Origin of the sequence: Streptomyces sp. SP18BB07 (assembly GCF_036322545.1) — a bacterium.
Classification (GTDB): Bacteria; Actinomycetota; Actinomycetes; order Streptomycetales; family Streptomycetaceae; genus Streptomyces; species Streptomyces deccanensis.
Window position 1 is genome coordinate 458,234 of sequence record NZ_JAQYWT010000370.1, and the last position, 103,751, is coordinate 561,984.

The window sequence follows — 103,751 nt, forward strand, 5'->3', positions numbered from 1 at the left end:
CAAGGCCGACGGGCGCATCGTCATCCAGCTCATGCACGTCGGGCGGATCTCCCACCCCGACAACACCCCCCACCACCGGCAGCCGGTGGCCCCCTCCGCGATCAAGCCGGCAGGCCAGACGTTCACCGGCTCCGGGATGCAGGAGATGCCGGTACCGCGCGCACTGTCCACCGAGGAGGTCGCCGCGACGGTCGACGACTTCCGGCGGGCCGCGGCGGCCGCCATCGCGGCCGGCGCCGACGGCGTCGAGATCCACGGCGGCAACGGCTATCTGGTCAACCAGTTCCTCTTTCCCAGCACCAACCAGCGCACCGACCAGTACGGCGGCTCCCTCGACAACCGCATCCGCTTCGCGGTGGAGGTCGCCACGGCCGTGGCCGACGAGATCGGAGCCGGCCGCACCGGCATCCGGCTCTCCCCCGGCAACCCCTTCCAGCTCGGCGACCTCGCGGAGCACGACCCCCACGAGCTCTACCCGCACCTCGTGCGCGCCCTCGCCCCCCTCGACCTCGCCTACCTGCACCTCGCCCACGGCGGCGACGAGGAACTCCTGGGCACACTGCGCGAGCTGTGGCCCAACACGCTGCTCCTCAACCGCGCCGGCACCGACATCGCCACCCGCGCCAAGGACATCGACAACGGCATCGCCGACGTCATCACCGTGGGCTCCATGGCACTCGCCAACCCCGACCTGGTCGAGCGCATACGCGCCGGCGCCCCGTTGAACACCCCCGACCCCGCCACCTTCTACAGCGGCGGCGCGGCCGGCTACACCGACTACCCCAGCTACGCCGCCTGACCACAGCCCCCGGCGCCCGAGGCAATCACCGTCCTCGGGCGCTTCGGCGTACCCACGGCACAGCCAGACAGTGGTGCACACGCGCTCGCGACGCGAGCGGACTGCCGACGATGACAACGAGGTCCCGCCCCGCGGCTCCGAATCCGGATTCGCCGCACCGCATGACGGCATTCGAACTCGCCGACAAGGTCGTACTCATCACCGGCGGCATCCTCTCCCGCGGCGCCCGGGTCGGCATCGTGGATCTGCGTCCGGACACGTCGGAGATCGCAGCCGGCATCTCGTCGCCCACCGTCGTCGGGTTCACCCCGGACGCCCGCGACCGCAGCGCGCTCGATGACACAATCGCCTGTCGATCGTAATATTACGTGCGTCAGACCACAGATTAGGATGGGATACGAGGCAACGTCCGGGCAAAGTTGGGGAGGAGTCCTGTGGCGCGCTACACCAAAGAGCACAAGCAGGTGACACGACAGCGGATCATCGAGAGGGCCGGCCACCGGTTCAAGCAGGACGGCATCGACGGCTCCGGCATCTCCACGCTGATGTCGGACGCCGGACTCACCAACGGAGCCTTCTACGCCCACTTCGAGTCCAAGGACGACCTCGTCGCTCACGTCGTCGCCGAGCAGCTGCGCGCGCAGGTGGAGCAGTTCGGCACGCTGCGGCCCGGCCGCGAGGGCCTCGAGGATCTCATCCGCTCGTATCTGTCGCCCGAGCACCGGGACAACCCCGGCAACGGTTGTCCGAATGCCGCTCTGCTGGACGAGATCGGCCGCTGCGGTGACGGAACCAAGGACGCCTACACCCACGGTGCCAAAGCCATCGTGGACGAGTTCGCCGCCCGCCTGGCACCCGAGGATCCCCAGTCCGCCCGCGGTCAGGCCGTCGGGCTCTTCACCCTGGCGGTGGGAACGCTGCAGCTGTCCCGGGCGCTCTCCGACCGGAAGTTCTCCGACGAGGTCCTCGAGCAGGGAATCGAGAACGCCCTCACCTTCGCGCAACAGCGGTCGGTACCGGCCGGCTGACCACCTGGCAAGGGCCGGGACGCCGGTGCCACGCACGCGCGATTCCGGCCGTCAGCGTGAGCGGGCGGTCCCCGGGCCAACTGCGATCTCTTCAAGCGACACCGATGCGGCGATCCTCCGCTCGTACGGCGCATGACGCTCCGCTCATTCGATACGCCGTAGCAGACAGGCGCAGACGGGATATCGACCACGCCGGTCTCCGCATCGCCGTCCGCACGACAACCGCCTCGACGCCGTATGACTGAGAAGCGAGCAGGTCGGTTATGTCGAACAAGTAACGAGAGCCGTGACGCCCGCCGGGCGTCACGGCTCTGAGTCAAACGTCCTCGGCCCGTGCGCAGACCGCACCGCGGCCCTACGGCCGGCCGAAGAACTCGAGGGCCGTCGGCACGAACTGCTCGTGGTACTGGAAGATGCCGCCGTGGCCGCCGTCGGGGTAGATCACCAGCTCGGCGTTGGGCAGTCGCCGGGCCAGGTCGTGCGAGTTCGACGTCGGAACCATCCTGTCGTTGTCGCCGTTGGCGACGAGCACGGGCTGCTGGATGCGGGAGAGATCCTGCGGCTGTGCCAGGCCCCAGCGATGGATGGCCTTGAGCTGGGAGAAGTAGGACTTGAGAGCGATCGCCTTGTCCCGGTCCTTGGTGCGCTCCTTCAAGCGGGCCAGGAACTCCTTGCCGGCCCGAATCCCGTTCGGGGTGCGGGTGAAGAAGAGGAACTGCTTCACGTCCTGAAGGGTGAGCAGTGCCCGGAGGGTGTCGTAGTGCGAGATCCGGGTCACGTTCTTGATGCCCTCGCCGCCGGCCGGGCCGGTGCCCGCGAGGATCAGCCTGCGGATGAGCTGCGGGTCGGTCTCGGCGATCACCTGGGCGATCATGGCGCCCATCGAGAAGCTGAGGACGTCGACCTGCTCGAAGCCCAGGGCCCGGATGAAGGTGACGGCGTCCTTGGCCATCTCCTCGATGGTCTTCGGCGTCTTGCCGCTGGACGCGCCCACGCCCCGGTTGTCGAACGTGATCACCCGGTGCTTGGCGGCGATTCCGTCGACGACCCGGGGGTCCCAGTTGTCCAGGACCGCGGCGAGGTGGGTGATGAAGATGACCGGCATGCCGGTCCGGGGGCCGAGGTCGCGGTAGGCGAAGGTCACTCCGTCGGCGGTGACGGTGCGGGTCTGTGCGTTCTTGTACGACGTCACCACGTCGCCTCGTGTTTCGCGTGCGTTCACGGTCGTGCCCTTCGATGCGTGGGTTACCGCCACTGTGCGCCCATTTCTGCTTCCTCGCAGGTGGGCGCAGAGCGGTTCCCGGTCTACCGGCTGCGACTGCAGTCCGGGGTCGGCGGTCAGAGGAGGCCCAGGAAGTGGGAAACCCCTTGGATCAGGTGCCTGAACAACCCGTCGACCATTGAAGTATGACCGTAATTTAATCAGGGGGCAAGTGGTCGAGCCGAACGAGATGCACAGCAACGGAATCACGGGTTCCGCCGAGGTCGTGGTGCACAGCACAGCGCGCCACCAGGGCAGGGCGCGGCCCACCTAAGCCGACGGCCACGAGAACCTAGTCGTGACCGGCGAGTCATGGACGTCCAGTCCGGACCGGTGAGAGCGACGGTCAGGACATCGATGTCCGGCGTCAGGCCGACGCCTGGCTGCGCCCCGGATGGTGAGCGCCGTCGTCATCAACGTCCGACCCGCCCTCGGCCGCCCGACGTGCGAGCCGACCAAGACCGTCTCGACGGCAACGAGTTCGTACCCGGTGACTGGATCGTCGTCCACCGTCGCGGTGCGCGGATCGGCCGGCTGATCCCCGAGCCGGTCGGCCCTGCCCGGCGAGGCCGACGAGGCCGACGAGGCCGACGAGGCCGACGAGGCCGAACTGGCTGAGGCGGCGGCGGTCGCGTCCCAGGCGGACTACGTCGGCGCGGTCGTCGGCGACACCGCCGGTCTGCCCGGGAAAGGCCGCTGCACGGCGACGCTGGAGCTCATGGGGAGCCACTCCTCGACACCCTCCAGAAGCTTGACCGGCCCCTCGTCGTCCTGATCCAGGGCAAGTACTCGACGCTGCCCGCCTCGGAACTCGGCGAGGACGCCGTCATCCAGGCCTTCAACCCGGGGATGCAGGGCGGCCGGGCGATCGCCGAGCTCCTGCTCGGTCGCATCGAGCCGAGCGGGCGGCTGCCGCTCAGCGTGCCCCGCCCTGCCGGACAGCTGCCGCTCTACCGCAGCCAGGTCCGGGGGCTGCACGGCCCCCTTCGGCGAGGACCTCGGCTACGCGCCGGTGCACTTCTCGGAACCGACAGTCCAGAATCCCGTCACGTCACCGATACGCACCGACTGCCCAGCCTCGATGACGATGACGGCTGGCAGTCGTGCAAGTGCCGCCTCACAGCTGTGAGGCGGCACTTGCACGATGGCTGACCGGCCGCCGCCCGAGGTTCGGGAGCGGCGGCGCGGTCGACGTCTTCAGGCGGCGAGGAAGTCGGTCACCTGCTTGGTGAAGGCCTTGGCGTGCTGGAAGAGGAAAGCGTGGCCGGCGTCGCCGTAGAGGAGGAGGGTGGCATCGGCCAGGTGCTGGACGGCGACGTAGGACGCGTGGGCGGGGACCATCACGTCGTGCAGACCGTTGGCGTACAGGACGGGGTGCTTGATGGACTCCAGTTCGGCCTTGACCTCGTCGAAGGGGGCTGCCAGGAGCTGGCCGATCGCTGCGAGCATGCCCTGCGCCGTCGCCTCGGTGACCGCGGGGCCGCCGGCGGCGAGCCGGGTCGCGACGTGGGCGAAGTGCTCGTGCCCTGAGGCGCGGGCCGCGTCCGTCTCCGGGTAGAACAGGTACAGCATGTCCTCCTGGTCGGCGTCGGGCTTGGCCATGATGCCCAGGACCTTCTCGCTCGCCTCCGGCGCACCGGGCACCCAGCCGGTCGGGCCGCTGCCCGCCACGATGATCTTGCGCACCAGCTCCGGACGCCGCGCGGCCAGGCGCTGGGCCACGAAGCCGCCCAGTGACCAGCCGAGCAGGTCGGCCTGCGCGAGGCCGAGGGCCTCGATGAACTCGGCGGCACCCTCGGCGAATCCGTCGAGGGAGTCGCGCGGCTCGCCGGTGGTGTAGCCGACGCCGACGTTGTCGAACACGATCACGTCGTGGTCGGCGGCCAGGTAGTCCAGGAACTCCGGGTCCCACCAGTCGATGGTCGCCCGGAAACGCTGCAGCAGGACCAGCGGGACGCCGCCCTGCGGACCCATGCGCCGGTAGGTGAAGGTCGCGGAGGGCCCCTCCACGGTGAGGTTCTCGGCCTTGTCTGCCAGATAGGTGCTCATGACGTCCTTCCCTTGATGGCGGGTGCCCGTCCGTTCTCACGGGTCTGCGCGCGCAAGACATGCTGGGTCTGTGGGGTCGCTGCCTTTGGCCGGCGCTCGACGAGGCGAGCCTGAGTTGTGGATCAGGCCGACCATCCGCTCGGATTGTTCGATCATCGGCTCGCTCCGATCACCTCGGAATCCACCGCACCGAGCCGCGAGACGATTGAATTACACTCATAATACTAAGCAGCTGTGACCCGGGTGCGCAAGAGGGTTCCGTGGCAAGCGGAGCTCGCGGAACCGCGCGTGACCGACAGTGCAAGCGGTCCAGTGCGGCGAGGACCGAGAGGTGGCGACCCCGACCTGGCCGCGAGGGCGCCGGAATCGGCAGTCATTGAATTACGTTCACAATACAATACACTGGAAGAGCCGCTGGGGGGCGAGTGGCCCACCCGGCACGTAGAGGAGTGTGCGGTGCGCTACAGGAGAGAGCACAAGCAGGCCACCAGGCAGAGGATCATCGAGACGGCGGGCCGCCGCTTCAAGGAGGACGGCATCGACGGCTCGGGCATCACGGCGCTCATGAGGGACGCCGGGCTGACCAACGGCGCCTTCTACACCCACTTCACGTCCAAGGACGACCTGGTCGCCACCACGATCGCCGACCAGCTGCAGGCCCAGAACGCGAGCATCGTCGCGCACGCGGAACCAGGCCGCGCCGGCCTCGAACAGATCGTGCGCTGGTACCTGTCCCCATGGCACCGTGACAGCCGTGACGTCGGCTGCCCCTCCGCCGCCCTGCTCGACGAGATAGGGCGCTGCACACACCCGACCAAGCAGGCCTACACCGAGGGCGTACTGGTGGTCGCCGACGGCATCGCCGCGCGCCTGGCGCCCCATGACCCGCTCTCGGTCCGCCCCATGGCACTCAGTTCGTACGCCATGATGGTCGGCACGCTCCAGCTCGCACGAGCCCTCGCCGACCCACAGCTCGCCGACCAAGTCCTCGATCAGGGCATCCACAACGCCCTCGCGCTCCTGGGCATCGAGCACGTAGGGGACACCCGGACGGCGCACTGACCGGCGTGCACACGGACACTGCGGAGCGCGCCGCCCGCGCCGCGCCAACACCTCACCTGCGGCGCGGCACCCGTACGGGAAGAGGTGTCCACTCGACACGCGGAGCTGCACGCAGCCTTGTCCGCCCCCTACGCTCGGGCGCGACGTCGCGGGCGTCGCCTGCCGCGTCGGACCCGCGGTGCACGGTTCAAGGCGGGCGGCAAGGTCCACGCCCGACCTCGCGATACGGCGCCACCCTGCTCGTGGCGGGCACACCGACCCCGAAATCGCTTCCGACCAACAGCGGTGGAGTGGACCTTCCGGGCGGGGCTGGCCGCCGGGTTGCTGATCTCGACGGTGACCGCGCCGGTCGGCGTGTCCGGGGCGGTCTTCCTCCTGCCGGTCCAGCTCAGCGTCCTGGGTGTGCCCAGCCCCGCGGTCACGCCGACGAACCTGCTGTTCAACGTGGTGGCCGGGCCGGGTGCTCTGTGGCGCTACCGCCGCAACGGTGCCCTGCGCGGCCCCCTGGCCCGCCGCCTGGTCCACTGAACGCTGCCCGGCGTCGCCGCCGGTGCCACGGTGCGCGTGTTCGTCCTGCCGGGCCCAGGCGTCTTCCGGCTGCTGATCGCAGCCCTACTCCTGCCGCTCGGACCGTGGTTGTGCACCCGCACCCGGCACCCGGCACCCGGCACCCGGCCGGCACACTGCCATCGGCCGAAGCCGCCGCACCGTCCCCCACCGCGCTTGCTGCTCTGGCGCTGTGCGTCGGGGCGGTGGGCGGCATCTACGGGATCGGCGGCGGCTCCTTGCTCGCGCCGATCCTCGCCACCCGCGGGCCTGCCCCTGGCCCTCATCACACCGGCCACGCTCGCCGCGACCTTCTCAACGTCTACGGAGAGTCTCTGATCAACGGCGAATCTGACGATCAGGGAGAAGCGTCTGATGACGGAGACCGCCGTGGAGAACGAGCAGGCTGAGCGAGTGGTTGAGCCACAGCACTTCCCGGGACGCGTCGCTGCTCAAACGAGCTCGATTTGACCCGCCGGTAGGTGGTCAGGCCCCATGGGCGGCTTCCCCGACGCCGAGTTGGACAAAGCCCGGGAGTGTCTCTCAGGACTTGCTCCACCGGAGCTTGTGCGGTTCGGGAACTTCAGGTCCCGGGTGTCGTACCCGTTGTCGGAGGCGGGGCCTGGGCGGAGATCCGGCGGTGTTCGTGCTCAGCCAGTTCGGACAGGGCAAGGGCCCCGCAGGTGACGGACAGGGCTTTCACCTGTTCCAGCTGGGCAAGTGCTTCGGCCTGGCGGCCGGAGGCTGACAGTGCGGTACCGCCTGTCAGCCGGGCCATGGCTTCGTTGAGGGGCATCCGGGCCGCGCGAAACTCTGCAGCGGCCCGGCACGCGGTGGGACCCGTCGCCGGGTTCTGCCGGGCGAGTTGTACCTCGGCGCGGGCCAGCAACGCGAAGCCGCGCCAGCCGGGCGACAGGTCGAGCCCCGCGGCATCGGCTGCCCGGTCGGCCCACATCTCGGCAGCTGTCACGTCACCCAGGGCCAGTTCCGCGACGGCCAGCAGCCGGAACCACATCGGACGGACCGGGGCTTCGAACCCGAGCAGCTGCGGGCCGCCGCCCGCTTCGAGTACCTTGCTGACACAGCCCTCCGGATCGCCGTTGAGCAGCAGCGTCTGGCCGAGCATCCCGACCATCGCCGACCGGTGCGCGCCCGGTTCGGGGCCGGCCGAAGAGAGTGACTCCTCGCAGATCTTCAGTGCTCCGGCGAAGTCTCCCCGCCACATCAGGACTGCCGCGTTCACTACCTCGGCCAACGAGCGCGGCTCGCTGCTGCCGACGAGTGATGCCGCCTCCAGGGCGTCTTCGGCGTAGGCCGCTGCCTCATCCAGGCGTCCGAGCCACAGGTAGGCGTAGGCGGAGGCGGCGAAGAGATCGGCGAGCACGAGGCTCTGGCCGGTGCGGCGGGACACTTCCAGGCCTCGGCGGAGATGGTGCAGTGCGAGGTCGTAGCGTCCGTGAAGCATCTCCGTCCAGCCCGTCATGACGAGCGTGTCCATCTGCCCGGCCAGTTCCTGGTCGTCGGTGTCGCCGAGCACTTCCACCACGAGGCCGAGGTAGTCGGCCGCCCGGGCGTCGCCCGCGAAGGTATGCGCCAGGGCCAGGAGAGCGCGGACTGCGGTGGTCTGCGGCGGGTCGCCGATACGTTCCGCCGACCGCAACGCGCGTTCGCCCCAGCCGATCGCCGTGGAGAAGTCGTTCTTACGAAGCGCCACCACCGCGACGCCCCACTCCAAAGTGGCGGTTTCAGGCTGCAGTTGACCCTCGTGGTCCGCCAACTCCCTCAGCAGCAGAGCCGTGGCCTCTTCGTACCGACCGAGCGCCCACTCCATGGTGGCTCGTAGGGCAGTCACCTGGGCCCGTCGGCCCCGGTCCCGCGCGGGCAGGAGGGTGGCGGCCTTGCGCAGGATGGCCCGGCTTTCCAGCAGTCGTCCGGCCATGCCCAGCGCATCGGCCTGCTGGAGCCACAGTTCGGGCCGCAGTCGACTCTGCTCGCCGAGCAACCGCAGGGCTTCCTGTGTCCAGTGCGCGGCGGTGGCCGGTGCGATCGTCATCACCTGACGGGCGGCCCGTTCAAGTACGTCAACGGCATGTTCATCTCCTACGCGCGCCGAACGTTGAACGTGCGATGCCTGGGCGGTCAGCGGTGCGCCGCGCCGCGCCAGGCCGTCCGCGGCCCGGGTGTGCGCCTCGATCCGCCAGCCGGCGCCCGCCCCCTGGTACACCGCTGCCCGCACCAGCGGATGGCGGAACTGGAATTGGCGCGTGGAGCCGATCTGGCGCACCAGGTCCCGCTCCGCGGCGTCGTCCAGAGCCGCGAGGGCCTGTGCCTCATCGGTTTGGGCAACGACTGCCACCATCTCGGCTTCGAAAGAGTCGCCGAGCACCGCGGCCGCCTGTGTACAGGCCCTCGCGGTGGCCGACAGCCCCCCCAGCTCCTCCAGCAGTGCGGCACGCACCGATTGCGGCAGATCGTCGGCGACAGGCGCCGAGTCGGCCGGGGCCGCCTCAGAGCTTTGATCGCCGGTGCTTCGGGTCAGCGCCTCCAAGTAGAACGGGTTGCCTCCGCTGGCCTCGTACAGCCGTTGGAAACGCCAGTGATCCGTCCTGGCCCCGCACAGCTCCGCTCCCTCAGCCGGAGACAGCGGACCCAGCTCGACCCTGGCCACTCTTCCCTCCGTTCCTGCCCGGGCCAGTGCCCCGGCCAGTCGCGGTGGGGCCTGCCGGGGACGGTAGGCGAGGGCAAGCAACAGCGGTGTTCTTGGCGGGTGCCGTATCAGATGGTCGATCAGCTCGGCGGTGCCGTCATCCGTCCACTGCAGGTCGTCCAGACTGAGCACGAGCCCGCCCTCGTCACTCAGCGCCTCCAGCAATGTCCGCACCGCCCGGTGGAACCAGTACCGTTCGACCTTCACCGGCTCCGGACGGGTCGGGAACCGGTCACAGAGCGCGGGGAAGACCGTACTCAGCAGGGCGAACACGCCGGGCGGTAACCCGTCGTGCCGGAGGCGGAGGAAGTCCTCATGGCCGAGGTGGTCGTCCAGGGCGTCCACGAACGCACCGTACGGAACCTGGTCGAACTCCACGCTGCGTCCGGCCAGGGACTCGAAACCGCGCTGCCTCGCGCGCTCGGCCAGTTCGCCGAGCAGCCGTGTCTTTCCGATACCCGGTTCCCCGACGACCTCGACTATCCCTGGCGCACCGGCCAGGGCATCCTCGATCGCACCGTCGAGGACCATCAGCTCCGCTGCCCGCCCGATCAGGTGGCTCCCCGTCCGGGGCCGCTGTGGTGTCGGCGGACCGGGCAGGGCACCGCCGCCCCGTGGGGTGCGCACCGGCGGGGGCGCGGGTATCGGGCGCGGCACGAGAGCGGGTGCGGATCCCGAAGCACGCCCGGCGGCTGGGCCGTTCAATGCGGGGTCGGTGGTCAGGATCTGCTGGTGCAGCTGCCGCAGCGGGAGGCCGGGGTCACAGCCGAGTTCTTCGGCCAGCAGCAGCCGGGTCTGCTGGTAATGGTTGAGGGCATCAGCTGGGCGACCACAGCGGTACAGGGCGAGGATGAACTGGCCGGCCAGCCGTTCGTCCAGCGGCTGTATCTCGACCCGGGCGGACAACTCGGCCAACAGCCCGGTGTGCTGACCGCAGCGGAGCCGAACGTCGGTGTGATCCAGCTCGGCCGCAATCCGTTCTTGGACCACGGCCTCGCGGAGGGCGTTGATCCAAGGGGTGTCCAGACCCGCGAAGGCATCTCCCCGCCAGAGGCCGAGTGCCTGCCCGAACAGGGTTGCGGCCTGCTTGTCCTGCGCGCTCTGCGCGGCCTCGCGGGCCCGTGCGGTGACGTCATGGAATCGGTGCAGATCCACTGCGGTCGCCTCGACGTCGAGGACATAACCACCGGATCGCCGGACGATGTCCGCCCCCTCCGCGATGGCCAAGGCTTGCCGCAGACGGGAGACGTAACCGTAAAGCGCGTTCCGGACCCGCTGCGGAGGACGGTCGGCCCAGACACGCTCGACGAGTTGGTCCACCGAAACCACCTGGTTGGCGTCCACCAGCAGCACTGCCAGCACACACCGCTGCCGGGCATGCCCAAGATCGACGATTCGGCCGCCCACTCGCGCCTCGACGCTTCCGAGCACATCGAACTCAACCGTCACGGCACGCCCCCGAGTCTCAAGTCCCCACCTTGGGATAGCACCTTCGACCAGCCAATTCAACGTTTGTCCAAGATTCACCGACGGTCGGCCGCGCACCGTGGTGCAGGACAGGGAAGAGCGCGACACACAACCCGAGGCTCAGCTCGGCAGGCGTCGAGCCGTACAACGAACGGACGGCCACGACGAGTGGGCAGGCATTAACCCGGGGTGAAATGGCACCTACCCGCAACGGTTGCCCCGGGTACGTACAGGAATCGCAGCAGAACGCCGGTTGTCGGGCTGATCGCACAGCACCTCACCCCACTACGGGACGCAGGCGACAAGGCCCTTGGGGCGCTGTCCTGTGCCGTGCGGCGGGATGCCGACAACCCGGTGAACACATCAAGCGCCATGCCCATCCTCCCTCAGGGAGGACGAACGCAAGTAACCCTCCGCCAGGCCTCAAACCGACCCAACCAAGGGAGCAAGCAAAATGCAGAGAATCCTTGCCAAGGCAGGCATCACACTCGGCGGACTCGCGCTGGCAGTAGGAAGCACCACCGTCGTGGCACCGACCGCCCAGGCGACCGGGACGTCGACCACCGCGCACTTCGAGGGCAAGACGATCGACCTGTCCAAGGACTGGGGCGCTGCCAAGGCCTGCAACGTCCAGCGCGGCGTCATCGACTGCTTCCGCACCGCCAAGGAGAGCGACACAAAGGCCGCTCAACAGGCCAAGACCGCAAGCCCCAGCGCTGCCCAGGGCTACTGTTCGACCCCGCTGCGCCTGTACGAGCACGCCAACTTCAACTCTTCCCCCTACCCCCAGGGCCGGATCCTGTCGTTCTACGACAGCGGCTACTGGCAGAACCTGGGCGACTACGGCTTCAACGACCAGACCTCTTCCTACAAGACAGGCAATTGCGCCACCTCCTTCGCCAAGGACAACGATGGCAGGGGAAGCAACCCCTCCCCTGTCTACGTCGGAGCGTGGAAGTCCGACGGGTACATGGGAAACGGCAGTTGGAATGACCTGGTGAGCTCGATCGCGCTTTACTGACCCAGAGCCGCCGACCGCAGGAGGGCTGGTTCAGCATGGCGTACCTCCTCAGAACCCGGCAATCGCTGAGCGACATTCCGGAGGCGGCGCGGAAGCGCGGTTGAACCGAATCCGTAGCTTGCGGCGACGGCGTGCGCGGTACGTGACCGCAAAAAAAAGGGGGCGTGCCGCGACTCGCCGGCCACGACCACCGGACCTGCAGCTGACACCGCACGCTGAGCGCACCAGGCCCGTCCTCCCCAGGGAGGACGGACCCACCCGGTATTGGCGCGGTGAGCTCTTCCCGTCGCAGTCCGCGAATCCGGCGCAGACCGCGGTAGCCGTCTCGCACGCCCACATCAGCCGGCTGCAGTCCCGCCCGCTGAGCACGGAGGAAAGCGACGAGTTCGGCACCGCGGGCTGCTGGCCGGTCCTCCGGGACACCGCTCCATGCCTACTTGACCCCGCGCGAGATGTACCGGCCCAGCCATTTCCGCAAGGAGCTTCGTATGGCAGATCGCTGGGGCCCCGTGCTGGTCATCGGTGCCACCTGCCGGCAAGGTGGCGCGACCGCACGGCAACTGCTCGAGTGCGGCCGACCGGTCAGGGCCCTGGTGCGTCCTCGATTCGCCCCCGGCCAGAGCACTGTGTGCGGCGGGAGCCGACGTTGTCGGCGGCGACCTGGACGATCCGACGTCTCAGCCCTGCGGGAGCACCCTCCCGGCCTGATGAGCCTCGGAACCTGGTTGCGCAGCACCGGCTGGAAGCCCTGAACCCGGGAAACGAGGAGACATGACCGATGGACTGCTGCTGCCGCCCGGTGGCGGCCGCCGGATCCAGACCATGACCCTGAAGGCGGGTGCTGAACGGTCGACGACCTGGTCGACGTTCGAGGCCGAGGTCGCGCCGGGATTCGATGTCGGAGCGCACCTGCACCACCAGGCCGAGGAGGTGTTCTACGTCCTGGAAGGCGAACTCGATCTCCTCGCCTTCCACCCGGCCACCCAGGCCACCGGCGACTGGCGTTCCTGGGAGTCCGAGACCGGAGCGACCGTGTTGCGGGGCGGACCCGGGAGCTTCATGTTCGTGCCCGCCGGATGCCCCCACGCCTTCTCCAACCCCGGGACCGAACCCGCCCGGATGCTCTTCCTCGTCTCCCCCGCCGGCCACGAGACCTACCTCCAGGAACTCACCGATCTCCTGAGCACCCCAGGGCCCCCGGACCAAGCCGAGATCACAGCCCTACGGCTCCGCCACGACATCCACCAACTCACCCCTCTCACCTCCCCCACCACGGACTGAGGGAACAAGGCGCACCGGCTCAGGGAAACGTCAGCGCCAGTAAGCCGGTCGGGGCCAGCGGGTTCCTCCCATGGCCGGCGGAGGTCCCGGCAACGGGCCGGGCGAGCCGGAACCTGGCGCGGCCAACGATCAGGATCCAGATCCAGCGGGCCGCCGATCCCCTACGGCCCAGACCGGGCATCTGCCTCCGGAGAGCAGAGACGCGCGCGGTCCGACCCTCACCGCTCAGATGGAGCCGGGCCCACTGAAGCCGTCGGTCCGGGAGATCAGCCACCACCCGGAATGCCGGGTATGAGTGCGCCCCATCGCGCTGACCACGCAACTGGGCCGACGAACCTAGGAGACACCATGCGTATTCGCACAGGAGCCGACGAAGTGACAAGCGCGAAGTGGGCCGTACGGACGGGCGCACTCATCTCCGGCGTGGCCCTGGCCGCCTCGCTGGGCGGCATCAGCCAGGCCCAGGCGGCAACGCCCAGGTCCTCCGCCGGCATCCAGTCCATCGACTACATCTCCGGCAAGGACGTCACGGTCGGAAGCTGCAAGGGCTGGATGAACCGCAGGTCCACCGACGGCTACGTCCAGGGACTCGTGCAGTCCTGGAACGGTGTGGACTGCGAAATGTGGCTGGAGCGCAAGGTCATCGGCTCGTACGACTACAGGCGCGTGACCGCCGGCGTCGACGTGATGAACACCAGCACGTCGACCGGCTTCCACTGGAACGGCACCAACGCCGGCACGCATGTCTGCATCACCAACTGGAGCACCTACGTCAGCGACTGCGGCGAGACTGCCTGGTGAGCTCCCGTCACGTCGTCGCACACCACGGAGCGGTTTTGTAGCGGCGTGATCGCGAGCGGTGTCGGAGCCAGGCAGGCATCTGCGGCAGCCCGCCTGGCTCGCGTTCCTCGACGAGTAACCAGCCGCGCGTGAAAGGCGAACGGCACGTCCTGGGCGTGTCCCCCACCCCCGAAGAACCACTTGAGTGGGGCCCGGGGTGGCGGCCAGCGGCCGGCTGGACGAGTGAAGGAGGGCGCGGGGCCCGATACGGGCGAGAGCGCAAGCAGGAGACGCGGCGGCGGATCATCGAGACGGCTGGGCGTCGGTTCAAGAACGACGGGATCGACGGTTCGGGGATCGCCGCGCTGATGGCCTGATGCCGGTCGCTCTTACGGGGCTGGACGAGATTCGCCCCACCCCCGGCGGCTGTCAGAACATCGTGTTGTCGTTGGCGGCGGTCTCGGGCACGGCCTGTTCGGAGCTCCAGTGCTCGACGATCCTGGCATCGCGGACCCGGAAGAGGTCGATGACCGACCGGCCACGCTCGCCGGGCGTGTCGACGTAGTGGCTGTGCACGGCGACCAGGTCGCCTTCGGCGATGACGCGTTTCGGGGTGACACTCGACTGCGGGAACTTGTCGAAGTAGCTGCCCAGGTCGGCCTTGAGGCCGACCGCGCCGTCGGAGATGTTCGGGCTGTGTTCGTGGTAGTCGGCGCCCACGTAGGCGTCGATGGCGGTCAGGTCCTTGCGGACCAGCAGTTGGTCGACGAACGCGGTGACCAGTTCCTTGTGGTAGGCGGTGAACCACCGCTGCCCGACCGCGTCGGTCCGCGGCTCGCTGAGCGTGGCGAACATGTCGTTGCCGCTGGCCGTGGTGGCGGGCACTTCCTGAATGACGTCCCAGTGCTCGGCGATCTTGCCGTCCTGGAAGCGGAACAGGTCGAACACGGCCAGACCCTCGGTGCCCGGCACCATGACGTAGCGGGAGTGCAGCAGCACCAGATCGCCGTCGGTGATGATCCGGCGGGGCTCGAAGGCGGCCTGCGGGAACTGCTGTCGCATGGCGCCGCTGAAGTTCTTGAGGGCGTCGGCTCCGTCGGGCGCCAGGGGGTTGTGCTGGATGTAGGAATCGGGCCGCACGACCCGATCGACGATGGCCGTGTCGCCGAGGACGAACACGTCATGCAGCAGTTGCTTGGCGAGTTGTGCCTTGCTGTCTCGGACAGTCAGCACGATCTTGCCGGTGGTGCGGCCGGTCTCGCCGAGCGTGTGCGCCTTCGCGGCCTCGGCGAGCGGGAAGGTGGCGTCGATGTGGGCGCGCAGTGCGCCGGTCTCGACGAGGGCGGCGATGGCCTGCATGCCGGCGTGGTCGGCCTCGACCAGCAGCGACTCGTAGCGGATCCCCCGCTCGGCGATCTCCGCCAGTTCGCCGGCGTCGACGGGTACCGGAAGGATCGAGACGAGGGTGCCGCCCGGGCGCAGCACGGCCACGGATCGGGCGCGGGCGGCGGAGTCACGGGAGATCGGGTCGAGGACCACGTCGATGTCGCTGAGCACCTCGGTGAAGTCGACGCTGTGGTAGTCGATGACCTCGTCGGCACCGAGGGATCGCAGGAAGTCGTGCTTGGCGGCGCTGGCGGTGCCGATCACGTACGCGCCGCGGTCCTTGGCGATCTGCACGGCGAGGTGACCGACGCCGCCGGCCGCCGCGTGGATCAGGACTCGCTGCCCGGCCCGGACGCCGGCGGTGTCGACCAGTGCCTGGTAGGCGGTCAGCGCGGCCAGCGGTAGCGCACCCGCCTGGACGTGGTCGATCCCGGCGGGCTTGTGCGTGAAGACGCGGGCCGGCCCGGTCACGTACTCGGCGTGCGAGCCGACTCCGCCCGGGTAGGGCAGCATGCCGAAGACCTCGTCGCCGGGCTTGAACACGGTGACGCCCACGCCGACGGCCTCGACCACGCCGGAGACGTCCCAGCCGAGCACCAAGGGCAGCCGGGCGATGAACGTGGACTGGGCCCGGCTCCACCAGTCGGTCGGGTTGACCCCGGCCGCGTGGACGGCGACCAGGATCTCGCTCACCCCTGGCGCCGGTTTGGGCAGCAGGGTCTCCTGCAGCACGTCGGGGGCGCCGTAGGTGTCCTGGCTGATGGCTCGCATGGTCTCGGTGTCCGTCATGGGCCCAGCCTGGCCGCCGTCACAGGCCCCTACAATGGCGCGATCGCCAATTTTCGACGGGATCCTGCCGTGATCAAGGTGCACCGCGTCGTTGTCCTCGCCTCGCACGGGGTGTACCCGTTCGACCTGGGCATTCCCCACCGCGTCTTCGGCGCCGCGGACGGCCGCTACGAGGTCGTGACCTGCACCATCGACGGTCACCCGGTGCGCACCAACGCGGACTTCTCCATCAGCGTCGATCATGGCCCGGAGGCGTTGCGCACCGCCGACACCGTCATCATCGCGCCGTTCCACACCGGCAACCCCCGCCGTCAGACGTCGGTCGACCTGGCGCAAGTCCTCGCGTACGTGGCCCCCGGCACCCGGATCGTGTCGACCTGCACCGGCGCCTTCGTGCTGGCCGCGGCGGGGCTGCTCGACGGGCACCGGGCCACCACGCACTGGCACGCCACGGGCCTCTTCCGGGAGTGGTACCCGCAGGTGGAACTCGACCCGAACGTTCTGTTCGTCGACGAAGGCGACGTGCTGACCTCGGCCGGTGCCGCTGCCGGCATCGATGTCTGCCTGCACCTTGTCCGCAAGGACCACGGCAGCGAGATCGCCAACCGTGTGGCCCGCACCTGCGTCGTCCCCCCGTGGCGCGACGGAGGCCAGGCGCAGTACATCGAACACCCGGTCCCCGACGCAACGGCGAACGACACGTCCGCCGCCCGGCAGTGGGCGCTGCAGAACCTGCACAAGCCGCTGACGCTGAGCGACCTTGCAGAGCAGTCGAACATGAGCCAGCGCACCTTCGCCCGCCGCTTCAAAGAAGAAGTCGGCTTGAGCCCCGGACGCTGGCTCATCCAGCAACGCGTCGACCGGGCCCGGCAGTTGCTGGAATCCACCGACCTGCCGGTCGACGAGATCGCCGGCCAGGTCGGCTTCGCCGGCGGCACCTCGCTGCGCGAACACCTGCACGCCGCTATCGGCGTCACACCACTGGCCTACCGGCGCACCTTCCGAGGCCCACTGGCAGCGAGCCGTGCCGCCGCGGCGGATGCCCGGCGGGACGGTCAAGTATGTCGCCCTGGATCGTAAAATTATGTACGTCATACCATCAGCTGCACCGGGGACCGATATCGGTCGCGGGTATGACAGCAAACGCACCCGTGAGTCGAGCTGCGTCCTCACACGCTGATCCTCAACCCGGGCCGGCGCCGAAATCGCCACCCGCGCCAAGGGCATCGACAACGGCATCGCCGACGTCGCCACCGTGGGCTCGATGGCCCTCGCCGACCCCGACCTGGTCGAGCGCATCCGCGCCGGCGCACCCCTGAGCACCCCCGACCCCGCCACCTTCTACGACGGCGGCACGGCCGGCTACACCGACTACCCGACCTACGCCGCCTGACCGGAACGCCTTGTGCCCGAGGAAGTCGCCTTCCTCGGGCGCTTCGGCGTACGTACGACCCAGTCGGGCACCGGTGTACCGGCGATGACCGCGAGGTCGCGCCGCGCGGCTCCGATCCCCACTGGTGAAGCAGTTCGGCGGGCTGCGGCCCGGCCGCGTGGGACTCGAGGATCTCATCCGCGAGTATCTGTCGCCCGGGCACCGGGACAACCCCGGCGACGGCTGCCCGAACGCAGCCCTGCTCGACGAGATCGGCCGCTGCGGTGACGGAGCCAAGGCTGCCTACACCGACGGCGCCAAAGCCATCCTGGACGAGTTCGCCGCCCGCCTGGCACCCGAGGATCCGCAGTCCGCCCGCGGCCAAGCGATCGGGCTCTTCACGATGATGGTGGGAACTTCCAGCTCTACGGAGCCATCACTGCCACCAAGGCGGTACTGCCGGCGATGCGGGAGACCGGCGCGGGCACCCTGCTCTACACCACCGGCGCCGGCTCGATCTGGCCCGACCCACGGGTCGCCAACGTCAACGCCGCCGCAGCGGCGCTGCGCAACTGGGCGATGAACCTGCACAAGGAGCAGGACGGCACCGGGATCCAGGCCGCCCACGTCGGCATCGACTCGTCGATCGGCGTCTCCGTCATCCCCGGCGTCGAGGCGGCCAAGCCCGAGCAGATCGCCCCCTCTACTGGGAACTGCACACCACCAAGCGCGACGAGGCCGAGCTCGTCTTCCGCCTCGATGCCGAGGGCTTCCCACGCGCCTGACACCACGTCGGCTCCGCCCCTCGCCGAACCCCGATCGCGTCGCGGCGCCCCAGCGCCGCGACGCGACTCTGAACCCAGCTGCGCGGGGAAGGCCCGTACACCTAGCGTCGGCCGCCTATCGCGGCAGAGCAGGACGGCTGAGAGGGATGCGTTCGTCATCGCCGACCAGGCACGCATGCGCCAAGATCCCGGTCGCCTGCGGCCTGGCGACGAGACAGCCGTCGACCTGCGCACTCCGCCCGCCTCCCGCCTCGACCTGGTCGACGACCGGACCCGTCAGACCACTCAGATCCGTTCGCACCCGCGCAGACCGTCCGGCCGGCCGGCGCCGCGAGGCTTCAGTTACTCGGCCAGGTGCTGAGTGCCTGGTCGGCGACGCGGTGCATGTCCTCTCGGCTGGCGCCGCCGGCGGCCTGTACGGCGAGGCCCTGCCCGACGGTGTGCACATAGCGGGAGAGGGTTTCCGGGTCGGCGGTGAGTGGCAGGTCGCCCTCCGCCTGGGCTTGTTCGAACCGTTTCCGCAGGGCGGCTACTCCGGCCTCGCGGCGTTCGGCCAGGTCGCGGCGGACCGGTTCGCTTTCCGGACCGGCGGCCAGCGCGGACTGCACCAGCAGGCAGCCGCGCGGGCAGCCGGGCGCGGTGTGGGCCTCCACGCCTCCGTGCAGCATCGCCTCGGCCACCTGCCGCGCGGTGGGCAGCTCAAGTGCCGGGGCCACAAAGGCTCCCGGGCCCTGCACATAGCGGTCGACGGCCTTGCGGAACAGCTCCTCCTTGTTGCCGAAGGCGGCATAGATGCTGCGCCGGTTGATCCCCATGGCCTCGGTCAGCGCGGCGAGCGAGGCACCCTCGTAACCCTCGGCCCAGAACACCCGCATCGCCACCTCCAGCGCCTCGTCGGTGTCGAAGGACCGGGGCCGTCCCGTGCTGGGCATCGAAGCCTCCTTGAGAAAAGTTCGCCGCTACGGAATGAATCCCGTGGTTGCTCAGGTTAATGTCATCGTGCATATAGTAACCGATCGGTTCGGTTCGTAAATGAAGCGACGCAGACATCGGAGACCCCTCTTATGAGCACCCAGCCCGCCCCCGGCACCACCCAGTCCGGCATGCGGCTCCTCGAAGGCAAAACCGCCCTGGTCACGGGCGGCTCACGGGGCATCGGTGCCGCGATCGTGCGCCGTCTGACCGCCGACGGCGCCCAGGTCGCCTTCACCTACGCCAGCGCCAAGGACCAGGCCGACGCCGTGGCCGAGGCGACGGGCGCCCTGGCCGTACAGGCGGACAACGCGGACCACGAAGCCGTCCGGGCCGCGGTCAGCCGCACCACGGAGCATTTCGGCCGACTGGACATCCTCGTCAACAACGCCGGCGTCGCCCACATGGCGCCGATCGAGGACTTCCCGCTGGAGGAGTTCGACCGGCTGATCGCCGTCAACGTCCGGGGCGTGTTCAGCGCCGTCCAGGCCGCCGCTCCCCACCTCGGCCAGGGCGGTCGCATCATCACCATCGGCAGCGTCATCGTCGACCGCGTCCCCTTCCCCGGCGCAACCGTCTACGCCCTGACCAAGGCCGCCGTCGCCGGTCTCACCCGCGGCCTGGCCCGTGAACTCGGTCCGCGCGGCATCACCGTCAACAACGTGCAGCCCGGCCCCACCGCTACGGACATGACCCCCGACTCCGGCCCGTACGCGGAATCCCTGAAGCAGCTCATGCCACTCGACCACTTCGCCCAGCCCGCCGACATCGCCAGCGCCGTCGCCTATCTCGCCGGCCCCGAAGCCCACTTCATCACCGGCACCAGCTGGAACGTCGACGGCGGCATCGCTGTCTGACCGCCCACCCCGGGCGGCCGCAAGCAGGCGCGGTCCACCGGCCTCCAGCCGCACCGCCGTGCACGACGACACCCCCTGTCACAAAGGACGTACCACGACCATGAACGCTTCCACCACAGCCTCCGCAACCGCCCTGGCCGTCGGGTCGGAGGAGCCGCTCAGCCCCGGCTACGACGCGGCGACCAAGGACGACGCCGAGTTCAACAAGCTCTTCCGGCACGGCTTCACCACCATCGACGACGTACAGATGCACTACGTCATCGGCGGCGACGGCCCGCAGGTCATGGTGCTGCTCCACGGCTGGCCGCAGAGCTGGTACGAGTACCGCCAGATCATGCCCTCGCTGCTGCCCGGCCGCACCGTCATCGCGATCGACCTGCCGGGCCTGGGCGACTCGACCGGAAACCCGCCCTCCCGGGCCAAGACGGTCCTGGCCACCTACGTCCACAAGCTGCTCGACCACCTCGGCCACCACGAGAACGTGCAGGTCGTCGCCCACGACTTCGGCGTCAGCGTCGCCTACCCGCTGGCCGCCCAGTACCGCGAGCAGGTGTCGGGCCTGTTCCTCATGGACTACGGCCTGACCGGCAAGAACCTGAAGTTCGCCGCCATCGAGTCGATGTTCTGGCACTTCTCCTTCAACAAGCAGCGTCCCCTCGCGGAGGAACTGGTCACCGGCCGGGTCGAGACCTTCCTCACCCACTTCTTCCAGGGCATGAAGACCGCCGGCGAGAACATCTCCGCCGACGAACTGGCCGAGTTCGTCCGGCTCTACTCCCGCCCCCAGGTCCTGCACGCCGGCTTCGAGCTCTACCGGACCGAGACCCAGGACGAGGCCGACAACACCGAACTCCAGCAGACCCCGCTGACCATCCCGGTCCGCATGATCACCCAGGCCGGCCTCGCCGACATGGTCCTGCCGCCCCTCCAGGACGCCGCCCCCCACGCCACCTCCGCCGACGTCCCCGGCGCCGGACACTTCCTCCTCCACGAAGCACCCGACCGCGTCCTGGCCGAGATCAACGCCTTCTACCCCACCAACCCCACAGCCTGACCGACTTCGAGCGCCAGCACACCGAGACGAGAGGAAAACCCCTGATGAACAGCCAACCCACGTCCGCCCGCGATGTCCCCACCCGCGTATTCGCCGCCTTCGACGCGGGCGACACCGCCGCACTGGACAGCCTGGTCTCGCCCGATCTCATCGACCACAACCTGCCCCCAGGGGCTCCCTCGGCGATCGAGGGGATGAAGGAAATGGTCGCCGCCATGCGCGACGGGTTCACCAACCCTCACCACGAGATCGTCTACCAGGCAGAGACCGACGACGGCTGGGTCGTCTCCCAGTGGGTGATCACAGCGACCCACACCGGCCCCTGGTTCGGACTGCCCGCGACCGGCCGTGATGTGACCTGCTCCGGCATCGATCTCGCGCGCGTGGTCGACGGCCGGATCGTCGAGATCCGGCACGTCGAGGAACTGCTGCAACTGCAGATGCAGATGCAGCTCACCGACTGAGGCAGCAGCAAAGACACATCGGCGCGGCGTGAGCTGACCAGACGAGAACCCCCGGCGAAGAGCCGAAGTCGATCGCCCCATAGACCCTTCACCGGGCGTTCTCATAGCTCAATCTGTTGCCCCGTCGGCTCCTGAAGGCCGTCTGACGACACACCCGGAAGCGCCCGCTCGATTGACGCGGTGCAGAGAAAGATCAAGGCGCGGTCCCGTACACCATCACCGGCGCGAAGCTCCAGGTCCCGGTCAAGCGCATCCTGCAGCGAGCCTCGCGAAAGTATCGTGACGGCCTCCGCGTTCAGCGAGAACGAGAGCGTGTCTACCCGGGGCCAGAAACGTCACGCCGCAAGGACGGTCCCACGTCGTTCCCGTCGTTCCCGTCGTTGTCGGCTTCGACGCCGACTCCGACACCCTGCCGAGCATCGAGGCGGACGCAGATCAACTGCTCAGGGACGCGCCGCGCACGAACTCCTCACGGCCGCCCGCGCGGCGGCCGACGGCCGCACCGTTGGCGCAGGACCTCGATCCACGGCCCACCACAGAACTGACTCACCCGTCTGCATGGTCCTCACACGGGCATGATCGGCGCATGGACCGCCGAGGGCCATGTCCACGGAGAGGGGATGCCAGTTCACGGCGACAGCTGATTCAGACCTCCTGTGCGGCCTGGCCGACTCACCGGGCGCACACTTCGGAAATAGGCCGCCGGCGACCCCGCTGGGCCGACGCCCTCGCCGCCCCGGCCCCTGTACGGCCCCTGTACGGCCCCTGGATCTCTACATCGGCCCCCAAGGCAGTCGCCCGGGCCGCGAGCGACACCCTCGATCATCTACTCAGCCGCAGGTCAGATGGGTCGGAGCTCCCCCGACCGCCGCCGGACTCCAAACCCACGAGCAGCGGATTCAGTCCGTTCAGGCAAAGCTGACGCTCCGACAGGACAAAATAAGCGTTTCCGCAGGTCAGAGACCTGCCGAAGTGGGGCGGGTGGGACTCGAACCCACGGCCGACGGATTATGAGTCCTTTGAGGATCTTGGCGGCCCCTGCCGATCCACGCCGATCCTTGGCGTTCCTGCAGGTCAGACATGGTGATCGTTGTCAGCCCTGCATGGCCCGTGTCGATCCGCGCCTGTCCGTGTGGCCCCTGTACGGCCCCTGCGGATCCTCGCGGGCTGCTCGTCAGAGGCCGGTAGTGAAGGAAAGCTCGATCAGTTCGCGCATCACCCGCTTCGGACCGCTCCACCAGGACGCCGTTCTCGAACCTGGAGCCGGCGCGGCCCAGGGGACCAGGTGGGCGCCGATGATCGCGCGCCGGCGGGGCTGGGCGGACTCCACGAGCTTGAACACCATCGCGAGTGCCGCGGCCGGCGCTGCGGCGCCGCGGGTGACCTTGGTCTGCGGCTCTACGGTGGAAAACGTCGACTCGACAACCAGCGGATTCATGGTCCGCAAGTGGATCCCATGCTCTGCCGGGAAGTCGTAGAACGCCAGCGGCTCCTCCCGATCGTCGGTGATCTTCGTGCCGTGGCTCTTGGCGAACGCAGGCCGGAAGCAATCACTCCACCCGGCTTACGACCGCAGTTACGCCTCTGGTGGTACACCGGCAACCACCCTGGTTGCAGGCGCAGTTCAACCCCTGGTTGGGCGAGAGGGAACAGTCCTCCCAGCTAGCTTTCCAGGTACCCGGACAACATCACCCCGGGCGCGCGACCGCACCACCGCTGGGGGGGGGCGGACTCCCCTGTATTCGGGAACTGAAGGGACCTGGAAATGAAGCGACAGCTCATGAGTACGTTCGCCATCCTGACCTTGGCCGGCTCCGGCCTCGTGGCCACGGCGAACAGCGTCTCCGCCGCCCCGTCCGCGCTCACCTGCACGAAGGTGTTCGACGACGGCAACACGGCCGGGATCAAGTGCACCGGTGGCGCCTTCAACGGGTGGGCAAGGTGCAAAAACGGCAAGGTCGCGATTGGCGCCACCGCGGCTTCCGGGACGACGTCCTACGCATATTGCACGAGCTACAACTCCTCACTCGCCTACCCGCGTGTTTGGGGCTTCGGGTGAGCGTAGATGTGGGCCAACAGTAGGGCAGCCGACCGCGTGCCGACCCGCGCGTCAGACGCCGCCCGGCGCTGACGGACGGGGACGCCCGGAGCTCTGCCGGAGCCCTGGTCAGGGCGCATACGAAGTGCCCCTTCCCGGCAGCTCGAATGCCGGGAAGGGGCACTGGCGTACGGGACGCCGTCCATGAGACGGCGTCGGGCCCCGCTGCGATGGCGTCGAGGATCATCTCCCGTCTCACCGCGCCAGGCCGCGAGGGCCCGGCGGCGGTCGCGCTCCTTTGACGCTCCCGGGCGTTATTGACGACATGGCAGTTCCAACACCTCAGGTGTTGTCCGTGCCCCAGGATGCGGCGCCGCGGGAGGTCAGTCCGGTCTCGTACGCGAAGACCACCGCCTGGGCCCGGCTGTTCAGCGTGAGCTTGCTCATGCAGCGGTGGACGTGTGTCTTGATGGTCGCCGTGCTGAGCACGAGTCGCTGGGCGATGTCGGAGTTGGACATGCCCGCCCCGACCAGCCCGAGGACCTCTAACTCCCTGGGGGTCAGCGTGTCCAGCCCGAAGTGCGGCTCGGGCGCGGCCGGGCGGGGGGTGTAGGTCTCGATGAGCCCTTTGATCACTGAGGCGCTGAACAGCATGTCGCCGGCGTGCACGGTGTCGATGGCGGCGAGCAGCCGGTCCGGTGGGGTGTCTTTGAGAAGGAAGCCGCAGGCGCCGACCTTCAGCGCGCCGTAGACGTACTCGTCGAGGTCGAAGGTGGTCAGGACGAGGATCTTGGGGGGCGAGGGCGCAGCCTGGGCAAGGATGCGCTCGGTGGCGGTGATCCCGCTGATGCCCGGCATCCGAATGTCCATCAGGATGACGTCGGGTCTTGTCTGCGTGGCGATCTCGATGGCCTCCTCGCCGTCCCGCGCCTCGCCGATGACCTCGATTCCCGGTGCGGCCCGCAGGAGTGCGACGAGTCCCGAGCGGATGAGGATCTGGTCGTCTGCGACGAGCACTGTGGGCATGCGTGGTTTCCGCCTTCCTCGCGGCTGCCCGTCCGGGAGCCGAGACGCTTGTTCACCTGTCGCGTGGCACGGGGACGGTCAGTGCGACTTCGAACCCGCCCTGCGGGCCGGGGCCGGCGATCACCGTCCCGCCGTAGATACCGGCCCGCTCGCGCATGCCGATCAAACCATGGCCGGCAGGCCCTGAGGTGGTGCCGACGGGCATTGCCTCCTGTCCGTCATCGGCCACCCGGACGCGGACCGCGGCCTCGTCGAAGTGCACCGAGACGCTCGCGCTCGCCGCCGGCGCGTGCTTCATGACGTTGGTGAGAGCTTCCTGGATCACTCGGTAGACGCACAGGTCGACGCCCGGCGGCAGCGCGAACGGGGCACCCGTGATCCGGACGTCGACGGAGACACCCGCGGCTTCGACGCGCCGGACCAGCTGGTTCAGCCGCCCGAGTCCGGGGGCCGCGTTGTGGTCGCCCACCCCCACTTGTGCGCGCTCGGTCCCTTCCCTGAGCACGACCAGCATCCGGCGCATTTCCGCCATGGCCTCGTGGGCGCTGCCCGCGATGGTCTCCAGCGCCGTGCGGGCGGTCATCGGATCGGAGGTGAAGACGTATCCGGCCAGGCCGGTCTGCACGGAGATCGCGGACACGTGGTGGGCGACCACGTCGTGCAGTTCACGGGCTATGCTCATGCGCTCGGCCATGACGGCCTGCTGCTCCTTCTCCTCCTGCTCCAGGCGCAGTTGCTCGCTGAGCACCGCGAGCCGCTCGCCGCGCTCCGCGAGCCGGCGGGACCGGTCGCCGGTCACCCACAGGACGGCGACCGTCACGGTCACGAAGACCACACTGAGCGGGCCGATCCCGGGCTCGGCGAGCCGCGTGCCCCACAGCAGCACGAGCAGCGACCCCGCTGCGCACTTCGCAGCGACCCTGCGCGGGCACTGCGCCGCGACGGTGTAGAACGCCAGGCCCAGTCCGCAGACGACGACCACGTGGTAGTAGGCCAGGGTCATGTAGCACAGGGTGCAGGCCGCCGTGCTGACGAATACGGTCAGGGGAGCCCGTCGGCGCACGGCCAGCGGAAGATAGACCAGGGCAATCAGCACGTAGGCCCATACATCGGTGTGCCGCCAGTAGCCCTCCGAGTTCGGCCAGTTGCGCAGCATGGCGCCCATGATGCCGAGCGACACCACCGCGTAGACGGTGTCTGCCATCTGTGGGAAGGCCCGGCGAACCGTCCCGCCCCACGTGCGCTGCGCGAACATCGTCCGAGCGTAGGCCCCAAGCGACCGCTCCACCCGGCTTTCCACCACAGGGACGCTTGTTCACCTGCCGCGTGGCACGGGGACGGTCAGTGCGACTTCGAACCCGCCCTGCGGGCCGGGGCCGGCGGTCACCGTCCCGCCGTAGATACCGGCCCGCTCGCGCATGCCGATCAAACCATGGCCGGCAGGCCCTGAGGTGGTGCCGACGGGAATTGCCTCCTGTCCGTCATCGGCCACCCGGACGCGGACCGCGGCCTCGTCGAAGTGCACCGAGACGCTCGCATTCGCCGCCGGCGCGTGCTTCATGACGTTGGTGAGAGCTTCCTGGATCACTCGGTAGACGCACAGGTCGACGCCCGGCGGCAGCGCGAACGGGGCACCCGTGATCCGGACGTCGACGGAGACGCCCGCGGCTTCGACGCGCCGGACCAGCTGGTTCAGCCGCCCGAGTCCGGGGGTCGCGGTGTGGTCGCCCGCTCCTTCCTCCTGCTGGGCGCGCTCGGTCCCTTCCCTGAGCACGACCAGCATCCGGCGCATTTCCGCCATGGCCTCGTGGGCGCTGCCCGCGATGGTCTCCAGCGCCTCGCGGGCCGTCCTCGGATCGGAGGTGAAGACGTATCCGGCCAGGCCGGTCTGCACGGAGATCACGGACACGTGGTGGGCGACCACGTCGTGCAGTTCACGGGCTATCTTCATGCGCTCGGCCATGACGGCCCGCTGCTCCTTCTCCTCCTGCTCCAGGCGCAGTTGCTCGGTGAGCACCGCGAGCCGCTCGCCGCGCTCCGCGAGCCGGCGAGCCCGGTCGCCGGTCACGCAGGCGACGGCGACCATCACGATCACGAAGGCCACACTGAACGGGCCGCTCCCGGCCTCGGCGAGCCGCGCCCCCCACAGCAGCACGAGCAGCGATGCGGCGGCGCACTGCGCAGCGACCCTGCGCGGGCACTGCGCCGCGACGGTGTAGAGCGCCAGGCCCAGTCCGCTGACAACGACCACGTGGTAGTAGGCCAGGGTGAAGTAACACAACACGCAGGCCGCCGTGCCGACGAGCACGGCCAGGGGAGCCCGGCGGCGCACGGCCAGCGGAAGATAGACCAGGGCGATCAGCACGTAGGCCCATACATCGGTGTGCCGCCAGTAGCCGTGCGGGTCGGGAAAGTTGCGCAGCACGGTGCTCGAGAGCCAGACCGACACCACCGCGTGGACTATGTCCGCCACCTGTGGGAAGGCCCGGCGAACCGCCCCGCTCCACATGCGCTGCGCGAACATCGTCCGAGCGTAGGCCCCGAGCGACCGTTCCACCCGGCTTTCCACCACAGCTACACCCCACGTTGTACACCGCCAACCACCCTGGTTGCAGGCGCAGTTCAACCCACGGTTGGGCGAGGGGGAACAGCCCTTCCGGCTAGCTTTCCTACACCCGGGCAACATCGCCTCGGGCAGGCCCTGCTTTGGATGGGATCAAAACCATGAACCGTGTACGCAGTCTCGCCACCGCTGCCATTATCACCGGCACCTTGCTGGGCGGTGGCATATCGGCGGCGACCTCGGCGACCGCCGCCGCACAGTCGATCGACTACATCGCCGGCAAGGATACCTACGCAGGGAGCTGCAAGGGCTGGTTGAACCGTGACTCCAGCAACGGGTACGTACAAGCTCTCGGCCAGTCATGGAACAACAACCAGTGTGTTGTGTACCTGGAGCGCATGCGCCTCGGCTCTGACGGCTACGGCTGGACGCCGGTATCGAGCAGCTACTTCCTACTGAACTCCACGGCTGCGACTGGCTTCCACTGGAACGGCACGAACGCCGCCTCGCGCGTCTGCATCGACAACGCAACGACCGGACAAAAGCACATCTGCGGGGACGCAGCTTGGTAAGCCGGTAGGCACTGTGGACTGAAACCGTTCTGGGTTCGGTAGAAAATCCACCGAACCCAGAACGGTCCAACACTTCGAGATACAGACCAAATCAGTCGAAACGGCGACGGAAAGTGCCTCCGCGCGAGCGCGCCACCGGAACGGCCTCGCGCGATCCTTGTCGGTTGACTCCTGTCCTCGTGGTCCCTGTCGCTCTCTGAGAGACCTGCCGGCTCGCACCACTGGTGGACGGCGCTTCCACCGCTGCCGTTCTCGGCGACGCGGGTGGGCAGTTGATCCCACGGTGTCCCAGGTCCAGGTCGCGTCGACAACTCGCCGACGAGTTCGCGCAGGGCCCGGTCCCGACCGCCGCGCACTCTGCCGCGCCGAGGCCGCTCCGGCCACGCGGGACCGGCCAGAGCCCGGGCCGGATCGCCCCGTCCCTGCGAAGTTTCTGTTGGCCGGTGTCACCAACCGCAGGGCTCCTCGCAAGAGGGTCGAGTAATCCATCGGGGCCGTTTCCCTCTTCGGGCCGTTTCCTGGATCCATCGGCGATCGCCAGGACGCTCTCTCAGCAGTCACCCGCCGCCACGGAACGCCAGGTGCGCCATCGGCGCCGCAGGCCGCCGACACCGCTGGACGACATCACGGATCGAGTGACACAAAGGCAACAGTGTCTCCACAGCACGATGAACAGCCGAGGTCACCCTCCCTGCGCCCACGCACCCGTTGTGCCGGCATCCGCACTGCCTCCGCCGCCGGCCCGGTACTCGACTTCCGCGCTGGGGACAGCAGCCCGTGCCGCGCAACCCGCCAATGGACAACGAATCGGTTTGGAGACACCGTCGGCCTGGACACGGCCGCGCCGTCCCGGCCCCTGTACGGCCCCTGAGTCTTGACATCGCCCCTCAGGACGGTCGCCCGGACGGCGAGCGACAACCTCGATCACCTATTCCACCGCAGGTCAGAGGGGTTGAAGCTCCCCCGAGCGCCGCCGGTCTCCAAACCCACGAGCAGCGGATTCAGTCCGTTCAGGCGAAGTTGACGCTCCGACATCCAAAAATGAACGTTTCCGCAGGTCAGAGACCTACTGAAGTGGGGCGGGTGGGACTCGAACCCACGGCCGACGGATTATGAGTCCTTTGAGGATCTTGGCGGCCCTTGTCGATCAATGCTCATCTTGGCTGCTTTCCCAGGTCAGATGGGGTTTTGCGCCGCGTCCCTTCCCGGTCCTTGTCAGTCTTTTCCGATCCTTGTGTCCACCTTGCGTCCCGAACGCGTCCCGGATGGACAGGTACACCCGGTCCAAGGATCCTCTCCCCAGCTGGGGAGAGGGTCTCGAAACCATGCGCAGCGGATTTCCTTTCCAACGCGCAGCGACTCAGGGGCAGGTGGATCGCCCCCAAGTACGCGGGGCCAACATTTCCTCCTTCGCCTCAACGGTGACACCGTACGGGCTATCCCCGCGTGCGCGGGGCCGACCGCTGGATGGACTTGCAGACGTGGGCGCCGGAGCTATCCCCGAGTACTCGGGGCCGACGGATTCCGCGGCGACCACCGGCCGTCCCGGTTGGAGCTATCCCCGCGTGCGAGGGCTCCAGCACCCGTTCCTTGAAGGCGCGGAGGCGCCCGGAGCTATCCTCCCGTATGCGGGGATAGGTCGTAGTGATGCGCCCCGGAGACATCGATCACCGAGGTTAGAAGCCGACAGACGTGTTCCTGCCTCCGGAGATCAGGCTCGTGCGTCTCGCTGCTGGACTTCCTTGAGGACTCCGGCCACCGTCGCAAAGTCATTGTCCACGTGGAGGACGGTGTGCCCATGGTGTACAGCTGTCGCACACACCAACAGGTCGACCGCTCCCGCCGCCCGATGCTGGCCCCTCTGGGTCAGTTTGTACTGGGCGGTGTCGACCCACCGCCAAGCGTTCTTCGGAACCGGGGAGAGCAGACAGAGCGCGTCCAGTTCCTCGGCCAGCTCATCTCGGTGAGACGGGCTGGTCGCCGAGTAGAGGAATTCGGCACGTGTCGGCTCACAGAGGTGGAACACCCCGGCGGCGATGTGTCCCTCCCAGGGACGCAGCGCACCTGGGGTACGGAACAGATGCCACAGAGCGGAGGTGTCGACCAGATACGTGATCACTCGAAGGCCTCGCGCCGCGCACGCTTCTCGGCTTCATGCGCCGCTGCGGCCTGCTCGAACTCGCCGCGCTCACCTCGCGCGGCCAGCTTCTCCGCGGCCTCGAGCCTCCTGATCCGTGCCACGTAGTCCCGAAGCGCCGCGTTGACGGTCTCCTTCTTCGTCGTGGCACCCATGAGCCGCATGGCCTCGGCCAGTGCCTCGTCGTCGAGATCAATCTGCGTGACGGACATCGCACACCTCCAACGTCCACGATGTATGCACCCAGGATACATCACCAACATCGAGCGCGACCATCAATCACAAACAGACCACGCAGGGGAGGCGCGCCGGCGTCAAGGCGTTCACATGGACCCACTTCTCACTGCGGGGCGAGCCAGCGGAGACTTGTCCGACGCCGACACGAAACACCCCATAAGCGCCATGCCTGACTTAACCGGAATCGGCGTCCAGACTTTGTCCAGACGATCAAGAAATCATGATCACCACGAGGTCGCCAGGACCCTCAGACTCTCGCCCTGACCAGGAGAATGCCTGGTCAGAAGGTTTCTCCTCGCGTAGCGAAGAGTGGGGCGGGTGGGACTCGAACCCACGGCCGACGGATTATGAGTCCGCTGCTCTAACCGGCTGAGCTACCGCCCCGTACGGCGTGTCGCGTACATGTGTGCGCGCCGTCTGCCGCAGCATAGCCGCTCATACGATCTCCTGCTTCGGATGGTCGGCCTTCGCATGCGCTTCTTGACCTTGAAGACCTCGGCGCGGCGCACACGGTTCCCCCGAACATGAAAAAGGACCCCCACGGGGTCCTTCCTCGGTCCATCCTCGCTGGCTCTCCCGACTGGACTCGAACCAGTAACCTGCCGGTTAACAGCCGGCTGCTCTGCCAATTGAGCTACGGAAGATCGAAGCTCCCCCGACTGGACTCGAACCAGTAACCTGCCGGTTAACAGCCGGCTGCTCTGCCAATTGAGCTACGGAGGATCGCCTCGCTGCATCGAACGTATCTCCCTGGGTATTCGCCAGGGGGCGTGCGCTCGCTGCGACACATACATTAGCGCAAGCAGGGGGGTGCTCCGCCAATCGGTATCCCCCGCGCCCGTCGCCCGCGCAGGGCAACGCAAGGGACCGACGCAGACGTAAGGGAAGGGTGGTCGCCATGCGCTATCGGCTCACGTTCTTTGCCGGACTGGCCCTGGGGTACGTGCTCGGCACGAAGGCCGGTCGCGAACGCTACGAGCAGTTGAAGAAGTCGGCACGGCAGGTCGCGCAGAACCCCGCTGTGCGGAACACCGCCGAGTCGGCCGCCCAGCAGGGGCGGGTCTACGCCGGCAAGGCCTACCACGTGGTCAGCGAGAAGGTCGGTGACCGTATGCCCGATCTGGTCGCCGAGCGGGTCCGCTCGCTGCGGGCACGCAACGCCAACGGCTCGGCCGGGGACGACTGGGGCACCAGCAACACATAGGAGCCACATCGCACCCACCGGACCCGCGCGCGGCGCTCCCACCCCTTCCCGTGCGGCAGAATTTCTGCCATGGGGATAGTCGCCGGGCTGGACAGTTCGCCCGATTTTACGCGCATTGTCGTCTGTGACTCGGACACAGGGGCCGTGCTCAGGCAGGGGTATGCCCCGCACCCGTTGGAGCCGGCGGAGAGCGGGGGGCGTCCGGCGGACGTCGACCCGCAGGCCTGGCTGCTGTCCCTGGGCGAGGCGGCCGGCGGCGGGCTGCTGGAGGGCGTGCAGGCCATCGGGGTCTCGTCCCAGCAGAACGGGCTGATCGCGCTGGACGCACAGGGCAACACCGTGCGTCCGGCGATGGTCGGCGGCGACAGGCGGACCCAGGTGGCGGCCGCCGACCTCGTCGACGCGCTCGGGGGGCGCGGCGCGTGGGCGGAGGCCGTCGGCTGCGTTCCGGGGGCCGCGCAGCCGGTGACCAAGCTGCGCTGGATGAGCCGTACGGAACCGGACGCCGCGATGCGGACGGCCGTACTGCTCCAGGCGCACGACTGGCTGGTCTGGCAGCTGCTCGGGCGGCCGGTCAGGAGGACGACGGACCGGGGCGGGGCGTCCGGGACCGGGTACTGGAACGCGGCGACCGGGCAGTACCGCACGGATCTCGTCGAGATGGCGCTCGGGCACCAGGTGATGCTTCCCGAGGTGCTCGGCCCCTCCGACGCCGCCGGGACGACGCCGGAGGGACTCCTCATCTCCGCCGGCACCGGCGAGACCATGGCCGCCGCGTTCGGGCTCGGCATCGGGCTCGGGGACGCGGTGGTGTCACTGGGGGCCTCCGGGTCGGTCATGGCCGTCCACACCCAGGCGCTCGTCGACTCCTCCGGGATGATCACCTCGCTGGCCGACGCCACGGGCATGCATCTGCCGGTCGTCACCACGCTCAACGCCGTACGGACGCTGCGCGGGGCCACCGAACTGCTGGGCGTGGCCGATCTGGAGGCGCTGTCCGACCTGGCGATGAAGTCGACGCCCGGGTCGCACGGGCTGGTGATGCTGCCGTACCTGGAGGGCGAGCGGACGCCGAACCTGCCGCACACGGCGGGGACGCTCGCCGGGCTGCGGCGGGAGTCGATGAAGCCGGAGCACCTCGCGCGGGCCGCGTTCGAGGGCATGCTGTGCGGGCTCGCGGACGCGCTGGACGTGCTGCGCGGGCGCGGCGTGGACGTACGGCGGATCTTCCTGCTGGGTGCGGCGGCGGAGCTGCCGGCCGTGCAGGCGGCGGCGCCGGCGCTCTTCGGGGTGCAGGTGGTGGTGCCGCAGCCGGCGGACTACGCGGCGGTGGGCGCGGCCCGGCAGGCGGCGTGGGCGCTCGGGGTCTCGCAGGGGGCGCTCGATCCGCGTACGCCTCCGATGTGGCCGGGGGCGGCGGCGCAGGTGCTGGAGCCGGGGGACGAGCTGGCGGTGGGGCAGGCGGTCCGGCAGCAGTACGTGGCGGTCCGGGAACAGACGCATCCCGGGGCGTTCCGGACGTGAGCGCCTCGGGTGCGCCTGCGAGATTCGGCCATCGATCCCTCACCGTCGGGTTAATTCGGTTGAGGTAACGCGGGTGGAGTGTTCGACGATGGGGGCTGGTGCGTCCCGAACCCCGTCTTCGACTCCGAGAGATCTCGCGTGCTCATACGTCTGCTGAGAAGTCATCTACGTCCCTATCGGACACCGATCACCCTGCTGGTGCTGCTGCAGTTCGTGCAGACGTGCGCCACGCTCTACCTGCCCACCCTGAACGCGGACATCATCGACGAGGGCGTGGTGAAGGGGGACACGGGCTACATCCTGTCCTTCGGCGCGCTGATGATCGGTATCTCGCTGGTGCAGGTCGTGTGCAACATCGGGGCCGTGTACTACGGCGCCCGCACCGCGTCGGCGGTCGGCCGGGACATCCGGGCCGCCGTGTTCGACCGGGTGCAGTCGTTCTCGGCGCGTGAGGTCGGTCACTTCGGGGCGCCGTCGCTGATCACCCGGACCACGAACGATGTGCAGCAGGTGCAGATGCTGGTGCTCATGACGTTCACGCTGGTGGTGTCGGCGCCGATCATGTGCGTCGGCGGCATCGTGCTGGCGCTCGGGCTGGACGTGCCGCTGTCCGGGGTGCTGCTCGCCGTCGTACCGGTGCTCGGGATCTCCGTCAGCCTGATCGTGCGCCGGCTGCGCCCCCTGTTCCGCACGATGCAGGAGCGGCTGGACACCGTGAACCGGGTGCTGCGGGAGCAGATCACCGGCAACCGGGTGATCCGGGCCTTCGTGCGGGACGACTACGAGAAGGACCGGTTCCGGAAGGCGAACGTCGAGCTGACGGACGTGTCGCTGGGGACCGGGCGGATGCTCGCGCTGATGTTCCCGATCGTGATGACCGTCATCAACCTCTCGTCGATCGCCGTGGTGTGGTTCGGAGCCCATCGGATCGACAGCGGCGGCATGGAGATCGGCGCGCTCACGGCGTTCCTCGCCTATCTGATGCAGATCGTGATGGCTGTGATGATGGCCACGTTCATGTTCATGATGATGCCGCGCGCCGAGGTGTGCGCCGAGCGCATCCAGGAGGTGCTGGACACCGACACGAGCGTGGTGCCGCCGGTCGAGCCCGTACGGGAGCTGCGGCGCCACGGGTTCCTGGAGGTCCGGGGTGCGGGGTTCCGCTATCCGGGTGCCGAGGAGCCGGTGCTCAGGTCCATCGAGGTCGTGGCGCGGCCCGGTGAGACCACGGCCGTCATCGGGTCCACGGGCAGCGGGAAGTCGACGCTGCTCGGGCTGGTGCCCCGGCTGTTCGACGTCACCGAGGGCGAGGTGCTGGTGGACGGCGTCGACGTACGGACGCTCGACCCGAAACTGCTGGCGAGGACGGTGGGGCTGGTGCCGCAGAAGCCGTACCTGTTCTCCGGGACCGTGGCGACGAACCTGCGGTACGGCAATCCGGACGCCACCGACGAGGAGTTGTGGCACGCGCTGGAGGTGGCGCAGGCCAAGGAGTTCGTGGAGCGGCTGGAGAACGGGCTGGACTCCCCCATCGCGCAGGGCGGGACGAACGTGTCGGGCGGGCAGCGGCAGCGGCTCGCGATCGCGCGGACGCTGGTGCAGCGGCCGGAGATCTATCTGTTCGACGACTCCTTCTCCGCGCTCGACTACGCGACCGACGCCGCACTGCGGGCGGCACTGGCACGGGAGACCGCCGACGCGACCGTGGTGATCGTGGCCCAGCGGGTGGCGACCATCCGGGACGCCGACCGGATCGTCGTCCTCGACGAGGGCCGGGTCGTCGGCACGGGCCGGCATCACGAGCTGATGGCGGACAACGAGACCTACCGGGAGATCGTCCTCTCCCAGCTCACGGAAGCGGAGGCAGCCTGATGGCCGGGCCGTTGGCACGGATGGCGGGGGCCGGGGCCCCCGACCAGCACTCCATGGACTTCAAGGGGTCCGGGAAGCGGCTGCTGGCGCAGTTCAGGCCCGAGCGGTTCACGATGTACGCGATGGTCCTGTGCGCGGTGCTCAGCGTCGGGCTGTCGGTGCTGGGGCCGTGGATCCTCGGCAAGGCGACCGACCTGGTGTTCGCGGGTGTCGTCGGGCGGGAGATGCCAGCGGGCGCCACCAAGGCCGAGGTTCTCGCGTCCATGCGCGAGCGCGGGGACGGCGCGGTCGCCGACATGCTGGCGGGCACCGACTTCACGCCGGGCAAGGGCATCGATTTCGACGCCGTCGGCACAGTGCTGCTGGTTGCCCTCGGCATCTTCCTGGTGGCGGGGCTGCTGATGGCGGCGGCCACCCGGCTCTCCAACCGGGCCATCAACCGGACCGTCTACCACATGCGTGAGGAGCTCCAGGCGAAGCTGTCGCGGCTGCCGTTGTCGTACTTCGACAAGCGGCAGCGCGGTGAGGTGCTGAGCCGGGCGACCAACGACATCGACAACATCGGGCAGACGCTGCAGCAGTCGATGGGGCAGCTCATCAACTCGCTGCTCACCATCATCGGGGTGCTGGTGATGATGTTCTGGGTGTCGCCGCTGCTGGCGCTGGTCGCGCTGGTGACCGTACCGGTGTCGTTCCTGGTGGCCACGCGGGTCGGCAAGCGGTCGCAGCCGCACTTCGTCGCGCAGTGGCGGGTGACGGGCAAGCTCAACGCGCACATCGAGGAGATGTACACCGGGCACACGCTCGTAAAGGTGTTCGGGCGCCAGGAGGAGTCCGCGCAGCGGTTCGCCGAGGAGAACGAGCGGCTGTACGAGGCGGGGTTCAAGGCCCAGTTCAACAGCGGGATCATGCAGCCGCTGATGTTCTTCGTGTCCAACATCAACTATGTGCTGGTCGCGGTGGTGGGTGGACTGCGGGTGGCAACGGGGTCCTTGTCCATCGGTGATGTGCAGGCCTTCATCCAGTACTCGCGGCAGTTCTCGATGCCGCTGACGCAGGTCGCGTCGATGGCGAACCTGGTGCAGTCGGGGGTCGCGTCGGCCGAGCGGATCTTCGAACTGCTCGACGCGGAGGAGCAGGAGGCCGACGCGGTGCCCGGGGTGCGGCCCGAGGAGCTGCGGGGGCGGGTGGCGCTGGAGGGCGTGTCCTTCCGGTACGAGGCCGACAAGCCGCTGATCGAGGATCTGTCGCTGGTGGTGGAGCCGGGGCACACGGTGGCGATCGTGGGGCCGACGGGTGCGGGGAAGACCACGCTGGTGAACCTGTTGATGCGGTTCTACGAGGTCACCGGGGGGCGGATCACGCTCGACGGGGTCGATGTCGCGTCCATGTCGCGGGACGAACTGCGCGACGGGATAGGCATGGTGCTCCAGGACACCTGGCTGTTCGGGGGGACCATCGCGGAGAACATCGCGTACGGGGCGTCCGCCGCGCGGAAGGTGACGCGGGGGGAGGTCGAGGAGGCGGCTCGGGCCGCGCACGCGGACCGGTTCATCCGGACGCTGCCGGACGGGTACGACACCGTGATCGACGACGAGGGGAGCGGGGTGAGCGCGGGTGAGAAGCAGCTCATCACGATCGCTCGGGCGTTCCTGTCGGATCCGGTGATCCTGGTGCTGGACGAGGCGACGTCTTCTGTGGACACGCGTACGGAGGTGCTGATCCAGAAGGCGATGGCGAAGCTGGCGCACGGGCGGACGTCGTTCGTGATCGCGCATCGGCTGTCGACGATTCGGGACGCCGACACGATTTTGGTGATGGAGGACGGTTCCATCGTGGAGCAGGGGGCGCACGAGGAGTTGTTGGCGGCGGGTGGGGCGTATGCGCGGCTGTATCGGGCGCAGTTCGCTGAGGCGGTTGCTGAAGTGGACTGAGGGGGTGGGCTGAGAGGTGCGTCGTCGGGTGCGGGCCCGGTGGGGCTTCTCGCGCAGTTCCGCGCGCCCCTGAAAGGCCTACGGCCTTTCGGGCCGAAAAAGCAGGGCGCAGCCCCGCTTTTTCAGGGGCGCGGGGAACCGCGCGACCAGCCCCCACGCACCCGCGCCCGACAGCGCACCCCCTCAGTCCAAGTAACCCCGCAGCTGGTCCGCGAAGGCGTGGTCCCTGAGCTTGTTCAAAGTCTTGGACTCGATCTGCCTTATGCGCTCCCGGGTCACGCCGAAGATGCGGCCGATCTCCTCCAGCGTGCGGGGGCGGCCGTCCGCGAGGCCGTAGCGGAGTTGGACCACCTTGCGTTCCCGCTCGCCCAGGGTGGAGAGGACCGCCTCCAGATGCTCCCTGAGCAGCAGGAACGCGGCCGACTCCACGGGGCTCGCCGCGTCGCCGTCCTCGATGAGGTCGCCGAGGGCCACGTCGTCCTCCTCGCCGACCGGTGCGTGGAGCGAGACCGGTTCCTGGGCGAGACGGAGGACCTCGCTGACGCGCTCGGGCGCCAGGTCGAGGTGGGCGGCGACCTCCTCGGGCGTGGGCTCGTAGCCCCGCTCCTGGAGCATGCGGCGTTGGACGCGGACGACCCGGTTGATCAACTCGACCACGTGGACCGGGACCCGGATGGTGCGGGCCTGGTCGGCCAGGGCTCGGGACATGGCCTGGCGGATCCACCAGGTGGCGTAGGTCGAGAACTTGTAGCCGCGCGCGTAGTCGAACTTCTCGACGGCCCTGATGAGGCCCAGGTTTCCTTCCTGGACCAGGTCCAGCATGGTCAGGCCGCGGCCGACGTAACGCTTCGCCACGGAGACGACGAGCCGCAGGTTCGCCTCGATCAGGCGGCGTTTGGCCATGCGGCCCATGACGACCAGCTTGTCGAGGTCGAGGGCGAGCTGGGTGTCGAGGTCGCGGGCGTGGCCGAGCCGCTCCTCGGCGAAGAGGCCGGCCTCGACGCGGCGGGCCAGCTCCACTTCCTCCGCGGCCGTCAGGAGCGGGATACGGCCGATCTCACGCAGGTACTGGCGGAAGAGGTCGGAGGAGGGTCCGCTGGTGTCCGGGCGGGCGCGTGGCAGCTCCACGGGCTCGGGAGGCTCGGCCGTCTCCAGGGCCTCGACCGCCGCGGCAGGCGGTTCGTCCAGGTCGGGCGGGCCGTCCGGGGCCGCCTCGGGGTGGTGCGCGGCGCGGCTCTGGGCGGGCACCGCGGTGATGACATCGGTCTCCGCGGCCGGCTCCGAGCCGTCGGTACCGATGGCCGTACTGGTGTCGTTCTGTATGAGGGTCTGGGTCTGCACGGGGGCGACCTCCAGGAATGTCGCTGCCAGGGCGTACGGCAGCGGTACGTCTGGGATGGCGCGGGCGGCTTCTCCGCCGTCCATCCCGTACTCATCGAGCGGAACCGCGGGGATCTCGGACCCGTGGGGGACGGGTCGGCCGCGCTCCGAGGACTCAGGCACCGGAACCCAGTGTGGAGTACGACACACAGCCGCCACGAGGGGCGTGCGGTGACTTTTTGCGTCCGGCCCGTGACCTCACGGTTACCTGTTCCACGAGTGCGCTGCTGGCCGGGTCGCAAACAGCTTGAAGGGCGTACCGACCGGGGTGGCTCCGGCGCGGATTGGCATGTGCTCCGGGGACGTGCGCGGCCGGGGGCGCGAACCGCCGCGGTTCAGAGCGCTTCCGCGCCCCGCTCCCGCAACGCCTGGTCGTACTGCTGGAGGACCCACAACTCGTTCTGTACGGCGGCCAGCTGGGCGGGGTCGCCCTGGGCGGCCGCCCTCGCCAGGCTGCCCTGGACGTCGCGCACCCGGCGTTCGACGGCCCGGCGGCGCACGGTGACCAGTTGTGCGCCCGCGTAGACGTCGTCGACCGTCTTGCGCATGATCGCCTCGACCGCCAGCTCGGTCACCATGGCCCGCACGGTGTCGTCCGGTGCCGCCTCGCGGACGCGGACCAGGTACTCCTGCGGGTCCTCGGCGCCGTACTCCACGCCGCCCGCCTCGATGATCGCCTCACGGACGGCCGCGTACGGGGCGGCGGTGAACTCGTCGACGCCGTACGCGTCGAACGCGGGGGCGACCAACTCGGGGCGTTGCAGGGCGAGTTTGAGGAGTTCGCGTTCGGTGGCGAAGACCGGGTTGCGCAGGGTGAGGGCCGGGCCGGACGGGGGCCGGGCGGTGGGCTCGTAGGGCCCCGCCCCGCGCTGAGCGGCCGGGGCGGGGCCCTGGCCGCCGCGCTCGCGCGCCCAGCGGGCCAGCTGGGCGACGCGCTTGACGACGAACTGGGTGTCGAGGATGCCGAGCATGCCGGCGAGTTGCACGGCGACCTCGTGCTGGGCGCCGCTGTTCTTGATGCGGGCCACGATCGGCGCGGCCTCGTCGAGGGCGGCGGCGCGGCCGGCGGGGGTCTCCAGGTCGTAGCGGGCGACGATCTGGCGGAGGGCGAACTCGAAGAGCGGGGTGCGGGGTTCGGCGAGTTCGGCGACGGCCTCGTCGCCCTTGGCCAGGCGCAGTTCGCAGGGGTCCATGCCGTCGGGGGCGATCGCGATGTACGTCTCGGCGGCGAACTTCTGGTCGTCCTCGAAGGCGCGCAGGGCCGCCTTCTGGCCGGCCGCGTCGCCGTCGAAGGTGAAGATCACGCGTGCGCTGCCGTTGTCCATCAGGAGCCGGCGGAGGATCTTGATGTGCTCGCCGCCGAAGGCCGTGCCGCAGGTGGCGATGGCGGTGGTGACGCCGGCGAGGTGGCAGGCCATGACGTCGGTGTAGCCCTCGACCACGACGGCCCGGCTGGCCTTGGCGATGTCCTTCTTGGCGAGGTCGATGCCGTACAGGACCTGGGACTTGCGGTAGATCGGTGTGTCGGGGGTGTTGAGGTACTTCGGGCCGTTGTCCGCCTCGTAGAGCTTGCGGGCGCCGAAGCCGACCACGTCCCCGCCGATGTCACGGATGGGCCACATCAGGCGGCCCCGGAAGCGGTCGATCGGACCCCGGCGGCCCTCCTGGGAGAGGCCGGACAGCAGCAGTTCCTTGTCGGTGAAGCCCTTGCCGCGCAGGAAGCGGGTGAGGTGGTCCCAGCCCTGGGGGCTGTAGCCGACGCCGAAGTGGACGGCGGCGGCCTGGTCGAAGCCGCGCTCGGCGAGGAAGATCCGGCCCGTGTCGGCCTCGGGGCTGGTGGCGAGCTGTTCCGCGTACCACTCGGCGGCGATCTTGTGCGCCTCGACCAGGCGGATCCGCTCGCCGCGCTGGTGGGAGGGGTTGTATCCGCCCTCCTCGTACCGCAGGGTGATGCCGGCCTGGCCGGCGAGGCGCTCGACGGCCTCCGAGAAGGACAGGTGGTCGACCTTCATCACGAACGTGATGGTGTCGCCGCCCTCCTGGCAGCCGAAGCAGTGGAAGAGCCCCTTGCTCGGGCTGACCTGGAAGGACGGCGACTTCTCGTCATGGAACGGGCAGAGGCCCTTGAGGTTGCCGCCGCCCGCGTTGCGCAGCTGGAGGTACTCGGACACCACGGCGTCGATCGGGACCGCGTCCCGTACCGCCTTCACGTCCTCGTCGTTGATCCGTCCTGCCACGCGGAGATTCTACGGTGACCCACTGACATGGCTGTGCTGCGGAAGGGGCGCGGGGAACCGCGCGACCAGCCCACGACGGCCCGCAGTCGCCCCGCCACCGAACCCGGCAGCCCCCTAGGCGGTCAGACTCTCCAACGGCACCTGGGGATTCGAGAGCGCGTCCACGTCCACCCGCGCCCGGGAGCGGATCAGTTTCTGGATCGGCTCAGTGACATCCCACACGTTCACGTTCATCCCGGCCAGCACCCGCCCCTCCTTCACCCAGAACGCGATGAACTCCCGCTTCCCCGCGTCCCCCCGGATCACCACCTGGTCGTACGACCCGGGCGGCGCCCAGCCCGAGTACTCCATCCCCAGGTCGTACTGGTCGGAGAAGAAGTACGGAACCCGGTCGTACGTGATGTCCCGCCCGAGCATGGAGCGGGCGGCGGCGGGGCCGCCGTTGAGCGCGTTGGCCCAGTGCTCGACGCGGAGCCGGGTGTCGAACAGGGTGTGCGGGAAGGACACGACGTCACCGGCCGCGTAGATGGAGGGATCGGACGTGCGCAGCCCCGCGTCCACCACGATGCCCCCGCCGTGGGCGCGGTCGGCGATCTCCAGCCCGGCGGCCTCCGCGAGGCCGATGCGCGGGGCGGCTCCGATGGCCGCGAGGACGTCGTGCGCCGGGTGCTCCTCCCCCGTGTCCGTGCGGGCCGCGAGGACCATCCCGTCCTGGCCGACGATCTCCGTGAGCCTCGCCCCGAAGTGGAAGCGGACGCCGTGCTCGCGGTGCAGTTCGGCGAAGAGGTTGCCGAGCTCGGGGCCGAGGACGCCGTGCAGCGGCGTCGGTTCCGGCTCGACGACGGTGACCTCCGCGCCGTACTCGCGGGCCGCCGCCGCCACTTCCAGGCCGATCCAGCCGGCGCCGGCGATGACCAGGTGGCCGTTGTCCCGGCCGAGGGCGGCGAGGACGCCCTTCAGGCGCTCGGCGTGGGCGAGGCGGCGCAGATGGTGGACGCCCGCGAGATCGGTGCCCGGGATGTCCAGACGGCGGGGCTCGGCGCCGGTCGCGAGCAGCAGTTTGTCGTAGTGGACGAGGGTGCCGTCGTCGCCGAAGCGGACGGTCCTGGCCGTGCGGTCGATCGCGTCGACGGTCTGGCCGAGGTGGAGCTCGATGTCGTGGCGCGCGTACCAGGACGGCTCGTGGACGAAGACGCTGTCGCGCTCCTCCTTGCCGAGCAGGTAGCCCTTGGAGAGCGGCGGACGCTCGTAGGGGTGGTCGCGTTCGTCGCAGATCAGTATCACGCGGCCGGTGAAGCCCTCCGCTCGGAGCGTCTCGGCCGCCTTCGCGCCGGCGAGACCGCCTCCGACGATGACGAATGTCTGATCCGCGTCGACCACTTGATGCCTCCTCTTAAGGGTGCGTCCACATGCGAGCGTCCCGCACGGAGCGTGATGCGGGAAGAGGTAGTGACCCGATCAGGCCACGGAGGGTCACGTTTTTGTCACATCCGACCCGTCAGCCTCGCGTGCAGCGCGCGGGCGGAGGTGTCGGTCAGGGAAGCGATCTGGTCGACGATCACCCGCTTGCGGGCGCGGTCGTCCGAGGCCGCGTCGAACAGCGCACGGAACTGGGGTTCGAGTCCCTCGGGTGCGCGGGCGGTGAGCGCCTCGGCCAGCTCGGCGACGACGATCCGCTGGTCGGCGCGGAGCCGCTCCTGCTCGGCCCGCTGCATCACATAGCGGTCGGCGACGGCCTTCAGCACGGCGCACTCCAGCCGCGCCTCGCGCGGGACGACCAGTTCGGCGGCGTACCGGGTGAGGGGGCCGCTGCCGTACGCCTGACGGGTGGCGGCCTCGGCGGCGAGGCAGAAGCGACCGATGAGCTGGCTGGTGGCGTCCTTCAACCGGGCCTGGGCGACCGCCGTTCCGTCGTAGCCGTGGGGCCACCACTCCTGGTCGAGGAGGCGGTCGAGAGCGGCGGCGAGTTCGGCCGGGTCGGTGTCCGCGGGGACGTAGCGGCCGCGGGCCACCTCGAACACCGCCTGGCGTTCGGGGTCCGCGTGCAGGCAGTTGGGGTCGATGTGGCCCGCGTGCAGGCCGTCCTCGACGTCGTGCACGGAGTACGCCACGTCGTCGGACCAGTCCATGACCTGGGCCTCGAAGGTCGTGCTGGTGCCGGGGGCGTCCTTGCGGACCCAGTCGAAGACGGGCCGGTCGTCGTCGTACACGCCGAACTTGGACGACGCGGGGTCGGTGGGGTGACTGCCGCGCGGCCAGGGGTACTTGGTGGCGGCGTCCAGGGCGGCGCGGGTGAGGTTGAGGCCGACGCTGACGAGGTCGCCCGACTCCGGGGAGCGCACGAAGCGCTTGGGCTCGATGCGGGTCAGGAGGCGCAAGGACTGGGCGTTGCCCTCGAAACCGCCGCAGTCCTCGGCGAATTCGTTGAGTGCCTGTTCGCCGTTGTGGCCGAATGGGGGGTGGCCGAGGTCGTGCGAGAGGCAGGCCGCCTCCACGAGGTCGGGGTCGCAACCGAGGGCGGCGCCCAGCTCGCGGCCCACCTGGGCGCACTCCAGGGAGTGGGTGAGGCGGGTGCGGGGGCTGGCGTCCCAGACCTGGCTGCGGGTGCCGGGGGTGACGACCTGGGTCTTGCCGGCGAGTCTGCGCAGGGCCGCGGAGTGCAGTACGCGGGCGCGGTCGCGTTGGAAGGCGGTGCGGCCGGGGCGTTTGTCGGGCTCCGGGGCGTAGCGCTCCGCGGAGGGCGGGGGGTAGGCGGCCTGGGTGTCGTGGGTGGGCGGGGTGTCGTGGGTGGGGGGTGCGGTGCCTTCCATGATTCGACAGTACGGGGAGGGGGTGACAAATGGGTGCCTACTCGTCTGCCGGGTTCTGTTGTTCGGCGGGTGCGGGTGCGTCGTGGCTGGTCGCGCAGTTCCCCGCGCCCCTGGAGGGGCGCTGCTGCGGGCCGGAAGTCACAGGGCCCCTATGCCACTGCCAGGGCTCGTTCCGTTGTCGTTCCGGGGGCGGTCAGGGACTCGTCGTAGCGGTGCAGGATCAGGCTCGCCATCGAGGGGTGGGCTCCCAGGGGGGCCGCGGTGATGCCCGGGGCCGCTTCCGCGCACTCCCTGGCGAAGCGGCCGGGGGCCGTGAAGTAGGAGGCGAGGGCTATGCGGGTGCGGCCCTGGGCGGTGAGGGTGCGGACGGCTTCGGGGACCGTGGGGGCGGCGGCCGAGGCGTAGGCGGGGACGACCGGGACGCCCAGGCGGTCGGCGAGGAGGCGGGCCGTGCGGCCGGTGTCCTCGGCGGCCTCGGGGTCGCGAGAGCCCGCGGCGGCCAGCACCACGGCGCTCGTGCGGCGGCGCGCCTCGCTCATCCGGGTGCGCCAGCCGGCCTCGACGAGGCGGGCGTGCAGGGTCTCGACGAGGAGGGGGTGCGGGCCGAGCGGCGCGGCCAGACGGGTGCGGGCCTCGGCGGCCGCGGCCATCTCGGGGATGTCCTGCTTGACGTGGTAGCCGCGGCTGAGGAGGAGGGGGACGAGCACCGCTTCCCGGTCGCCGAGCGCGGCGAGGGTGTCGGGGAGCAGCGGTTCGTTCAGCTCGATGTGGCCGAGGTGCACGGCGAGGCCGGGACGCTGCTCGCGGACGCGCTCCATGAGGGTGCGTACGGTCGCCAGGGCGCGTGGGTCGCGGCTGCCGTGCGCGACCAGGACGAGCGCCGGTGAGGCGGGGCGCCGGGTTCCGTCGCGGGAGACGAGGCTGAGCTGGGTGGCCAGCTGGTCAGTGATCAGGTTCATGATGTGCGCCGTACTGTCGAGGTCCGCGTTCGACTTGCTCGTCGTCGCCGTCATGCACCGATGGTGCCGGGAGGACGTTGCCTTCCCGTTGCGCGCGTGGTGACGGGTGTTTTCCAGCGCTTCACCGTGCGCGGTACGGGTGTGTGAACCTCCGTGACCTGGCGTTTCGACTCGTTCGAGTGAAGCTTGTCACGCCGGGCGGTGAACCGGATCTCCACGGATGACGTCTTCGTTGGGCGGGAGAGCGGGCACGGACGGGTCCGCCGGAAACACGCAGGACACATGAGCGGGTCCGGCGGGACGGGGGCGCAGTGAGGCGTATCGGGCGGGTCGTGCGCGCCGTTCGGCTGCCGCGTACGCGGGCGGGGCGGCGGCGGGCCGTGCAGGTGGTGATGCTGCTGTGCGTGCTGGCGCTGCTGCCGTCGACCTGGATGTTCACGGCGGCGGGTGACCGGCTGCGGACCACGGCTGACGCGCCGCGCACGGAGGTCGCGGTGGTGTTCGGCGCCGGGCTGTGGCAGGGCGAGCCGTCGCCGTATCTCGCGCGCCGGCTGGACGCGGCGGCCGAGCTGTACCGGTCGGGCCGGATCAAGGTGGTCCTGGTCACCGGCGACAACAGCCGCGTGGAGTACGACGAGCCGGACGCGATGCGCGGGTACCTCACCGAGCACGGCGTGCCCGACGACCGGATCGTCAGCGACTACGCCGGGTTCGACACCTGGGACTCCTGTGTCCGCGCCAAGAAGATCTTCGGCGTGGACCGGGCGGTCCTCATCAGCCAGGGCTTCCACATACGCCGGGCGGTCGCGCTGTGCGAGGAGGCGGGCGTCGAGTCGTACGGCGTCGGTGTGCAGGACCGGCACGACGCGACCTGGTACTACGGGGCCACCCGGGAGCTGTTCGCGGCGGGCAAGGCCTCCCTGGACGCCCTGTTCGAGCCGGACCCCCGCTTCCTCGGACCGGAGGAAACGGGGGTCGAGAAGGCACTCGCGTCGGCGGGGCGAACCCCCGCGGAAGCGCCTTAGTGCTTGATGGTGCCCCACCAGCCCTGGTCCACGGCGCAGCCCCACTTCTTGCCTGCGGCGGTCTTGCCGTGGACGGTGAAGCGGACCTCGTAGGGCTTCTTGCGGTTGGTCATGTAGGCGCTGATGCGCAGACCGGTGGTGCCCTTCTTCTTCAGGGTCTTGGTGTGGACGGTGGCGACCTTCGAGGTCCGCTTGGTGATCTTGCTGCCCTTGGTGGCGGTGGCGTAGGTGAAGGTCAGGTTGACGGGCTTGCTGACGGTCAGGCTGACGTCCTTGAAGCTCGCGGTCTTGCTCTTGTTCTTGAGAGCGAAGTAGAGGCCGCCCTTCACCCGGTTCTTCGAGTCCAGGGTGAAGCCGCCCGGCGAGACGAGCTCGATCGGGCAGCCGGCGGCCTGCGGCGCGGCGGAGGCGGCTCCGGCGAGGCCCAGCTGAGTGGCGGTCAGGGCGCCGACGGCACCCAGGACGGCGGCGGTGGTGCGCATACGGTTCACGTGATGGTCCTCTTCCCCCTACGGCCCGCGTGCGGGCCGGGTGACAGGTCGTACGCCACACGGGGCCCGCGGCACGACCCCCGTGTCTGTGGCGCCCGTAGTTCTTAGCACGCGGGACCCGAACGCGTGGACGGAAAGCGCTGGCGCGACCGCATACGGTGACAGAATCGCGACATCCAGCGGCACGCTCCTCGACATCCGACGGCACGCCTCCGCGGCATCCCGCAGCCCGCCTCCGCGGCATCCCGCGGCACGCTTCCTCACGCCGGGGCCGATGCCGCCGGGAGGTCCCCGTGCCGGTCGTGTAACGAGGGGCGCCCCGGCGCGTAACACGTGCGACGCACGCTGGACGGTATGCCGAACTCCGCGACGCCCACCCACTGCCCGTACTGCGCCCTGCAGTGCGGGATGAACCTGACGCCCGGTGCGGACGGGACCGAAGGGGTCGTAGTGGTCACGGAGCGCGCGGACTTCCCGGTGAACCGGGGAGCGCTGTGCGGCAAGGGCCGTACGGCGCCGGCGGTGCTCTCGTCCCGGGTCAGGCTGACCAGTCCCTTGGTCAGAAGGGCGGGCAACCTGGAACCCGCCTCCTGGGACGAGGCACTCGACCGGGTCGCCGAGGGGCTCACCCGCACGCGGACGGAACATGGCCCGGACGCGTGCGGAGTGTTCGGCGGCGGCGGGCTGACCAACGAGAAGGCGTATCTGCTCGGCAAGTTCGCGCGGATCGTCCTCGGCACCTCGCAGATCGACTACAACGGCCGCTTCTGCATGTCCTCGGCGGCCGCCGCCGGAATCAAGGCGTTCGGGCTGGACCGGGGGCTGCCGTTCCCGCTGGAGGACATCCCGAGGACAGGATGCGTGATCCTCGTCGGGTCCAACCTCGCGGAGACCATGCCGCCGGCGCTGCGCTACCTCACCGAGCTGAAGGAGAACGGCGGCACGCTGATCGTCATCGATCCGCGCCGCACCCGTACGGCCGAACAGGCCGACCTGCACCTGTCCCCGCGGCCCGGCACCGACCTCGCCCTCGCCCTCGGTCTGCTGCATCTGATCGTGGCCGAGGGGCGGGTGGACGAGGAGTACATCCGCGAGCGGACCAGTGGATGGGAGGAGGCGCGGGCGGCGGCCATGGCGCACTGGCCGGAGTACGTGGAACGGATTACGGGGGTGTCCGTTCCCGAACTCCGCGAGGCGGTACGGCTGTTCTGCGAGCCCGAGCACGCGATGGTGCTCACGGCGCGCGGGCCCGAGCAGCAGTCCAAGGGCACGGACACCGTCGGCGCGTGGATCAACCTCACGCTGGCGACGGGCCGCGCCGGACGACCGCTGTCCGGGTACGGGTGTCTCACCGGGCAGGGCAACGGGCAGGGCGGGCGCGAGCACGGCCAGAAGGCCGACCAACTGCCCGGCTACCGCAAGCTGGTCGACCCCGAGGCGCGGCGGCATGTCGCCGAGGTCTGGGGCGTCGACCCGGACAGCCTTCCCGGGCCGGGCCGCAGTGCGTACGAGTTGCTCGACGCGCTCGGCACCGACATCAAGTCCCTGCTGCTGATGGCCTCCAACCCGGTGGTGTCGGCGCCGCGTGCCGCGCACATCGAGGACCGGATCAAGTCGCTGGACTTCCTCGCGGTGTGCGATGTCGTGCTGTCGGAGACGGCGGCCCTCGCGGACGTCGTCCTGCCGGTGACGCAGTGGGCGGAGGAGACCGGCACGATGACCAACCTGGAGGGCCGGGTGCTGCTGCGGCGGCGCGCGATCACACCTCCCGACGGGGTCCGCAGCGACCTGGAGATCATGCACGAGCTGGCCGACCGGCTGGGCGTCGAGAAGGGCTTCCCGACCGACGCGGAGGAGGTCTTCGAGGAGCTGCGCCGGGCGAGCGCGGGCGGGCCCGCCGACTACTCGGGCATCACCTACCGGCGACTGGCCGAGGAGAACGGGGTGTTCTGGCCCTGCCCCACGCCGACGACGGAGGCGGGGGACGCGTCGTCCGCCGGAGCGCGCACGGCCGCGGGTGCCGAGGGGACTTCCGTTCCGTCGTCCGCCGAGGTGCACCCCGGGACGCCGCGGCTCTTCCTCGACCGGTTCGCCACGGAGGACGGCCGGGCCCGGTTCGTGCCCGTCTCGCACCGGGCCGCGGCCGAGGAACCGGACGCCGAGTACCCGGTGCTGCTCACCACCGGGCGGGTGGTCTCCCAGTACCAGTCGGGCGCCCAGACCCGGCGGGTCGACGAGTTGAACGCCGCAGCGCCGGGGCCGTTCGTGGAACTGCACCCCCGGCTGGCCGAGCGGCTCGGCGCGGCGGAGGGCGACCCGGTGGCCGTGGTCTCCCGCCGGGGCCGGGCCGTCGCCCCGGCCCGCATCACGACCGCCATCCGCCCCGACACGGTCTTCATGCCGTTCCACTGGCCGGGCGAGGGCCGCGCCAACACCCTCACCAACCCCGCCCTCGACCCCACCTCCCGCATGCCGGAGTTCAAGACGTGCGCGGTGCGGGTGGAGGCGGTGGGGAGTTAGAACAACGGGGCAGGCCGGGGCGGAGTGGGCTCAGAGGGTCATGCGCACCGTGGCCGCGTCCTCGGCGTACTTCGCCGTCTCCTCGGGGGTGAAGTCACGGCGTTCCGTGAAACCCAGACCGACGACGGCGACGAGGGTCTCGTCCGCCGGGTCGAAGACGGGGAGGGTGAGGGAGCCCAGGGAGCCGGCGGCGCGGCCCGCGCGGACGGCGACGCCGGTCGTGTCGGTCTGGAAGTCGGGGACGGCGACGGGCTCACGGCGCTGCGCGGCCGTCCCGGCCATGCCCTTGCCGATCGGGATCACGGCGGTGCCGTTGCGCACCGAGACCGGCAGGTTGTACGCGGCGACGAGGGCTATCTCGCCCTCCTCGGCGGGCTCGGAGAGGTGGACGGAGCCGGCGAAGCCGCCGTTGCGCTCGACGAACTCGGCGAGCCACGCCTCCACTTCGGGGCGGGCGTTCTTCAGGACGGTCTCGCTCAGGGCTGTTTCGCGCGGGGCTGTCTGGTTCAGGACGGTCTCGTTCGGGGCTGTCTCGTGCATGTGGGGGCTCCTCGTGCTCGCGGCTCAGGTGCCGCTGTCGTGATCAGCATCGTTACCCCACTCACTTGAACATTCACGCGTCGGATACGTGGATCCTGTGTCGGCGTGGATCCTGTGTCGGCGCCCGTCCGGCCACCGGCGTTCAGCCCCGCAGGCGCCAGTCACCGCTCTCGATCAGCTTGCCCCTGGCCCGCAGTCCGGCCGCGACGGTCGGGGCGGCGACGTAGACCCAGGCCCGTACGGCGGTGCCGTCGGCGAGGGTGGCGGGGCGTTCCACCCGCTCGTAGAGGTTCGCCGGGTCGCCCGGGGCGTACTCCTCCAACCGGTCCAGGGTGCGCAGGAGTTCGGCGTAGTCCTCGGGAGCGGCCGTGACGATCTCGCCGCTCACCTCGACCGCTCCCCCGCGCCCTTCTCCGGCACCGTCGCCGAGGCTCTCCACCGCGTACGGGTACCCGGGGCCGTCGTAGAGCGCCATGCCGCGCATCCGGGCCGGTTCCTCCGCGACGGTGCGGCCGCGCAGGAAGAGGTCGTGGTTGGGCTCGCCGGGGCGGAGGGTGCCGTAGACGAAGAAGGGCAGCACCGCGCTCGCCTCTCCTCTCCGAGGGGATCGGGACTCTTTGCAGAAACGATTCTCACCCCTCACACTTCCCCCCACCGACGCCCCTGGACCGCATCTGTCATGCCCACTTAAATCTGACGAGATCGTGGTCGGCCCGACGACCACCGTCGCCCCTCGTCCCTGGGAGACAGATGCGCCGAGCACGGCACCTCCGACGTCCGCACCTCGCCACCACCGGCACCACCGTCGCGGCCGCCGCGCTGCTGGCGGCGACGCTCACCCCCACCGCGGGGACCGCCGGAGCCGCCGACAGACCTGACCGGAGCACCGCGATCGCCCATGCCGCCGACGTCCTGCGGGACCGTGCGGCGAGTCTGGGGCTCAGCTCCGCCCAGAAGACCACCGTACGGGACGTGATCGTGGACGCGGACGGCGCTCAGCATGTGCGCTACGACCGGACCTACCGCGAACTCCCGGTCCTCGGCGGCGACTTCGTCGTCCATCTCAGCCCCGGCGGCGAGTTCCGGAGTGCGAACAGGGCGACGGCCCGCGCCCTCGACATCCCCAGCGTCACGCCCACGGTCAAGGCGCCCCGGGCCGCCGACATCGCCGCCGCCGCGCTGCGCGCCGCGAACGTCGGCGAGACGCTGCGCGGGCTGACGTCCAAGCCCCGGCTGGTCGTCGACGCCCTGCACGGCACCCCCCGGCTGGCCTGGCGGACGGATGCGCTCGCCCAGGACGAGGCCGGCAACCCGGTCGCCCGCACCGTCGTCACGGACGCCACGACGGGCAGGCAGATCGACGCCTGGGACGCGCTGGAGAGCGCTGCGGGCGACGGCAGGTCGCTCTACGGCGGCACGGTCCCGCTGGAGACGACCGTCTCCGGGTCGACGTACCAGCTGAAGGATCCCACCCGCGGCGACACGTACACCGGGGACGCCGCGAACCAGACCGACCTGTGCCTCCTCGGCATCTGCGTCCGGCGCGCCCCCGCGACGCTCCTCACCGACGCCGACAACCACTGGGGCACGGGCACGGCCACGGACCGCGCCACCGCGGCCGTCGACGCGCAGTACGGCACCGACACCACCTGGGACTACTTCAAGGAAGTCCACGGCCGGAACGGCATCGCCGGCGACGGCCGGGGCTCGTACAACCGGGTCCACTACGGCAACGGCTACAACAACGCCTTCTGGGACGACAGTTGCTTCTGCATGACGTACGGCGACGGTGACGGGAACCTGCTCGGCCCGCTCGTGTCGCTGGACGTGGCCGGTCATGAGATGACCCACGGTGTCACCTCCGCGACGGCCGACCTGACGTACTCGGGCGAGCCGGGCGGCCTCAACGAGGCCACCTCGGACGTCTTCGGCACGCTCGTCGAGTTCTCCGCGGAAAACGCCTCCGACCCCGGGGACTGGCTCGTCGGCGAGAAGGTCGTCCGCCCCGGCCTCGGAAGGCCGGCGCTCCGCTTCATGGACCAGCCCAGCAAGGACGGCTCCTCGGCGGACTGCTGGAGTACGGCGGTGCGGAACCTGGACGTCCACTACTCCTCGGGCGTCGCCAACCACTTCGCGTATCTCCTCGCGGAGGGCAGCGGCACCAGGACCATCGGCGGCGTGCGCCACTCCAGCACCACCTGCGACGGCTCGACGGTGACCGGCATCGGCAAGGACAAGCTGGGCGCGATCTGGTACCGGGCCCTGACCGTCTACATGACCTCGTCCACGGACTACGCCGGGGCGCGTACGGCGACCCTGAACGCGGCACGGGACCTGTACGGGGCGGGGAGCGCCGAGCACGACGCGGTGGCGGCGGCGTGGAGCGCGGTGGCGGTGGGCTGACGGGCAGGCATACGCGGCGCCGAGCCGTGCGGGCTCAGCGTCGCGCGTGCCACCACCGGGTGAGGATCTCGACCTTCCGGTCGAACTCCCTGTCCAGGAACGACGTCGGGGTGCGCAGGGTGGCGCGGCGGCCGTCGGCGGTGTGGACGGTGATCTGGCGTACGCCGACGACGCGACGGACCTCCAGGTGCCGTATGCCGGTCCAGGGGATGCGCCGGCGCCGGAGGCCCCGCACCACGAGGGCGTCCTCGGCCAGGGTCACGCCGTCGCCCCGGCGCAGGACCGCGACGACCACGGTGGCGGTCAACGCACCCACGACGCACTGGCGCAGCGTGTCGCGTCCCATGGGGTCGGGGGTCAGGGCGAGGGCGGCCCACAGCAGCGCCGTGCCACCCAGGAACCCCAGCACGACGGGCAGCACGGACTGGAGCAGGCCCGGCCTGTACGTGATCGTTTCCATCGTCTGCGAGTCCCAGGGTGCGTGCGCGAGGGAGTGCGCGAGTGGGCGGAGGGGGCAGCGGTGAAGGTCAGTTGGTGAGGGGGACGGCGTCGGCGTAGGCGTTGGGTGGGCGGGGGGCCTTCTTCACGGTGTGGGCGTCCAGGCCGGCCACGGCGGAACGCGTGCCGAGGGTGCCGGAGGGGTGCCAGGTGCCGGTGAGGGTGACCCAGGTGTCGGCGGGCGGGGGCGGGGCGCCGTGGACGCGTACCTTCACGAACTGGGCGTCGGCGGCACAGCAGCTGACGATGGCGCGGGTCAGGTACCAGCCGGTGGTCCCCTCCCCACCGCCGCCCTCGGCGGACGCTCCCTTGTCGGGGGTGACGAAGCCGGTCATCTCCACGGTGCGGCCGTCGATGGCCCGGTCGCGGTCCTGCTGCACCCGGCTGGTGAAGTCGGTGAGGGTGATCGGGAGCGGTGAGGTCTTCGGCAGGGGGTCGAAGTCGTCCTGGTCCGTGACCGCCACCGCTTTGGGCGCCTCCCGGGAGGCGGTGTACGCGCCGATCGCCGGCGGGGCGTAGAAGAGCAGGCTCAGCGCGGGGAGAAGCAGGAGCCAGGCGACTCGGGGCGGGGTGGAGTGGTCGTGGCCGTGGTCGTGGCCGTGACCTTCGATGTCGGCGTCGGTGGCGGCCTCGGTGGCGGTCTCGGCGTCGGTGGCGGTCTCGGCTTCCTGTTCGTCTCCTGCGGTCGGTCTCCACAGTGACCATGCCTCCGCCGCGCCCAGCACGAGCAGCAGCACGCCCGAGGCCACGAGCAGGGGGTGCATGCCCGGCTTGACGTAGCGCAGGTAGTGGTCGGTGACGACGGTGGCGTGCAGGAGGCCGAGGCCGCTGAGGAGGAGCAGGAGCGCCTGGAGGGGTCGTTTCACAGGAGTACGGCTCCGATCAGCACGCTGCACAGGATCGCGACGACGACCGTCGCGGTGGAGAAGCGGACCGCGAAGGCCCGGCCGAAGGTGCCCGTCTGCAGGGCGATCAGCTTCAGGTCGACCATGGGGCCGACCACCATGAAGGTCAACCGCGCGGTGGGTGAGAACCCGGTGAGGGAGGCGGCGACGAAGGCGTCCGCCTCGGAGCACACCGACAGGAGGATGGCGAGCGCCGCGAGGAACAGCACCGACAGCCAGGGCGAATCGGCGAAGGTGTCGAGGACGGTGCGCGGGACGAGCACATTGAACGTGGCCGCCGCCATCGCGCCCACGACGAGGAAGCCGCCCGCGTGCAGGAAGTCGTGCTGGAAGCCGGTCCGGAACTCGTTCCAGCGGCTCAGCCCGGGCCGGTGTCCCGTGTGCCGCGCGACCGGCTTGAGCCACTCCGCGCGCCCCAACCAGAGCCACAGCCAGCCCATCGCGGCGGCGGTGACGAGGGAGGCGAGCAGCCGGGCCAGCACCATCGCGGGGCTGCCGGGAAAGGCGATGGCCGTGGCCGTGAGGACGATCGGGTTGATGGCCGGGGCGGAGAGGAGGAACGCGAAGGCGGCGGCCGGGTCGACTCCCCGGCGTATCAGGCTCTGCGCGACCGGCACCGAGGCGCATTCGCAGCCCGGCAGCACAACGCCGGCGGCACCGGCGACCGGGACCGCGAGCGCCGGTCTCCTGGGCAGCACCCGGGTGAACACCCTTGCCGGGACGAAGGCGTTGATGGCACCCGACAGGGCCGTTCCGAGCAGCAGGAACGGCAGCGCCTGCACGGTGATGGAGAGACAGACGGTCCGCCACGCCTGAACCGCCGGGTCCTCCAGCCACCGCCCCACCGCGAACAGCACGACACCGGGGACGACGGCCGCGCCGAGGAGCAGCAGGGGCCAGTGCCGGGGCCAGGTGGGGCCGGGGTGGTCGGGCTCGCCGGGGTGGTCGGGGTGGTCGGGCTCGCCGGGGTGGTCGGGGTGGTCGGGCTCGCCGAGGTGGTCGGGGTGATCTGCGTGAGCAGGGGTCGCGGCGTTCCGGGGCGTCTTCGTGTCGGGGGGCGCGTCGGTCGGGTCGGGCGCTTCGGGCGCGTCGGTCGGGTCGGGCGCGTCGGTCGCTTCGGGCGTGTCGGTGTCGGTGTTGTTCGACGTCCTGCTCATGGCCTTGCTCACGGTCTTGCCCCCACCCCTGTCCGCCCGGACGGTCCAGCTGCCTTCTGCATGTCCACTCCGAATATCCGGACGATCGGATCGAACATAGCGGGCGCTCCGGGCCGACGCGTCAGACCCCGCCCAGCAGAGACGTGAGGCCGTCGTCGAGCGCCGGTTCCAGGTCCTCGTCGCCGAGCGCGACCACGGCGTACGAGCGGTGCAGGAAGCGGCGGAGCGAGGGGGTGTCGAAACGGACCATGGCCATGCCGTACGGCGAGTGGAGTTCCACGACGGTGTGCGCCGGGCCGCAGGGCCACAGGTGTACGTCACCGATGCCGGCCGGGGCGGTCAGGCCCTCCGCGAGGAGGGTGCGGGCGAACGCCCACGTCACCTCCGCGTCGTCGGCGGAGGCGCCGGAGGGGAAGTCGATGTGCACGGCGTAGGGGTCCTCGGCGATGTAGCGCAGGGTGGTGCGCACCGGGATCTCGTCGTAGTCGGGGGTGATCAGGCGGGCGCGGGCGGTCTGTTCGAGGGCGGGAGGCGTCGGGCGGGCGGGCCGGGCGGTGGGCATGGGCGGTCTCCAGTTCGGGCGCTTCGGGCGGCGCTTCGGCTTCTTCACGGGGTTCGGGCTCTTCGGATGCTCGGTTGTTGCGGGTTCATGCGTTCGTCAGATGTTTCTTCGGGCGTCACACCCTGTCGACCGCGCCAAGCCCCCATGTATTACGCCGGTTTGGATGTCACCCGCTGTGATGCGTGTCACTTTGTGTAATTACTTGAGATTTTTGTCATCTCCGCATACAAAATCGTCGTCACCCCATCAGCAGTGCGACTGGAGAGCGTTCCCGCCATGACCGACGGCCTCTCCGGGTCCGCGACCGCCGCGTACACCCGGATCTACGAGGAGCAGCACCCGCGCCTCGTCGCGTACGCGCGCTCCCTCACCCGGAACTCCTGGACCGCCGAGGACCTCGTCGCCGAGGCCCACTTCCGGGTGTGGCGGCGGCTCTCCGGGGGGCACGAGATCGACAACGTGCCCGCGTATCTGATGACGACGGTGCGGCACCTCGCGGCGGCGGTGGGCTCCACCGCCACGCGGGAGACGCCGCTGGATCCGACGGCTCCCGAGCGGGTCGAGGTCGATGTGCGGGTGGCCGACGCCGCCGATCCCGCCGAACAGGTCTCCTCCGTCGATCTGTTGGTGCGGGTGCTGGGGCAGCTGCCGGAGCGGTGGGTGCAGGCGCTGTGGCTGGCCGAGGCGGAGGGGCAGCCGCTGGAGGCGGTCGGGCAGCGCATCGGCGCGAAGCAGGGCGCGACGGCGGTACTGCTGCACCGGGCGCGCGAGGGGATGCGCCAGGCGTTTCTGCGCGAGCAGCCCGGGGCGCCGATCGATCCGGCGTGCCAAGTGCGTTGGGGGCGTATGCCGGCGTATGTGCGCGGTACCGCGACGGCCCGGCAGTCCGAGCAACTGCTCAGCCATGTGGACGCGTGCGACGACTGCCGGGCGCGGCTCGCCGTGCTGATGCGCACGAACGACCGGCTGCCCGCGCTCGTCGGTCCGGCTCTGCTGGTGTTCGTGGTGGGCGGGGGTGGGGGCAAGTTGCTGATGGCCCTCACGGGGGGCTCCGCCGGTACGGCCGCGGTGTTCGGTTCTGCGGGTGCGCACGGGAGTGGCGGGGTGCTGCATGCCGTGCGGCAGGTGGCGAGCGGGGCGAGTGGGGCTGGCGGCGTGGGTGGGGTGAAGGTGCCCACCGTCGCGGCGGTCGGGGCGGCTGCGGCTGCCGCCGCGGTGGTGGCCGGCATCGTGCTCGGGCCCCTCGACTCGGGGGCGGGTCCCGCGCAGCGCGTACCGGTCGCACAGGCGCCGGCACCGCATCGGCCCGAGGCCGCGTCTCCTGACGTCGTCGAGCGCCGGGGGGCCGTCACGGATGCGGTCGTCTCGACGGGCGTGGAGGGTGACGGCGGGGCCGTGGAGCGGCGGGCGGTTCGGGGCGCGGATGAGGAGGAGGTCGTGGTCGTGGCGGCGCCGGGGGGCGGGGGCGCGGAGCCTGAGACGCCGGGGGGTGAGGAAGCGGGGGGTGAGGAAGCGGCCGGGGAGGAACTTGGGGGCGTGGAGCCGGGGGCTGAGGAACCTGGGGCTGAGGAACCAGGGGCTGAGGAACCGGGGTACGAACTGCCGGGGGGTGAGGAGCCGGCGCCTGATGGGCCGGGGCCTGCGGAGCCGGGGCCTGCGGAGCCGGCTGGGCCTGTGGTGGAGCCGCCCGTAGAGGAGGTGCCGGTTCAGGAGGCGCCGCCTGTGGTGGAACCGCCGGTTGAGGAGGGTCCTCCCGTGGTGGAGCCGCCTGGGGTAGAGGGGCCGCCTGTCGTGGAGCCACCCGTAGAGGAAGCGCCGCCCGTGGTCGAGCCACCGGTTGAGGAGGGTCCTCCCGTGGTGGAGCCGCCTGGGGAAGAGGGCTCACCCGTCGAGGAACCACCCGTAGAGGAGGCGCCGCCCGTGGTCGAGCCACCGGTTGAGGAGGGTCCTCCCGTGGTGGAGCCGCCTGAGGAAGAGGAACCACCCGTAGAGGAGGCGCCGCCCGTGGTGGAACCCCCGGTAGTGGAACCACCCGTGGAAGAAGCCCCGCCCGTCGTGGAACCACCCGTAGAGGACGTTCCTGGTCCGCCGGATGTGGTTGAGCCGGGGGACGGGGAGGCTGCGCCGCCTGGTGAGCCGTTGCCTGAGGATCCGGGGAGTGGAGCCGGGGGGCCTGGAGGCGGTTGTTGATGTCGTGGGGGTGGCGGTGGGGCGGGCGTGTGGTTTTCTCGCCCCCGCCGCCCCTACCCGTCCCATCCCCAGGGGCTGCGCCCCCTCACCCCCCACCCCAGGGGGCGTATCCCTCGATCCCGTTCCCCAGGGACGGTGCCGTTTGGCCCCCATTCCCTAGGGGCGGCGCCCCTCGACCCCCTCCGTTTCCAGAGGCCGTACCCCTCGCCCCTGGTTCTCCAAAGGCCGTGCCTCGACCCCCGTTCACCAGAGGGCCGTGCCTCGACCCCCGTTCACCAGAGGCGTGCCCCCACCCCCGTTCGCGCCGTTCGTCATTCGGTTGGTGCTTGCTGTGCCTTCGGGGTGGACGAGGGCTCGGGGGGTGGGTGGGTGCGGGGTGTTTGGGGTTGCTCGCGCAGTTGCCCGCGCCCCTGGGGGGCGCGGCGGGCGGAGTTCAGCCGTATGGGCGCCTCTTCTTCGCCTCTCGCAAGGCCTGGGCCCACCAGGACAGTTGGTCCAGCATCAGTTGGGCCGCCTTGTTCGGGGCGGTCGGGTCGTGGGGGTGGCCGGTGTCGTCGAAGGCGGTGTGGGCGTGGTGGAAGGAGACCGTGTCCCGGACCGTGGTCGCGTGGAGTTCGGCGAAGACCTGGCGGAGGTGCTCGGCCGCGCGGAGACCCCCTGAGATGCCTCCGTACGAGACCAGGGCCACCGGTTTGGCTCGCCACTCGTCGTAGTGCCAGTCGATGAGGTTCTTGAGGGCCGCCGGGTACGAGTGGTTGTACTCGGGCGTCACCACGATGAACGCCTCCGCTCCCGCCAGCTTCGGGGTGATCTCGGCGAGCCGCGCCGTGGCCTCGGCGGTCGGCGCGAACGTCGTCGGCAGGTCGGCCTCGGCGACGTCCACCACGTCGACCTCGAAGCCGTCGTGATCCCGGACCCGGCCCAGCAGCCAGTCGGCGATCACCGACCCGAAGCGGCCGGTGCGGTTGCTGCCGATGACCAGTGTCACCCGCACCGGCGTGGCGGAGGACGGAGCGGAGGCGGGCGTCGGGACGGTTTCCGTTTGGGTGTGCGTGACTGTCTGCATGCCCATCAGCGTGGTACCTCAACTTTGGTTGAGGTCAAGTCGCGTCGCCACCTTGCGCGATTCCGTCTTCTTCCGCAGCTTTGCTCCGCGCCCCGCCCCCCTCGGTCACCCGTTCACACCCTCAGCGGTCACCCAGCACGTCCCCCTTCTTCGCGCCCCTCGCGCTCACCCCTATGACCTGCCCAAATACCCACCGTCGCAACTTTCCCCGCCCGCCCCCTGACACCCATTCACCTCATTTCCACCCCCTTTCTGATGCCCCATCAGGAAGCGCGTGGGCCGGAGAGCCACTTACCTCGGAGGGGAACGGAGGACTCACGGAGGAGGCAGCACGATGCGACGTACCGCCCGGCCGCTGACCACGACCGCGCTCGCCCTCGCCTTCGCGGCCCTCGCCACCGCGCCCGCGTACGGCGGTGCGGGCACCGAGCTGCTGGAACTGTCCCCCGCCACTGTCGTCCCCGGCGACGAGGTCACCGTCCGTACGGCGGCCTGCGGCGCGGGCGGTACCGCAACGGGGGACGCCAGCGCGGTCGGCGCCGGCTCCTTCTCGCTCACCCCCGTCGCCGGGCAGCGGCTCGGCGGGCGCTTCGAGGTGCCGCCGAGCGCGCAGCCGGGGACGTACGAGATCGTCGCGGCCTGCACGGACGGGGACGGTCGGATCACCGGCGACCTGGTGGTCTCGCTCAACGGCACCCTGACGGGGCAGCCGACGTATCCGAGAGGCAGTGTGAAGACGGGAGTCGGTGGCGCACTCGGTCCCGACCCCGTGCAGACCGCGGCGGGTGTGGCGGCCCTGGCCGTCGCCGCCGCGGGCGGTACCTGGCTCCTGCATCGCCGGGCGAGAGGCGACGGGATCTGACGGACACCCTCCGCCGTCCGTCCGCCGGTACCGCCGTCCCCTCCTCCCCTCCGGGCCCGACGCCCCTCGACCCGGAGGGGAGGAATCAGGGGGCACCCAGCTCGCGGCGTGCCCTGCCGGGCCGTGCCGGGCCCCGTCGGCCCATGAGGAGGTTTCCGTGCGTCGGGTCGCCAATGCCGTCATAGCCGGGGTCACCGTGGTGGCCCTCTGTTCGGGCGCGTGGTTGCTGCACAACGGCACCACGTCGCACGCGCCGCCGCAGCCGTCGGCCGCGCAGGCCCACAGCCGGTCCGGTGGTGCGTCCGGCACGTCGGGCACGTCGGGCACGTGGCGCGAGTCGGGGGGCGACGGACCGGCGGCCGCCGCGCTGCCGCCCTCCCCGCCTACTCGGATCCGCATTCCCTCCCTCCGCGTCGACGCGCCGCTGATGGGGCTCGGCCTCACGCCCACCGGCAGCCTCGACGTCCCTCCCGCCGAGAAGGAGAAACTCGCGGGCTGGTACGAGGCCGGCACGACGCCGGGTGAACGGGGTACCGCCATCGTCGCCGGGCATGTGGACAACGCCGACGGTGCCGCGGTCTTCTTCCGCCTCGGCGCGCTGCGGCGGGGCGCGACCGTCGAGGTGGACCGGGGGGACGGCGGGACCGCCCTGTTCACGGTGGACGCGGTGGAGGTGTACGACGCGCGGAACTTCCCCGACGAGAAGGTGTACGGGGCCGCGTCGCGGCCCGAGCTGCGGGTCATCACCTGCGGCGGCGGATACTCGCGGACGAGCGGCTACCGGGGGAACGTGGTCGTCTTCGCCCACCTCACGGGCCACCGCACCACCGAGCCGGCACCGACCACCGGGGAGCGGAGGGGATAACGGCCGGCAGGTGAACAACCGGGGGGTCGGCAGCCGGCAGGCGGACAGCCGACCGGCGGGCACTCGGCGGGCCCGTAGCGCGCGCGGACGGCAGGAATGTTTCGCCGTCGGCGCCCGCCGACGTGACCTACGGCACCGTGTCGCGGCGGGGCCGTCGCCGCCGGTGGGCCGGGGCCGCCTCCCGTATACGCCCGCATGAGTCTCGTATCACCAGGTCAGCGCGGTGATGCCGGGCGTCCTCACACCCCACCCGGCCCTTACGGAAACCCCTCACACTCCACTCGGGGCCGCAGGGAGGGCAGCGTTCCTCGTGGGAAACAGATGCGATGCGGTCGGGTAACACCGGCACCGCACGCTCAAGGACATGACCTCGAATGAGCGTGTGGTGGTGATCGGCTCCGGCCTCGCGGGCGTACGTCTCGCCCGGCGGCTGGGAGAGCTCGGCATGCCCGCCACGCTGGTGGGCGAGGAGGAGCACACACCGTACAACCGGGTGCTGCTCGCCGAGGTGCTGGCCGGGCGGTACGCCCCCGAGGTCATCGCGTTGCCCGCCCCGGCCGAGCTGACGCGCGGCCGGGTGGTCCGTATCGACCGCGAGATGCGAGCCGTACATCTCGCGGACGGTGCGGAGATCACGTACGACAGGCTGGTCCTCGCGACCGGCTCGAACCCGGTGCTGCCGCCGCTGCGCGGCCTCTGGGACCCGGAGCGGCACGAGTTCCCCGACGGGGTGCACGCCTTCCGCACCATGGACGACTGCCTGCGGCTGTCGAAGGCCGTACGGCCGGGCGCGCGGGCCGTCGTCATCGGCGGCGGGCTCCTCGGGGTCTCCGCCTCCCGCGCGCTCGCCCTGCGCGGCGTCCAGGTCGTCCTCGCCCAGCAGGGCGAGCGCCTGATGGAACGTCAACTCGACCCGTCCGCCTCGAAGTTGGTCCGGCGGCACCTCGTCGACCTCGGTGTCGAGGTGCACACCGAGACGCGCGTACGTGCCGTGCGGAGCGTCGGCGGGACCGTGCGGTCGGTGTCGATGGCGGACGGGTACGCGCTCGACGCGGACCTCGTGGTCATCGCCTGCGGCGTCCACCCCCGGGTGGGTCTCGCCCAGGAGGCGGGGCTCGCGGTGCACAAGGGCGTCATCGTCGACGAGGAGCTGCGCAGCTCCGACCCCCGCATCCACGCCATCGGCGACTGCGCCCAGTTCGAGGGCACGGTCTACGGGCTCGCCACGCCGGCGCTCGAACAGGCCGATGTCCTCGCCGAGTTGCTCGCGGGGAACACCGGCTCCCGGTACACCGGCACCCGCGCCCTGACCCGGCTGACGCTCGCCGGAGCGGAGTTCCTCGACCTCGCCGCGTTCGGCGAGACCGACCCTCTGCCCGGTGACGACGTCATCCAGCTGGCCGACGCCACACGCGGCACCTACCGCAAGGTCGTCGTCCGCGACGACCGCCTGGTCGGCGGAGTGCTCGTCGGCGAACTCGGCACCGTGGGCGCGCTCGCCCGCGCCTGGGAGGGAGCGGAGCCGCTCCCCGCGAACGGCGCTCCCCTGCTCCACCTGCTCACCAACGATGGAGGCTCCTGAATGTCCGCCACCCTGGGGGCCACCCCCACGATCGTGCTCGTCGGCCACGGCATGGTCGGCCAGCGCTTCCTCGAAGCGCTCGCCGAGCGCGGCCTGACCGCCACGCACCGCGTGGTCGTGCTCTGCGAGGAGCCGCGCCCGGCGTACGACCGGGTGGCGCTCACCTCGTACTTCGCGGGCAAGACGCCCGAGGACCTCTCCATGACCGACATGGCGTTCATCGAGACGCACGGCATCGAGCTGTTCGTCGGCGACCCGGCCGAGACGATCGACCGTGAGGCGAAGAAGGTCACCGCGCGCTCCGGGCAGGTCTTCGAGTACGACATCCTCGTCCTCGCCACCGGCTCGTTCCCCTTCGTGCCACCGGTCCCCAACAAGGACGCGACCGGCTGCTTCGTCTACCGCACGATCGAGGACCTGCTCGCGATCGAGGAGTACGCGAAGACGGCCGAGGTCGGTGCCGTGGTCGGCGGCGGTCTGCTCGGTCTGGAGGCGGCGGGCGCGCTGAAGGGTCTCGGACTCACCTCCCACATCGTGGAGTTCGCGCCCCGGCTGATGCCGGTGCAGGTGGACGACGGCGGTGGCGCCGCGCTGCTGCGCACCATCGAGGACATGGGTCTGTCGGTCCACACCGGTGTGGGCACGCAGGAGGTCGTCGTCGACGAGTCCGGCGCGGTCACCGGGATGAAGCTCTCCGACGGCTCCGAACTGGCCACCGACCTGGTGGTGTTCTCCGCCGGTGTCCGTCCCCGCGACCAGCTCGCCCGCGACTGCGGTCTGACGGTCGGCGAGCGCGGCGGCATCAGCGTCGACGAGCAGTGCCGGACCGTCAACGACCCGCACGTCTTCGCGATCGGCGAGTGCGCGCTGGCCTCCGACGGCCGGGTCTACGGTCTGGTGGCCCCCGGTTACGAGCAGGCCGAGACGGCCGCCGCGACCATCGCCGCCGACGAGGCCGCCTTCACCGGCGCCGACCTGTCCACCAAGCTGAAGCTCCTCGGCGTGGACGTGGCCTCCTTCGGTGACGCGCACGGCGCGACCGCCGACTGCCTGGACGTCGTGTACTCCGACTCCCGCTCCGGCATCTACAAGAAGCTGGTCATCGGCCGCGACGGCGAACTGCTCGGCGGCATCCTGGTCGGCGACGCGGACGCGTACGGCACGCTGAAGGCGTTCACCGGGTCCGTCCCGCCGGTCTCCCCCGAGTCGCTGGTGCTCCCGGCGGGCTCCGGCGGCGGCGCCCAGCTCGGCCCGTCCGCGCTGCCGGACGACGCGATCATCTGCTCCTGCCACAACGTGTCCAAGGGCGCGATCCGCGGCGCGGTCACCGACCACCAGTGCACCACGGTGCCCGAGGTCAAGAAGTGCACCAAGGCCGGTACGGGCTGCGGCAGCTGTGTGAAGGTGCTGGGCCAGCTGGTCACCGCCGAGCTGGAGGCGTCCGGCGTCGAGGTCGACAAGGGCCTGTGCGGCTGCTTCTCGCAGACCCGCGAGGAGCTGTACGAGATCGTCCTCGCCCTGCGCATCAACACGTACCAGGGCCTGCTGGACCGGTACGGCCGCGACGAGGCCAAGGGCGGCGACGGCTGCGAGATCTGCAAGCCGGCGGTCGCCTCGATCATCGCCTCCCTCGCCCCGACCATCGGCGCCAGCGGCTACGTCCTGGAGGGCGAGCAGGCGGCCCTGCAGGACAGCAACGACCACTTCCTGGCCAACCTGCAGAAGAACGGCTCGTACTCGGTCGTCCCGCGCATCCCCGGCGGTGAGATCACCCCCGAGGGCCTCATCGTGATCGGCGAGATCGCCCGCGACTTCGGTCTCTACACGAAGATCACGGGTGGTCAGCGGATCGACATGTTCGGTGCGCGGGTCGAGCAACTGCCTGTCATCTGGACCCGGTTGGTGGACGCCGGCTTCGAGTCGGGCCACGCCTACGGCAAGTCGCTGCGGACGGTGAAGTCCTGCGTCGGCCAGACCTGGTGCCGCTACGGCGTCCAGGACTCGGTCCGCATGGCGATCGACCTGGAGCTGCGCTACCGGGGCCTGCGTTCCCCGCACAAGCTGAAGTCGGCGGTCTCCGGGTGCGCCCGTGAGTGCGCCGAGGCCCAGTCGAAGGACTTCGGCGTCATCGCGACCTCCAACGGCTGGAACCTCTACGTCGGCGGCAACGGCGGCGCCACCCCGCGCCACGCGGACCTGCTGGCCCAGGACCTCTCCGACGCCGAACTGATCAAGCTGATCGACCGGTTCCTGATGTTCTACATCCGCACCGCCGACCGCCTGGAGCGGACCTCGACGTGGCTGGAGCGGATCCCCGGCGGCCTGGACCACGTCCGGGACGTGGTCGTGGAGGACTCCCTCGGCATCTGCGAGGAGCTGGAGTCCCTGATGGCGGACCACGTCTCGCACTACGCCGACGAGTGGGCCTCCACCATCAACGACCCCGAGAAGCTCGCCCGGTTCGTGTCCTTCGTCAACGCCCCCGACACCCCGGACCCGGTCGTCGGCTTCGTCCCCGAGCGCGACCAGATCAAGCCCGACCTGCCCCTGCTGTCCATCGGCCTGCGGCCCGCCGATGTCCTGGAAGGAAGCGCCCAGCGATGACCCTCGCCCCCGAGAAGATCGACGTCAAGGTCCAACTGCGGCTGACGGACGGCTGGTTCACGGTCTGCGACCTGGCCCTGCTGACCCCGGGCCGCGGCGTGGCGGCCCTGCTCCCCGACGGCAACCAGGCCGCGCTCTTCATGGACCGCGCGGGCAAGCTGTACGCCATCGACAACCGTGACCCCTTCGGCGGCGCCGCGGTCCTCTCCCGGGGCCTCACCGGCAGCCACCAGGGCCGCCCCTTCGTCGCCTCCCCGCTCCTGAAGCAGCGCTTCGACCTGGAGACCGGGCAGTGCCTGGACGACGAGACGGTCCGGATCACGGCGTACGAGGTACGGGCCGCGTAGCCCGTCGCCGCTCACCCTTCAGTCGCGCGTGGCGCGCGGACGACCGTACGAGGGTACGGGCGTCCGCGCGTCGCGCGCGTTCCGTCGCGCGCGTTCCGTCGCGCGCGTTCCGCCGCGCGGCGGACCCGGTGGTGGCGTCAGGCCTTCAGTGCGTCGTACGTGACGCCCGTGAGGTGCTCCGAGGCGGACCAGAGGAGTTCGCCCGCGCGGTCATCGGCGGTCCAGGGGGCGCGGAGGGACGGGGCCGGGGCGCCTCGCCACATCGCGAACGACGGGCCGGTGAAGGAGTCGGGGCGTACGTCGGGGGCGGTCGCCGCGTAGAGGGTGGGCAGGGCGCCCCCTTCGGCCGACTGCGCGAAGAAGCGGTTGCCGACCCGCATGAAGCGTTCGACGCCCTTGCGGCCCTCGGCGCTGGGCCCGGCCGTCTGGAGATTGGTCGACGCGTAGCCGGGGTGCGCGGCCGCGGCGACGACCTCCGAGCCGTTCGCCGCGAGCCGCCGGGCCAGCTCGTGGGTGAACAGCAGGTTGGCGGTCTTGGAGCGGCCGTAGGCGAGCCAACGCCCGTATCTGCGCTCGCTGTTGAGGTCGCCGATGTCGATGTTGGCCCGCAGGTGCATCAGGCTGGAGACGGTCACGACGCGGGCGCCGGGGGTGGCCAGCAGGGCCGGCAGGAGCAGACCGGTGAGGGCGAAGTGCCCGAGGTGGTTGGTCCCGAACTGCGTCTCGAAGCCGTCGGCCGTACGGCTCCGCGCCACGGCCATCACGCCCGCGTTGTTGACGAGCAGGTCCAGCCGGTCGCTCGCCTGCGCGTAGGCCTCCGCGAACTCCCGTACGGAGCGCAGGTCCCCCAGGTCGAGTTGCATCAACTCGACGCTCCCGTCCGGCACTTCGGAACTCATCCGCTCCAACGCGGCGGCCCCGCGTTCCGCGCTCCGACAGGCGAGGACGACATGCGCACCACGGCGGGCGAGTGCCCTGGCGGCGGCGTATCCGATACCGCTGTTGGCACCGGTGACGATGGCGGAGCGGCCGTGCTGATCGGGGATGTCGCGCATGTTCCAGCCGGTCATGACCGCCGCCTTCCCGAAGGGCCTCTGGGGCGTTTCCAGCGTAGACCGGGTGGGGGTGTTGCGGGAGGTGGGGGCGCTACCGGGGTGGGGCTTTGCGGGAGGCGTGGCGGCTGCGGGTCCGGTGGGGGCTGGTCGCGCAGTTCCCCGCGCCCCTGAAAAGCAGGGGCTGCGCCCCGTGCTTTTCAGGGGCGCGGGGCCGTGGTCTTTCAGGCCCGCAGAGCCCGGTCTTTCAGGCCCGCAGGGCCTGGGCTTTTAGGGGCGCGGGGAACTGCGCGATCAGCCCCCACCGACCCGCACCCGCCCACGAGCCCCCGGTCACTCCCCCCAGTCGCGCCCCCGGCGCAACAACGGCGGCCGGGCCTCCGGCGCCCCCGGCATCGGCCGGGTGTCCAGATAGAACCACTCGGCGTCGGGCCCCGGCCCGGCCCCGGCCCCGCCCGGCATCGGCCCCGTACCCCCCACCGCCGCCGTACCGACCGTCGCGTAGTCCCACACCTCCGTCGACACCGGCTCCGGCGTCTCCGTGGACGCCGGCTCCTCGGCCGCCGCGGCCGGCTTCGTGAGGTCCGGCATCAGCAGCTCCACCCGCAGCCCCGCCCCCCGCTGCTGCGCCACGAACTCCTCGATCTGGCTGCGGCAGGCGTGGTCGAGGTGGGTCACCCCGAGCAGGTCCAGCCGGATGCGCGGCTTGCCGGACGCCGCCGCGCCCTCCAGCGCGTCGATCAGCTTCGGCAGCCGCAGGAACGTCGCGTTGCCCGCCATGACGACCTTCGCCGTGTCGTCCTCGATGTGCTGCCGGACGACGGTCTGCGACATCCGCAGCGCGGCCAGCACCACACCCGCGGCCAGCCCGAACAGCACCCCTTCGAGCAGCGCGGTCGCCGTGATGACCAGCGTCGTCAGCGTCATGACCGCGAACTCGCCCCGGTCCTGCCGCCACATCTTCGGGAACTGCTCCGGCGCGAACAGCTTCCACCCGCTGTGCACGAGGACACCCGCGAGCACCGAGATCGGGATCAGCGCCAGCACCTGCGGCAGCAGCAGCGCGAAGGCCAGCAGCCACAGGCCGTGCAGCGTACGGGAGAGGCGGGTCTTGGCGCCGGCCTGCACGTTCGCCGAGCTGCGCGCGACGACCGCCGTGATGGGCAGCGCGCCGAGGATGCCGGCGACGGTGTTGCCCGCGCCCTGGGCGATGAGCTCGGTGTTGTAGCGGGTGCGCGGACCGTTGTGCATCCGGTCCACGGCGGCGGCGGTGAACAGGCTCTCCGCCGACGCGATCACGGTGAAGGTGAGGATCGCCGTGATGATCCCGACATCGGCGAGCCCGGCCAGCTGGTCCGGCCCGGGTACGTCCACGGACGCCAGCAGATTGCCGACCTGGAGCGTCTTCACCTCGACGCCGGGCAGCGAGGCGACCGCGATGCCGATCCCGACGGCCACGAGCGCGGCCGGGATCTTCTTGACCGGCCCCGGCACCTGCTTCCACACGAAGCTCAGCACGATCGTGACGATGCCGAGCCCGGCCGCGATCAGCGCCTGCGGGTTCGTCACGGTGTCGGCGATCAGTCCGGGGACGCCCGCCATGTTCTCCAGGGGGGTGCCCGGCGCCTTGGAGTCGGACATCGGATACAGCTGGCCGAACATCAGCGGCAGCCCGATGCCGGCGAGCATGCCCTGCACGACGGCGAGGGAGATCGCCTGGAACATCCGGCCCAGTTTCACCAGGCCCAGCACGATCTGGAGGATGCCGGAGAAGAGGACGATCACGCCGAGCATCGCGACGCCGAACTCCATGACCGTCTCCGCGACGAGCGCCGCGAGCCCGGCCGCCGGGCCACTGACCTGGAGGGTGCTGCCCCGCACCGCGCCGACCACCAGACCGCCGATCACCCCGGAGATGATGCCCAGTTCGGCCGGCACACCGGAGGCGACGGCCACGCCGATGCAGAGCGGCAGCGCGACCAGGAAGACGACGAGGGACGCGGTGATCTCGGTGGCGAAGTCGACACGACCGGCGGAGGCCCCGCCGCGGGGTCCCTTGGCACTCGGGGGCGGACGATCCGTGCCCAGGGACTCGGTGACGGCCCACTCCGGGGAACCGCCGTCGCCCTGGGCGAGGTTCGGGGGGAAGTCCGGGGCGTAAGGGGGTGGGCCGGGGATGTGCCCCGGTAATCCCGGCCCGCCGCTCTGGCCGTTCCCGTGGGAGCGGTGGGCGCCGCCGCCCGCCGCGTGCCGGCGTCCGTGCGCGCCGCTCATGAGCCGTGCACCTGAAAACCGCCGTCCGCGTCCAGTTCGTGGACCTTGCCGGTGTCGATCTCGTAGTACCAGCCGTGCAACCGGAGCCGTCCGGCGTCGAGTTGCTGCCGGGCGACCGGGTAGTCCCGCAGGACGGCGAGCTGGTTGCGGATGTTGAGCTGGACGACCTCGCGCAGTCCGGGATCCTCGGACGAGGCGCCGGCCCTGCCGGAGCCGCCGCTCCCGGAGCCGCCGCTTCCGGTGTCGCCCCCGGCGGAGCCGTTCTCGCCCGCTCCGGCCCCCAGGACCGGTTCGAGCGCGGGCCTGGCGTAGTCGAGCCACGCGTCCACCCTGGGCAGGCCGGACAGATCGGCGCCGTACTTCAACGCGCCCATCGCACCGCAGTGGGAATGACCACACACGACGATGTCCTGAACGCCGAGCACCTCCAGCGCGTACTCGATGGTGGCGGCCTCGCCGGAGGCGGCCCCGTACGCGTCGTGCGGCGGCACGATGTTGCCCGCATTTCGCAGCTCGAATATCTCGCCGGGCCGCGCCCCGGTGATCAGGGCGGGAATCACCCGCGAGTCCGAGCAGGTAATGAACAGCGCCTCGGGAAATTGCCCGACGGCGAGTTTACGATATTCGTCGCTCTCGAAGTCCACCCGCCGCTTGAACGACCGGGCGCGATCCAGCAACGCCTTCATCATGCCTCCCTGCAACGACTCTGACCAGCTCTTACGACCGTAGAGGGGCGATGAACAGAGGAAGGTTAAGAGAACACTAAAGCACGACCAGATTCTCCACATCTTTCGGCCAGCAACCCCTTCACCGCAGGTCGGGCGACCGAATACAAGCGGTTTCTGAGGGTCATTTCACAATGCTCCGGATTCCCTGCGCACAGCTGTTCGTTCTCTTGTAGCGTGGCGCCCCACAGCACGGCTCTCGTGTTGTCCCGACTTTCTGGAGAGACAGGCGGCCATGGGCGTACGAGTGCTGCTCATCGAGGACGACGAGACGATCGCCGAACCGCTCGCCGACGGGCTGCGGCACTTCGGCCTGACGGTCCACCACGTGGCGACCGGCGCGGACGGGTTGAGAGGTCCGCACGGCGATGTCGTCCTGCTCGACCTCGGCCTGCCCGACATGGACGGCATCGACGTCTGCCGCGGGATCCGCCGGACCTCCGACGTCCCGATCATCATCCTCAGCGCGCGCGGCGAGGAGGCCGACCGTGTGCTGGGCCTCGAACTCGGCGCCGACGACTACCTGGCGAAACCATTCAGCATCCGCGAGCTGGTCGCCCGGATACGGGCGGTGTCGCGCCGCCACCAACGCCCGGGCAACGGAGGCGACGGAGGCGCGGGCGAAGTGGTGGCCGGGGTCGTCCTGGCCGAGGTCGGGAGGGCGACCGCCGCCGAGGGGACGGCTGGAGTCCGGGCCGGATTTGGGGACGGCTTTGGGAACGGCTTTGGGCTTGGGTCCGTGGCTGGGGCTGGGGCTAGGGCTGGTGAGGCGGCCGAGTTCGACGCCCTGGGCGGGACCCTGGGCGGGAGTTCGGCGTACGGCGCCTGGGCGGCGTCCGCATCGGAGTCGGCGCCGGAGGCCTCAGGTCGGCGGGAGTCGGCGACCGGGGGCAGGGACCGGGCCGGAAGTCGTTTCGGGGCCGGCAGCGACTTCTCGGCCGGCGGTGACTTCGGGGCGGAGGACCGCTACCGGGCGGAGGACCGCTATCGGCCGGGCGACGCTTTCGCGGGCGAGGACTCGGGCCGCGTCGGAGGCGACGGCGCGGGTCGCTCGGGCATCGGGGACGGTCGCCGGGGAGCCGGTGTCGACGCGGCGGGTACGGAGGTCGACGCCACGGGGACCGGCGGTCGAGCAGCGAGTGTCGGCGCTGGAGCCGAGTACGACTGGTCGGCCCCGTACGAAACCCCGGCGCACGGGACACCCACGTACGCCGACCCGCCGCACCACACCCCCGTCTTCGGAAGCCCCGCGCCCGGGGCATCCGCCGCGAGCGCCCCGGCGTACGGCACCCCGGCGTACGGCAGCCCGGCCTACGAGCCCCCGGCCTACGAACCCCCCATGTACGAGCAGGCCCCGCCCGAACCCCGTGCCCCGTCCGGCACCACGGCGGCCGGCGACGGGTCGGCCCCGCCCCCCGGTCCGCTCGTCGTGGACCGGCGAACCCGGCAGGTGTGGGTGGGCGAGGTTCCCGTCGCGCTGACGCCGAAGGAGTTCGAGCTGCTGGCGCTGCTCACCGAGGATCCCGGGGCCGTCTACTCCCGGCAGCAGATCCTCAACCGGGTCTGGGACGACCACTATCAGGGCCCCACCAAGACACTGGACGTCCATGTCGCCACGCTGCGCCGCAAGTTGGGCGACCCGGCGTGGATCCAGACCCTGCGCGGCGTGGGCTTCCGGCTCGCCGTGCGCACGCCGGGGCAGGGACCGGGGAGGCATCGCACGCCGGAGGCGAGGGCGTCATGACCCGGCGTCTGCTGCTGAGTTACCTCAGCCTCGCCGCCCTGGTCCTGCTCGGCCTGGAGATCCCGCTGGGCTTCGTCTACTCCCGGGCCGAGCGCGAGCGGATCGTCAACTCCGCTAACGACGAGGCCGAGTCGGTCGCCGCGTTCGCCGCGCTGTCGCTCTCCGCCCGCCGTCCGGACGAACTCGCCGAACGGGCCAGACACTGCGCGGAGCGCATCGGCGGCAAGGTCGTCATCGTCGACGCGGACGGTGAACTGCTGGCCTCCTCCCACTCCTTGTCCGACGAGGAGAAAGAATCCCTCTCCTCCCTCCCCGAGATCTCGTCCGCGCTCCGGGGCCGCGCCACCACGGACGTCCGTACGACGACGACCGGCGGCGTCCACTACCTGTCCGTGGCGGCCCCGGTGGGCCACGCGACAGCGGACCCCGACGCGGGCACGGAAGGCGACTCGGGCTCGGGCACGGAAGGCGAGCCCGGCTCGGGCGCGGAAAGCGACACGGGGACCGCCGCGGTCTCGTACACCGGCCCCCTCACGACGACCGGCTCGGACACGGCATCGGCCGCCCCCGCGCAGGGCGCCGTGCGGATCACGCTGCCGACCACGATGGTGCACGCTCGGGTGTTCGCGGTGTGGCTGCTGCTGGCGGTGGTCGGGCTCGCCGTGCTCACCGGCGTCGCCGCCGTGGCGTTCGCGTTCGCGCGCTGGACGGGGCGCCCCATCCGGCAGTTGGAGGAGGCCACGCACCGGTTGGCCGAGGGCGGCAGGGCGACCAGTGTGGTGGTCACCTCCGGCCCGCCGGAGGTGCGGAGTCTCGCGGCGGCCTTCAACACGACCGCGGCCCGCCTCGAACATCTGCTGGCCTCCCAGCGGGCGTTCGCCGGCGAGGCCTCGCACCAGCTGAAGACCCCGCTGGCGGCCCTGCGGCTGCGGCTGGAGAACCTGGAACCGGACATCGCCCGGCGCGCCCGGCCCAGCCTCGACGCGGCCGTCACCGAGACCGACCGGCTGGCCCGGATGGTCGAGGGGCTGCTGGCGATGGCCCGGCTGGAGGAGTCGGCGGCCGTCCCCGCCCCGGTCGACCTGGGGGCGATCTGCGCGGAGCGGCACCGTACGTGGGGGCCGTTGTTCGAACGCGAGGGGGTTTCCCTGGTCCTCTTCGCCGGTGTGGTGGGCCCGGTGACAGCCGTCCCCGGAGCCGTGGAGCAGATCCTCGACAACCTCCTCTCCAACGCCCTGCGCGCCTCCCCCGTCGGCAGCACGGTCACCATGGAGCTACGGCTCCTCGTCCCCGCTCGCCGGGCACTGCGCGACGCCCGGCCCAGCTGGGTCGACCTGCATGTCACCGACGAGGGCCCCGGTATGACGCCCGAGCAACGCACCCGCGCGTTCGACCGCTTCTGGCGCGCCCCCGGCGCACCCAAGGGCGGCACCGGGCTCGGCCTCTCCCTCGTCCAGCGGCTCGCCCACGCCAGTGGGGGCGAGGTGACGCTGCGGGAGGCGGCCACGGGCGGCCTGGACGCGGTTGTCCGCCTGCCTTCAGCCGAACCGCCGGGACCGGCCCACGGTCACGGCCACGGCCACGGGTTCGGGGGCCGGCCGGGGCAACGGCGCCGTGAGGCCCCGCCGTTGCCGGCATGAGCGGACGCCGCCCCGCGCCCCTGTCGCGGTCCCCTCGCGCCCTCGTCGGGGCCCTGTCCGCCACGACGTCATGAATTGTCCATGCCCTGTCAACACTGCTCCCCTAAGTTCCATCAGCGCGCGACCCCGCCGCCGACCGTGCGGCGGGCCGGTCAAGGCACACCTTGGAGCGACTGTGGAACGTCGTACTCTCCTCCGCGCGGCCGTACTCGGCGGCACATCGACCGCTTTCGGCGGCACCCTGTGGCGCGGCGCCGCGTACGCCGCGCCGGCCCAGCCCGGTCCCGGCCCGTACGGGGCGCTCGGCTCGGCGGACGCCAACGGCATCCGGCTGCCGAGCGGCTTCACCAGCCGGGTGATCGCCCGTTCCGGCCAGACCGTTCCCGGGACGGCGTACACCTGGCACAACGCCCCCGACGGCGGCGCCTGTTACGCGGACGGCAGCGGGTGGATCTATGTCTCCAACTCGGAGATCAACCCGTCCGGGGGCGCGAGCGCGGTGCGATTCTCGTCGACGGGCGCGGTGACGTCGGCGTACCGCATCCTGTCCGGCACCCGGCAGAACTGCGCCGGCGGGCAGACGCCCTGGAACACCTGGCTGTCCTGCGAGGAGGTCGACCGGGGCTACGTCTACGAGACGGACCCGTGGGGTGCGAAGGCGGCGGTCCGCCGGGACGCGATGGGCCGTTTCAAGCACGAGGCGGCGGCCGCCGACCCCACCCGGGGCGTCGTCTACATGACCGAGGACGTCACCGACGGCTGCTTCTACCGCTTCCGGCCCACGACCTGGGGCAACCTGTCGTCGGGCACGCTGGAGGTCCTGGTGGCCGGCAGCGGCACCAGCGGGCCGGTGACCTGGTCCCGGGTCCCGGACCCCACCGGTGCCACCGCCACCCGCAACCAGGTGTCCGGCGCCAAGCGCTTCAACGGCGGCGAGGGGTGCTACTACGCCGACAACACCTGCTGGTTCACGACGAAGGGCGACAACCGCGTCTGGCAGTACGACGCCGCCGCCCAGACCATCGAACTCGCCTACGACGACTCGCTGGTCACCGGCGGAACGGCCCCGCTCACCGGCGTCGACAACGTGACAGGTACCTCCTCGGGCGACCTCTACGTCGCCGAGGACGGCGGCTCCATGGAGATCTGCCTCATCACCCCGAACGACACCATCTCCCCCTTCCTCCGCGTCGAAGGCCAGTCCGCCTCCGAGATCACCGGCCCCGCCTTCTCCCCCGACGGCCGCCGCCTCTACTTCTCCAGCCAGCGCGGGACCAGCGGCAGTTCGTCGGGCGGGATCACGTACGAGGTGACGGGTCCTTTCCGGTCCGCATAAACGCAAACCGCGGAAAGAAATATCGAACTCATTGTCATCCCAGACTTGTTCGATTTTCCTTCTGCTAGGTTCAGCGCGTGGTCATGCCCAATGAATCGGGGCCGGAGAGCTTCGGAGTCGGCGCCCGTCCGCGCAAGGTTCTTCTGGCTGCATGCGGTACTCGCGGGGATGTACAACCCTTTCTCGCATTGGCCGTGGCGCTGCGTCGCCACGGCCATCAGCCGTTATTGGCGGCACCTTCCGCATACGCTCCCGAAGCGGCCGCGTACGGCGTCGATTTCGCCGCGATCGACGACGGACCGACCCGGATCCTCGACGAGACGGCGACCCGGCGGATCATCGACGGCGGCCTGATGGGGATGCGGGGGAAGATCGCGGCCGCGCGGACCGTCGCCCGGCTGAAACACCTGATGATCGCCCCACTGAGGGACGTGGCGGCCATCGCGCACGACCACGGTGACGTGGCGGCGGTGGTGCATTCGGCGGCGTTCCCCGTCCAGCACGTCGCCGACATACTGGGCGTGCCCGCCGTCGTCGTGGCGCTCCAACCGGGCTGGATCCCCACCGACGCGTTCCCCTGCCCGCTGCTGCCGCTCCCCCGGGTGCCGCGCTTCCTGAACCGGAGCACGTACGCCGTGGTCGCGGCGGCCCAGCGGTCGCCCGAGGTGGAACGCTGGCGGACGGGCGAACTGGGGCTGGCGCCACGCCGGCCCGGTGCGTGGCAGTGGCTGCGGGACCCCGAGGGCCGACGGCGCCCGGTGTTCCAGCCGTTCAGCCGGCACATCACCCCGGTCGACCCGGCGTGGGGCGCGTCCGTACGCACCACGGGGTTCTGGTATCTGCCGGCGCGCCCCGACTGGACGCCGCCCAGGGCGCTGAGCCGGTTCCTGGACGAGGGCCCGCCCCCCGTGTACATCGGCTTCGGCAGCATGACCGGCACCCGGGCCCGCCGGAACCACGCGCTGGTCACGGAGGCGGTCCGCCGCACCGGCGTACGGGCCGTCGTCGCGACCGGCTGGGGCGGCATCGGCGCGCCGACCAGGAACTCCGCCCCGCTGCCGTCGAACATCCTGATGATCGAACAGGCCCCGCACGACTGGCTCTTCCCGCGTACGGCCGCGATCGTCCACCACGGCGGCCCGGGGACGGTAGGAGCCGCCCTCGCCGCGGGCCGCCCCCAGGTCCTCTGCCCCCACATGGGCGACCAGACCCACTGGTCCGCCCGGATGCGAGCTCTGGGCGTCGCCCCCGCTCCCCTCACCGCCCACGCCCTCACCGCGCCCCGGCTCGCGGAGGCGATCAGCACGGCGGTGACGGACCGCCACCTGGCCCACCGGGCGGATGAGATCGCAGGCCTCGTCCGGGCCGAGGACGGTGTCGACGCGGCGGTGAATTCCCTACTGGGCCATGTCAGGTGATCCCGTCCTCTCCCCATTCAGTCCGATCCCGTCCTCTCCCCATTCAGTCCGATCCCTGTCCTCTCCCCACTCAGTCAATTCCCCTCGACTTCCCCCTCGACTTCCCCCCACAAGTCATGAACAGAAAGCCCCCGAGTGCTGCAAATCCCTTTCTCCGACGTCACCATCGAGCCCGGGACCGTCATCTCCTGGTCCCTGCACACGAGGCACTCCCCCCACGACGGACAGAATTCCCCCACCGAATCGGCCCCGTGCACATCGGCCTCGTTCAATCAGGACAAGCACCATTCGTCGTCCGAGGCGACCCGGAGTACGAGCGACGGGATCGCCAGTTCGATCACGGTCACCTTCGAGATCGCGGGCCGACCGGACACCGCGGCCCTCGAAGGGGCGCTCCTGCTCCTCGTACGGCGCCACGAGGTGCTCCGCAGCCGGTTCCGGCGTCTGGCCGGTGACCTCAACTGCACGGCGCTGGCGCCCGACTCCATCGCCCTGGAGGCGGACGTGGTCGGCCACTTCCACAGCGGGGACGATCTGCACATCCACCTCGACAAGACGTTCAAGAGCATCGACACGCTCTCCTGGCCGCTGTTCCTGATGGGCGCGGTGGTCCGCGAGAACAGCGCGACGGTCTACCTCTGCTTCGACCACATCGTGTGCGACGGCCTGTCCATGCCCGTCGTCGTGAACGAACTCCAGAGCTCGTACGCCGCCCTCTCGGCCGGACGCACCCCGGAACTCCCGCCCGCTGCCAGCTACTTGACCTTCGCCGACGACCAGCGGCGTCGCTACGCCTCACTCGGCCCCGACGACGACCGCCTGCGCTACTGGAAGGACTTCATCCGCGGCAACGGCGGCCTCTTCCCCAGGTTCCCCTTCGACCTGGGCGTACCGGAGGGTGACCTGTACCCCTTGGCGAACCGGGCGTACCCCCTCCTCGACCCGCACCGAACCGAAGCCCTGGCGGCGGGCGCCCGCGCCTCGGGCGGCAGCGTCTTCACCGCCGTACTGGCCGCGGCGGCGACGGCCCAGCACCGTTTCGGGGGGCCGGGGGTCTACCGGGGCCTGCTCCCCATCAGCGAACGGACGGACGAGGGGCGGAACGGAGCGGCGCCGAACCCGTGGCAGCACTCCGTCGGCTGGTTCGTGAACACGATGCCGATCGAGTTCCGGGTGGGTGAGGGCGGCACGGACCACGCCACCACCATCGCGCGGGCCCGCGCGGCGTACGGCGAGCTGCAGCGGCACACCGACGTCCCCTTCGTACGGGCGTGGGAGTTGCTGGCCCCGGAGAGCTTCGCGCTGCACCACTGGCCGCACCCGGTGAACTTCTTCTCCTACATCGACTTCCGCAGGACCCCCGGTGGCCCCCGACACCCGCTGTGGAAGCCGATGTTGCACGTCTGGGCGGCCCGCGGCAACGGCATCAGCCACTGGTTCCACCGCACCGCGACCGGCCTCCACGTCAACATGCTGCACGTCGACACACCCCAGGCACACGAGATCGGCGACGCCCTCCACGACGAACTCCTACGGGTCCTCCGGGAGATCGCGGGCGAACGGGACAGCGTGCCGGTCCCCATCCCGCGCCCGTCCCGGGAGAGGCCGGCTGTGCGGAGCTGACCGCCGCGGCACCACATCGAGGGGCGGCGGCCGGCCCTTCGCCCTGCCGCCGCCCCTCACGCGAACTCGTGCACGACCTCGATCTCGCCCACGATGTGCGCGTTGAACTCCTCCAGTTCCTCCGCCGGCACCCAGAGCTCGAGAATCGTCCTCCCGCCGGCCTGCCGCACCGGGTACCGCCGCAGGAACTCCGTCTCGACCTCGAACCGCGTGACGTACCCCGCCCCGTCGTGCTTCACGTTCCAGTCCCGAGCGATCTTGACGGCGTACTCCTCGTCGAGCACCGGGTAGAAGATCGGCTGCTCAGGAAGCCGGGGCGGCCAGGCCCGCCATCCCGCTTCCCGCACCAACCCCAACTCCACGGGGCCGGTCGGCCGCCACAGGGTCGTCGTCTCTCGCTGCCCGCTCACGGAACGCACCACTCTCCGAACCCGGCGCCCGCGGTTCGGCACGCCGGGCGGCGACACTACCGACACGCGGGTGGGAGAGGCACGGGAAATACGGCCCGCGCCGGCCGTCCCGGAGGCTCAGCGACCCACCTATCCCTGTGACCCACGTCACACCCGACTTCTGTCAGCAACCGGGGCGCCATCTCGTTCAGGAGGCACGCGAACGAGACAGGAGCATCGCCATGAAGCACCGCATCGTCGTTCTCGGCGCCGGATACGCCGGAACCTTCGCCGCCGGGAACCTGGCCCGTCGGCTCTCCCCCGCCGACACCGAGATCACCGTCGTCAACGCCGTACCCGACTTCGTCGAGCGGATGCGGCTCCACCAGTTCGCGAGCGGACGGGACCTCACGCCCCGCCCGCTCACCGACGTGTTCGCGGGCACCGGGGTGCGGCTGCGCGTGGCGCGCGTCACCGGCATCGACCCCGAGAGCGGGACGGTCGCCGTGACGGGCGAGACCGGGGACGGCCGGCTCACCTACGACACCCTGCTCTACGCGCTCGGCAGCTCCGTCGCCGACCACGGCGTGCCCGGGGTGGCCGAGCACGCCTACGACGTGACCGGCAGGGCCTCGGCGGTACGGCTGCGGGAGCGCCTGGCCGAACTGGACGCGGGCGGCACCGTCCTGGTCGTCGGCGAGGGGCTGACCGGCATCGAGACCGCCACCGAGTTCGCCGAGTCCCGGCCCGACCTCTCGGTCGCGCTCGCCGCCCGTGGTGAGCTGGGCGCCTGGCTGAGCCCCAAGGCCCGCCGACACCTGCGCCGGGCCTTCGACCGGCTGGGCGTCACCGTCCACGAGCACACCGACGTCACCGCCGTCGAGCCGACACGGGCGATCAGCGCCGACGGTACGTCCCTCGCGGCCGACGTGACCGTCTGGTCGGCCGGATTCGCCGTGCACCCCATCGCGGCCGCCGCCGGCCTGCGGGTCGCCGAGACGGGCCAGCTGGTCGTCGACCGCACCATGCGCTCGGTGTCGCACCCGGACATCTACGCCGCCGGCGACAGCGCCTACGCGATCGGCGACAACGGCCGGCCGCTGCCGATGTCCTGCGCCTCGGCCGGCTACACCAACATGCAGGCGACCGCCGCGATCATCGCGCGCCTGACCGGCCGTGAGGTCCCGACGGTCGGGCTGAAGTACGTCGGCAACCACATCAGCCTCGGGCAGCGGGACGCGATCTTCCAGATGGTGGACGGGGAGGCCAGGTCGAAGTCCTGGTACCTGGGCGGCCGAACCGCCGCCCGACTCAAGGCGGGCGTCCTCAGGGGGGCCGCTCTGAGCATCGCCCACCCGACCTTCGGCATACCGAAGCGAGGGCGACGGCTGGCCGCCGTGCCCGACCGGAGTGGTGTGGCCGTGGCGGGGACAAGGTGAAGGCCGCTGGTGCGAACCCCACGGCGTGAAGACCCAGTTGTGAAGACCCAGTTGTGAAGACCCAGTTGTGACGGCCCAGTTGTGACGGCACTGCGGTGAAGGCACTGCGGTGAAGGCACTGCTGGTGATGGCGCTGTTGTGAAGACCGCCGCATAGGGTCGTGTGTATGGACACCGCAGCCATCGACCGATTCGAGGCCGGCCGGGGACGGCTGGCCTCGCTCGCGTACCGTCTGCTCGGCTCGGCGGCCGACGCCGAGGATGCCGTGCAGGACACGTTCCTGCGCTGGCAGGCCGCGGACCGGGACCAGATCCAGGTGCCGGAAGCCTGGCTGACCAAGGTCGTCACCCATCTCTGCCTGGACCGGCTCCGCTCGGCGCATGCCCGCCACGAGCGCGCGGTCGGAGACTGGTTGCCCGAGCCGCTCCTCGAGGGCGACCCGATGCTGGGCCCCGCCGAGACCTTCGAACAGCGCGAATCGGTGTCCCTGGCCGTGCTGACCCTGATGGAACGCCTCTCGCCGGTGGAGCGAGCCGCCTATGTCCTGCGCGAGGCCTTCTCGTACCCCCACGCCGAGATCGCCGGGATCCTCGACATCACCGAGTCCGCGAGCCAGCAGCATGTGCACCGGGCTCGGCGCCGGGTCGCCGCCGAGCGTCGCGGTGGCGAGGCGGTGGATCCCGCGTCCGCGCGCAAGGTCGTCGAGGAGTTCCTCGCGGCGGCCACGTCGGGGCGCACCGAACGGCTGGTGGCGCTGCTCACCGCCGACGCGACCGCGGTCTCGGACGGGGCCGGGCTGGCCAGGCGGCTGCTGCGGTACAGGACGCCGGAGCGCATCGCGTCCCTCGTGCGGGCCGGCTTCAAGCCGACCGCGGCGAAGCGGCGGATGGCAGGCGGGTCCCCGGTGATGCACATCGCGACGGTCAACGGCTCGCCGGCCGTCGTCGCGGTGGTCGAGGGCCGGGTCGTGGGGGCCGTGGCGTTCGATGTAGCGGACGGCAAGGTGGCGGCCCTGCGGGGCATCGCCGCGGCGGACCGCCTCGGCCGCCTGAACGAGGCCTGGCAGCGGCACGAGCCGGGGGCGCCGGTCGTGAGCGCGTGGTGAGGGAGAGCGGCGGGACGCTGTGACCTGGGTCGGCGCGGGAACAGCGGCAGGCGGCGCCTCTGTCGATGACGCCGCCTGCCTCTAGCCTTCGGTGACCCTTCGCTGGCTCAATCCCGCCGGATCAGTTCCGGGTCGATACGGCGTCCGACGAGCGGCAGGGCGCCGAGCGCGGCGACGGCGACCGCGCCGAGTGCGCAGGCGAGCAGCAGGGGGATGCCGGCGCCGTCCCAGTAGACGGCGCCGCCGCCGGTCACGAGGTAGCTGGACTCGGCGAGCTTGCCCAGCACGACGGCGAGGGCCAGGCCGACGGCCAACGGCACGACGACCTGGGCGACTTGGACGGCCCGCAGCGTACGGGGCCGCGCCCCCAGCAGCGACAGGGCGGTGACCTGGGGCTTCCGCTCGACGGCCCGGTCCGTGGCGGCGACGAGGTAGGCGGCGACACCGATGACGAGCCCCAGCACCATCCCGATGCCCAACAGACTCTTCACCACGGTGATCTGCTGCAACGACGTGACCACCACCCCCGGCGTACCGACCTCGGTGGTGGGATCCACGCCCCCGATGCCATCGAGCACGGCACGGACGGTTTCGGGGGCGGAGCTGCTGTAGAGGTGGAGGGTGGCCCGGTCCGGGCGGAAGCCCTCCGGCAGGGCCGAGGGCGGCAGGAGCACGTCTCCGCTGCTGAAGATCGGCCAGCCCGAATAGCCGCTGAACCTCACGGTCTCTCGCGGCACCTCCACGCTCACGGCCCGCCGGTCGTTCCCTCTCCGCATGTCGAAGAGGAAGCTCGCGCCCGGCTTGCTGTCCTCTTCGTAGACCTGCGTCGGATCCCAGAGGCGTACGGGGCGGTCGTCCACGCATCTGTCGATCCTCGGCAGGATTCCGCGCAGATGGTCGCAGGTGGCCACCACGGCGTAGATGCTCGGCACCACATGGTCGACGTCGGTGTTCGTGCGGGACCCCAGGACCAGGGCATGCGCGCGTACACCCTTCACGTCCTGCAGGGCCCGTTGCTTCTCTTCGGTGACTCCTTCGAGGGGGACGTTGTACTGCTGGATGGGCAAGGTGTTCTTGCTGACCTGGTCGAGTTCGATCAACACTCCCTGCACCAGCGACGCCGCGAAGACCAGGACCACGAGTCCGGTGGCCACCCGGAGCGCGCCCCCGGGTTCTACCTCGTTGCGCCGCATGGCCAGGCCGAGGGAGATCGAGTGGGTGGAGCGGGCAGCTCTTCGGGCGAGGCTCCGTGAGAAGACCGGCAGCAGCATCACGAGCCCGGTGCCGACCAGGAGCACGGCGAGGGGCATGAGGATCGAGGAGAGGTCGGTGTCGCGGGGAGCGTGACCCGTAGCACCAGCCACGCAGTACCCGAGGACGATGCCAAGCCCCGGGACCAGCGGAAGCAGCCCCCATTTCCCGGGCGCCCTCTCCACCGCACCGCGCCGGACGGCCAGTGGCTCGGCTGCCGCTTTCCTCGCGCTCGCCCGGCCCACGAACCACGCGAGTGCGGGACAGCCGACGAGACAGACGAGGGCGGTGGACAAGGAGAGCGCTCCGTCGGAGGGGTACCACTTGAAGCCCGGCACCCCCACGCGCGAGATGAGCTGGTTGGCGATGCCGTAGACGCCCAATCCCAGCACGGACCCCAGGAAGGCCGCCGCCACGGTCTCGGCAGCGTTGACTCTTTGGGTGCCCTTCCTGCTCAGACCCAGCAGCCGAAGCGCGGCCAGCCGGCGGGTGCGAGCGGCCGCGGAGAGCCGGGCGCACACGGAGAGAAAGACCGCCAGGGGCAGGAGGACGACCCCCGCGAGGGTGAAGCGAACGATGTCGAGAGTCGACGGTTCCACGGTGGGCGAGTCGGCGTACTCATTGCCGAAGAAGGCGACGGACTCGCTGTCCACTGCCAACTCGTCCTTGCGGGATCCGATGTACGCGTACAACTCGTCGGGGTGAGCCAGCCCCCGGGGGCCGATGATCCCTCGCTCCGCACCTGGCAGAAGTTGCCTCAGGTGGGACTCCCGCCGCAGTACCTCGCTCAGCCGGGGCGAGACGTACAACTCGCCCGGAGCGGGGATGTCCCGCAGACCCGGCGGCGGCTCGAGCGGTTCGCTCCCCCGGGCCAGAAAGACCCGGGTGAGCGGTTCCGAACCGTAGGGGTCCGTCCGGACCACCCCGTAGGAGTCGCGTGCGGAGGCGGCACAGGCGTAACGGTGGGGGTCCATGGCGCACCCCGGTTGACGCGCCGCCTTCCGCGCGTCCTGTGCGGCCAGAATCCCGGGGATCGTGAGAACGACGGCCAGGCAGCTCACTCCGACTGCGCTGCCCACGACCATGAGCAGGAAGCGCACCCGGCTCCCCCTCCCGGCCCCCATCAACAGCCTTAGCCCCAGGGCGAGTTCCCTCACGACACCTCCCTCACCTGAGCCGAGAGAACGCCGTCGCACATCGTGTAGCGGCTGTCCGCGCGGGCCGCTACCTCGGAGTCGTGCGTCACCAGCACCACCGCCGTCCCTTGCGAACGGGCGAGGGTCAGGAACTCGTCGAGCACGGCCGTGGCGTTGGCGCTGTCCAGTGATCCGGTCGGTTCGTCGGCGAAGACCACGGCGGGGCGGTGCACCAGGGCACGGGCCACCGCGATGCGCTGGCTCTGCCCTCCGGACACCTGTGAGGGCCGGCGCTCCCGCAGGTCCGCGAGGCCGAGCCGGCCCAGCACCTCTCCGGCTGCGGCGAAGGCCTCCTTCTTGCGCTGTCCGGCGAGCCGCAGGGGCAGCGCCGTGTTCTCCTCCACCGTCAACTCGGGCAGGAGTTCGCCGTATTGGAAGACGAACCCGAACCGTTCCCGGCGCAGCTTGCTGAGGGCCTCGTCGTCGAGACCGCCGAGGGAGCGCCCCTCGAAGCGGACTTCGCCCCGGGCCACGGGCAACACTCCGGCCAAGCAGTACAGCAGGGAGGACTTCCCCGAACCGCTCTGTCCGGTGATCGCCGCGACCTCCCCCCGGCTCAGGGCGATGTCGGCGTTCTTGACTGCGGGAGTCTCACCGTAGAAAAGGTCGACACCCTTGGCGAGCAGGACTTCTGACGTCTTGATCTCAATCCCCTAAGAAGAGCACGAGCCCAGGCGGTTGACGCCTGGGCCGCGGGTGCCGGGTGGGTTCAGCGCAGCGTGTACGAGAAGCTGCGGGTGGGTGAGCAGTTGTCCGGCCGCAGCGAGCCACGGTCCCGGCACGCCCGGAGTTTCGCGTCGTCCGTGTACTGCTGCGCGCCGCTCCAGTCGGAGTGGCGCATCTCCACCGTCCTCCCCTGCTTTCCGTAGTACCGGGCCCAGCCGTGCCCTTCGACCCGGACCTGCACGTACACGTTGTGGCCGTCCTCCGGCTCCGCGTCCTTGAGATCGCCGGTCCACTCGAAGGAACCGTGGTCGGTACCGGGGGGATTGAACTCGTACACTCCCTTCGAGAATTGGACGCCGGTCGACCTGAGCGTCGGGATGCTCCCCTTCTGCGCCGCCAGCGCGGCACCCGCCCCTGTGAGGATCAGCCCGGCCGCCACCACCCCGGCCATTGCCTTCTTCATGCGCACCTCCGCGATCACCAGTAGCCCAGTCGCCACCGATCATCACGGACTGTAACGCCCCAACTTCACACAGAAACGATCGATCTACCCAACCGCCACCGAAACAGGTGATCTTGAAGCACACGGAGCGCAACCACCCAAAACCCCAAGCCCCAAGCCCCAAAACACAGAAGGCGGCACCCCCCGCACGGGGTGCCGCCTTCTTTCGTGGGCCGGAGCCGCCGCCCATCGGTGAGGGTCGGTCGGGGACGAGCGGCGGTTCCGGGGCTGGTGGGAGCCGGAGGCTACCGGTGGTCGCTCCCCGTCGACTGCGACGCCGCGCGCCCCGCCTCCAGGCGGGCCACGGGGATGCGGAACGGGGAACAGGAGACGTAGTCGAGGCCGACCTCGTGGAAGAAGTGGACCGACTCCGGGTCACCGCCGTGCTCGCCGCAGACGCCGAGCTTGAGGTCGGGGCGGGTCGCACGGCCCGCCTCCGCCGCCAGCTTCACCAGGGAGCCCACGCCGTCCTTGTCGATCGTCTCGAACGGGCTGACCCCGAAGATGCCCTTCTCCAGGTACGCCGTGAAGAAGGACGCCTCGACGTCGTCGCGGCTGAAGCCCCACACCGTCTGCGTCAGGTCGTTCGTGCCGAAGGAGAAGAACTCCGCCGCCTCCGCGATCTGACCGGCCGTGAGCGCGGCGCGTGGCAGTTCGATCATCGTGCCGATCGACAGCTTCAGCGACACCCCCGTCGCCGCCTCGACCTCCGCGATCACCGCGTCGGCCTCCTCGCGGACGATCTCCAGCTCCTGGACCGTGCCGACGAGGGGGATCATGATCTCGGCGCGCGGGTCGCCCTTGGCGTTCTTGCGCTCGGCGGCCGCCTCCGCGATGGCGCGGACCTGCATCGTGAACAGGCCGGGGATCACCAGGCCGAGGCGTACACCGCGCAGGCCCAGCATCGGGTTCTGCTCGTGCAGGCGGTGGACGGCCTGGAGCAGGCGCAGCTCGTTCTCGTGGGGCTCCTGGCGGGACTCCGCCAGGGCCACGCGGACCGAGAGTTCCGTGATGTCGGGGAGGAACTCGTGCAGCGGCGGGTCGAGGAGGCGGACCGTCACCGGGAGGCCGTCCATCGCGGAGAACAGCTCCACGAAGTCCTGCTTCTGGAGCGGCAGCAGGGCCTTCAGGGACTCCTCGCGCTCCACCTCCGTGTCGGCCAGGATCAGGCGTTCGACCAGCTCACGGCGGTCGCCGAGGAACATGTGCTCCGTACGGCACAGGCCGATGCCCTGGGCGCCGAAGCGACGGGCGCGCAGCGCGTCCTCGGCGTTGTCGGCGTTGGCGCGCACCCGCAGCCGGCGCTTGCGGTCGGCGAAGGCCATGATGCGGTGGACCGCCTCGACCAGTTCGTCGGCGTCCTGGGCACCCGCGTGCATCCGGCCCTCGAAGTACTCCACGACGGGGGACGGCACGACCGGGACCTCGCCCAGGTAGACCTTGCCGGACGAGCCGTCGATGGAGATCAGGTCGCCCTCCTCCACCACGTGGCCGCCCGGCACCGTCATCCGGCGGCGCTTGGTGTCGACCTCCAGCTCCTCCGCGCCGCACACGCACGTCTTGCCCATGCCGCGCGCGACCACGGCCGCGTGGGAGGTCTTGCCGCCGCGCGAGGTCAGGATGCCCTCGGCCGCGATCATGCCGTCGAGGTCGTCGGGGTTGGTCTCGCGGCGGACCAGGATGACCTTCTCGCCCGAACGCGACCACTTCACGGCCGTGTACGAGTCGAAGACGGCCTTGCCGACCGCCGCGCCCGGGGAGGCGGCGATGCCGCGGCCCACCTGCGCGACCTTCGCGTCCTCGTCGAAGCGGGGGAACATCAGCTGCGCGAGCTGGGCGCCCGTGACCCGCTGGAGGGCCTCCGCCTCGTCGATCAGACCCTGGTCCACCAGCTGGGTCGCGATACGGAAGGCCGCGCCTGCCGTGCGCTTGCCCACCCGCGTCTGCAGCATCCACAGCTGGCCGCGCTCGATGGTGAACTCGATGTCGCAGAGATCCTTGTAGTGGTTCTCCAGGGTCTCCATGATCTGCATCAGCTGGTCGTACGACTTCTTGTCGATCGACTCCAGCTCCGCCAGCGGGACGGTGTTGCGGATGCCCGCGACCACGTCCTCGCCCTGGGCGTTCTGCAGGTAGTCGCCGTAGACGCCCTGGTGGCCGGAGGCGGGGTCGCGGGTGAAGGCGACGCCGGTGCCGGAGTCGGGGCCCAGGTTGCCGAAGACCATCGAACAGACGTTGACCGCCGTGCCGAGGTCGCCGGGGATGCGCTCCTGGCGGCGGTAGAGCTTGGCGCGGTCGGTGTTCCAGGAGTCGAAGACGGCGTGGATGGCGAGGTCCATCTGCTCGCGCGGGTCCTGCGGGAAGTCCCGGCCGGCCTCGGTCTTGACGATCTTCTTGAACTTGGTGACGAGCTTCTTGAGGTCGGCCGCCTCCAGCTCGGTGTCGACCGTGACCTTCTTGGCCGTCTTCGCCGCCTCCAGCGCCTCCTCGAAGAGGTCGCCGTCGACGCCGAGCACCGTCTTGCCGAACATCTGGATGAGGCGGCGGTAGGAGTCCCAGGCGAAGCGGTCGTCGCCGGCCTGCTTGGCCAGGCCCTGGACCGACTTGTCGGAGAGGCCGATGTTGAGGACCGTGTCCATCATTCCGGGCATCGAGAACTTCGCGCCGGAGCGGACCGAGACGAGGAGCGGGTCGTCGGCCTGGCCGAGCTTCTTGCCCATCTTCTCCTCGAGGGCCACGAGGTGGGCGGTGACCTCGTCACGCAGTGCCGCGGGCTCGTCGCCGCTGTCGAGGTAGACCTTGCAGGCCTCGGTGGTGATGGTGAAGCCGGGAGGCACGGGGAGACCGAGGTTGGTCATCTCGGCGAGGTTCGCACCCTTGCCGCCGAGGAGGTCCTTGAGGTCCTTGTTGCCTTCGGTGAAGTCATAAACAAACTTCACGCCCTCAACACTCTGAGCTACGTGGCCTACGTGGGGATCTTTGTTTTCCGACACAGGTCCCAACTCCTTGAGGACGCGGTGGCTGCCCTGACGGCGAGGAACATACCCAGATCGAAGGCACCTGGGTACGTCCACTTGCGCGTCATGCGCCTGTAACCACCCGTCCGCCAGGAGATCGAAAGTCAAGGCTTGGCAAGGAACGGAGCCGATATGTGTTCACTTCTTGAAGGCGGCCAGCCCCACCTGGCCGCCATTCTGCTCACATGAGCAGCATTCGGCACGCCTGAGTTCGCTCGATGAACGATCAAAGGGTGGCACCGAGTGCCACCCTTTGAAGTCGCAGAGCCGCCCACGATTCGCTCATCTGAGCGCAGCCTCTATCAGAGGTGGCGAGAATCACGCCGTTCGAAGGGGCCCGGTTTCACCATGCGGACCGCTCCACGGGACGGAAACACCCCCGTCACACCCCCAGCGCGACCAGCCGCTGCTCGGCCCGCTCCGGCGCGTACAGATGCTCGACGACCAGTGCACCCGCTCCCACCAGCCCCGCCCGCTCCCCCAGCTTCGAGGTCACCACGTCCAGATTTGCCGTGGAGCGGGGCAGGGCACGCTGGTAGAGCAGTTCACGGACGCCGGTGAGGAAGGGGGTTCCGGCCAAATCGCCGGCGATCATCAGGACGCCCGGGTTCAGCAGGGTCACCACCGTCGCCAGGACGTCCCCCACGGCCCGGCCCGCCTCCCGCGCGAGCGCCGTCGCCCCCGGGTGACCGGCGACCAGCAGATCCCGCACATCTGAGCCGGACGCCGCCGGAACCCCGGCCTCCGCCAGCCGTCGGGCCACCGCGCCGCCGCTCGCGACCGCCGCCAGACAGCCGTACGAGCCGCACTTGCACAGCGCCTCGGCGCCCTCCGGGACCCGGATGTGGCCGATGTCGCCGGCGCCGCCGTCGATCCCCCGGTATATCGAGCCGCCGACCACGACTCCGGCGCCGATGCCCGTGGAGACCTTGACCAGCGCGAACGCCGAGCAGTCGGCGTATGCCGCGCGCTGCTCCCCGTACGCCATGAGGTTGGCGTCGTTGTCGACGAGGACCGGTGTCCCGGCGGGCCCGGACGCGTGGTCGGTGAAGGCGCGGGCCAGGCGGCCCCTTATGTCGTAGCCGTCCCAGCCGGGCATGATCGGCGGCTGGACGACACGGCCGGTGTCGATGTCGACCGGGCCGGGGACCGCGAGGCCGATGCCGCAGACCGCGTCGGCCGGGCGGCCCGCCTTCTCCAGCAACTCGGCGAACCAGCGGCCGAGTTCGTCCAGTACGGCGTCGGGGCCCTCCTCGATGACCAGGGTGCCGGTGTGCTCGGCCTGGATCTCGCCCGTGAGGGAGAGAACGGCGGCGCGGGCGTGGCGGGTGTCGAGGTCGGCGACGAGGACGACCGCGTGCTCGTCGTCGAACTCCAGGGTGATGGAGGGGCGGCCGCCGAGCGGCGAGTCGACGGGGCCGCCGGCGCCCTCGCGGAGCCAGCCCGCGCGGAAGAGCCGGTCCAGGCGCTGGCCGACGGTCGCCCGGGAGAGCCCTGTGGCCTGCTGGAGCGCGCCACGGGTGGTGGCCCGGCCGCTGCGGACCAGCTCCAGCAGATCTCCTGCGCCGGCGTGACTGCCCACCTTCACGGCCCTTCCGCTCATGTCGTCCTCGGTGCCGCCATTGTCGCGGCCTCAGAAGAATCCGTTCCCGCTCACCCTCTTGCGTTCACCAACTCTGCATTACATATTGAGTTTTGCGTGTTAAGTAGACGTAACCCTACGGTAGCTACCGCCGAACCGGTCGGCACCTTCTCCTCAGGGAGCCCCGCGTGAACCGCACAACCCAGCTCACCGCCCGTCGGCCCGGCACGAGAATCCGCGCCGGGGTCGACGTATACGATCCGGCCGGTTCGACGCACCGCGCGGCGGCCGAGGTGCTGGCGGCCAACTGGACGGGCCGGTCCACCGTGCCGTCGCGCACGCTGTATCCGCACCAGTGGTCGTGGGACTCGGCGTTCATCGCGATCGGCCTGCGGCATCTGTCGCCGCTGCGGGCGCAGACCGAGCTGGAGACGCTGCTCGCCGCGCGGTGGGGGGACGGGCGGATCCCGCACATCGTCTTCAACCCCTCGGTGCCGCTGGACGCGTACTTCCCGAGCCCCGACTTCTGGCGCTCCTCGACCGCGGGACGCGCCGCCGGTGCCCCGCGCACGACCGAGACCTCGGGCATCGTGCAGCCGCCGGTGCACGCGCTGGCGGCGTGGCTGGTGCACCTGGCCGATCCGGAGCTGTCGCGGGCGCGTGGCTTCCTGGCCCGGGTCTATCCGGGGCTGGCCGCCTGGCACCGCTATCTGCTGGACCGCCGGGACCTGGGCGGCGGCGGACTGGCCTCGGTCGTCCACCCCTGGGAGCAGGGCATGGACAACAGCCCCTCCTGGGACGCGCCCCTCGCCCGGATCACCCCGGCCCCGGCCCGTTCCTTCCGGCGTGCCGACCTCGACCACGGAGCGGCCGAGGACCGGCCGACGGATCTGGACTACGGGCGGTACGTGCGACTGGCGGCGGACTACCGGGACGCGGGATACCGGGATCGGCCGGGCAGGGAGAGCGGAGCCGGGGCGGGGGAGTTCGCCGTCGAGGATCCGGCGTTCAACGCGCTGCTCATCGCCTCCGAGTACGCCCTCGCCCGGATCGCGAAGGAGTTGGGCGCGTCGGGGACGGCCCGGCACGCGCGCGCCGAACGGCTGACGGCGGCCCTGGTGGAGCGGCTGTGGGACCCGGCGGAGGGCATGTTCCTCTGCCGGGACGTCACCACCGGCACCCTCCTGCCCGAGCGCGGTGTCTCCGGTCTGATCCCCCTCCTGCTCCCGGGGCTGCCCCGGGACATCGCCGCCGCCCTCGTCCGCACGGTGCACGGCCCGCACTTCGGGCTCGGCGACACCACCCTGCTCGTCCCGTCGTACGACCTGACCGGCGAGGCCTTCGATCCGCACCGCTACTGGCGCGGCCCCGCCTGGTTCAACACCAACTGGATGCTGGAGCGGGGGCTCAGGCTGCACGGGGAGCCGGGGCGGGCCGACGCGCTGCGGAGGGCGTTGCTGGAGACGGCGACGGCGTCCGGGTTCGCCGAGTACGTGGACCCGTACACCGGTGAGGCGTGCGGTGCGGTCGGTTTCGGCTGGACGGCCGCACTCACCCTCGACCTGCTGCATCGGGACGACCACGGTCACCCGCCCACCCGGGAGCGGCACCACGGCCGGGAGCGGCACCACGTACGGCACCACGACACCAACGAGGCCAAGTTCGGCATGAGTGACCAGGGAGGGGACCGGGGATGACGGACCGGCATCACCTGCTCGTGCGCGGCGGGACGTTCGCCGCCGTGAGCGACGGCGGCGACATCAGCGGGGTGCGGGGCGGCAGTTCACCGGACGGGCTGTTCGTCCGGGACGCCCGGCATCTGAGCCGGTGGCAGCTGACCGTCGACGGCGCGGTTCCCGAGACGCTGACACCGGTCGCGGACGGCGACGTCGCGCGCTGTGTGCTCGTGCCCCGGGGCGGCCGCCGGGAGCCGCCCGCGTACACGCTCTTCCGTGAACAGGCCGTCTCCGACAGCGCGTTCGTGGAGACGCTGCGCGTCACCAGCAACCGGCCGGTGGCGTCGACGGTCCGGATCGCCCTCACCGTCGACGCCGACTTCACCGACCAGTTCGAGTTGCGCTCCGACTTCCGTACGTACGCCAAGAGCGGCGTCATCAGGAGGCGTGAAGTCCTCGACGACGGGGTGGAGTTCAGCTACCGGCGCGGCGAGTGGCGGTCCTGCACGACGGTGACGGCCGAGCCCGCGCCGGACGGTGTGGAGGAGACCGGGACGGGCGCGCGGCGGCTCGTCTGGGCCCTCGATGTCGCGCCGCACGGCTCGGCGGAACTGACCTGCCGGGTGATGGCACGGACGCACGGCGACCGCCGGGCCCTGCGGGTGCCGCGTTCCCCGGCCGCCGTGCACGAACAACTGCGCGCGGCGGAGGACGAGTTCGTGGAGGGCGTGGCCTTCCCCACCGGCTGGCCCGAGCTGGCCGCCGCGTGTGCGCGCGGCCTCGCCGATCTCGCCGCGCTCCAGGTCCCGGCGACTGGTCCGGACGGCGAGACGCTCCGGGTGCCCGCCGCCGGGGCGCCCTGGTTCCTCACCCTCCTGGGCCGGGACGCCCTGCTGACCTCACTCTTCACGCTCCCCTACCGGCCGGAGCCGGCCGCCGCCACGCTGCTCGCGCTCGCCGCCGCCCAGGCGACCGAGGTCGCCGCCGACTCGGTGGCCCAGCCCGGCAAGATCGTGCACGAGATGCGTCACGGTGAGCTGGCGCACTTCAGGCAGGTCCCGTACGGCCGCTACTACGGCTCGGTGGACGCGACCCCGCTCTTCCTCGTCCTGCTCGGCACGTACGTCGAGCAGACCGGGGACGTCACCCTGGCCCGCCGTCTCGAACCCCACGCGCGGGCCGCGATCGGCTGGATGCTCGACCACGGCGGCCTCACCTCGCGCGGCTATCTCGTCTACCGCGCCGACCAGGGCGGCCTCGCCAACCAGAACTGGAAGGACTCCCCCGGCGCGATCTGCTCCGCCGACGGCAGCCGGCCCGTCGCCGGGCCGGTGATGGCGGCGGGCGCGCAGGGCTACGCGTACGACGCGCTGCGTCGTACCGCCGTGCTGGCCCGCACGGTGTGGGAGGACGAGGTGTACGCGGCGCTCCTGGAGCAGGCCGCGGGTGATCTGCGCGACCGGTTCCAGCGGGACTTCTGGATGCCCGGACACGGTTTCCCCGCGCTGGCGTTGGACGCGGAGGGCGGGCAGGTCGACGCGCTCGCCTCGGACGCGGGGCATCTGCTGTGGTCGGGGCTGCTGGACAAGGAGTACGGGAAGGTGGTGGGGCGGCGGTTGCTGGAGCCGGACTTCTTCTCCGGGTGGGGGGTGCGGACGCTGGCCGCCGGGCAGCCGGCGTACCACCCGCTGTCGTACCACCGGGGATCGGTGTGGCCGCACGACAACGCGCTGATCACGCTGGGGCTCGCGCGGTACGGGCTGCACGACGAGGCGCGGGCGGTGGCCTCCGGCATGGTGGACGCGGCGTCGGCGGCCGGGCATCGGCTGCCGGAGGTGTTGGCCGGGTACGGGAGGGACACGCATCCGGCGCCGGTGCCGTATCCGCACGCGTGCGTGCGGGAGTCGCGGTCCGCGGCGGCGCCGTTGGCGTTGTTGACGGCGGTGGGGGGCGCGTAGGACGCCGTCGGGGGGTGGGGTGCCTAGGCGCCGTTGGGGCGGGGGTTCGTGGGCGGGTGCGGGTGCGTGGGGCTTCTCGCGCAGTTCCCCGCGCCCCTGAAAGGCAGGGGCTGCGCCCCTTGCCTTTCGGGCCGGAGAGCCGGGCGTCCGACCCCCCAGCCCCCGCACCCGAACCCGAACCCGGCCGCCCCAACGCCCCGCCGCGGCCTTCCATCGCCCCTTACGCGGCCCGGACGGTCTCCAGTAGGCGTTCCGCTGTGCGCCTCGCCTCTGTTTCCGTCCAGGCCCATTCCGTTGTCGGGGGGCGGTGGGTCGTCCAGGTGTCCCAGTAGCTGCGGGCCTTGCCGTAGCGGTCGGCGACCAGGACGTGGGGCAGGCCCAGGAGAAGGGCGAGGACGTGGCCGTGGAGGCGGTCGGTGACGGCGACCCGGCCGGCGGTCAACAGGCGGCAGCCGCGCGCCAGTTGGAGGAGGGCGAGGCCGTCGTAGGCGGCGAGGAGGGCGGGGGCGGCGCCGGACGGGTCGCCCGAGCCGGCTCGGCACAGCGCACGGGCCCGGCTCCGCCACAGCGCTTCCTTGGCCCGCCGCCAGTCGGTGTCGTCGCCCTCCCGGGTCCAGTCGAAGACGTACGGGCCGCCGCGCCCCTCGCGGGCCGCGCCCCGCCCGGCCGGTGGGCCCTTCGCCGATTCCTTGTCCTCCCTGGCCAGCCAGACCACGTCGTGCGCGACCGTGCCACCGGTGAGCGCGTCCCTCGGTACGGCGAAGGCCAGGTCGGGGGCGAGCAGCGAGGGGGCCTCGAAGACGGTGCGGCAGCGGTGCAGGCTGTGCCGGTCGCGCAGGAGCAGCGTGAGGTCGGGGTGGGCGTCGAAGACGCGGCGGGCCCGGGTGAGGTTGGCGTGGTCCGTGAAGTACACGGACTGGGGCAGTTGGACGATCCGGCGGTCCGGGAAGTCACGCAGCACCTGTTCCCGCAGGAGTTGGCTGTCCTCCCACAGGTCACCGAGGGTGCCGCCCCCCGTCAGCATGATCGGGCCCTCCGGGAGACAGGCCGCCAACCGCCCGGCGTCGTACGACATCAGGTCGCAGGCGTAGCGCACCTCGGCGCCGAGCGCGCCGAGCAGGGCGCGCTGGCCGAGCCAGATCGCGCTGTCACCGACGTTGGAGCTGAGCGGGGCCCCGATGAGCGCGCAGCGGGTGCCGGCCGGGACCAGCCGGTCCAGGACGGTCAGGACGTACGAGACGTGATGGGCGCAGTGGGGGACGTAGGGCGGGGGCGGGGTGTGCGGGGCGGGGGGCCGCGGCGGTTCGCACGGCCGGGCTGTCGGCCGGGGCGTCGGCGGGGCCGTCGGTTTGCGCGAGGGCCGCTTCGACGCTGCCCTGGCCGGCTTCTTCGGTGTCTCGTTCGCTCCGCACACCAAAAGGCGCTACCCGGACATTTCCCCACCCATTCCGAGATGACGGAAACCGGCCGCACAACGACCGGAACACCGACAGAACGGGCAGTTCCGAAGCAACTACCCGCCGGACGTGTCGAGTTCGGCCTCCTCGCCCACGCCCGCGCAGTCGTACGGGTCCTTGAGCCAGCCGTCCGGCAGGACGACGCGGTTGTTGCCGGAGGTGCGGCCGCGCGGGCCGTCGGCGCCGGTGGGCCAGGGCTGGTCGAGGTCCAACTCGTCGAGCCCGGTGCGCAGTTCGGCGAGGGAGGAGGTGATGGCGAGCCGCTTGCGCATCTCGGAGCCGACCGCGAAGCCCTTGAGGTACCAGGCGACGTGCTTGCGGAAGTCGACGACGCCCTTGGACTCGTCGCCGATCCACTCGCCGAGGAGCGTGGCGTGCCGGACCATGATGTCGGCGACCTCGCGGAGAACGGGCCGCGCGATGTCCTCGGTGCGCCCCTCGAAGGCCGCCACCAGGTCGGCGAACAGCCACGGGCGGCCGAGGCAGCCGCGCCCCACGACCACCCCGTCGCAGCCGGTCTCGCGCACCATCCGCAGCGCGTCCTCCGCCGACCAGATGTCACCGTTGCCGAGGACGGGGATCTCGGGGACGTGCTCCTTGAGGCGGGCGATGGCGTCCCAGTCGGCCGTGCCGCCGTAGTGCTGGGCGGCGGTGCGGCCGTGCAGGGCGATCGCGGTGACGCCCTCCTCGACAGCGATCCGGCCGGCGTCGAGGTAGGTGATGTGGTCGTCGTCGATGCCCTTGCGCATCTTCATGGTGACCGGGAGGTCGCCGGCGCCGCTGACCGCCTCGCGGAGGATCGCGCGCAGGAGGTTCCGCTTGTAGGGGAGGGCGGAGCCGCCGCCCTTCCTCGTCACCTTCGGGACCGGGCAGCCGAAGTTGAGGTCGATGTGGTCGGCGAGGCCCTCCTCCGCGATCATGCGGACGGCCTTGCCGACGGTGGCCGGGTCCACGCCGTACAGCTGGATCGAGCGCGGCTTCTCGGTCGCGTCGAAGTGGATCAGCTGCATGGTCTTCTCGTTGCGCTCGACCAGCGCCCGGGTGGTGATCATCTCGCTGACGAACAGCCCCTTGCCGCCGCTGAACTCCCTGCACAGGGTGCGGAAGGGCGCGTTCGTGATCCCGGCCATCGGGGCCAGGACGACGGGCGGGGTGACGGTGTGCGGGCCGATCCGGAGGGGGGCCGGGGCGAGGGACACGGGCGTGGACATTCCTCCATTGTCACGCACCCGGACCCATGCCCGCGATTCATTAGTTAGGCGCACTATAGAGTCGGGCGTACGATGGGGCGCATGCCCGAGCTCAGCCGCCGCCACCGTCTGCTGGTGCTCGCGATCTGCTGCACCAGCCTCCTGATCGTGAGCCTGGACAACACCGTCCTGAACGTCGCCCTGCCCTCGATGCAGCGCGACCTCGACGCGAGCCTCGCCGGTCTGCAGTGGACCATCGACGCCTACACCCTGGTCCTGGCCTCACTGCTGATGCTTGCAGGCTCCACCGCGGACCGGATCGGCCGCAAGCGGGTCTTCATGGCGGGCCTGGTCGTCTTCGCGATCGGCTCCCTGCTGTGCTCCCTCGCCCCGAACCTCGAATCGCTGGTGGCCTTCCGGATGGTGCAGGCGGTCGGCGGCTCGATGCTCAACCCGGTCGCGATGTCGATCATCACCAACACGTTCACGGATCCGCGCGAGCGGGCCCGAGCGATCGGGATCTGGGGTGCGGTGGTGGGCATCTCGATGGCCGCCGGGCCGATCATCGGCGGGCTCCTCGTGGAGTCGGTCGGCTGGCGCGCGATCTTCTGGATCAACCTGCCGGTCGGGCTGGCCGCGCTGCTGCTGACCTGGCGGCACGTCCCCGAGTCCCGCGCGCCGAAGGCCCGCCGCCCCGACCCCGTCGGGCAGCTCCTCGTCATCGTGCTGCTCGGCTCCCTCACGTACGCGATCATCGAGGCGCCGACCGCGCCGGTCGCCGAGACCCTCGCCCTCGCCGGTGTCGCGCTCGCCGCGCTCCTCGGCCTCCTGCGCTACGAGCCGCGCCGCGCGGAACCCCTCATCGACCTGCGCTTCTTCCGTTCGGCGCCGTTCAGCGGGGCGACGGTCACGGCGGTCAGCGCGTTCGCCGCGCTCGGCGGCTTCCTGTTCCTGTCGACGCTGTACCTGCAGAACGTCCGCGGCCTCGACGCCCTGCACGCCGGGCTGTGGATGCTTCCGATGGCACTGCTGTGCTTCGTCTGCGCGCCGATCGCCGGGCGGCTGGTCGGCGGCCGGGGACCGCGTCTCCCGCTCCTGATCGCCGGGGTCGCGATGACCGCGAGCGGGGTGCTCTTCGCGGCGTTCGAGGCCGAGACCGACAACGTCACGCTCGTCATCGGCTACGTCCTCTTCGGCCTCGGCTTCGGCTTCGTCAACGCGCCGATCACCAACACGGCCGTCTCCGGCATGCCGCGCGCCCAGGCCGGGGTGGCCGCCGCGGTCGCCTCCACCAGCCGCCAGATCGGCCAGACGCTGGGGGTCGCGGTGATAGGCGCGGTCCTGGCGGCGGGCATCGGCTCGTCCTCGTACGCCGACTCCTTCGTCGCGGCGGCCCGCCCCGCCTGGTGGATCGTCGCGGCCTGCGGCTTCGCCGTCCTGATCCTGGGCGCGCTCACCACGGGCACGTGGGCCCGGGAGACCGCCGCGCGTACGGCGAAGCGCCTGGAGTCACCGGAGGTACGGGACACGGAGTCGCTCCGCTCGTAGGGCGGGTTCGCTCCGCTCGTAGGGCGGGTTCGCTCCGTTCGAGGCGAGTGCGGGTGCGTCGTGGTTGCTCGCGCAGTTCCCCGCGCCCCTAAAAGCATGGGGCGCGCCCAGTGCTTTTAGGGGCGCGGGGAACTGCGCGAGAAGCCCCACCGGGCCGCACCTTTCCCTGTTCCTGAGACGGCACATGAGGTAACGCCTGGGACAACTCCTCGGACCATCCCCCCTGTTGATGTTGGTCTTGCCGCACACTCCTCACAGACCGCACGCACCACACGGACTTCACGGTCGCGGAGCCGTGAGGGTGTCGGCTGGAGACGTCATGGAGCAGATCAACACGAGCAGGGTGAGCCGCTGGGACCAGCACGGCCGGCAGCACACCGTGCACGTCCAGCGCTCGGGCGTGCAGCGCACCGTCAGCTGCGACACCTGCGGCTGGCGCAAGGGCGCGCAGTTCCTCCCGTGGCTGAAGGCGGAGGAGCACCTCGCCGAGGCCCACCAGGCGACGGTGGACCCCACGGACTCGTGACCGCCGCGGGCTCCCCACGCCCCTGTCGTCAGGCCGGTCGGTCGAGTTCCTCGGCGACGCGGTCCATCACCCGCCGCCAGTGCGCCCGTTGACGTTCCCGCTCCTCGGGCCCCGCCATGCGCTCCTGGTGGAAGACGAGTACGGACCTGCCGCCGCCGGCCGCCGAGACGGCGACCTGGACGGTCGTGTCGCCGTAGGTGACGCGGATACGGTCACCGGGGCGATAGCCGCGCACCTCGCCCGAGGCGCCCGCGTCGGTCTCGTATCCGGCACCGGGCTCGGGGGTGAGCCGCGCCCCGGCCCCGAGCCACAGCTCCAGCCCGCGCGGCCCGCTGATGAACTCCCATACGGCGGCAGGTGATTGGGGCAGCGTGCGGGAGACACCGACCTGCCATCCGGCGTCCTTGGTGAGTCCGGTGGATCGAGCGGACATGGGGATCACCCTTTCTCTAGGACTTCTGCCGTACGCGGTGGGCGCGGACCTTGTGGCGGTTGCCGCAGTGCTCCATCGAGCACCAGCGGCGGCGGCCCGGACGTGAGGTGTCGACGTAGAGGAGGTAACAGCGGTCGCCGGCGCACATCCGGATCCGCTGCGCGTACGGCCCGGTGAGGAGGTCGATGGCGTCGCGGGCGACGGTGGACAGGAGCTGCGCGCCGGCCGCCGTACCGTCGGCCCAGCCCCGGGTGCCGTCCGCGCCGATCGCCGGGGCCAGCGGGGGGCGGGCCGCGGCCTCGTTGACGAGGTCGAGGTCGGCCGTGTCCGCCGCGGCGATGCCCAGCTCGGGGAGCCCGGCGCCGCCGACGACACGCGAGACGGCCGTACGGGTGAGCGCGTCGCGCAGCCGCCGGGCGTACGCCACGTCGTCCGCCGTGACACGGAGGGCGGGGGGCGTGGGGGTGAGCCGGGACTGTTCGACCCATGCGACCAGGTCGGCGGGGGTGTGCAGCACCTCGTAGCGGGTCAGGGCGCCGGGGCCGCCGGTGACGAGCAGCTCCAGACACAGGGCGCCCGGATCGAACCGGTAGACCTTCCCGGAGTGGGACCGGAGCCGGATGCCACTCGCATCCGATACTTCCGACACTTGCGATGCACCCGACACTCCCGACACCCCCTGCGCAGCCGATGCCCTGGACGTCGAACCCATGTAACCAATATAACCGGTTACATGGCTACGACCACCGCACTGAACTGGAAACTGGTCATCGACACACGGGACGCCCAGCCATTGGCCGACTTCTGGGCCGCGGCGCTCGGCTACGAGGTGGAGGACCCGAGCACCCTGATCACCCACCTCCTCGCCACGGGCGACCTCCCCGAGGCCGCCGTGGCCGAGCACAACGGCCACCGCGTCTTCCGCGGCTACGCCGCCATCCGCCACCCGGAGGACCCGTACGACCCCTTCACCGGCATCGGCAAGGGCCGCCGTCTGCTCTTCCAGGACGTCCCCGAACCGAAGACGGTCAAGAATCGCCTGCACATCGACGTCCACGCGGGCCCCGACGGCCTGGAGGCCCTGGCCGGCCGCCTGGAGACGCTGGGAGCCACCCGCGTCGAGGAGTTCGACCGGGGCCCGGCGGGCCACTGGTGGCTGATGCGCGACCCGGAGGGCAACGAGTTCTGCGTGGCGTAGCCCGCGTCGGCGCGGGGCGGCTGCGGCTGCGGCTGCGGTCTCAGCGGGTGCGGTCTCAGCGGGTGCGCAGGCCCCGCACCACCAGCTCCACGACCGCCTCGAACTGGGCCTCGATGTCCGGCTGCCCCCAGGCGGGGGCGTAGGAGGGGTCGTGGAAGCGGGCCGTGGCGTGGAAGACGGCCCGGGCGGTGCCGGCCGGGTCGGTGGAGGCGAACTCCCCGGAGTCCACTCCGGAGCGGACGATCCGGGTCAACTGGTCGGTCAGCTCGGCGATATGGGCGCCGACCACCTCGCCGTTCTCCTCCGTGAGGACCTGGTACGTGGCGAACAGCTCCGGGTCGTCGCCCGCCTTGCGGCGCTTGGCCTCGAAGAGCGCGGCCAGCCAGGAGCGCAGCCGGTCCTCCGGATCGCGCTCCTCGGCGGCGAGGGCGGTCAGGGTGGCCGTCGTACGGTCCAGCCAGCGCTTCGTCACCGCCTCGCGCAGCACCGCCTTCGACCGGAAGTGGCGGTAGACGCTGCCGTGGCTGACGCCGAGCGCGCGGGCCACGTCGACCACGGTGGCCTTGGCGGGCCCGTGGCGGCGCAGGACCTCCTCGGTCGCTTCGAGGATGCGCTCGGCGGTCAGGGTCTCGGAGGTCGGTGACATGGGGGGAACCGTACCCGGCGGCGGGATCAGCGCTCGCTGTCGAGGTGTGCCATCTGGGCGGCCGGGTAGCGTTCGCCGGCCGCCGCGTCGGCCGGTACGGCGGCCTCGATCGCCGCGAGGTCGGCCGCGTCCAGGGTCACCTCCAGCGCGCCCAGCGCCTCCGCGAGGCGGTCCCGGCGGCGGGCCCCGACGAGCGGGACGATGTCCTCCCCGCGCGAGAGCACCCAGGCGATCGCGATCTGGGCCACCGACGCCCCCTTCTGCTCGGCGATCTTCCGCAGGGCGTCGACCAGGTCCAGGTTGTGCTGGAGGTTCTCCCCCTGGAAGCGGGGCGAGAAGGCCCGGAAGTCCCCCGGCGCCAGCTGCCGGTCGCGGGTGAAGTGGCCGGAGATCAGCCCACGGGACAGGACGCCGTACGCCGTGACCGCGATGCCCAGTTCGCGCGCGGTCGGCAGGATCTCCCGCTCGATGCCGCGCGAGATGAGGGAGTACTCGATCTGGAGGTCCGTGATCGGGGCCGTCGCGGTGGCGCGGCGGATCGTCTCCGCGCCCACCTCGCTCAGGCCGATGTGGCGGACGTACCCCTTCTCGACCAGGTCCGCGATCGCGCCGATCGTCTCCTCGATCGGCACGTCGGGGTCGACCCGCGCGATCCGGTAGACGTCGATGTGGTCGGCGCCGAGGCGCTGGAGGGAGTAGGCGGCGAAGTTCCGCACGGCCGCCGGGCGACCGTCGTATCCGGACCAGCCGCCGTCCGCGTCGCGCAGCGCGCCGAACTTGACGCTGGTCAGGGCCTGCTCCCGGTGGGCCGCGGGCGCGGTGCGCAGGGCTTCGCCGATCAGCAGTTCGTTGTGGCCCATGCCGTAGAAGTCGCCGGTGTCCAGCAGGGTGACCCCGGCTTCGAGGGCCGCGTGGATCGTCGCGATCGACTCGGCCCGGTCGGCGCCGCCGTACAGCGCGGACATGCCCATGCAGCCGAGGCCGAGGGCGGAGACCTGGGGGCCGGTGGATCCGAGGGTGCGGGTCTGCATCGTCGTCGTCATGCCTCCACGATGACATGACAGCTGACAGATTTCAATATCTGTCAGCTGTCACTTGTCAGCCCTGCCTCGGCCGCCGCTCACCCCCCGGAGGTCACGGCTCTGCCGCTGCCGTCAGCCCTGTCGCAGCGGTATCGCCAGGTCCACCACCTGGCGGCCCTTCGGGAAGGCCCCCGTCGGCCTCGCCTGCCCCGTCAGCAGGTCGACGGTGAACAGCCGTGCCCCCGTCACCGCGTACCCGGCGTTCCCTCCGCTCCTCGCCGAGCCATAGATGTCGAACCCGGTGTTCAGCGGGGCGTCGACGCCGAGCTTGCCCGTGGGGGCGAGGTTGCCCGCGTTGGCCGGGGACTGGACGGAGATCTGGTCCTGGGCGGTGTCGAGGTCGAAGAGGGTGGTCGCGGTGGCGGTGTCGAGGTCGTTGTTCGTGTACGCCGCTCCGGTCACCCCGCGGGCGGTGACGCCGGCCGTGGCGGGCGGGACCGGCGGGTTGGTGAGGACGCCGTCGACGGCCGTGGTGCCGGCGGCCGGGGCGCCCTGGGGGTCGTCGAGGTTGTGGCGGAGGTTCTGCCCGGTGTCGCTGATCACCCGCAGGCGGTTGGCGGCGGGGTTGAAGTCGACGCCGTACGCCGCGCCCTGGAGGGCGACGGTGAGCTGGGAGACCTTGGTGGCCTTGGCGCCCACCTCGCGGAGGGTGTAGACGCCGCCCTTGTCGCCGACCCCGTACAGCTTGTTGTTCTGGACGCGGTAGTCGATGCCGACGAGCCTGGTGTCGCCCTTGAGGCCGCGGACCCTGCCGAGCGGGACGGCGGCGCCGGGCTTGTCGACGCGGAAGACCACGAGCCGCTGGTCGGCGGTGAGACCGACGGCCTTCAGCCCGCCGGGCACCTTCGCGCCACCGCCGAGGACCCCACCCTTGGACTCGATTCCGGCCCCGGCGCCCGAGGAGCCGCTCGCCGAGACCCCCATGGACGCCGCCGATCCGCCCGACGCCCCGGATCCGCCCAGTGCCCCGGTTCCGACGGCACCGACCGTCCCGATCGCCACCGCCATGGTCAGTACGCCGATGACCGCTTGCTTGCGCATGAACGCCCCCGTGAAGATGCGCGGCCCGCCCTCTGCGGGCCGTGTGCCTCTCCTTCGGAACCGGCGGGGGGTCCGGATTGGTGGGTCGTAGGAGATTTTTTCCGGAACTACCGAAGTTCCCTCCACGCTCTGTTGGACACCATTCATCCGCTCTCGGAGGAACACCGAGAACTGACAGGCACCCACACACACGGGAGAGCCCTGCCGTCCGAAAGGAACCGGCAGGGCTCTCGCGATCGTACGAGCGTCAGACGCCCCGCTCCGACGAGGCCAGCCCGACGAACCCCGCCCACGCCGCTCGCGACACGGTGAGAACGGGTCCGGTGGCGGCCTTGGAGTCCCGGACATACACAACTGCCGTAGCGGCAGCGACCTCTACACACTGACCGCCCTCGGCACCGCTGTAGCTGCTCTTGAACCAGGCGAGGCCGGATACGACGGTCGAGGACTCGACGATGTTCATAGCGATCCCAGCAACCCTTCGATGAACTCCAGTGACTCTCGCGGAGTGAGAGCCTGCGATCGGATCATCCCATAACGGGCGGCAGCGAGAACCGCGCGTTCTGGGTCGGTCTGGAGAGCGCTGGTTCCCTGCGCCTCGGCGTAGACGAACCTCTTTCCGTCACTGCGCGAGACGATCGTGAACGGTCCGTCCACACCGGCGCTTTCGTCACTGTCGAGCGGCATGACCTGGAGCGCCACGTTCCTCTTCTGCCCGATCAGCAGGAGCTGCTCCAACTGCCCCCGCAGCACGCCCTTTCCGCCGTATCGGCGCCGCAGTACTGACTCGTCCATCACGAAACTCAACAGCGGTACGGGCCGCCGATCGAAGATCTCCTGCCGGGCGAGTCGTGCGATCACCCGCTGCTCGATGGTTTCCGAGTCGAGCGGCGGGCACCGCATGCCGAGCAGTGCCCTCATGTACTCCTCGGTCTGGAGGAGGCCGTTGACCACCAACGTGTCGTACACGACCAGCTCAACGGCCTCCTTCTCCAAGGCCGCCATCCCCTGAAAGAACACCGGATACTGCGCCCGCTCCACCTGCTCCTTCCACAGGCACAGCAGCCCGTCCGCCGCCAACACCTCGTCCGCCTTGTCGATCGTGCGGGGCGACGGAGTCCTCCGTCCCTGCTCGTACGACGCCACCGTGGCGGTGGAGTACCCGATCCGCCGCCCGAACTCCTCGCGATCCAGCCCGGCGCGTAACCGCAACGTCTTCATGGCCTGCCCGAACGCCGCCATCACGGCTCGCCCGGCGTCGCCGTTGCCGCTCTCGCCGCCACCCCCGGGGCTCACGATTCCTCCACCGTCCTCGCCCGGCGGAAAGCCCTCTTCCGGTCCCGCAGCCGTCGCCGTAGCCGTACGCTCAGTCATCGAACACCGCCTCCCTGGCCCAACGCCCCCGCAGGGAACGCCGATACGCCGCACGCCTCGTACCCGCACCCACCCCACGCGTACAACGGCCCGTGTCGGTGCGTCACCACCGGTCACGCTACGCCACCAGCGGGACCGTGTTCGGTACGACGACCAAGCCCGGCAGCCCCGTTGGCACCACCGCCACCACGCGCATCACCAGCCAAGCGACGCCGCACAACGCGCGCTCTACGCCGGCCAGAACCGCAGAACGTGTTCGTACCCGTACCGACGCCGTGCGTACAGCGGGAAGCGTCAGCGCGTCATCACTGGCCGCGCCACGCCACGGGCGGGACCGTGTTCGGCATGACGACCAAGCCCGACAGCCCCACCCCCGCCCCGCAGTTGAGGGCCGACTCCGGTCCCCGTGACCAGGCCTTCGAGATGTGCTTCACCTCCACGCCCCGGGGAGCCCGGCTCGCCCGTCGCCTGGCGGCCGTCCGGCTGGACGCCTGGGGGCTGCCCTACGGGACCGAGGCCCACGACGACATCGTGCTGATCGTCGCCGAGCTGACCGCGAACGCCGTCCGGCACGGGCATGTCCCCGGCCGTGACTTCCACCTCCGCCTGCACGTCGACGCACACTCCGAAACCGCCCGCATCGAGGTCACCGACACCCGCGCGGAACGCCCCCCCGCGCCGCCCCGCCGCCGTCCCGGACGGGCCGGGGGCCGAGGCGGCCGGACGCGGACTCCTCCTCGTGTCCCACCTGGCCACCCGCTGGGACTGGCACCCGCGCACCGAGGGACCGGGCAAGACGGTGTGGGCGGAGTACGCGCCCAGGGGCCTGAGCAACGAGAGGCAGGCCCCGGTCAGTCGCAGCTCCGACTCCGGCCAAGCAGCCGATCAGGAGTGCTTGTCGGGGTGGATGACATCGGCGAGTTCCCCTGCCCCGGCCAGCGCGGCGGGGAGCCCGGCGAGAGCACGGAGCCGGATCGCGTAGGCACGGCGCTGGGTGTCGGTGCCACGCTCGGCGATGGCCTGGGCGAGCTGACGGGCCTGGTCGGTGGCGCCATTGGCCGCAGCGGACACGGTGGCGAAGAACGCCCCGGTGATGCCGGTGAGCAGCGCCGGGTGGGCGGTCACGACGCGGCGCATGAGCAGGACATCTGCCTGGTCGACAGCGGCGAAGGCATGCTCGGTCGCAACGTCCGGGTCGGTGACGATCTCGTAGACCTGGTCGGAGGAGAGGCCTCCGGTGAGCTGGAGGATAGCGAGGTGCTGACGCGCCTCGGGTGCGTCTGCCCCGGCGAGCAGTGCCTGGGCTTCCGGTGCGCGCAGGATGCTGTCGTGCCCGTCGAGAAAATCTTTGGACTCCGCCCAGGTGGGAGTCGCGATCCACGCGTCGAGCGTCTGACGTACCTCGTTGTAGTGCCTTCCACGGTCCAGGATGACGTCAAGGCCTTCGGCGTCGATCTGGCCGAGGAAGCCTGTGAGTTCGTCGATGACCGGGCTTTCGGGGAAGAGAGCCGCAGCCAGTTCCAGGCCACGGCGGAAGTCCGGTTGCCGGAGCCGGTCGGCATGCGCGTGCAGGAATGCCTCGGTGGTGGGCCAGTCGATGGCGCTGGCCCATTGATCGAGAAGTTCCAGAACGTCGTCGGGGAGGGAGCCGACGGCCCAATCGGGAAGTCGCGGATCTTGGATGCCGAGACTCGTTGCGGCACCCCGTACCCGTTGCCTGGCCCGGCTCAGGGGCGATCGGTCGCCGACACCACAGGCTTGCGCCGCCTGGACGAGTTGTTCGACCGCGAGACTCACGTCAACGTGCGCGGCGAGGTACGCGGCGTAGTGGGAACGAAGTTCCGCTTGGGCAAGAGGGCTGAACTCCAGGTCCGTGATGGCGTTTTCCCAGGCGGAGGAGGCGACTTCGGCTTCGCTCTGCTGGTTGGAGAGGTTGTTCAGGGACATGGCGAGGTCGGGGAGGTGGACGGCGGGGTTGGCCTGGGTGAGGGTGCGGTAGTGGTCGACGGCTTCGGTGATGGAGGCGAGCGCTGCCTGCCAGTCCCCGTTCTCGCTCTGCCGGTTGGAGAGGTTGTTCAGGGAGCCGGCGAGGTCGGGGAGGTGGGCGGCCGGGTTGGCCTGGGTGAGGGTACGGCAGATTTCGACGGCTTCGGTGATGGAGACGAGCGCCGCCTGCCGGTCCCCGGTATCGCTCTGCCGGTTGGAGAGGTTGTTCAGGGAGCCGGCGAGGTCGGAGAGGTGGGCGGCCGGGTTGGCCTGGGCGAGGGTACGGCGGATTTCGACGGCTTCGGTGATGGAGACGAGCGCCGCCTGCCGGTCTCCGGTCTCGCTCTGCTGGTTGGAGAGGTTGTTCAGGGACATGGCGAGGTTGGGGAGCTGGGCGGCGGGGTTGTCTTGGGTGAGAGTGCGGAACAGGTCGACGGCTTCGGTGATGGAGGCGAGTGCTGCCTGCCGGTCCCCGTTCTCGCTCTGACAGCCGGAGAGGTTGTTCAGGGAGCCGGCGAGGTCGGAGAGGTGGGCGGCCGGGTTGGCCCGGGTGAGGGCGCGGTAGTGGTCGACGGCTTCGGTGATCGAGCCGAGCGCCGCCTGCCAGTCCCCGGTATCGCTCTGCTGGTTGGAGAGGTTGTTCAGGGAGCCGGCGAGGTCGGGGAGGTGGGCGGCGGGGTTGGCCTGGGCGAGGGTACGGCGGATTTCGACGGCTTCGGTGATGGAGACGAGCGCCGCCTGCCAGTCCCCAGTCCCGCTCTGCCGGTTGGAGAGGTTGTTCAGGGACATGGCGAGGTCGGGGAGGTGGGCGGCGGGGTTGGCCTGGGCGAGGGTACGGCGGATTTCGACGGCTTCGGTGATGGAGACGAGCGCCGCCTGCCAGTCCC

82 protein-coding genes, 3 tRNA genes and 6 pseudogenes (1 of these 91 cut by a window edge) are annotated in these 103,751 nt (G+C 70.7%); 44 read left to right on the top strand and 47 right to left on the bottom strand.

The window, feature by feature from the left end:
* From PUR53_RS47470 to PUR53_RS47480, 3 genes are all read left to right on the top strand, one after another.
* A protein-coding gene (locus PUR53_RS47470) for an alkene reductase (protein WP_329912576.1) crosses the window boundary here: on the top strand, positions 1-799 show its 3' portion. It extends 269 nt beyond the left edge of the window; only the last 799 of its 1,068 coding nucleotides appear in the window; its start codon lies off the left edge, out of view; the stop codon is at positions 797-799.
* A gap of 161 nt (positions 800-960) precedes the next feature.
* The gene (locus tag PUR53_RS47475; RefSeq protein WP_329912577.1) at positions 961-1,161 is read left to right on the top strand and encodes a hypothetical protein; all 201 of its coding nucleotides are present in this window, start codon (positions 961-963) and stop codon (positions 1,159-1,161) included.
* A gap of 72 nt (positions 1,162-1,233) precedes the next feature.
* Positions 1,234-1,827, top strand: a complete 594-nt coding sequence (locus PUR53_RS47480) for a TetR/AcrR family transcriptional regulator (protein ID WP_329901693.1) — start codon at positions 1,234-1,236, stop codon at positions 1,825-1,827.
* Between the two features lie 355 nt (positions 1,828-2,182).
* On the opposite strand, the gene PUR53_RS47485 is transcribed toward PUR53_RS47480, so the two are convergent.
* Complete coding sequence (locus PUR53_RS47485; protein WP_329901694.1) at positions 2,183-3,049, bottom strand: alpha/beta fold hydrolase; 867 nt, start codon at positions 3,047-3,049, stop codon at positions 2,183-2,185.
* A gap of 813 nt (positions 3,050-3,862) precedes the next feature.
* Between PUR53_RS47485 and PUR53_RS48465 the strand changes: the two genes are divergently transcribed.
* On the top strand, positions 3,863-4,240 hold the full coding sequence (locus PUR53_RS48465; protein WP_443080458.1) for a glycoside hydrolase family 3 C-terminal domain-containing protein: 378 nt from the start codon (positions 3,863-3,865) through the stop codon (positions 4,238-4,240).
* Positions 4,241-4,285: 45 nt separating this feature from the next.
* On the opposite strand, the gene PUR53_RS47495 is transcribed toward PUR53_RS48465, so the two are convergent.
* Positions 4,286-5,137: an alpha/beta fold hydrolase gene (locus tag PUR53_RS47495; protein WP_329901695.1), complete on the bottom strand. Its 852-nt coding sequence runs from the start codon at positions 5,135-5,137 to the stop codon at positions 4,286-4,288.
* 456 nt (positions 5,138-5,593) lie between these two features.
* Here PUR53_RS47495 and PUR53_RS47500 point away from each other — a divergent pair, with 456 nt between their 5' ends.
* Together PUR53_RS47500 and PUR53_RS47505 are read left to right on the top strand one after the other, a co-directional pair.
* A complete protein-coding gene (locus tag PUR53_RS47500) occupies positions 5,594-6,199 on the top strand; it encodes a TetR/AcrR family transcriptional regulator (RefSeq protein ID WP_329912579.1) in 606 nt (201 codons plus the stop codon).
* Positions 6,200-6,484: 285 nt separating this feature from the next.
* Positions 6,485-7,069 (top strand): annotated as a pseudogene (locus tag PUR53_RS47505) (TSUP family transporter); the annotation flags it as partial.
* Positions 7,070-7,328: 259 nt separating this feature from the next.
* On the opposite strand, the gene PUR53_RS47510 reads toward PUR53_RS47505, so the two are convergent.
* A complete protein-coding gene (locus PUR53_RS47510) occupies positions 7,329-11,027 on the bottom strand; it encodes a BTAD domain-containing putative transcriptional regulator (RefSeq protein WP_329912580.1) in 3,699 nt (1,232 codons plus the stop codon).
* 346 nt (positions 11,028-11,373) lie between these two features.
* On the opposite strand from PUR53_RS47510, the gene PUR53_RS47515 reads away from it, so the two are divergent.
* The 3 genes from PUR53_RS47515 (at position 11,374) to PUR53_RS47525 (ending at position 14,022) form a co-directional block, all read left to right on the top strand.
* The gene (locus PUR53_RS47515; protein ID WP_329912581.1) at positions 11,374-11,940 is read left to right on the top strand and encodes a hypothetical protein; all 567 of its coding nucleotides are present in this window, start codon (positions 11,374-11,376) and stop codon (positions 11,938-11,940) included.
* A 771-nt stretch (positions 11,941-12,711) separates the two neighbouring features.
* On the top strand, positions 12,712-13,221 hold the full coding sequence (locus PUR53_RS47520; protein WP_329912582.1) for a cupin domain-containing protein: 510 nt from the start codon (positions 12,712-12,714) through the stop codon (positions 13,219-13,221).
* Between the two features lie 375 nt (positions 13,222-13,596).
* Entirely contained in the window at positions 13,597-14,022 is a 426-nt protein-coding gene (locus tag PUR53_RS47525) for a hypothetical protein (protein WP_329912583.1), read from the top strand.
* A 408-nt stretch (positions 14,023-14,430) separates the two neighbouring features.
* On the opposite strand, the gene PUR53_RS47535 is transcribed toward PUR53_RS47525, so the two are convergent.
* Together PUR53_RS47535 and PUR53_RS47540 are read right to left on the bottom strand one after the other, a co-directional pair.
* A complete protein-coding gene (locus PUR53_RS47535) occupies positions 14,431-15,234 on the bottom strand; it encodes a nuclear transport factor 2 family protein (protein ID WP_329901718.1) in 804 nt (267 codons plus the stop codon).
* Positions 15,223-16,158 (bottom strand): annotated as a pseudogene (locus tag PUR53_RS47540) (NADP-dependent oxidoreductase); the annotation flags it as partial. The pseudogene PUR53_RS47540 and the gene PUR53_RS47535, both read right to left, overlap by 12 nt.
* A 90-nt stretch (positions 16,159-16,248) precedes the next feature.
* Here PUR53_RS47540 and PUR53_RS47545 point away from each other — a divergent pair.
* The 4 genes and pseudogenes from PUR53_RS47545 to PUR53_RS47560 all read left to right on the top strand — a co-directional run bounded on the left by PUR53_RS47545 (position 16,249) and on the right by PUR53_RS47560 (position 18,694).
* Positions 16,249-17,256: a GlxA family transcriptional regulator gene (locus PUR53_RS47545; protein ID WP_443078320.1), complete on the top strand. Its 1,008-nt coding sequence runs from the start codon at positions 16,249-16,251 to the stop codon at positions 17,254-17,256.
* A gap of 184 nt (positions 17,257-17,440) precedes the next feature.
* Positions 17,441-17,569 (top strand): hypothetical protein, encoded by a 129-nt coding sequence (locus tag PUR53_RS47550; RefSeq protein WP_329901699.1) that lies wholly within the window; start codon positions 17,441-17,443, stop codon positions 17,567-17,569.
* Between the two features lie 124 nt (positions 17,570-17,693).
* Positions 17,694-17,966 (top strand): annotated as a pseudogene (locus PUR53_RS47555) (TetR/AcrR family transcriptional regulator); the annotation flags it as partial.
* Positions 17,967-18,013: 47 nt separating this feature from the next.
* Entirely contained in the window at positions 18,014-18,694 is a 681-nt protein-coding gene (locus tag PUR53_RS47560; protein WP_329912584.1) for an IS110 family transposase, read from the top strand.
* Here PUR53_RS47560 and PUR53_RS47565 read toward each other — a convergent pair.
* Positions 18,672-19,265: a TetR/AcrR family transcriptional regulator gene (locus PUR53_RS47565; RefSeq protein WP_086799757.1), complete on the bottom strand. Its 594-nt coding sequence runs from the start codon at positions 19,263-19,265 to the stop codon at positions 18,672-18,674. The two genes, PUR53_RS47560 and PUR53_RS47565, sit on opposite strands and share 23 nt — an antisense overlap.
* A 132-nt stretch (positions 19,266-19,397) precedes the next feature.
* Between PUR53_RS47565 and PUR53_RS47570 the strand changes: the two genes are divergently transcribed.
* The 3 genes from PUR53_RS47570 to PUR53_RS47580 all read left to right on the top strand — a co-directional run bounded on the left by PUR53_RS47570 (position 19,398) and on the right by PUR53_RS47580 (position 21,680).
* Positions 19,398-20,162 carry a 3-oxoacyl-ACP reductase family protein gene (locus PUR53_RS47570; protein ID WP_329901701.1) on the top strand — a complete coding sequence of 255 codons (765 nt, stop codon included), beginning with the start codon at positions 19,398-19,400 and terminating at the stop codon, positions 20,160-20,162.
* 100 nt (positions 20,163-20,262) lie between these two features.
* Entirely contained in the window at positions 20,263-21,216 is a 954-nt protein-coding gene (locus PUR53_RS47575; protein WP_329912585.1) for an alpha/beta fold hydrolase, read from the top strand.
* Between the two features lie 44 nt (positions 21,217-21,260).
* Positions 21,261-21,680 carry an ester cyclase gene (locus PUR53_RS47580; protein WP_329901703.1) on the top strand — a complete coding sequence of 140 codons (420 nt, stop codon included), beginning with the start codon at positions 21,261-21,263 and terminating at the stop codon, positions 21,678-21,680.
* Positions 21,681-22,900: 1,220 nt separating this feature from the next.
* On the opposite strand, the pseudogene PUR53_RS47585 reads toward PUR53_RS47580, so the two are convergent.
* Positions 22,901-23,217 (bottom strand): annotated as a pseudogene (locus tag PUR53_RS47585) (IS256 family transposase); the annotation flags it as partial.
* Positions 23,218-23,460: 243 nt separating this feature from the next.
* On the opposite strand from PUR53_RS47585, the gene PUR53_RS47590 reads away from it, so the two are divergent.
* On the top strand, positions 23,461-23,739 hold the full coding sequence (locus tag PUR53_RS47590) for a hypothetical protein (RefSeq protein ID WP_329912587.1): 279 nt from the start codon (positions 23,461-23,463) through the stop codon (positions 23,737-23,739).
* Positions 23,740-24,060: 321 nt separating this feature from the next.
* On the opposite strand, the gene PUR53_RS47595 is transcribed toward PUR53_RS47590, so the two are convergent.
* From PUR53_RS47595 to PUR53_RS47605, 3 genes are read right to left on the bottom strand one after another with little or no spacing between them, the layout of a single operon-like run.
* Positions 24,061-24,744, bottom strand: a complete 684-nt coding sequence (locus tag PUR53_RS47595) for a response regulator transcription factor (protein ID WP_329901705.1) — start codon at positions 24,742-24,744, stop codon at positions 24,061-24,063.
* A gap of 52 nt (positions 24,745-24,796) precedes the next feature.
* A complete protein-coding gene (locus PUR53_RS47600) occupies positions 24,797-25,999 on the bottom strand; it encodes a sensor histidine kinase (RefSeq protein WP_443080451.1) in 1,203 nt (400 codons plus the stop codon).
* Positions 26,000-26,059: 60 nt separating this feature from the next.
* On the bottom strand, positions 26,060-27,268 hold the full coding sequence (locus PUR53_RS47605; RefSeq protein ID WP_329912589.1) for a sensor histidine kinase: 1,209 nt from the start codon (positions 27,266-27,268) through the stop codon (positions 26,060-26,062).
* A 200-nt stretch (positions 27,269-27,468) separates the two neighbouring features.
* On the opposite strand from PUR53_RS47605, the gene PUR53_RS47610 reads away from it, so the two are divergent.
* A complete protein-coding gene (locus PUR53_RS47610) occupies positions 27,469-27,879 on the top strand; it encodes a hypothetical protein (protein WP_329912590.1) in 411 nt (136 codons plus the stop codon).
* Between the two features lie 1,711 nt (positions 27,880-29,590).
* Here the strand turns inward: PUR53_RS47610 and PUR53_RS47615 are convergent.
* The 5 genes from PUR53_RS47615 to PUR53_RS47635 all read right to left on the bottom strand — a co-directional run bounded on the left by PUR53_RS47615 (position 29,591) and on the right by PUR53_RS47635 (position 30,976).
* Positions 29,591-29,998 (bottom strand): PIN domain nuclease, encoded by a 408-nt coding sequence (locus PUR53_RS47615; protein WP_329912591.1) that lies wholly within the window; start codon positions 29,996-29,998, stop codon positions 29,591-29,593.
* On the bottom strand, positions 29,995-30,228 hold the full coding sequence (locus PUR53_RS47620; RefSeq protein ID WP_033530157.1) for a type II toxin-antitoxin system VapB family antitoxin: 234 nt from the start codon (positions 30,226-30,228) through the stop codon (positions 29,995-29,997). The genes PUR53_RS47615 and PUR53_RS47620 overlap by 4 nt, the downstream gene beginning before the upstream one ends.
* 335 nt (positions 30,229-30,563) lie before the next feature.
* Positions 30,564-30,637, bottom strand: a tRNA-Ile gene (locus tag PUR53_RS47625).
* Between the two features lie 184 nt (positions 30,638-30,821).
* Positions 30,822-30,897: transfer RNA gene (locus tag PUR53_RS47630), tRNA-Asn, on the bottom strand.
* 6 nt (positions 30,898-30,903) lie between these two features.
* Positions 30,904-30,976: transfer RNA gene (locus PUR53_RS47635), tRNA-Asn, on the bottom strand.
* Between the two features lie 175 nt (positions 30,977-31,151).
* Here PUR53_RS47635 and PUR53_RS47640 point away from each other — a divergent pair.
* The 4 genes from PUR53_RS47640 (at position 31,152) to PUR53_RS47655 (ending at position 36,787) form a co-directional block, all read left to right on the top strand.
* Entirely contained in the window at positions 31,152-31,457 is a 306-nt protein-coding gene (locus PUR53_RS47640) for a YtxH domain-containing protein (protein ID WP_220648928.1), read from the top strand.
* Between the two features lie 69 nt (positions 31,458-31,526).
* On the top strand, positions 31,527-32,981 hold the full coding sequence (locus PUR53_RS47645; RefSeq protein WP_329899337.1) for an FGGY family carbohydrate kinase: 1,455 nt from the start codon (positions 31,527-31,529) through the stop codon (positions 32,979-32,981).
* A gap of 138 nt (positions 32,982-33,119) precedes the next feature.
* The gene (locus PUR53_RS47650) at positions 33,120-34,853 is read left to right on the top strand and encodes an ABC transporter ATP-binding protein (RefSeq protein WP_239754084.1); all 1,734 of its coding nucleotides are present in this window, start codon (positions 33,120-33,122) and stop codon (positions 34,851-34,853) included.
* On the top strand, positions 34,853-36,787 hold the full coding sequence (locus tag PUR53_RS47655) for an ABC transporter ATP-binding protein (RefSeq protein ID WP_329912592.1): 1,935 nt from the start codon (positions 34,853-34,855) through the stop codon (positions 36,785-36,787). Before PUR53_RS47650 ends, PUR53_RS47655 begins: the two co-directional genes overlap by 1 nt.
* Before the next feature lie 183 nt (positions 36,788-36,970).
* Here the strand turns inward: PUR53_RS47655 and PUR53_RS47660 are convergent, their stop codons facing one another.
* From PUR53_RS47660 to PUR53_RS47680, 5 genes are all read right to left on the bottom strand, one after another.
* Positions 36,971-38,290: an RNA polymerase sigma factor gene (locus PUR53_RS47660; protein ID WP_329899339.1), complete on the bottom strand. Its 1,320-nt coding sequence runs from the start codon at positions 38,288-38,290 to the stop codon at positions 36,971-36,973.
* Between the two features lie 212 nt (positions 38,291-38,502).
* The gene (gene dnaG, locus PUR53_RS47665; RefSeq protein ID WP_329899340.1) at positions 38,503-40,404 is read right to left on the bottom strand and encodes a DNA primase; all 1,902 of its coding nucleotides are present in this window, start codon (positions 40,402-40,404) and stop codon (positions 38,503-38,505) included.
* Positions 40,405-40,518: 114 nt separating this feature from the next.
* Positions 40,519-41,784, bottom strand: coding sequence for an NAD(P)/FAD-dependent oxidoreductase (locus tag PUR53_RS47670; protein WP_329912593.1), 1,266 nt, complete (start codon positions 41,782-41,784; stop codon positions 40,519-40,521).
* 104 nt (positions 41,785-41,888) lie between these two features.
* On the bottom strand, positions 41,889-43,214 hold the full coding sequence (locus PUR53_RS47675; protein ID WP_329912594.1) for a deoxyguanosinetriphosphate triphosphohydrolase: 1,326 nt from the start codon (positions 43,212-43,214) through the stop codon (positions 41,889-41,891).
* 149 nt (positions 43,215-43,363) lie between these two features.
* A complete protein-coding gene (locus PUR53_RS47680) occupies positions 43,364-44,227 on the bottom strand; it encodes a sirohydrochlorin chelatase (protein ID WP_329899343.1) in 864 nt (287 codons plus the stop codon).
* A 338-nt stretch (positions 44,228-44,565) separates the two neighbouring features.
* On the opposite strand from PUR53_RS47680, the gene PUR53_RS47685 reads away from it, so the two are divergent.
* Complete coding sequence (locus tag PUR53_RS47685) at positions 44,566-45,198, top strand: SanA/YdcF family protein (protein ID WP_443080459.1); 633 nt, start codon at positions 44,566-44,568, stop codon at positions 45,196-45,198.
* Here PUR53_RS47685 and PUR53_RS47690 read toward each other — a convergent pair.
* Positions 45,195-45,680, bottom strand: coding sequence for a hypothetical protein (locus PUR53_RS47690; protein WP_329912629.1), 486 nt, complete (start codon positions 45,678-45,680; stop codon positions 45,195-45,197). The two genes, PUR53_RS47685 and PUR53_RS47690, sit on opposite strands and share 4 nt — an antisense overlap.
* A gap of 363 nt (positions 45,681-46,043) precedes the next feature.
* Between PUR53_RS47690 and PUR53_RS47695 the strand changes: the two genes are divergently transcribed.
* Entirely contained in the window at positions 46,044-48,209 is a 2,166-nt protein-coding gene (locus PUR53_RS47695; protein WP_329912596.1) for a molybdopterin oxidoreductase family protein, read from the top strand.
* Between the two features lie 30 nt (positions 48,210-48,239).
* Here the strand turns inward: PUR53_RS47695 and PUR53_RS47700 are convergent, their stop codons facing one another.
* Entirely contained in the window at positions 48,240-48,749 is a 510-nt protein-coding gene (locus PUR53_RS47700) for a GAF domain-containing protein (protein ID WP_329912597.1), read from the bottom strand.
* 142 nt (positions 48,750-48,891) lie between these two features.
* A complete protein-coding gene (locus tag PUR53_RS47705; RefSeq protein WP_329912598.1) occupies positions 48,892-49,329 on the bottom strand; it encodes a gamma-glutamylcyclotransferase family protein in 438 nt (145 codons plus the stop codon).
* 170 nt (positions 49,330-49,499) lie between these two features.
* Between PUR53_RS47705 and PUR53_RS47710 the strand changes: the two genes are divergently transcribed.
* Positions 49,500-51,152: a M4 family metallopeptidase gene (locus PUR53_RS47710; RefSeq protein ID WP_329912599.1), complete on the top strand. Its 1,653-nt coding sequence runs from the start codon at positions 49,500-49,502 to the stop codon at positions 51,150-51,152.
* 34 nt (positions 51,153-51,186) lie between these two features.
* On the opposite strand, the gene PUR53_RS47715 is transcribed toward PUR53_RS47710, so the two are convergent.
* The 4 genes from PUR53_RS47715 to PUR53_RS47730 all read right to left on the bottom strand — a co-directional run bounded on the left by PUR53_RS47715 (position 51,187) and on the right by PUR53_RS47730 (position 54,274).
* Complete coding sequence (locus PUR53_RS47715) at positions 51,187-51,612, bottom strand: hypothetical protein (RefSeq protein WP_329899349.1); 426 nt, start codon at positions 51,610-51,612, stop codon at positions 51,187-51,189.
* Positions 51,613-51,679: 67 nt separating this feature from the next.
* Positions 51,680-52,516 (bottom strand): TIGR03943 family putative permease subunit, encoded by an 837-nt coding sequence (locus PUR53_RS47720; protein WP_329912600.1) that lies wholly within the window; start codon positions 52,514-52,516, stop codon positions 51,680-51,682.
* Positions 52,513-53,712, bottom strand: coding sequence for a permease (locus PUR53_RS47725; RefSeq protein WP_329912601.1), 1,200 nt, complete (start codon positions 53,710-53,712; stop codon positions 52,513-52,515). The genes PUR53_RS47720 and PUR53_RS47725 overlap by 4 nt, the downstream gene beginning before the upstream one ends.
* A gap of 121 nt (positions 53,713-53,833) precedes the next feature.
* A complete protein-coding gene (locus tag PUR53_RS47730; protein ID WP_329899352.1) occupies positions 53,834-54,274 on the bottom strand; it encodes an SsgA family sporulation/cell division regulator in 441 nt (146 codons plus the stop codon).
* A gap of 276 nt (positions 54,275-54,550) precedes the next feature.
* Here PUR53_RS47730 and PUR53_RS47735 point away from each other — a divergent pair, with 276 nt between their 5' ends.
* Positions 54,551-56,464, top strand: a complete 1,914-nt coding sequence (locus PUR53_RS47735) for a sigma-70 family RNA polymerase sigma factor (protein ID WP_329912602.1) — start codon at positions 54,551-54,553, stop codon at positions 56,462-56,464.
* A gap of 433 nt (positions 56,465-56,897) precedes the next feature.
* On the opposite strand, the gene PUR53_RS47740 is transcribed toward PUR53_RS47735, so the two are convergent.
* Entirely contained in the window at positions 56,898-57,530 is a 633-nt protein-coding gene (locus PUR53_RS47740; protein WP_329912603.1) for an NADPH-dependent FMN reductase, read from the bottom strand.
* A gap of 334 nt (positions 57,531-57,864) precedes the next feature.
* Between PUR53_RS47740 and PUR53_RS47745 the strand changes: the two genes are divergently transcribed.
* The 5 genes from PUR53_RS47745 to nirD all read left to right on the top strand — a co-directional run bounded on the left by PUR53_RS47745 (position 57,865) and on the right by nirD (position 63,790).
* Entirely contained in the window at positions 57,865-58,392 is a 528-nt protein-coding gene (locus tag PUR53_RS47745) for a hypothetical protein (RefSeq protein ID WP_329912604.1), read from the top strand.
* Between the two features lie 157 nt (positions 58,393-58,549).
* Positions 58,550-59,257 (top strand): class F sortase, encoded by a 708-nt coding sequence (locus PUR53_RS47750; protein WP_329899356.1) that lies wholly within the window; start codon positions 58,550-58,552, stop codon positions 59,255-59,257.
* A gap of 364 nt (positions 59,258-59,621) precedes the next feature.
* Positions 59,622-60,839 (top strand): NAD(P)/FAD-dependent oxidoreductase, encoded by a 1,218-nt coding sequence (locus tag PUR53_RS47755; protein WP_329899357.1) that lies wholly within the window; start codon positions 59,622-59,624, stop codon positions 60,837-60,839.
* Positions 60,840-63,443: a nitrite reductase large subunit NirB gene (gene nirB, locus PUR53_RS47760; RefSeq protein ID WP_329899358.1), complete on the top strand. Its 2,604-nt coding sequence runs from the start codon at positions 60,840-60,842 to the stop codon at positions 63,441-63,443. It abuts the gene before it with no gap.
* The gene (nirD, locus tag PUR53_RS47765; RefSeq protein ID WP_329899359.1) at positions 63,440-63,790 is read left to right on the top strand and encodes a nitrite reductase small subunit NirD; all 351 of its coding nucleotides are present in this window, start codon (positions 63,440-63,442) and stop codon (positions 63,788-63,790) included. The genes nirB and nirD overlap by 4 nt, the downstream gene beginning before the upstream one ends.
* 137 nt (positions 63,791-63,927) lie before the next feature.
* On the opposite strand, the gene PUR53_RS47770 is transcribed toward nirD, so the two are convergent.
* The 3 genes from PUR53_RS47770 to PUR53_RS47780 form a co-directional block, all read right to left on the bottom strand.
* Positions 63,928-64,860: an oxidoreductase gene (locus PUR53_RS47770; RefSeq protein WP_329899360.1), complete on the bottom strand. Its 933-nt coding sequence runs from the start codon at positions 64,858-64,860 to the stop codon at positions 63,928-63,930.
* 315 nt (positions 64,861-65,175) lie between these two features.
* Complete coding sequence (locus PUR53_RS47775) at positions 65,176-67,116, bottom strand: SulP family inorganic anion transporter (RefSeq protein WP_329912605.1); 1,941 nt, start codon at positions 67,114-67,116, stop codon at positions 65,176-65,178.
* Positions 67,113-67,802, bottom strand: coding sequence for a carbonic anhydrase (locus PUR53_RS47780; protein ID WP_329912630.1), 690 nt, complete (start codon positions 67,800-67,802; stop codon positions 67,113-67,115). Before PUR53_RS47780 ends, PUR53_RS47775 begins: the two co-directional genes overlap by 4 nt.
* Positions 67,803-68,076: 274 nt before the next feature.
* On the opposite strand from PUR53_RS47780, the gene PUR53_RS48470 reads away from it, so the two are divergent.
* From PUR53_RS48470 to PUR53_RS47810, 5 genes are all read left to right on the top strand, one after another.
* Complete coding sequence (locus PUR53_RS48470) at positions 68,077-69,585, top strand: winged helix-turn-helix domain-containing protein (RefSeq protein ID WP_443080452.1); 1,509 nt, start codon at positions 68,077-68,079, stop codon at positions 69,583-69,585.
* The gene (locus PUR53_RS47795; protein ID WP_329912606.1) at positions 69,582-71,225 is read left to right on the top strand and encodes a sensor histidine kinase; all 1,644 of its coding nucleotides are present in this window, start codon (positions 69,582-69,584) and stop codon (positions 71,223-71,225) included. Before PUR53_RS48470 ends, PUR53_RS47795 begins: the two co-directional genes overlap by 4 nt.
* Positions 71,226-71,400: 175 nt before the next feature.
* Positions 71,401-72,561 (top strand): alkaline phosphatase PhoX, encoded by a 1,161-nt coding sequence (locus PUR53_RS47800; RefSeq protein ID WP_329899363.1) that lies wholly within the window; start codon positions 71,401-71,403, stop codon positions 72,559-72,561.
* Positions 72,562-72,644: 83 nt separating this feature from the next.
* Positions 72,645-73,979: a glycosyltransferase gene (locus tag PUR53_RS47805; RefSeq protein WP_329912607.1), complete on the top strand. Its 1,335-nt coding sequence runs from the start codon at positions 72,645-72,647 to the stop codon at positions 73,977-73,979.
* A 135-nt stretch (positions 73,980-74,114) separates the two neighbouring features.
* Complete coding sequence (locus PUR53_RS47810; RefSeq protein ID WP_329912608.1) at positions 74,115-75,602, top strand: condensation domain-containing protein; 1,488 nt, start codon at positions 74,115-74,117, stop codon at positions 75,600-75,602.
* A 56-nt stretch (positions 75,603-75,658) separates the two neighbouring features.
* On the opposite strand, the gene PUR53_RS47815 is transcribed toward PUR53_RS47810, so the two are convergent.
* Positions 75,659-76,012 carry a hypothetical protein gene (locus tag PUR53_RS47815; protein ID WP_329899366.1) on the bottom strand — a complete coding sequence of 118 codons (354 nt, stop codon included), beginning with the start codon at positions 76,010-76,012 and terminating at the stop codon, positions 75,659-75,661.
* Between the two features lie 221 nt (positions 76,013-76,233).
* On the opposite strand from PUR53_RS47815, the gene PUR53_RS47820 reads away from it, so the two are divergent.
* Together PUR53_RS47820 and PUR53_RS47825 are read left to right on the top strand one after the other, a co-directional pair.
* Complete coding sequence (locus tag PUR53_RS47820) at positions 76,234-77,430, top strand: NAD(P)/FAD-dependent oxidoreductase (protein WP_329899367.1); 1,197 nt, start codon at positions 76,234-76,236, stop codon at positions 77,428-77,430.
* A gap of 166 nt (positions 77,431-77,596) precedes the next feature.
* Positions 77,597-78,535 carry a sigma-70 family RNA polymerase sigma factor gene (locus PUR53_RS47825; RefSeq protein WP_329899368.1) on the top strand — a complete coding sequence of 313 codons (939 nt, stop codon included), beginning with the start codon at positions 77,597-77,599 and terminating at the stop codon, positions 78,533-78,535.
* Between the two features lie 107 nt (positions 78,536-78,642).
* Here the strand turns inward: PUR53_RS47825 and PUR53_RS47830 are convergent, their stop codons facing one another.
* The 5 genes from PUR53_RS47830 to PUR53_RS47850 form a co-directional block, all read right to left on the bottom strand.
* A complete protein-coding gene (locus PUR53_RS47830) occupies positions 78,643-80,943 on the bottom strand; it encodes an FtsX-like permease family protein (protein ID WP_329899369.1) in 2,301 nt (766 codons plus the stop codon).
* Positions 80,940-81,632: an ABC transporter ATP-binding protein gene (locus PUR53_RS47835; protein WP_443078214.1), complete on the bottom strand. Its 693-nt coding sequence runs from the start codon at positions 81,630-81,632 to the stop codon at positions 80,940-80,942. The genes PUR53_RS47830 and PUR53_RS47835 overlap by 4 nt, the downstream gene beginning before the upstream one ends.
* Positions 81,633-81,691: 59 nt before the next feature.
* Positions 81,692-82,111, bottom strand: a complete 420-nt coding sequence (locus PUR53_RS47840; protein WP_329899370.1) for a hypothetical protein — start codon at positions 82,109-82,111, stop codon at positions 81,692-81,694.
* Positions 82,112-82,395: 284 nt separating this feature from the next.
* A complete protein-coding gene (ppdK, locus tag PUR53_RS47845; protein WP_443078209.1) occupies positions 82,396-85,143 on the bottom strand; it encodes a pyruvate, phosphate dikinase in 2,748 nt (915 codons plus the stop codon).
* Between the two features lie 406 nt (positions 85,144-85,549).
* Positions 85,550-86,770, bottom strand: a complete 1,221-nt coding sequence (locus PUR53_RS47850; RefSeq protein WP_329899372.1) for an ROK family protein — start codon at positions 86,768-86,770, stop codon at positions 85,550-85,552.
* Positions 86,771-86,937: 167 nt separating this feature from the next.
* On the opposite strand from PUR53_RS47850, the gene PUR53_RS47855 reads away from it, so the two are divergent.
* Positions 86,938-88,446: an MGH1-like glycoside hydrolase domain-containing protein gene (locus PUR53_RS47855; protein ID WP_443078210.1), complete on the top strand. Its 1,509-nt coding sequence runs from the start codon at positions 86,938-86,940 to the stop codon at positions 88,444-88,446.
* Positions 88,443-90,383, top strand: coding sequence for an amylo-alpha-1,6-glucosidase (locus PUR53_RS47860; protein ID WP_329899373.1), 1,941 nt, complete (start codon positions 88,443-88,445; stop codon positions 90,381-90,383). Before PUR53_RS47855 ends, PUR53_RS47860 begins: the two co-directional genes overlap by 4 nt.
* A 220-nt stretch (positions 90,384-90,603) precedes the next feature.
* Here PUR53_RS47860 and PUR53_RS47865 read toward each other — a convergent pair whose 3' ends face one another.
* Positions 90,604-91,797: a polysaccharide pyruvyl transferase family protein gene (locus PUR53_RS47865; protein ID WP_329912609.1), complete on the bottom strand. Its 1,194-nt coding sequence runs from the start codon at positions 91,795-91,797 to the stop codon at positions 90,604-90,606.
* A 99-nt stretch (positions 91,798-91,896) separates the two neighbouring features.
* Positions 91,897-93,051, bottom strand: coding sequence for a tRNA dihydrouridine synthase DusB (gene dusB, locus PUR53_RS47870; RefSeq protein ID WP_329899375.1), 1,155 nt, complete (start codon positions 93,049-93,051; stop codon positions 91,897-91,899).
* Between the two features lie 81 nt (positions 93,052-93,132).
* On the opposite strand from dusB, the gene PUR53_RS47875 reads away from it, so the two are divergent.
* Both PUR53_RS47875 and PUR53_RS47880 read left to right on the top strand, forming a co-directional pair.
* Complete coding sequence (locus tag PUR53_RS47875; RefSeq protein ID WP_329912610.1) at positions 93,133-94,578, top strand: MFS transporter; 1,446 nt, start codon at positions 93,133-93,135, stop codon at positions 94,576-94,578.
* Between the two features lie 319 nt (positions 94,579-94,897).
* Positions 94,898-95,104 carry a hypothetical protein gene (locus tag PUR53_RS47880; RefSeq protein ID WP_329899377.1) on the top strand — a complete coding sequence of 69 codons (207 nt, stop codon included), beginning with the start codon at positions 94,898-94,900 and terminating at the stop codon, positions 95,102-95,104.
* 28 nt (positions 95,105-95,132) lie between these two features.
* Here PUR53_RS47880 and PUR53_RS47885 read toward each other — a convergent pair whose 3' ends face one another.
* A complete protein-coding gene (locus PUR53_RS47885; protein WP_329899378.1) occupies positions 95,133-95,537 on the bottom strand; it encodes an SRPBCC domain-containing protein in 405 nt (134 codons plus the stop codon).
* Between the two features lie 16 nt (positions 95,538-95,553).
* The gene (locus PUR53_RS47890; RefSeq protein WP_443080453.1) at positions 95,554-96,249 is read right to left on the bottom strand and encodes a CGNR zinc finger domain-containing protein; all 696 of its coding nucleotides are present in this window, start codon (positions 96,247-96,249) and stop codon (positions 95,554-95,556) included.
* 21 nt (positions 96,250-96,270) lie between these two features.
* Here PUR53_RS47890 and PUR53_RS47895 point away from each other — a divergent pair, with 21 nt between their 5' ends.
* Positions 96,271-96,735: a VOC family protein gene (locus PUR53_RS47895; protein WP_329899380.1), complete on the top strand. Its 465-nt coding sequence runs from the start codon at positions 96,271-96,273 to the stop codon at positions 96,733-96,735.
* A gap of 55 nt (positions 96,736-96,790) precedes the next feature.
* On the opposite strand, the gene PUR53_RS47900 is transcribed toward PUR53_RS47895, so the two are convergent.
* The 5 genes from PUR53_RS47900 to PUR53_RS47920 form a co-directional block, all read right to left on the bottom strand.
* The gene (locus tag PUR53_RS47900) at positions 96,791-97,381 is read right to left on the bottom strand and encodes a TetR family transcriptional regulator (protein ID WP_329912612.1); all 591 of its coding nucleotides are present in this window, start codon (positions 97,379-97,381) and stop codon (positions 96,791-96,793) included.
* Between the two features lie 26 nt (positions 97,382-97,407).
* Entirely contained in the window at positions 97,408-98,412 is a 1,005-nt protein-coding gene (locus tag PUR53_RS47905; protein WP_329912631.1) for an aldo/keto reductase, read from the bottom strand.
* A gap of 123 nt (positions 98,413-98,535) precedes the next feature.
* Positions 98,536-99,504: a DUF4394 domain-containing protein gene (locus PUR53_RS47910; RefSeq protein ID WP_329899382.1), complete on the bottom strand. Its 969-nt coding sequence runs from the start codon at positions 99,502-99,504 to the stop codon at positions 98,536-98,538.
* Positions 99,505-99,751: 247 nt separating this feature from the next.
* Positions 99,752-99,967, bottom strand: a complete 216-nt coding sequence (locus PUR53_RS47915; RefSeq protein WP_329912613.1) for a DUF397 domain-containing protein — start codon at positions 99,965-99,967, stop codon at positions 99,752-99,754.
* The gene (locus PUR53_RS47920) at positions 99,964-100,746 is read right to left on the bottom strand and encodes a helix-turn-helix domain-containing protein (protein ID WP_329912632.1); all 783 of its coding nucleotides are present in this window, start codon (positions 100,744-100,746) and stop codon (positions 99,964-99,966) included. Before PUR53_RS47920 ends, PUR53_RS47915 begins: the two co-directional genes overlap by 4 nt.
* A 477-nt stretch (positions 100,747-101,223) precedes the next feature.
* On the opposite strand from PUR53_RS47920, the pseudogene PUR53_RS47925 reads away from it, so the two are divergent.
* Positions 101,224-101,692: pseudogene (locus PUR53_RS47925) on the top strand (ATP-binding protein); the annotation flags it as partial.
* 71 nt (positions 101,693-101,763) lie between these two features.
* Here the strand turns inward: PUR53_RS47925 and PUR53_RS47930 are convergent.
* Positions 101,764-103,751: pseudogene (locus tag PUR53_RS47930) on the bottom strand (hypothetical protein); the annotation flags it as partial.

What these genes read in the sequence shown, in the direction of transcription:
- PUR53_RS47645 (WP_329899337.1), top strand. Translation starts at nt 31,527, where the DNA reads ATGGGGATAGTCGCCGGGCTGGACAGTTCGCCCGATTTTACGCGCATT.
- PUR53_RS48470 (WP_443080452.1), top strand. Translation starts at nt 68,077, where the DNA reads ATGGGCGTACGAGTGCTGCTCATCGAGGACGACGAGACGATCGCCGAA.
- PUR53_RS47675 (WP_329912594.1), bottom strand. Translation starts at nt 43,214, where the DNA reads ATGGAAGGCACCGCACCCCCCACCCACGACACCCCGCCCACCCACGAC.
- PUR53_RS47755 (WP_329899357.1), top strand. Translation starts at nt 59,622, where the DNA reads ATGACCTCGAATGAGCGTGTGGTGGTGATCGGCTCCGGCCTCGCGGGC.
- PUR53_RS47495 (WP_329901695.1), bottom strand. Translation starts at nt 5,137, where the DNA reads ATGAGCACCTATCTGGCAGACAAGGCCGAGAACCTCACCGTGGAGGGG.
- PUR53_RS47715 (WP_329899349.1), bottom strand. Translation starts at nt 51,612, where the DNA reads ATGGAAACGATCACGTACAGGCCGGGCCTGCTCCAGTCCGTGCTGCCC.
- PUR53_RS47565 (WP_086799757.1), bottom strand. Translation starts at nt 19,265, where the DNA reads ATGCCCAGCACGGGACGGCCCCGGTCCTTCGACACCGACGAGGCGCTG.
- PUR53_RS47890 (WP_443080453.1), bottom strand. Translation starts at nt 96,249, where the DNA reads ATGGGTTCGACGTCCAGGGCATCGGCTGCGCAGGGGGTGTCGGGAGTG.
- PUR53_RS47570 (WP_329901701.1), top strand. Translation starts at nt 19,398, where the DNA reads ATGAGCACCCAGCCCGCCCCCGGCACCACCCAGTCCGGCATGCGGCTC.
- PUR53_RS47825 (WP_329899368.1), top strand. Translation starts at nt 77,597, where the DNA reads ATGGACACCGCAGCCATCGACCGATTCGAGGCCGGCCGGGGACGGCTG.
- PUR53_RS47680 (WP_329899343.1), bottom strand. Translation starts at nt 44,227, where the DNA reads ATGACGGCGACGACGAGCAAGTCGAACGCGGACCTCGACAGTACGGCG.
- PUR53_RS47560 (WP_329912584.1), top strand. Translation starts at nt 18,014, where the DNA reads ATGCGGGAGACCGGCGCGGGCACCCTGCTCTACACCACCGGCGCCGGC.
- PUR53_RS47710 (WP_329912599.1), top strand. Translation starts at nt 49,500, where the DNA reads ATGCGCCGAGCACGGCACCTCCGACGTCCGCACCTCGCCACCACCGGC.
- PUR53_RS47575 (WP_329912585.1), top strand. Translation starts at nt 20,263, where the DNA reads ATGAACGCTTCCACCACAGCCTCCGCAACCGCCCTGGCCGTCGGGTCG.
- dusB (WP_329899375.1), bottom strand. Translation starts at nt 93,051, where the DNA reads ATGTCCACGCCCGTGTCCCTCGCCCCGGCCCCCCTCCGGATCGGCCCG.
- PUR53_RS47880 (WP_329899377.1), top strand. Translation starts at nt 94,898, where the DNA reads ATGGAGCAGATCAACACGAGCAGGGTGAGCCGCTGGGACCAGCACGGC.
- PUR53_RS47900 (WP_329912612.1), bottom strand. Translation starts at nt 97,381, where the DNA reads ATGTCACCGACCTCCGAGACCCTGACCGCCGAGCGCATCCTCGAAGCG.
- PUR53_RS47640 (WP_220648928.1), top strand. Translation starts at nt 31,152, where the DNA reads ATGCGCTATCGGCTCACGTTCTTTGCCGGACTGGCCCTGGGGTACGTG.
- PUR53_RS47520 (WP_329912582.1), top strand. Translation starts at nt 12,712, where the DNA reads ATGACCGATGGACTGCTGCTGCCGCCCGGTGGCGGCCGCCGGATCCAG.
- PUR53_RS47695 (WP_329912596.1), top strand. Translation starts at nt 46,044, where the DNA reads ATGCCGAACTCCGCGACGCCCACCCACTGCCCGTACTGCGCCCTGCAG.
- PUR53_RS47655 (WP_329912592.1), top strand. Translation starts at nt 34,853, where the DNA reads ATGGCCGGGCCGTTGGCACGGATGGCGGGGGCCGGGGCCCCCGACCAG.
- PUR53_RS47580 (WP_329901703.1), top strand. Translation starts at nt 21,261, where the DNA reads ATGAACAGCCAACCCACGTCCGCCCGCGATGTCCCCACCCGCGTATTC.
- PUR53_RS47795 (WP_329912606.1), top strand. Translation starts at nt 69,582, where the DNA reads ATGACCCGGCGTCTGCTGCTGAGTTACCTCAGCCTCGCCGCCCTGGTC.
- nirB (WP_329899358.1), top strand. Translation starts at nt 60,840, where the DNA reads ATGTCCGCCACCCTGGGGGCCACCCCCACGATCGTGCTCGTCGGCCAC.
- PUR53_RS47745 (WP_329912604.1), top strand. Translation starts at nt 57,865, where the DNA reads ATGCGACGTACCGCCCGGCCGCTGACCACGACCGCGCTCGCCCTCGCC.
- PUR53_RS47605 (WP_329912589.1), bottom strand. Translation starts at nt 27,268, where the DNA reads ATGTTCGCGCAGCGCATGTGGAGCGGGGCGGTTCGCCGGGCCTTCCCA.
- PUR53_RS47725 (WP_329912601.1), bottom strand. Translation starts at nt 53,712, where the DNA reads ATGAGCAGGACGTCGAACAACACCGACACCGACACGCCCGAAGCGACC.
- PUR53_RS47820 (WP_329899367.1), top strand. Translation starts at nt 76,234, where the DNA reads ATGAAGCACCGCATCGTCGTTCTCGGCGCCGGATACGCCGGAACCTTC.
- PUR53_RS47620 (WP_033530157.1), bottom strand. Translation starts at nt 30,228, where the DNA reads ATGTCCGTCACGCAGATTGATCTCGACGACGAGGCACTGGCCGAGGCC.
- PUR53_RS47895 (WP_329899380.1), top strand. Translation starts at nt 96,271, where the DNA reads ATGGCTACGACCACCGCACTGAACTGGAAACTGGTCATCGACACACGG.
- PUR53_RS47915 (WP_329912613.1), bottom strand. Translation starts at nt 99,967, where the DNA reads ATGAACATCGTCGAGTCCTCGACCGTCGTATCCGGCCTCGCCTGGTTC.
- PUR53_RS47590 (WP_329912587.1), top strand. Translation starts at nt 23,461, where the DNA reads ATGAGTACGTTCGCCATCCTGACCTTGGCCGGCTCCGGCCTCGTGGCC.
- PUR53_RS47780 (WP_329912630.1), bottom strand. Translation starts at nt 67,802, where the DNA reads ATGAAGGCGTTGCTGGATCGCGCCCGGTCGTTCAAGCGGCGGGTGGAC.
- PUR53_RS47685 (WP_443080459.1), top strand. Translation starts at nt 44,566, where the DNA reads ATGCTGCTGTGCGTGCTGGCGCTGCTGCCGTCGACCTGGATGTTCACG.
- PUR53_RS47700 (WP_329912597.1), bottom strand. Translation starts at nt 48,749, where the DNA reads ATGCACGAGACAGCCCCGAACGAGACCGTCCTGAACCAGACAGCCCCG.
- PUR53_RS47550 (WP_329901699.1), top strand. Translation starts at nt 17,441, where the DNA reads ATGGCCCTCGCCGACCCCGACCTGGTCGAGCGCATCCGCGCCGGCGCA.
- PUR53_RS47690 (WP_329912629.1), bottom strand. Translation starts at nt 45,680, where the DNA reads ATGCGCACCACCGCCGCCGTCCTGGGTGCCGTCGGCGCCCTGACCGCC.
- PUR53_RS47885 (WP_329899378.1), bottom strand. Translation starts at nt 95,537, where the DNA reads ATGTCCGCTCGATCCACCGGACTCACCAAGGACGCCGGATGGCAGGTC.
- PUR53_RS47730 (WP_329899352.1), bottom strand. Translation starts at nt 54,274, where the DNA reads ATGCCCACCGCCCGGCCCGCCCGCCCGACGCCTCCCGCCCTCGAACAG.
- PUR53_RS47920 (WP_329912632.1), bottom strand. Translation starts at nt 100,746, where the DNA reads ATGGCGGCGTTCGGGCAGGCCATGAAGACGTTGCGGTTACGCGCCGGG.
- PUR53_RS47595 (WP_329901705.1), bottom strand. Translation starts at nt 24,744, where the DNA reads ATGCCCACAGTGCTCGTCGCAGACGACCAGATCCTCATCCGCTCGGGA.
- PUR53_RS47850 (WP_329899372.1), bottom strand. Translation starts at nt 86,770, where the DNA reads ATGAGCGGAAGGGCCGTGAAGGTGGGCAGTCACGCCGGCGCAGGAGAT.
- PUR53_RS47735 (WP_329912602.1), top strand. Translation starts at nt 54,551, where the DNA reads ATGACCGACGGCCTCTCCGGGTCCGCGACCGCCGCGTACACCCGGATC.
- PUR53_RS47910 (WP_329899382.1), bottom strand. Translation starts at nt 99,504, where the DNA reads ATGCGCAAGCAAGCGGTCATCGGCGTACTGACCATGGCGGTGGCGATC.
- nirD (WP_329899359.1), top strand. Translation starts at nt 63,440, where the DNA reads ATGACCCTCGCCCCCGAGAAGATCGACGTCAAGGTCCAACTGCGGCTG.
- PUR53_RS47875 (WP_329912610.1), top strand. Translation starts at nt 93,133, where the DNA reads ATGCCCGAGCTCAGCCGCCGCCACCGTCTGCTGGTGCTCGCGATCTGC.
- PUR53_RS47610 (WP_329912590.1), top strand. Translation starts at nt 27,469, where the DNA reads ATGAACCGTGTACGCAGTCTCGCCACCGCTGCCATTATCACCGGCACC.
- PUR53_RS47805 (WP_329912607.1), top strand. Translation starts at nt 72,645, where the DNA reads ATGCCCAATGAATCGGGGCCGGAGAGCTTCGGAGTCGGCGCCCGTCCG.
- PUR53_RS47600 (WP_443080451.1), bottom strand. Translation starts at nt 25,999, where the DNA reads ATGTTCGCGCAGCGCACGTGGGGCGGGACGGTTCGCCGGGCCTTCCCA.
- PUR53_RS47905 (WP_329912631.1), bottom strand. Translation starts at nt 98,412, where the DNA reads ATGCAGACCCGCACCCTCGGATCCACCGGCCCCCAGGTCTCCGCCCTC.
- PUR53_RS47860 (WP_329899373.1), top strand. Translation starts at nt 88,443, where the DNA reads ATGACGGACCGGCATCACCTGCTCGTGCGCGGCGGGACGTTCGCCGCC.
- PUR53_RS47740 (WP_329912603.1), bottom strand. Translation starts at nt 57,530, where the DNA reads ATGCAGACAGTCACGCACACCCAAACGGAAACCGTCCCGACGCCCGCC.
- PUR53_RS47775 (WP_329912605.1), bottom strand. Translation starts at nt 67,116, where the DNA reads ATGAGCGGCGCGCACGGACGCCGGCACGCGGCGGGCGGCGGCGCCCAC.
- PUR53_RS47840 (WP_329899370.1), bottom strand. Translation starts at nt 82,111, where the DNA reads ATGAAGAAGGCAATGGCCGGGGTGGTGGCGGCCGGGCTGATCCTCACA.
- PUR53_RS47515 (WP_329912581.1), top strand. Translation starts at nt 11,374, where the DNA reads ATGCAGAGAATCCTTGCCAAGGCAGGCATCACACTCGGCGGACTCGCG.
- PUR53_RS47770 (WP_329899360.1), bottom strand. Translation starts at nt 64,860, where the DNA reads ATGACCGGCTGGAACATGCGCGACATCCCCGATCAGCACGGCCGCTCC.
- PUR53_RS47475 (WP_329912577.1), top strand. Translation starts at nt 961, where the DNA reads ATGACGGCATTCGAACTCGCCGACAAGGTCGTACTCATCACCGGCGGC.